This window comes from Streptomyces sp. NPDC001493 (assembly GCF_053597235.1).
Genome location: NZ_JBSFHV010000024.1, coordinates 1 through 112,602, shown reverse-complemented (window position 1 = coordinate 112,602; position 112,602 = coordinate 1). Strand labels below are relative to the sequence as shown.

The window sequence follows — 112,602 nt, the reverse complement described above, 5'->3', positions numbered from 1 at the left end:
TCCGGTCATCCGGTCATCCAGAGCACTGTGGACCCGTCCCGCCCCCACGCGATGTCGGATCTTTCCGCTGATCCGCCACCGATCGACGGATCACGAATACAGCGAGCGAGAGCGCGTCCGAACGTGACGCCCGTCCTGTCGCACCTGAAGTGGGGCAGTGACCACCAGCAGGTTCCTCCGCACCCTCCAGCTCCCGGACCCGGAAGTCCAGTAACCAGCCCTCTGCCGGGCCAACTTGATCCACTCACACCTGGACATCCGCAAACCCGCTCATGAAGTGAGCTCTGCTCCGGGGGACATGCGAGCCCCGCGTCTGATCCGTCAACCGATCCGTATCAGAATCTCCCTGACGTCACCAACAAGCCCGAGAACATCAACACCCATGCACTGGAAGGGGATTGTATCTTTCTGTCCGTCACCCTATGATCGCCGAGCGGCAGCGGATCAGACAGATGCGTTCGCCATGGCACAGGACCGGCTTCGAGGAGGTGGACCATGACGGTGAACCAGACAGGCACAGCGGCAGGGTCCGTCTCCTTCGCGAACCGGGGGCCGGTGCGCAGCATCACGCTGCCGCAGACCGACCTCGCACGGACGACCACGACGCGACTCCTCTGTTGTCGCCCGGTCGACGTCACCCCGGCCGGCCGCCCGCCGTCGGCGCGCTGAGCGCACCACCTCTCTAGGCCTCCGAACCTCTGAAGCGGCGCACGCGTGCGCCCGAGAGTCATGGGATCACTATGTCTGTGTCTGTCGCCCGCACGGGTGGACGACCCAAAGCCGGATCATACAAGCAGAGTTACTCTTTGCTCCTCGACACATATCGTCCGCCGTGTAGCGGAACATTCTGTCAGTCGACGCGCTGACCCCCTGCGCGAACGGAACGTTCGTGCACGGAACGTTCGTGTAACACGGAACGTTCGCGCCAGGCGGAACCTCGCGGGTGCGGCTCGCCTGAGCGGCACCCGCCCCTCCCCGGGCGGGCTCCTCCCGTAGCACGCGACCGCCATCCACCCGGCTCCGCGCTCGCCGCTCCGGCGCCACGGTGCCGGAGCGGCGAGCCGGCGAGCCCGGCCGGCGCCTCGGCGCACCGGCTGCTTCACGAAAACACCCGCCTCGCCGCAGAAGACCCTCGTCTGCCCTGAGCGGCACGGTCACGCCCTGCGGACCCTCCGTGCTGCCCCACCACGCTGCCCCACCGCACTGCACCACCACGCTGCCTCACCGCACTGCACCACCACGCTGCCCCGGCAAGCACGCCACGAAGGACTCGGGCACCGGGACGACGAAGTACACCGATCAAGGAGAAATGACATGACCTCTGGGCGTATGAGACCGGCTGCCTCGATCGCGGCTCTCGCGACCGCGGCGCTGGTGCTGTCGGCATGCGGCTCGTCGGACGCGGGAGCCGACGAAGAACAGGGGACGGGACTTCCCACCGTGAAGGTCGCGGGCGGACTGAGCGACCCGACCGAGGAGGGCGTGATCAAGTACGTGGCCGATCACGTCGCGGCCGACTACGGAATCAAGATCAAGATCACGCCGGTGGACGACGGGAACTCCCTCATCAAGGAACTCAACGACTCGGACAGCGTCGACGCGGCCGTCCTCGGTTACAAGCCGTGGATCGACGGGTTGAACAAGAGCGAGGGCTACCACGTCTCGGCGGTGGCGCCGCTCTTCAGCCAGTACTGGGTCTTCTACTCGAAGAAGTACAAGTCCTTGAACGATCTGCCCAGTGGCGCCAGCATCGCGTACCGCGGCGACGCGCCCTTCTACACCGGGCAGATCCTGAACTCGCTCAAGGAGCTCGGGGTCATCGGCCTCCGCCCGGACGCCGACCCTCTGACCATCTCGACGAAGGACATCACGTCGAATCCGAAGCACCTGAAGTTCGTCAGCGTGCAGTCCGCGGCCCGGGCGCTGGACGACGTGGACCTGGCGGCGAGTCAGTCGACGGAGTTCTCGCTGGCCGGGATCTCGCGTGAGTACAAGATCGCCCAGGTCGAGAACCAGGATCTGTTCGCGAAGCAGCTGGCCGTGCGTTCCGACCGGGTCGACGACCCGGACATCAAGAAGGCGATCGAGGCGTTCAAGGACCCGAGGGTCGGCAAGTGGGCGACAAAGAACTTCGGGGACCTGATCTCCGCCGTCGGCGCTTCCGGCACCTGATGGTCATCCGTCGGAGAGGGCAGGGCGGCACGTGGACATCGAAGGCCGGGGCAATGACTGAGACAAGAGATCGGGCTCTTCGTGAGGAACCTCCCCTCACCGGGCGCCAATCGGCGGAGGAGGCCGAGGAAGCCGAGGAGGCCGAGGCGAGGTCTCGGCACGAGGTGGTGGCGGAGGTCTCGGAGGTGGTCCGGGAACTTTCCGGGACAGCCTCGGACGGGCGCCGGGACGCCCTGGTCGCCCGGCTGACCGCCGCCGGGGCGTTCGGGCTGACGGCGGACGGCCGGGCGGGTTCCCAGGTGCGGGCGGAGTCGGTCGTGCGGGTCGTGCTGCTCGTCGCGCGGCTGTCACCCTCGATCGCCCAGGTGGTGCAGACGCACTATTCGGCCCTGTCCGCGCTCGCCCGCTACGTGCGCCTCGACGGCCCCCGGCCGGCGAGCCTGCCCGGCGGCCGCTACGTACAGCTCCAGTCCGAACCCGCCGGCACGACGGGCTCGACCGTGGGCACCACGCTCCGGCGGACTCCCGGGGGTCTTCGCCTCCACGGCGTCAAGGAGTACGCCACCGGCATCGAGTGGGCCGAACGGCTGAACGTCGGAGCGCTGTACGACGGACGAAAGATCCAGGTCGTACTGGCCCGTTCGGCCGCGGGTGTCTCGGTCGAGCGGACGTGGTCGGCATTCGGGCAGCAGGACACGGAGAGCAATCGCGTCGAACTGAACGACGTTCCCGTCGACCCGCACTCCGTCTTCGTCCCGGACGGCCTCGTGCAGTCACCGATCACCAAACTGGCGCACGCCGCCATCGACATCGGTATCGGCGAAGCGGCGATGGACGCCTTCAGGTCCTTCCTGCTGCACGACGGGCGCCTGCGGCAGGGCGCCGCGAGCGCCGGGGCCGAGACCGTCCTCGACGATCCCTACATCCGCCGGCAGTTCGGGTCCGGGGCGGTCGAACTGTCGGCCCTGCGTGCCAGGCTCCTCGAACTCGCCACGATCATCGACGGGATGCCGGGTTCCGCCATCGACGATGCGCCTCCCCGCGGCACGATCACCGACGGGACACGTCCCCCGAGCACGTTCACCGGCGGCGCCCGTCCGTCGAGCGCGACCGGTCCCGGCATCGACCTGGAGACCCAGATCCGCGCGTTCGCCGCGTACGCGGGTGAGACCGCGGTGAGGCTGGCCTCCGAGCTCTTCAGCAACGCCGGCGCCCGCGCCGCGAGGCTGGATCGCGAACTGGACGCGTACTGGCGGGACGCGCGCGTGCACACCCTGCTGAATCCGAGGGACTGGAGCCTCTCCGAACTGGGGCGGGCCATTCTGAGCGAGAGGCATCACGATGACCGGCAGATCTGAGCCGCTCCGACTCGGCCTGTTCCTGCGCCCGTTCGGGCACCACGCCGGCGCCGCGGCCGTCAGCGACGTGTCGACGTACCCGAGTCAGGTGGCGATGTACGCGCAGTACGCGCGGCAGGCCGAATCCGCCCACTTCGAGTTCGTGTTCCTCGCGGACAGTCTGTTCCATTCGCCCGGCGCCAAGGGCGACTTCGCCTCGCAGGTCGAGCCGTTCACCGCGCTGAGTGCCATAGCGGCTCTGACGTCCCGGATCGGGCTGGTCGGTACGGTCTCGACGACGTACAACGCGCCGTTCCACATCGCGAGGCGGCTCGCGGCGCTGGACCATCTGTCCGGCGGGCGCGCGGGGTGGAACGTGGTCACCTCGCGGCACGACGCGGAGGCCCGCAACTTCGGTCTGCGGGAGCATCCCGGCCACGGCGAGCGGTACGCCATGGCGTCCGAAGCGGTCGATGTCGTACGGCAGTTGTGGAACAGCTGGGAGGAGGACGCGTTCTCGCCCGACCGGCCGTACGGACAGCGGTTCGACCCCACCAAGGTGCGGCCGGTCGACTTCCACGGGAAGTACTTCACCGTCGCGGGCCCGCTCAATCTGCCGCGTCCGCCCCAGGGGACGCCGCTCGTCGTCCAGGCGGGCGGCTCGGACGACGGGGTGGCGCTGGGTTCCGGTCGGGCCGACGTCGTGTTCACCGCGCAGAGCGATCCCGAGGAGGGCATCGGCTACCGGCAGCGCATCCGTGAGGCCGCCCGGCTCGCAGGACGCGCGCGACCGCCGCTCGTCGTGCCGGGGCTCTACGTGCTCCTCGGCTCCTCCGACGACGAGGTACGCCGGCGCTCCGATCGGCTCGCCGAATTCATCGACTACGGAGCGGAGTTGGAGCTTCTCTCCCAACAGCACGGGGCGAGGCTCTCCGAGCAGGACCTGGACAGGCCCGTCGGCGAGGTGGAGGAGATCCTGGTTCCCACGGACAAGGGGAGTCTCTGGCTGCAGGCCGCCCGGGTGAGGAACGCGATCCGGCGGGGTTTCACCCTGCGTGACTACGTACGCGACAACGCCGAGCGGTCCTCGCATCTGCCGCTGTCCGGCACGCCCGGGCACGTGGCCGAGAGGATCATCGCGCTGCACCGGCGCGGATTCGCCGACGGCCTGAACATCAAGCCGGCCGTGATGGAGGTCGACCTGCCCGCTTTCGTCGACGAGGTGGTGCCGATCCTCAGGCGCGCCGGACTCCGCCCGGAGGGGTACGGAGCCACGACCTTGCGCGGAAATCTCGGTGTCGCCGCCGACTCGGCCGTGCGGCAGGGCAGTTCGACCGGAAGTGCCATCGACCGGAGGGATGAGCGATGATCGAGTTGAACGCGGCGGGGAAGACCTACCACCCGCGCGGCCGCCCCCCGGTCGTCGCCCTGGAACCGACGACCCTGAGTGTCCCCGACGGCGAAGTGACCGCGATCCTCGGGGAGAGCGGCGCCGGAAAGACCACGGTCGGCCGGCTCATCGACGGCTTGACACGGCCGACGACCGGATCGGTCTCCATCGACGGCGTGGACATCTCGCGGCTTCGGCACAGGGAACTGGTCGCCGCCACACGGAAGATCGGCGTCGTCTTCCAGGGGTCGGCGCTGCTGTCCCGGCGTACGGCGCTGGAGAACGTGGAACTTCCGCTCCAGGTCGCCGGGGTCGGGCGGACGCAACGACGGGCGCGTGCCGAGGAGCTTCTCGCGCGGGTCGGGCTGGGGGCGAAGGCCGGCGCCTACCCGTCGCAGCTCTCGGGCGGGCAGAAGCAGCGGGTCGCGATCGCGCGGGCCCTGTCGGCGAGTCCCGAGTATCTGCTCGCCGACGAGGCGACCTCGGGGCTCGACGCGGAGACGACCAAGTCGATCCTGGGGCTCCTTCGCGAGCTCCGCGACGACCTGCGGCTGACCATCGTCCTGATCACCCACGAGATGGAGGTGGTCCGCGAACTCGCGGACCGTGCAGTCCTGTTCGAGAACGGGGCGGTGGCCGAGCAAGCGGTCGTGACGGACGCCGCGCGTACACCCGGCTCCCGGCTCGGACGCCTCATCCTGCCGCCCGTCAACGTATCCCCCGCACCACCGGGGACGTCGGCGTGGGAGGTCGGCCATGCGCGCGAGGTCGCGCCCGACTGGCTGCCGGAACTCTCGGCACGCCTGAACACGCGCGTCCTTCTCCTCGGCGGGATATCGGAGGTCATCAACGGACATTCCGCCGCGAGGCTCTACATCGCGGTTCCCTCGGATCTGCCGCCGCAGGCGGTCACCGGGGCCGGGGAAGGGCTCGGCCTTGTCGTGCGACCGCACGGCGACAACGTAACGGCGGACTCCCGGAAAGTGACATTCGCACCATGATCCTGGCTCAGAACACCTCCCTGAACGACGCCTTGACGTTGTTCTGGCCGGCGCTGCTGCAGACCTTCCAGATGGCGGCGATCGTGCTGGGCCTCACGACGGTGATCGGCGTTCCCTTCGCCACGTACCTCTTCAACGTCTCCCCGTTCGGCCTCTTTCCCCGGTACCACGTCTACACGGTGCTGAGCTGGCTCGTCAGCCTGGGAAGGTCGGTCCCCTTCCTGGTGCTGATGGCGGCGATCGTCCCGTACACCCGCGCGCTGATGGGGACGGGAATCGGTGTGCGCGGTGCGATCCTCCCCCTGACGCTGGGCGCTCTGCCGGTCATGGTGCGCCTGGTCGAATCGGCGCTCAGAAGCGTTCCCCCCGAGATTTCCGAGGTCGCCCAGGTCTCCGGTGCCTCGCGTCTCAAGACGATACTGATCGTCCAGTGGCCCGAGGCGATTCCCGCTGTCGTGACCAGTTCCACGATCGCCGTCATCGGCGTCTTCGAACTCATCGCCGTCGCGGGCGTGATCGGTGCCGGCGGCATCGGCTATCTCGCGATCTCGTTCGGATACAACCGCTTCGACAACACGGTGATGTCCGTGACGGTCGTCGGTCTGGCGGTGATCGCGATCGCCATCCAGCTGCTCGGGGACGCCATGGCGCGGATCATGCGGAAGTGAGGCCGAGGGCTGTCCCGTGGTCCGTGGCGGACCGGTGCGCGGCGTCGGATACGGTGCATCGCGGCGAGGTGCCACGGCTGCCGTCGCACCCGCACGGGGAGTCCCGCAAGGGGAGTACGGGGCAGCCTCAGGTGAACACGAGTGGCGGGAGCGAAGGCAGATGGGCCGGACACGCACGTACGACTGGGAAGACCCTTCGGTCTCTGCCGGTGCCGTCGGCACGGCGACCGGGCTGGAGATGCTGCGCGACCTCGTGGCCGGCCGTCTCCCCAGCCCTCCGATCAGCCGGATGATGGGCTTCCGGATCACCGAAGTGGAGGCCGGGCGGGCGGTGTTCACCCTGGAACCGGGCGAGGAGCACTACAACCCGATCGGCAGCGTCCATGGCGGCGTGTACGCGACGCTGCTCGACTCGGCGGCCGGCTGCGCCGTCCACTCGGTGCTGCCCGCCGGGGTGGGGTACACCTCCCTCGACCTCAACGTGAAGTTCCTCCGGACCGTCACGGCGGACACCGGCACCGTAAGGGCGGTGGGCACGGTCCTCAAGAACGGCCGCACCACCTGCCTGGCGCAGGCGGAGCTCCTCGACGCGGAGGACCGCCTCCTCGCCCACGCGACCAGTACCTGCCTGATCGTCCCGCTGAAACCGCGGTAGACGGGCACGCGTCCCGGGCGGCTTCCTCAGGCGCGGTCGCCGACGCCCCAGGGTGACGCGTACTTGGTGGCGAGCAGCGCCGATTCCTCGGGGCCGAGGAGGCGGGCGGGGCGGTCACCGAGGGCCAGGAGAAGCGCGCAGACCTCTTCCAGTTCGACCGCCGAGTCGACGGCCGCCCCCATGTCGGTGCCCGCGACCACCGACCCGTGGTTCTGCAGCAGCGCCGCCCGCAGCGGGAATCCGAGACCGGCGAGGTGCTCGGCCTGTGCGGCGTCGCCGGGCGGCGCGTACGGGAGGAGGGGTGTCTGACCGACCCGCATGACGAAGTACGGCGTCAGCGGGGGGACGGCGCTCCGCGGCGACCAGGGCGGGAGGCAGGAGACCGCGGTGGCGTGGCGGGAGTGCAGGTGCACCACGGCCCCGGTATGGGGGTTCCTGCGGTAGAAGGCCGTGTGGAGCGGGAATTCCTTGGAGGGGCGGGGCCCGGCGACGTGCTGCCCGTCGAGGCCGAGGACACTCAAGTCTCCGGGGTCGATGCGGGCGAGGTCGGCGCCGGTCGGGGTGATGAGGATGTGCTCACCGTCGCGGACGCTGAGGTTGCCGGAGGAGCCGGGGCTGAGGCCGAGGGCCGCGAGGTGTGCTCCGGCGGCCGCGAGGTCGGCTCGGGGGGTACTCATACCAGGGCGCTCCAGGCTTCGGTGAAGATGGTCGTGTCGCCGAAGTTGCCGGACTTGAGCGCGAGGTCCACGGTGTGGTCGCGGTCGTGGACCCGGCCTTCGGCCCGGGCCCAGGCGACGCCCGGGGCGATCGGTGCTCCGATGCTCAGGGTGCGTACGCCGAGCGCGGTGACCACGGCGCCGGAGGTCTCCCCGCCCGCGACCAGGATCCGGCGGGCGCCCGCGTCGACGAGCCGGGCGGCGCAGGCCGCGAGGGCGCGTTCGACGAGCTCGGCGGCGGGTTCGGCGCCGGGGGGCGCGGGCTGTCGGAGGTCTCTCAGGTCGTCGACCGCGTAGATGAGCGGTGGCCGCTGCGGGTCGTCCTGCCAGCAGTCCCGTGCGAAGGCGACGAGGGCGTCGACGGTGCCGCTGAAGTCCGCCCGCAGTGCGGCGAGGTCGAGCTTGCGGTGCGGCAGGCGGGTCCGCCCGTGGGCGACCTGGGCGCGGGTGGCGGAGGAGGCGCTGCCGGACAGTACGACGCCGGGGGCCCCGGGCGCGGAGGCGGGTGTGGCGCGTGCGGTGTCCGCGTCGGGGCGCGGGCCGGTGAGGCCCAGCGCCAGCCCGGCGGCACCGGTGACCAGGGTGAGGTCTTCCGCCGCTGCGGAGACGGTGCGCAGATCGTCGTCGGTGACCGCGTCGACGACGACCAGCGCGTCTGCCGCATCCGGCTCGTCCAGCGCCGCCCGCAGAGCGGCGATCCCGGTCCGTACGGTGTCGAGACCGACGAGCCGTACCGGGTGGCCGGTCTGCGGGGCGAGGAGACGCCCGACGTGCGAGTCCCGCATCGGGGTGAGCGGGTGGTGGCGCATCGGACTGTCCTCCAGCAGCTCGCCGTGGACGGAGAGCAGTCCGTCCCGGACCGTGCGCCCGGTGGCCGGGAAGGACGGGACGACGACGCTGCGCCGCTCACCGAGCTCGGCCAGGAGCGCGTCCGCGACCGGGCCGATGTTGCCGTGCGGCGTGGAGTCGAAGGTCGAGCAGTACTTGAAGTAGAACCGCCGGCAGCCCGCGTCGCGCAGAGCGCGGAGGGACGCGAGCGAGTCGGCGACCGCCTCGCCGACGGGGGCGGTGCGTGATTTGAGAGCGACGACCAGCGCGTCCGCCTCGCGGACCGCGGTTCCGCTCCGGCTGTCCGTGATGCCGTCGGGGCCGACGGTCACCACCGTCCGGTAGCCGCGCGCGACGAGCATCGTGGCGAGATCGGTTGCTCCGGTGAAGTCGTCGGCGATGGCCCCGAGCGTCGGCATCGGACGGACCCCCTTGCGTTGGGTGCGGTGCCGGGAGGGTGATCCATGATCCGGCGTGTGAAATTATGTTAACAGACTTTACGCATACGGGATCTGCTGATACATCTTGTTAACACGCTCCCCGGTGCCCTCGCGTCGCAGACCGAGACCGCCCCCGTTCGGAGCCGTTTCACCGCGTCCTGCGTCCGTCTAGGAGAGCCACCCATGAACGTGCACCACCTTTTCGCCGGCACCGGCGACCGGACCGTGCGGTACGCACTGTCCGGAGCCGGCGGCGGCTTCGCCCGGACCCTGCTCGCCCAGACCCTGCGGATCGACCGGCTGGCACCCTCCGTCCTGTGCGACCGGGACGTGGAACGCCTGGCGGAGATGCTCCTCGAACTCGGATACGCCCCGGACGCCCTGTCTGTCTGTGCGGACGCGGTCGAGGTCGCCCGGGCCGGCGAAGAGGGCCGGATCGCCTTGGTGCGCGAGGGCGCCCTGCTGCCGGCCGGTGCCTGGGACATCCTGGTGGAGGCGACCGGCAGCCCCGCCGACGGCTTCGCCACGGCGTGCGCCGCGCTGACCGCCGGGCGCCACGTCGCCATGGTGAGCAAGGAGGTCGACTCCGTCGCGGGTCTGCACCTCGCCGACCTCGCCCAGGAAAACGGTGTCGTCTACACCACGGCCGACGGCGACCAGCCGGCCAACCTCATCGCGCTGGTGACCTGGGCCGAACTGCTGGGCCTCGACATCGTGGCCATCGGCAAGTCCAGCGAGTACGACCTGGTCCTCGACCCGGACGCCGGTACGGTCACCCAGCTCGACACCACCGTCCCCGCGCCGGAGCTGGCCGGGCTGCTCTCCCTCGGCGACGACCCGCGTTCCACTCTGGCCGCACGCGCCGCGGCGGTGTCCGCGCTGCCGGTCGGCGCCACCGCCGACTACTGCGAGATGGCCGTCGTCGCGACCAATACCGGCTTCCGGCCCGACACCGAGCGCCTCCACTACCCGGTCGCCCGGATCGCCGAACTCGCCGACGTCTACGCCCTCCGCGAGGACGGCGGCGTGCTGCGCCGCCCCGGCGCCGTCGACGTCTTCAGCGCGCTGCGGCTGCCGGACGAGGCGTCGTTCGCGGGCGGTGTCTTCGTGGTCGTGCGGACCGGCGACCCGGTGACCTGGGAGACGCTGCGGGGCAAGGGGCACGTCGTCAGCCGCGACGGCCGGTACGCCGCGATCTATCTCCCGTACCACCTCATGGGGGTCGAGACCCCCGTCTCGCTGCTCTCCGCGGTGCTGCACGGCCGGCCTTCGGGCGGCACCGACCCGCGCGGACACGCCGTACTGGCCGGCCGCGCCCGGCACGACCTGCCGGCCGGCACCGCGCTGGCCATGGGCGGCCACCACCACGACGTCACCGGCGTGCAGGCCGTGCTGCTGCGCGACGAGGACGCCCCCGCCGACACCGCCCCGCTCTACCTGGCGGCCCACGCCACCCTGAGCCGTGACGTCGCAGCCGGTGAGCTCATCACGCTCGCGGATCTCGCCGACGCCGACGCCGGCCTGCTGCACGCCTGGACCGCCGGACGCACCTCCCGCGCCACCGGCTCCTCCTCCGCCCCTGCGAGCCGTTGATGAGCACCGATCTCCAGCACCTGCTGCTGGGCATCGCCGCCGTCGTCGTACTCATCCTTCTGATCACGAAGGCCAAGCTCCACCCGTTCCTGGCGCTCGCCCTCGCCGCCCTCGGCCTCGGGCTCGCGGCCAGCATCGGCCCCGGCGACACCGTCGCGCACTTCCAGGACGGCTTCGGCGACGCGCTGAAGAGCACCGGCCCGACCATCGGCCTGGGCACCATCCTCGGCGGCATCCTGCTGGGCTCGGGCGGCGCCGACCGAATAGCCACCGTCTTCATCGGTGCCCGTCCGGTGAAGTGGATCCCCACCGCGATCACCGCCGCGGCGCTCCTCATCGGCATGCCGCACCTGTTCGACGTCAGCTTCGTGATGCTGGTGCCGCTCGTCTACGCGGTGGCCAAGCGCACCGGGACGCACCTGCTGTACGTGGGGCTCCCGATGGCGGCGGGCCTGTACATCTCGCACGGGCTGCTGCCCCCGCACCCCTCCCCCACCCTGGCGGTCTCCGCGTACGGCGCGAACACCGGCCTCACCATCCTGTACGGCCTGATCATCGGCATCCCGATCGCCGTGATCAGTGGTCCGCTGCTCACCCGGTTCGCCTCCCGGTGGTTCGGCCCCGCGCCCGACCTGGACAACGGGCCGGTCCCCGAGCCGGGCCCCGCGCCGGAGAACCAGCGCCGGCCCGCCTCCTTCACCCTGGCGCTGATCACCGTGCTGCTGCCGCCGGTGCTCATGCTGATCGGAACCGTGGGCACCTCCAACACGGCCGAGGGCTCCCTCCCCTACGCGTTCTTCGAGGCCTGCGACTCCTCGGTGATCTCGCTGCTCGCCGCCGTGGTCTTCGCGTTCTTCGCCCTGGGCCTGCGCTCCGGCTTCGGTCTCGGCCAGCTCCAGAAGATGGCGGGCAAGGGTCTCGGCCCGGTCGGCGGGATCGTGCTGATCCTCGGCGCCGGGGGCGGCCTCAAGGCGATGCTCACCGCGACCGGCATCGACAAGCTGATCTCGGACTACGCCGTCCACTGGTCGATCCCGCCGCTGCTGCTCGCCTGGCTGGTCGCGGCCCTGCTGCGGATCTGTCTGGGATCGGCGACGGTGGCCACCGCCGCGGCCACCGGCATCGTGGCGCCCCTCATCGGCGCGTACCCCGGCCTCTCGCCAGAACTGCTGGTCCTCGCGACGGCCTCCGGCGCGGTGATGCTCTCGCACGTCAACGACTCCGGCTTCTGGCTCTTCAAGGAGTACTACCAGCTGTCGGTGGCCCAGACGTTCCGTACCTGGACGCTCATGCTGTCGCTGCAGTCGCTGCTCAGCCTCGGCGGAGTCCTGCTGCTCAGCACCTTCGTCGGTTCCTGAACACCGAGTCCTTTTGGGCGCACAGCACCGGGAACGGCACAATCGAGCAGCGACCTGTGGTGGTCGTGGGAAGAAAGGTATTCCGTAGATGGCCGACGAAGAGCCCCTGCCCCTGATCCCCGATCAGCGGCGCGAACTGCTGGTGAAGCACTTGCGCCGTGACGGAGTGCTCAGCGTGCAGCAGATCACGCAGATCTTCGGCGTCTCGCACATGACGGTCCGACGCGACATCGCCGAACTGGAACGGCAGGGCCTCGTGTTCTCCGTGCCCGGCGGTGTCCGGATCGCCAGCCATCTCCAGAGCGAGCCCAGCTTCCAGGCGAAGTCGCTCGTGGAGCAGCCGGAGAAGAAGGCCATGGCAGCGAACGCGGTGGAGCTCGTACGGGAGGGCATGACGGTCTATCTGGACGCCGGAACGACCCTGCTGGCGATGGTTCCGCTGCTGGCGCGTCACGAGTCGCTGACGGTCGTCACCAACGACTTCACGACCGTGGACCGGCTGATGCCCTTCACCCACCTCGACGTCATACACATCGGCGGGCAGGTGGACCCGTCGAACCGGTCGAGCGTCGGCCGCCTGGCCGCGACCACACTGCGGCAGCTCGCCCTGGACATCGCCTTCATCAGCACCAGCTCCTGGGACCTGCTGCGCGGGGTGACCACTCCGTCGGCCGCCAAGGTGGAGGTCAAGCAGGCCGCGATGGAGTGCACGGGGAGTTCCGTGCTGGTCGCGGGCTCCTCGAAGTTCGGCACCTTCGGCAAGTTCCGGGTGGCCCCGCTCGGCGCGTTCGACACCGTCGTCACGGACGACGCGCTGGCCGAGGCCGCAGCGGAGGGGATCCGTGCCGGCGGTGTGGACCTGCGTCTGGCGCGTGTCTGAGCGGCCCGGCCGACACCCCCACCGTCTCCTTCCCCTCTCCGGCCGGTCCGTCCACGGTCCGGAGTGGGGGAGGGCACTCGGCGTCCGGGGCGGACACGGCCCATGCCGTCAGAGCGTGCTGCCGCCGGTGGCGTCGATGTACTGACCGGTGATCCACCGGGAGTCGTCGGACGCCAGGAACGCGACGATGTCGGCGATGTCGTCGGGGCGGCCGATCCGGTCGAAGGCGGAGAGTGCGGCGATCGCGTTCCGCGCTTCCTCGGTGGCGCGCCGGGAGGCGTTCATCTCCGTCTCGACGAACCCCGGTGCCACGGCGTTCACCGTGATGCCGCGGGGACCCAGTTCCTCGGCCAGGGTGCGGGTCAGGGAGTCGACCGCCCCCTTGCTCATCGAGTACGCGAGGGTCCGCGGCAGCGCACTCCTGCTCGCGGCGGAGGAGATGTTGACGATGCGGCCGCCCTCCCCCATCCGCTTCAGCGTCTCCTGGATGACGAAGAGCGGGGCCCGGGTGTTGACCGCGATCAGCCGGTCGAAGTCCTCGGCCCGCAGATCCTCGATGCGCGCGGAGATGCTGACGGCGGCGTTGTTGACCAGGATGTCGATCCCCGGTCCGGCCCCCTGCTCGCGGGCGCCGGCGTCGAAGGCGTCGAACAGGGCCCGGACGTCTCCGTCGACGCCGAGCTCGGCGCGTACCGGGAAGCAGCGTCCGCCGTCGTCGCGGATGCCGGAGACGGTCCGCGCGGCGGCCTCCTCGTTGCTCGCGTAGTGGACGGCGACGAGTGCGCCGTCCGCGGCGAGGCGCCTGGCGATCCCGCGTCCGATACCGCGGCTCGCCCCGGTCACCAGCGCCGTCCTGCCCTTGAGGGATCCCATGCGTGCCCAGCTCCGTTCGCCCGGCGGCCGGTCCGCCGGTTCCTGAACCGTACAGGGGGCCTCGGGAGGGTGATCGCAGAGGTGGAACGGCTGAGCGGAGGGGTGCGAGGACCTGACGGCGGCGGGCGTCGAACCCGCCTTCGGCCGACAGGTGCCGGTCCGTCACATGCCGTACTCGTCACGGGAGTCAGGGCTCGCGAGCAGGGGTAACATACCGGCGCGCCTGTTTCGCGCCCGCCCTCCTCATGAGACGCGCCGCGCGCGGCAGGGCGGACCGGACGGACCGAAGGAGTCGGGCATGGCGCAGCAGGAGCGGGCCATCAGAACGCGCTACACCGTGCTGGAGGCCGCTGCGGCGGTGTTCGCGTCGAACGGGTACGAAGCGTCCACCATCAGCGAGATCATGTCCCTGGCCGGAGTGACCAAGGGGGCCCTGTACTTCCACTTCTCCGGCAAGGAGGCGCTGGCGCACGCGGTGCTCCAGCACGCGGTCATCATCAAGCCGGACAATCCGGTGAAGATGCAGGCCATCGTGGATCTGGGCCTGCTCCTCGCGTACCGGCTGCCCCGGGAGCCGTTACTCCAGGGTGCGGCACGGCTGGCCGCCGACCAGAACGCGCGGCCGTTCTTCGGCGGACCGTGGCCGCAGTGGCGGGACGTCATCGCGACCCTGCTGACCGAAGGCCGCTCCCAGGGCGAGGTGTTCGAGCACATCGACCCGCTGGAGACCGCGAACGTGCTGGTGGGCGCGTTCACCGGATTACAGCTCGTCTCCACCACCGTGGACAGGCCGGACAGCCTGCTTCTCCTCGCCTCCGACCTCTACCGGCTGGTCCTGCCCGGCATCGCGGTGCCGGGAGTGCTGCGGGTGCTCTCCACCGATCCGGACCGCGCCCACCATGTGTTCGACGAGCTGGGGCAGCCCAGCTGGGACCTCTCGGTGACGTTCGATAACGTGCCCGGTGCCTCGTTCCCGGCGATGACCGGGCAGGTGGGCGCTACTGTTCCCCCGTCGAAACGGTGACACGCATGCACGCGATCCAAGTCCGCAGATCCGGTGGCCCCGAGGTGCTGGAGTACGCGGAGGTGCCCGACCCCGTCCCCGCGGAGGGACGGACGCTGCTCGACGTCGAGGCGGCCGGTGTGAACTTCGTGGACACCATGGTCACCGACGGCACGTACCCGACCGCGGGCGGCCACCCGTTCGTTCCCGGTACGGAGGTCGTCGGACGCACCGAGGACGGCAGGCGGGTTCTGGCGAGGGTGCGGTCCGGGTACGCGGAGCGGGTGAGCGCGGACCCGGCCACCATGATCGGCCTTCCCGAGGAACTCGACGCCGGGCAGGCGCTGGCCCTGCTGACACAGGGGCTCACCGCCTGGCACCTGCTGAAGTCGGCGGCACGGCTGGTGCCGGGCGAGACCGTGGTGGTGCACGCGGCCGCCGGCGGCGTGGGCAATCTGGCGGTGCAGCTGGCCCGGGAGTTCGGCGCCGGCCGTGTGGTGGCGGTGGCCTCGACGCCCGAGAAGCGTGCCGCCGCCCTGAAGGCGGGTGCGGACGAGGCGGTGGAGTACCCGCTCGCCGGGAAGGCGGACATCGTGCTGGACGCCTCCGGGGGCGCGCTCTTCGACCAGGGGCTGGCCTCGCTCGCGGAACACGGCAGGATCGTCACCTACGGCAACGCGTCCAGGTCCGCGCCGGCGCCGCTGGACACGGGCCGGCTCCTGATGCTGAACGCGTCGGTGACCGGGTTCCAGCTGGGCAGGTCGCTCTCCCGTCCGGGCGCCTTCTCGACGGCGCTCGGCGAGCTTCTCGACCTGACGCTGCGGGGCCGGCTGAGTCCCCTCACCGGTGGCGTCCATCCGCTGGCCGAGGCCCGGCGGGCGCACGAGGACCTGCTCGCACGGCGCACCGTGGGAAAGCTGGTGCTGCGGCCCTGAGCCGGAGCGCACACGGTCCCGGCGCGCGCGACCCGGCGTACGGGACGTGTACGGACCGGGGCCCGTGCCGTACCGGTTCCGCGCTGAAGCGTGTTGTGAAAGTCCCTCCGGGCGGACGGCGCTACTTTCACAACACGCTTTAGGCTCCTCCGGCCCGTCGGCGCCACGGACATTCACGCCAATTCATGGCTCCCGGAACATCACATGTCGGCCGTTTTTGATTGCTTCCGCGCAAGGGGAGGAGGCGCGCCCCCGGGGGAGGCAGGATGACCCCGTGATGGGCAACCCACCCGCCGTCACGACCAGTTTCATCGGCAGAAGCGGTGAGCTGGCCCGGACCGAGCGGGCACTGGACGAACACCGGCTGGTCACTCTCACGGGCCCCGGAGGCATAGGCAAGAGCCGGCTCGCGCTCCATGTCGCGGACCGAATAGCTGCTCGCTTCGCCGGTGGTGTCTGCTGGGCCGATCTCTCGCACCTGCACGGTGACGCGTCGCTGACGACCGCCGTCTGCGACGCGGTCGGTCTGCTGGACCACAGCCGGCGCCGTCCTGTGGAGGCGCTGAGCGAATGGCTGGCGGATCAGCGGCTGCTGCTCGTCCTGGACTGCTGCGAAAGGGTCCTGACGGCCTGCCGGGATCTGGTGGAGCGGCTGCTCGCCGCGGCGCCGGGGCTCACCGTGCTCGCGACCAGCCGGGAGCCGCTGGACGTGGCGGGCGAGTACGTCGTGGCGGTGCCGCCGCTGGCCACCGGGGGCGACGCCCAGCGCCTCTTCCGCGAGCGGGCCGCGCTCACCGCTCCGGCCCGGCAACTCGACACGCCGCGGGCGGCGGCGGCCGTGGGAGAGATCTGCCGGCGCCTGGAGGGCATTCCGCTCGCCGTGGAACTCGCCTGTGCCCGGTTGCGGGAGTCGGAGGTGGAGGAGCTCCTCGGGCTGCTCGCCTCCCGGCTCGACTCGCTCGTGGACGACACGACCTGGCCCCGGCGTCACCGGGCGCTGCGGACCACGATCGGCTGGAGCCACGAACTGTGCGCGCCGCTCGAACGGCTGCTGTGGGCCCGGCTCTCCGTCTTCCACGGAGGGATCCGGCTGGCGGACGCGCAGGCGGTCTGCTCCGGGGGGCCGCTCACACCGGACGGGGTGGCGCGCGGTCTGGAGAGGCTCGCCGCGCAGTCGGTGCTGCAGCGGGACGGCGCCGGCTACCGCATGCTCGACACGCTGCGCGAGTACGGTGCCATGTGGCTGCGGGAGCTGGCGGAGGACGGGGTGCTCGCCGACCGGCACGCCGCGCACTTCGCCGAGGTCACGGACGAGTCGCACCGGGGGTGGCTGGGCCCCCGTCAGCTCGCGCGCTACCGGCGTATGGACGAGAGTCACACGGATCTGTCGGCCGCTCTGGACCACCTCCTGGTGGCGTCCCCCGCGCTGGCCCTGCGCATGGCGGGTCAGGCCGGGCTGTTCTGGAGCTGCTGCGGCCATCTCCATCAGGCGCGTTCCTATCTGGAGCGGGTCCTCGCCCTGCATCCGGGCGGGGGCAGGGACCGGACCCGGGCCCTGTGGGCCCTCGGCGTCACTCTCACCCTCCAGGGGGACCACGGGGCGGCGTCGGAGGTCGGGGAGGAGTGTGCCCGTTGCGCGCGGGAGGACGCCGATGCCGAATCGATCCTCTCCGCCGCGCACACGGTGAGCTTCAACCACCTCATGGCGGGCCGGCCGCAGGCTGCGCTGGCGGTGAGCGACGGCGCGCTGCGGGAACTGCCGGTGGAGCCCGCCGTCGCGCCGTCCGTCCTGCGCTGTCGGGTGATACGCCTGTTCGCGCTGACGGCCCAGGGCCGTCTGGAGGAGGCGTACGGGGACGCCGTCGGACTCCAGCGGATCAGTCTGGAGTACGGGGACCGCTGGGCGCGCGGCTACGCGGACCACCAACTGGCGCTCATACACATGATGCACGGCCGGCCTCGGGACGCGGAGACCCATGCCCGCGCCATGCTCACCAGCAAGCACCAGCTCCAGGACAGTCTCGGGATCGCTCTCGCGCTGGACCTGCTCGCCGGTGCCATCGCCGCCCAGGGCGACGGCGTGGGCGCGGCGCGCACCCTGGGGACGGGGCAGACGTTCTGGCGGATGGTCGGCCACCCGCACCGCGGCACTCCGGAGCTGGGCGCGATCCGTGACCGTTGGGAGCGCCTCGCCCGCGAGGCCGCGGGTCATTCGGCGTACGAGACGGCCTACGACCGGGCGCTCAAGGACACCGCGGAACACGGCCTGGCCCACGCGTTGCGCCCCGAGCGGCATCAGGCCTGACCTGCCCGATGCCCGGGGGCTTCGAACGGTCGTGGACCGTGTGGAGAAACAGCGATTCGGTGGTGTGCACGGGCGGCACACCACCGAATCGGAGCCAACGGTCGGGGAATCAGTTCTCTTCGGTCTCCTCGGTCACTTCACCGACGATCGTTCCCTTGGCGGCGTCGATCTCGAAGTCGGTCTGGTTCCAGTCGGAGTCGACGACGTCGACCTGCCAGACGAGTACGTCGTCGTCGTTCTCCTCCAGCCCGATGGAGGTCACCCAACCCTTCTGCTTGTCGGTGGCCGTCTTCGCCGCCTGCTCCGGTGTCTGGGTGGCCTTGCCGATCATCCCGGACAGCCGGCTCTTGTCGTCGGCGGACTGGTTGTCGTCCTCGGTGGTGTCCAGAACCTTGCCGGTGACGGCGTTGATCCGGACGGTGTGCGCGGTGCCGTCCTTCTCCGCGACCTCCGCGACCCACTCGGGGTCGCTGGGGCTGCCGGTGGGGCTCGGGCTGCCCGTGGGGCTGGGGCTGCCGGTCGGACTCGGGCTGCTCGTGGGGCTCGGGCTCCCGGTCGGGCTGGGGCTGGGGCTGGCGTCCTCGTCGTCGTCGAGCCCGCCGAGCTCCAGGTCGACCAGCTTGCTGCCGGAGACCGCGTCCACCGCGGTCTTGGCCGCCTTGTCGAAGGTGATCTTCGTGGCGTCGAGCACGTCCTTGCGCTTCTGCTGCTCCTGCGTCAGCTTGGTCGCGGACGGGCTGGGAGAGGCCGGAGTGGTGGTCGCCTGGTGCGGTACGACCTTCGCGGCCTCCGAAGTCGCCGACGCCGACACGGAGTCACCGTCCGATCCGCAGCCCGTGACCATCGCCGAGGCGAGGACGGCGCACACGACGGCGCCGACCGCGCGGAGAGTGCGGGCACGCGTGGAGACACGGTTCGTCTGTGGGGGATCTAGTCTCATGTGCGCATGCCTAGCCCGGGCGGCGATCAGTCATGTTGTGCCCCGGCACCGAGTCACCCGATCGACCGGACCGCTCCGCCCGTTGGGCTCGTTCGCCGTCCCTCCGTCCCGGACAATGGCGTCGCGGTTCCGTCCGTCGCCGGCCGGACGCCCGCCGAGCGGCCGAACCTGCCCTTCCCTTGACCGGGCGCGGAGGGCGACGCTGGGAAACAATGGAATCCAAGGGGTCCGGCGTTCGTCGTGCCCGATCGGGAGGCCCACATGGACTATCCGGAACGTTTCGAGCTGATCTTCCAGACACTCGGCGCGGAGGACGACGTCGTCGTCGTCCGGATGACCGAGCGTGCGGGGGCGGGAGGACATCCCGTGTACGAGGACGAGACCGGGATCGTCCGCGCCGAGATCAGCGCCAGGGGCGAGGTACGGATGCTGGCCAGCGGCGGCCACCAGGTGCCCGGCGCACCTCTGCTGGCGCGTCCCCTGAACTCCGAGGTGCCTCCCGAGGAGTGAGAATGGGGGGCATGAGTGAAGCGTGGGATCCGGCCTCCCCTGGAATTCTGCGTCTGCCCTCGGGGCGCCTCGTGCGCGGCCGGGGGCTGCGTCGGCCGCTGCCCGAAGGTCCTGTCCCCGAGTTCTCGGTGCGCCTGCTGGGCCGTGAGCCCGAACCGGTGGCGTGGGAGTCGCGCTGGCTGCGGTGGCCCGACTTCCGCCTCCCGGCCGACGACGAGGCGGCCCGGTCCCTGCTGGAGGAGGTGTGGGCCCGGGCCGCCGGTGAGCGGGTGGAGGTCGCGTGCGCGGGCGGCCGGGGGCGTACGGGCACGGCCCTGGCGTGCCTGGCGGTGCTTGACGGGGTGCGCCCGGACGAGGCGGTCGGCTTCGTACGGGCGCACTACCACCCGAGCGCGGTGGAGACCCCGTGGCAGCGGCGTTACGTCCTGCGGTTCGGGGACCACTCCGCCTGAGGGCTGTCGGTTCCGCGTGCCCTCCGCCGGCGTCGCACCGCCAGGAGCGGGAGCGCGCCGGCGAGGGCGAGGCCGCCGGGGACGGCCGCCGACTCGATGCCGGGCCGGCTGAAGGTCGCCGGGATCGGCAGGGTCGCCCAGCGGCCGACCGGCCAGGCGACCACGACGGCCCGTCCGACCACCTCGTCCTCGGGGACCATGCCGCCGTTCTTGTCGTGCTGGTGGTAGCGGGAGTCGACGGACGCCTGACGGTGGTCGCCCATCACCCAGATCTTTCCGTCGGGGACAGTCACCTTGAACTCGCCGTCCCCGCCCGGGCTGCACGCGGTGTTGCCGGGGTAGACGTACGGCTCGTCCAGCGCCTGGCCGTTGAGCCGGAGCGGGCCGGTGCCGGAGCACTCGACGGTGTCGCCGCCGACTCCGATCACCCGCTTGATCAGGTCCTTCTCCTCCGCCGACGGCATCAGCCCGACGAAGGTCAGCGCCTGCTGGACCACGTTGGGCTGCTGGGCCTCGACGCCCGTCAGCCAGCCGTCGGGGTCGTGGAAGACGACGACCTCGCCCCGCTCGGGCTCCGAGCCGAACCAGGGGGTCAGCTTGTCGACGAGGACCCTGTCCCCTTCCTGCAGGGTGTTCTGCATGGACTCGGAGGGGATGGAGAACGCCTGCACCAGGAAGGTCTTGATGAGCAGCGCGAGGCAGAGCGCGACGACGACGAGCAGGGGGATCTCCACCCAGAGGGGACGCTGCTTCTCCGGCCCGGCCTGCCTTCTCGGTTTCCTCCGCAAGACGTCCGCCCCTGTCATCGCACCGCTCCTCGACATACTCACCCTCCGTACCCGCTCGGTACGGTTGCGTGAGCAACTCTAGTGCCGCGACGGCGCAAGCCTCGCCGATCGCGGCACTGGGCGGTCAGGCACTCCTACGCGATGGAGGGTGGCGCGGGGGCGGGTACGCCCTGTGGTGGGGGAACCATCGCGCCCGCGCCGGCGCGCACGGCCTCGACCACGGTCTGATGGAAGGTGCGGCTCTCCTCTTCGGAGAAGCACGGAACGGGGCTGCCCGCCATGGTGAACCAATCGGAGGATCCGCTGAACTGAACGGCCACGGCCGCCTGCTCGTCCGACCACGTCGTGTGCACGGTCAGATCCCCGGTCACGATGCCCACCTCGGCGGTGCTCACTCCGCCGGCTCCCGCGAAGACGCCACTGGTTGTCCACGATGCCCAGTTCATGACGTCTCGCCTTTCGACAATGCCTAGCCTGCCTACTGGCTGCTTTCGAGTATGGCACCGCGACCCCGAGCTCGCACCGGTGTGCGACGACCGGACTGCGCACACCTCTGACCTGGTCTTTATGTCGATCAGGCGATCGATCAACCGCGGTGTGCACGCCCGAGCGCCCCGCGCACGAAGGCGGCCTGACCGGCGTGCTGGAGGTCGTCGGCCACCACGCTGACGAGCCGGACTCCGAGGCTCACCGGCGGGGACCACGCCTCGTCGACGATCCGGTCCAGCGCCTTGCCGGTGAGTCCGCGGACGAAGGCCAGGGTGCGTTCGTGGACGGCGTCGTGGTAGCCGAGCAGCAGGTCGGCCGAGGCGACCCGCACGGCGCCGACTTCCTTGCGGGTGTGTCCGTATCCGGTCGCGGCTCGGTCGAACGGGAGGTCGAACCGGTCGGCCCAGCCGTCGGTGAACCAGACCTGCTCGCCGCCGGAGGCGTCCGCGACGTGGTCGTCCTGGACCCGGGTCAAGTGCCAAACGAGCCAAGCGATGGAGTTGGCCCCCGCATCGGTCCGGGCGTTGAGTTCGTCGGCGGAGAGCCCTTCGGCGGCCGCGTGCACCGCTTCCCGCACCCGGCCGAAGGCATCGGTGAGCAGATCTGATGTGTTCATCCGTCCACTCTGGCAAGCGGGCCGCCCGGCCGCACCACAACCCGACCCCATTGGTCGAACTAACGCACGACGGGCCACCTGCCGATCGGTGCGTTGACGGCAGTAGACATCGGCGCACCGATCGGCGACCGAAAGGGCGTACGGCTTTCAGGAGCCTCCGGGTGTCCCGAAGGTGACGGTGACCTTCGTGAACCCGAGCGACGTGAGGAGACCCTTGAGCATGTTGGCGGTGTTCTTCTCGGCCCGCGCGGTGAGACCGCTCTCCTTCGCCGCCTCCGCGATGTGCTGGGCCGCGAGCTTGTTGACCGCCTGCTCGCTGCCCGGGTTGTCGGAGAAGAAGTCGCCGAGGCGGTCCAGCAGGCCGCGCTGCTTGGAGACCGAGTAGGAGCGGTCGGGGTCGAGGGCGGGCTTGCCGAGGACCGCGTGCGGCAGGGTGAGCGTGGCCTCCGTACGGTCGTCGTTGACGACGACCCCGTTCTCGGCGACCTTGCCGAGGTCCACGGAGGCGCCGACGGTGCCGGCGCCGACGTAGAGGGTGCGTGTACCCCGGATCGCGTCGGGGAGGAACTTGGCGTCCTTCTCCAGGTCGACGACGACCTGGAAGTTGCCGGAGGCCGCTTCGTAAGCGCTCATGTCCTGGATCGACTTGAGCACGGCGGGCCCGGACCGGTCGTCGGTCCTCTCACCGAAGAGGTCGCCCAGACCCGGCACGAGGCTGAGCCGGGTGCCGGCGAAGAGGAGGGCCAGCACCACGGCGCAGATGCCGAGGGGTTTGACCCATCCCCGCTTCTTCGCGGCCGGGCGGGCGGCGGGCCCGCCGTCGCGCCGCTCGGAGCTGTCTGGTTCCGTACCGGTGGACGTCATACCGTTCGTCTGACCCGTACGCGCCGGTTCAGTCCACCCACACGCCCCCAACTCGCTCTGTTCCGGGGAGAGTCGTACGGGTTTCAGTCGCCGGTCACACCGTCCAGCCGCTCCCGCAGCAGGTCGGCGTGGCCGGCGTGGCGGGCGTACTCGGCGATGAGGTGGACATGGATCAGCCGAAGTGAGTACGTCTCCCCACGGTGGACGAAGGTGTCGTCGAGCGAAGCGTCGGCGACCGTCTCGTCCGCCAGCCGGATCTCCTCCAGCAGTCGTGCGTAGTCCTCCTGCGCACGCTCGGGGACGAGGTCCTCGAAGTCCGCGTCCTTGCCCTTGGCCGGGTCGTACATCGGAGGCAGTTCCTGGCCGGCGAACCGCTCGCGGAACCAGGTGCGTTCGACCTTGGCCATGTGCCGCACGAGGCCGAGCAGGCTGAGATTGGAGGGTTCGGTGGTCTGCCGCGCCAGTTGCTCGCCGGTCAACCCGGCGCACTTGCGCAGCAGGCTGCCGCGGTAGGAGTGGAGGAAGGCGGTGAGGGTCTCGCGCTCCGGGGCGTTCAGTGCGTCGGGGGTGGGTACGGGGTCAGGTGCTGTCCATGTCATCGGGCGATGATGCCCCGCGGCGGCCCGGATCGCGACCTCCTTTTCCCTCCGGCGGTTACCGGTGCAGCCGGTAGGTGTCCGAAGGCTCGTCGCCGTTCGGGGCGGTGGACCAGGTGATGCTGCTCGCGAGGCCGGCCACGAGGAAGAGGACGACGAACATCCCGCCGGCCCGGCTCATGACCAGCGGGCGGGTCGCGGAGCCGGTGCCGTACGGGACGACCTGGAGGCCGTCGTCGCCGAAGAGGCCCTTGGGGTAGGCGGGGGTGAGCATCGACGCGTAGGCCTCGAACCGCATCTGGTAGCGCAGGGTGGCGGCGGTGGCTTCGAACAGGGGCTTCGGCATGCGGCCGAGGATCAGGGTGACCAGCCACCACAGGAAGCCCAGGGCGAACCAGCCGGTGACGGCGAGGGACTGGACGACCAGCGCGGGAATCATCAGGAGCAGCCGGAAGAGGACGGCGAGCCGGTTGAGTTCGGTGGGGCGCACCTCGACGCGTACGGGATAGTCCCCCGGCGGGCTGAAGGAGAAGGGCGGGTAACGGTCCACCAGCAGCATCTCGTTGGCGAGGACGCGTGTCTGGTAGCCGAGCCGTCCGGCGAGGAAGCGGAAGACGGGCTGGGGCAGGCGGCCGAGGACGAGCGCCGAGAACCAGCCGACGACGACCATGACCGCCGCCGCGATCGAGAGGAAGAAGAGGACGACGAAGTGCGGCAGGAGGAGCAGGGACCGGAGCAGTACGGTGAGCCGGCGCTGCCGCACGGGCTCCACGATGTCCAGGACGGGCTGGAACTCCGGTACCTCGGGTGAGACGTGGCCCGGGCTCCACTGGCCGTCGGCCATACGGCTCCTCCTCGGCGGGTACGCGGCGCGCCTCCGGTGCGGTGGACGTCACCGCCAACCTGACGCGGCGCACCCGTCGGCACAATCCGCCGGGGTCCGAACGGGTGTCCCCGGCGGGCCAGGGGCGGGCCCGCCGGGGGGTGGAACGGCGGAGGTGCGGGGCGTCCCGTTCAACCCGTACCTCCGCCTGCTCTGGAATCACTCGCTCCAGGGGGTCGGAACACGCACATCGATGCCCACGTACTTCGTGAGCGTCCCGGTTGGCATGCGCGGTTTCCTCCTCGCGACTCTGACGTTCTTGGTGGGTGTGCACGGGGCGTGCAGGCGTTGAGCACAAGCCTTGAATCGGTGGGAGCGCTCCCATCATGCGGAGACGGGAAATCGGAGTCAAGAGACTTGAAGAGTCGAATAAATTCGATTAACAGAGTTCAGAACTGGGCCTGTTGACCGACATCAGTTGACGCTCTAACGTCGTGGCCGACCAGTGGGAGCGGTCCCATCAGCCGGCGTGCCGTAGGGGGCACGCCCGGCCGGCGGGGGCCGCCCCAGCGACTCCCTCCACTTTTCGTTCACATGAGGTACGCGTTCCGCCTGCTCCTCGGAGCGGTTCCCGCCACGACCGGCTCGCCGCCGCTCCCGTGGCCCGGCCCTCCGGAAACGCCCCTTTCCGCACGGTGGACCACTCCGTCACCGGCCTGCGGAAGGAAGGTCCCGGGGCAAACGTCGGACTGACCGACTCGGTTCCATCAGCTCCTTGTTGGACCTTGTGTTCGATCCCGGGGAGTGTGGGCGGCGACGCACCGAAGCCCGGTGGCGGTCCGGCCGGACCGCCACCGTCACCGATGAGCACCGGAACGATTCACCCGCGGCGGCGGCGAGCGCCGACACACCGGCTCCGCGGCACCTGACGGACCGCGGTCTCCGCCGACCGGGACGCCCTACCGCCCCGGTCAGCGGTTGCGGAACCGTTCCAGCAGCGTGCGCCCGCTCCCGGGCCGCGCCGCCTCGGCCTTCCCGGACCCGGCCGGCGTCTTCCCCGCGCCCTTGCCCAAGACGGTTGCCGTCTTCCCGGAGCGCCTGGCCCCGGCAGTGGCCGGAGCTTTCGCCGGGCGCCCGTTCCCGTCGGTGGCCCGTGCCTTCGTGGTGGTACGGGACGTGCCCGCCCGCGCCGATGCCGCCGCCACCTTCGCCCTGAACCCCTTGGCTTCGCCGGCCCGTCCGGTGGACCGCCTGCCGGACGCGTCCTCGCCGGCCGGAACGGCCGCCGGGACGGGCTCGGTCCGGACCGTCGCGAAGGAGTGGTAGTGATGGCTGATCCGGCGCCCCACGAACAGATAACCGAGCAGCGCACCGGTGGTGTTGAGGATGACGTCGTCGATGTCGAAGGCCCGGCCCTCCACGACCGCTCCCTGGGCCAGCTCCACGACCACCATGACCACGCCGGTCAGCAGGATCATGCGGAGCATCCGGAGCCGGCGCGGCACGAGAACCGGCAGCAGCACCCCGAAGGGTGCGCCGAGCAGAATGTTGCCGCCCGCCTGCTTGCAGGCCGCGAGGAAGGTGTAGTCCTCGGCGTACTGCCGGAGCGAGCGCCCGGGGGTCATGTTCGAATGGGCGATCCCGGCCGACGCGGGTGACGGGGTGAGTGTCACCTTCGCCAGGACGACGGAGAAGGCGACGAGGCCCACGAAGGCCACCACCAGGATGCCGGCGCGCAGCAGCGTGTGCGCCCAACTTCTTTTCCGCACAGTGCGGTTCGCGTCAGCGGTCATGGCCATCGAATGCCCCCGACCCGTCCGGTCACACCCCGATCCGGCCACCTCGCCCGACGGACTTCGCCAAGCGCGACGCCCCGCCCCCGGGGCCCCGCGGCGGGGCGCACGACGGCGGCCGGGCGGCGCCTGCCACGATGGCGCCCATGAGCTCACCGCAGAGGGACGAACTGCTCGCCGACGCCGTGCGGCTGCGCACCGAGGGCCGTACGGAGGAGGCCAGGGAACGCCTGCTCGCCCTGACGGCGCGGTTCCCGCAGGACGCGGAGGTCGCCTATCAGACGGCGTGGGCGCACGACGCCCTCGGCCTGGAGGCCGAGGCGGTGGCGTACTACGAGCGCTGCCTGTCGGGCGGTCACCTCGGCGAGGAGGACCGGCGGGGTGCGCTCGTCGGCCTCGGCAGCACGTACCGGGTCCTCGGCAGGTACGGGCAGGCCGTCGAGACGCTCCGTCAGGGGGTGGCGGAGTTCCCCGACGACGGGGCGCTGCACACGTTCCTGGCGATGGCGCTGTACAACACCGGCGAACACCACGAGGCGATGGGCCTGCTGTTGCGGCTCGTCGCGTCGACCAGCGAGGACCCGTACGTGAGGCGGTATCGCACCGCCATCGAGCACTACGCGACCGGCCTCGACGGGACGGTGTGACCGCCCCGGCCCGCGCACTTCCGCACTCCTCCGGGGCGCCGCTTCCGCCGGTCCGTCGCACCGGCTGCCGCGCGGACAGCCGGTGCTCCCCGAACGGCCGGTTCGCGTACTCCTGAAGGTCATCCGCGCCTCCTATCGTGCTCCCTGTTGACGCGTTCGCATCAACTTCGACGACGTGGGTGAGGGTGAGGGTCCATGAAGCAGGGATGGCGCCGGTGGGTGACGGCCGCCGCGGCCGGGCTGTTCTGCGTGGCGGTCTCGGCCGGCAGCGCACAGTCCGCCGCCGGCCAGGGCGGCAGCTCGTACGGAGCGACGACGGGCGTCGGGGTGCACAACGCGTACGAGAAGTCGACGTTCACCTACTTCGCCGACGCGCTCGACTCCGGGGCGGCGATGCTCGAACTCGACGTGTGGACGAACGTGTTCGGCAGTTCGTGGCGGGTCTCCCACAGCAACCCGCTCGGCAACGACAACAACTGCGAGAACGCGGCGAGCGCCGCCGAGCTGCGCAGCAAGCCGCGCAACCAGAACCTCGCCGGCTGCCTCTCCGACATCCGCGCCTGGCACGACGCCCACCCGGGACACCGGCCCATCGTGCTGAAGGTCGAGCTCAAGGACGGGTTCCTCGGCACGAGCGGCCGAGGTCCGGCCGAACTGGACGCGCTGCTCACGGCGAAGCTCGGCGACGCGCTCTACCGCCCCGCCGATCTCGCGGGCTCCCACGCCACGCTCGACGAGGCCGTCACCTCCGGAGGCTGGCCCACGCGGGACGCACTGGCGGGCCGTTTCCTGGTGGAGCTGATCCCCGGAACGGTCGAGGAGGGCAACCCGCTCGACACCCTGTGGACGGACCGCGAGTACGCCACGCGGCTGCGCGACCTCGCCGCCGCGGGCCGGCTGCGCGAGGCTTCGGCCTTCCCCGCCGTGCACACGGCGCAGGCCGGTGACCCCCGTACGCGGTACACCGACGCCTCCCTCCGCCCCTGGTTCGTGATCTTCGACGGGGATGCCTCCGCGTACGCGGGCGGCTCCATCGACACCGCCTGGTACGCCCGCAACCAGTACTTGGTGCTGATGACGGACGCGAACAACGTGGCGCCCGCCATCGACGGCACCAACCCGACGCCAGCCGAGGCCCTCGACCGGCTCACCCTTCTCGCGGGGCGGCACGCCAGCATCATCTCGGCGGACTGGCACGCACTGACCGACGTGTTGTCCACGGTGGTCCCGCGCGCGGGAGGCTGACCGGCCCCCGGGCAACAGGGCCGTACGCACCCTCCGGCAAGTCGCCGGAGGGTGCGTACGGCCCTGCGGCGAGCGGAGTCCCGGCGCGCCCGGGTGGCAGAAGACGTACGGCGTCCCGGCGCGCCCGGGTGCGAAGGTGCGCGGTCTCCGGCCGCCGGCGCGCCGAGAATGCCCGGGTGTCCTCTTCCTCCCCTCCCCTGTCCGGCCCGCCGGACGGGGACGCGCCGGCCGGTCGTGTCGCCTGGGCCCAGCTGCTGCTCTCGGGAGCCTCCGGAGCGGCCGACGCGTTCGTCTTCCTCTGCGCGGGGCAGGTCTTCGCGGGCGTGATGACCGGAAATCTCGTACTGCTGGGCGCTTCGGCCACGGGAACGGGCGAGGAGGGCTCCGCGGCGCACGTGGGCGCCGCGCTGGTGTCGTACGTGGCCGGGGCCGGGTGCGGCGCGCTGATGGCGCGGCGGTGGGGGTGGCCGGTGGCGGCTCTGCTGCTGGTCGAGGTGGTCCTGCTGGGCGCCGGGGCGACGGCGTGGGGGCTGGGGCTCGTCACGTCGGGGACGGACCGGACCGGGCTGCTCGCCGCGGTGGCCGTGGCCATGGGAATCCAGGGGATGGTCCGGGCGACCCCGACCAACTACTTCACCGGCACGCTGACCTCGCTGACGGGACGGCTGGTGCTCGGCCGGCCGGTCCGGGACGACATCCGGGTGTTCGGGCGGCTGGCCGCCGTGGTGGCCGGTGCCGCGCTGGCCGCCGCGGCGACACGGTGGTGGCCGCCGGGTGCCGCCTCCGTGGCGGTGCTCCCGGCCCTGGGGGCACTGATCCTGGAGGCGGCCGGAGGCCGCGGCCCCGGTCATGCTCCGCAGGACACCACCTGAGAGCCTCCAGGCCGCGCGGGCTCCCCCGGGCAAGGGAAAGCCCCGGCCGGATCGGGGGAATCCGGCCGGGGCCGTTCATGAGGTACGAGGGGCGGTCGCCTCTCGGCGGGTTGCTCCATGGGGCTTCAGCCGAACGATCTTCCCCATGGGCGAAAGGTGAGGCCCGGGGACACTGTCCCCCTCGCACCACGTATAGATGAACGATAAACCATTCGTGGGTGTTCCCGGACTCCGGCCTCCCCGGTGTGATCCGGGGCACGGGTCCGGCGGACGGTCGACCGCGACCGGCCCGGAGCGGCCGGGACCGGCAGTCCCGGCCGGCTCGTCAGCGTCCTGCCGCGACGTCACCGTAGCGGCGGCGGAAGCGGTCGACCCGCCCCGCCGTGTCCAGTACCCGCTGCGCGCCGGTGTAGAACGGGTGGCTCGCCGACGAGGTCTCGACGTCGATCACCGGATAGGTCCGGCCGTCCTCCCACTCCACGCGCTCGGTCGCGTCGGCGGTCGAGCGGGTGAGGAAGGCGACGCCTGCGGCGCGGTCACGGAAGACGACGGAACGGGTGGCGGGGTGGATGTGCTGCTGCATGGAGGTGTTCCTTCCCGTGCGGTACGGCGGACGGTGCGGTTCCACAGGCCCGGCGGTTCCACAGGCCCTGCGTTTTTACAGGCCCTGCGGTTCGACTGGCCGTGCGGTTCGAGGTGCTGCGGGGTCAACGGACCCCGTGGCTCAGCGGGCTTCCCGGAAGACGACGTGATGGCCGGCCACCGGGTCGAACTTCCGCAGTTCCAGCCGGTCCGGGTCGTTGCGCCGGTTCTTCCGCGTGACGTAGCTCTGCCCGGTCCCCGCCGTGGACCGGAGGGTGACGACCGGCCTGAGTTCGCTGCGTGCCATGAATGCCTCCTCCGCTGGACGATGCCCTTCCCCTTGTCCGGGATGGGTGTCGTTTTCATTCTGGTCTGGTAACACGAGCAACCCGAGCGGCATTCCCGACCCTCGGCACCCCCCGGATCAACCCCCGGGACACCTTCGGAAAGCGCCGGAACCGCACCCCGCGGGCACGGATCCTCCCTGATGCCCCTCAGCGGACCATTTCACCTCAGACCAACTCCCCATCACCGAAAGGGCGTTCGAAGTACACTCCTTCGCGTCAGCCGCTGGCATATGCCAAACGCAAGAACGCTACGAGTGTCGCCAAAGCCCTTACGGGTCCCACTCCCCTGTGTCACAGTCATCCTCGGTTCCTCTCCTGTTCCTCCCCGAGAACCGGCAGCAGCGTCTGTATCGGAGTTCGAGATGCCGTCCCCCCTCTTCGCGGACCGCCCGGCGGTACGACCGTCCGAGCGGGACGCCGTCGACGCGATGATCAACCGCGCACGCCGACTGCGCGGAGACCTGGACTCGGTGTGCCGGGCCGCCGTGGTCATCGACGAGGACGACCCTCACCAGCGCTGGCAGCGCGCACTCTGCGAGCTCGCCGCCCACCACCTCGACGACCTCGGCGCCCGCCTCGGGCAGCTCAGGGAGGGACCGCCCGCGCAGGCCCCGGACGCCGTTCCCGCCGACGAGGAGCTGGGCCCGCTGTCCGGCAGGGCGGGCAGTGCCGAGTGGAACCTCCTCGACGACGGCGTCGAATGGTCCGCCGAGCTCTACGAGATCTTCGGCCGGGACGTGGATGCGGGTCCGCTCTCCCTGGACGAGCTGCCCACCGTCCTCGTCCCCGAGGACCAGCCCCTGCTCACCTCCATGGTGACCAACTGCCTGATCGACGGAAAGCCGATGGACGGCGAGTTCCGCATCCGCCGTCCGGACGGCGGGACGCGGACCCTCCACGCCATGGGTGAGCCGGTGCTGGACCCCGAGGGCCGCACTGTCTCCCTGTGGGCGGTCCTGCGCGACGTCAGCGCGCTGAGCGACAGCCGGCAGCTCGAAGTCCGCACCCGGGACTCCCTGCACCGGCAGGACGACATCGCGAGGACCGAGCGCCGGATCGCGGTCGAACTGCACCAGGCCGTACTGCCCTCACCTCACGACTCGCTGGGACCGGTGCGCGCCGGATCCGGTGCCGCCATGGACGTCGCCGCCCGTCTCCTGCCGTCACGGGCGTGCGGCCCGGCCACCGGCACGGACTGGTACGACGCCATGACCCTGCCGGACGGCAGGACCCTGCTCACCGTCGGCAGCCTCACCGGGCACGGCATTCCGGCGGCCTCCTCCATGGCCATGGTGCTGGGCGCGCTGCGGGGCATGGCGGTGGCCGGCATCGAGCCCCGGGCGCTGCTGACCCATCTGAACCAGCTGCTCCAGGCATCGGTCCAGCCGACCCTGGGCAGCGCCCTGTGCGGGCTCTTCGATCCCTCCGCCAACCTCCTGACCTGGGCGCAGGCGGGACACCCCGCCCCTCTCCTGTTCCGTGGGGGCTCCGGCGCCCCGCTGCCCCCTCCCGACGGGGTGCTCCTGGGCGCCGTGCCGGGAATCGCCTACGGGCAGGAGACCGCTCGGCTGCTTCCCGGCGACGTACTCCTGCTGCGCACCGACGGACCGACCCCGGCCGCGGACCGTGGCGCCGCCCCGGACAAGCTGCTCGGGCTGGCGCCACGCTTCTCCCGGTCCCGTACGGCGGCCGAATGCGTACGGACCGTTGCCGAGGAGTTCGGCGGGGACGATCGCCCGGTCGAGGGATGCGTGCTGGTCGCCCGCATCGCCGGCTGACACCGGACACCCGGCACGCACCTGGCACCCGGCGCCCCGCGGGACACCGTCGCGCCTCGCAGGACGGAACGTGTCGAGGCGTTCGGTCCGGTCGGCGCGGCTTCAGGCCTCTGTCCCCTTCTCCTTCTTGGGCGGGCGGGGCATCACGAGCTCGAGCTCCGCGCGGAGATCGCGGATCGCCGGGTCGCCGGCGTACAGAGCGGTGAGCTGGTACATCTGCTGCAGCCGGTCCCAGGTGCGGTGCGAGGAGGTCTCCCCCATCGACACCATGGCCCGCCGGGCGTAGGTGTTCCCCTGTTCGGGGTCACCGGCGATGAAGCACGCCGAAGCGAGCGAGATGAAGTCGAAGAGCTTGGAACGCTGACGCCCGTCGTTGCGCATCCCGAGGGCCTTCTTGGCGTGCTGCTGGGCGAGGGCGGCCGCCGAGGGGTCGTGGTCGGCCAGCGTGCGGAACGCGAGCGCCTGCATACCGTAGAGATCGGCCTCGTCGAACATCTGCATCCAGCCCGGCGCCTCCTCGTCGTTCCGGTCGGAGATGAAGAGTTCCTCCGCCTCACCGAGGGAGCGCCGCATCGCCTGCCCGCGGCCCATCGACGCGTACGCCCAGGCGTCGATGGTGTGGAGCATGGCGCGGGTGCGCGGCAGCGCCTCCTCGCCCGCTCCGGAGTGGGCGAGCTTCATCAGATCGAGTGCCTCTTCCGGACGCCCGAGGTGGACCATCTGGCGTGCCGCCCGCGAAAGGGCCTCGCCGGCGCGCGGCCGGTCGCCGCCCTCGCGCGCCGCGTGCGCGGCGATGACGAAGTACTTCTGTGCGGTGGGTTCGAGACCGACGTCGTGGGACATCCAGCCGGCGAGTACGGCGAGGTTGGCCGCGACGCCCCACAGGCGCTGCTGGAGGTCGGCGGGGTGACGGTACGCCAGCAGGCCGCCCACCTCGTTGAGTTGGCCCACCACCGCCTTGCGCTGGAGTCCGCCGCCACGCTGGGCGTCCCACTTGCGGAAGATGTCGACCGCGTTCTCCAGGGCGGTGACCTCGGCGGAGCCGATGGGGGCGGTGTCGTACCGGTCGAACCCCGCGGGGTCCGCGTGGAGGGGGGTGTCGGTCCGGGGCGCGTCGGCCGCCGGAGCGGGATCCGAGTGCAGCCAGTCGTTCAGGGCGCTGGTGAGGGTGGGGCCGGCGGCGAGCGCGACGCCCGCGCTCACCAGGCCGCGTCGGTTGAGCATGAGGTCCATTCCCGTGAATTCGGTGAGGACCGCCGCCGTCCGTTCGGGCGCCCACGGAACGTCGTCGGGATGCTCTTCCTTCCCTGCGACCCGCCGTTTTCCCGTGCGCCCGCGTCGGCCGAACCCGAGGTCCTCGATGGTCACGACACGGCCGAGCCGCTCGGTGAACAGAGCCGCCAGCACCTCCGGCACGGGATCGCGCGGGGACTCCCCCATGTCGATCCAGCGCCTGACGCGCGAGGTGTCGGTCGCCAGTTGGGAGTGGCCCATGGCCGCTGCCTTCCGGTTCACCATCCTCGCGAGTTCGCCCTTCGACCATCCGGCCATGCCGAACAGATCGGAAAGACGGGTGTTGGGTTCTCCGGTCACGTCAAGCCCCCAGGTTCTCGGCTGAGTTGCACACTAACCCCGAGTCAGATGCGGCGCGCATATTCGCCACCCTTCGCCAGGGCACGCTATCTGCACTGCCACGGGCCCCGCGGTGTCAGGTAGGAGTGCGCCACCCCGCCCGGCAGCCCTCGGTACTCCCCAGGGTGCCGGACGGCCGCCGGCCGGGGTGGTGCACGCAACTTGTCGGCGCACGAAGGGATCTGTCTCGCCCATGTACACAGCATCGTCCTCCGTGTCCGCTCCGCCCCGGCCGCTCCGTCCGAGGGGATCCGGAGGCGGACCGTATCTCGCCCCCCTCTCCGGCGCCCCGGCTCCGGGTCTGGTCCGGGCTCGGCGGACGGCGGGCCCGGGCACCCAACCGCTCAGCGGGAGAATCGACTTGTCGGGTCCCCAGGGTGCGCAGGTGCGCATGGCCATCGCCTCCGTGCAGCGCATCTGCCCCGAGTTCAACCCGGTCCAGGTTCTCCGGCGCAGCGGTCGCTCCGTGCTGATCGTGGGCATGACCGGACGGACGACCGCGGTCGCGAAGTGTTTACTCGATCACTCGCCGGCCTGGATCGAACGCTTCCGGCACGAGATAGCGACGTACCGCTCGTTCGTCCGGCACCGCCCTCCCGTCAGGGTGCCCCGGCTGATCGCGGCCGACCCGGAGAACTGCACGCTGGTGATCGAGCGGATGCCCGGACGGGTGGCGGCACTGACGCGCCACCCCCTGGAGGCGCCCCCCCGTACGGATGTGCGCCAGGTACTCGGTGCGATCCGCCGGGTCAACGAATGGCGGCCTCCGGCCGGTCTCTTCGACGCCCCGCTGGACTACGCGTCGCGGATCTCCCGCTACCACGAGCTGGGGCTCTTCACCGATCGCGACCTGGGCGACCTGCAGAAGCTGCTGCACGGCCTCGCGGTCGCGGGCGGCCGGCAGGGCATGGGCCAGTTCTGCCACGGGGACGCGCTGCTCTCCAACATCCTGCTGTCGCCCACCGGTCCGGTCCTCCTGGACTGGGAGCACGCGGGCTGGTACCTCCCGGGGTACGACCTGGCGACGCTCTGGACGGTGCTGGGCCAGGACGCGGTGGTGGCGCGCCGTGAGATCAGCAAGCTGGCACAGGCGCGCGGTGCGGACGCGAGGGACGCGTTCCTGGTCAATCTGATGCTGGTGCTGACACGAGAGATCCGTACCTACGAGACGGCCGTCCAGCGGACCATGCGGGAGCCCGGCCCGGCGGGGGCGTCGCACGACCGCCCGGGCACCCTGTCGTCCGGCGAGGAACAGCGGCTGCTGCTGCGCCGGCTGCACGACGACTGCGCCATGGCCCGCCGGGCCGTACGGGCGGCCGTCGGCACACGCTGACCGCGGGGCGTGCCAGGGGGAAGCCCGGCCCCGGCCATGATCCACCGGACACACATGCAGGGGGAGCGCGCTCGCGGGAGGTGCCGACACACCGGCCCGCGGGCGCGCGGTCGTGTCCGGGGCGCGCGGGACATCCGCCCGCCCCGGACCGGAGCGCGCCGTCAGCCGGCGCGGACCACGTCCACGTCGGTCGCCTTCACGAACCCGACCCGGTGCCCGATCTGGACGGTCAGGTACTTCTGTGCGCCGGCGAAGTACGTGTGGTCGTACGGGGTCGACGCATCGATGGTCGGCGCGTAGTAGTAGCCGGTCGGGGCCTCGCCGCCGCCGGGGAACGCCTGCCCCGCCTTGATGGTGTAGACGAGCGGGGAGCCGGTGCGGGGCGTGAAGCCGGCCGGGTACTCGGCGGCGTCGGGGTAGGCGACGCCGTACACGGGGATCTCGGCCTTGCCCGCCTTCGGCCGGACGACGGTGCCCTTCGTGGGTACGGTGACACGTGTACCGGCGGGAGTGCTGAACCAGGCCTTCTGGCCGTACCACCAGATCGCCGTCCAGCCGGGTACCCGCTCGGCGACGACGGCCTGCTGGCTGGCGCTGATCTTGCTGCCCCAGTCGGCGGCGCAGTCGGTGCCCGCCGACCCGTCCGGGTGCAGTCCGGGGTCGGAGAAGAGCGGCGCGTCGGCGGAGGGCGCGGTGCGCAGGGGGACGGCGCTGCTGCCCTGGAGCGGCAGGTCCACGCCCTTCTCGCAGTCGCGGAACGCCTGCTTGTTCTGCTCGAAGTCAGGTGCGACGGTGACGAGTTCGCTCTTCTTCGGGCCGGAGGGCCGGCTCTTCACGCCGAGGAGGGCCATGAAGCGGTTCCAGTCCCAGTAGGGGCCCGGGTCCCAGTGCATGCTCTTGGTCCCGGCGGCGCTGGTGGGCGGGACGCCGTCGTGGCCGAGGATGTGCTGCCGGTCGAGCGGGATGTCGTACTGCTTGGCGAGGTGGGCGACCAGTTTGGCGGTGGAGCGGTACATCGCGTCGGTGTACCAGGCGGCCCCGTCGGCGGCGAAGCCCTCCTGTTCGATGCCGATGGAGTGGGTGTTGACGTACCAGTTGCCGGCCTGCCAGGCGATGTCCTTGGTCTTGACCATCTGGGTGACGTGCCCGTCCGAGGAGCGGACCACGTAGTGGGCGGACGTCTTGTTGAGCGGGTTCTGGAAGGTCCTGAGGGTTCCGTCGAAGTCGACCTCGGTGTCGTGCAGCACGATGAACTTGATCGCGTTGGTATTCGGCCGGTCCGCGGTGTCGTAGTTGCCGTACGCGGCCTTGTCGGCCGGGTCGCCGGTCTGCTGGTAGGCCGCCGGTACCCAGTCGCAGGCGAGGCTGCGCGGGCACTCGGGACGCACCTCGTCGGCCTGGGCGGCCGGGGTGAGCAGGGCGGTGCACAGCGCACCGGCCGCGACCAGCGCGAGCGCGAGCCTGGACCTCTTCTTCGACGTCATGACAACCCTTCTGGGAGCGGGACTTGCTGTGCCGTGGGGCGAGTCGATCTCTCGTACCGTCGTGGCGGCACACTCTCCGACGACGGGTGACGGCACGTCAAGAGCGTTGTGGGGAGCGGCGGATGAGCCACTGGTGCAGACCTCTGGCAGCCGCTGTGACCTGCGACGGGCGGGAACGCCCGGGGCGGGTGACGGGTTCCGTTACCGGAGTTTTACTCCACCGGGGAGAGCCCGTGGTGATTATGCGACTTATGACCACTGTGCGTAGCCCGGATGGCCGAAGGGTAGTGCTGGCGCGCACAACGGGTCCGCGCGAACGGCGCGCGGAGACTTCTGGAAAGGCCCGACGCACATGGCACAGCCCTTCTCGTTGCCGGACTTCTACGTCCCGTATCCGGCACGGCTCAGCCCTCACCTGGAGGAGGCGCGGCGCCACACCAGGGAGTGGGCGCGCGGCATGGGGATGCTGGAGGGCTCCGGCATCTGGGACGAGAAGGACCTCGACGCGCACGACTACGCGCTGCTGTGCGCGTACACCCATCCCGACTGCTCGTCCGAGGCCCTGTCGCTGGTCACCGACTGGTACGTGTGGGTCTTCTTCTTCGACGACCACTTCCTGGAGCTGTTCAAGCGCACCCCGGACCGGGAGGGCGCGAAACGTTACCTCGAACGGCTGCCCGCCTTCATGCCGATGGACAGGGGCGCCCCGACTCCGGAGCCGGTCAGCCCGGTCGAGGCGGGGCTGGCGGATCTGTGGGCCCGGACGGTGCCGAGCATGTCGGACGCGTGGCGGGCACGGTTCGCCGAGGCGACGGAGAACCTGCTCAACGAGTCCTTGTGGGAGCTCGCGAACATCAACGAGGGCCGGATCGCCAACCCGGTCGAGTACATCGAGATGCGCCGCAAGGTGGGAGGAGCCCCCTGGTCGGCCGGGCTGGTGGAGTACGCGGCGAACGCGGAGGTCCCCGAGGCGGTGGCCGGTGCCCGGGCCCTGCGGGTCCTGCGCGACGCCTTCTCCGACGGCGTCCACCTGCGCAACGACCTCTTCTCCTACCAGCGCGAGGTGGAGGACGAGGGCGAGAACAGCAACGGCGTCCTGGTGCTGGAGAAGTTCCTCGGCTGCTCGACGCAGGAAGCGGCCGAGGCCGTCAACGACCTGCTCACCTCCCGGCTCCAGCAGTTCGAGAACACGGTCCTGACCGAACTCGGGCCGCTCTGTGCGAGCGAGGGGCTGGGGCCGGCGGAGGCCGCCGCCGTCCTCGCGTACGTGAAGGGGCTCCAGGACTGGCAGTCCGGGGGCCACGAGTGGCATCTGCGCTCCAGCCGCTACATGAACGACGGTGGCGTGGAGGCGAATTCGGGCCGTCTGGGTATGACGGACACGTTCGGCATGGCGGCCGCGTCGATCCGCTTCACCCCCCGCTCGGAGGCGGCCCGGCTGCGGGGGCACAGCCATGTGCCGTACCAGCGGGTGGGTCCCTCCCTGCTGCCCGACATCCGGCTGCCGTTCGGGACCACGCTCAGCCCCCATTTGGACGGGGCGCGGGTGCGGCTCGTCGACTGGGCGCGCCGGATGGGGATCCTGGAGGAGCAACCGGGGGTGCCCGGCTCGCACATCTGGGACGAGGACCGGATCATCGCGATCGATCTCCCGCTCTGCGCGGCCGGCATCCATCCGGACGCCTCCCCCGAGGAGTTGGACCTCTCCTCGGCGTGGCTGGCCTGGGGCACGTACGGCGACGACTGGTTCCCGGTGGTGCACGGGCGCACCCGTGACCTGGCCGGGGCGCGGCTGGCCAACGAGCGGCTGTCGCTCTTCATGCCGCTGGACTGCTCGGCCACGGGCGTGCCGGAGCCGGTGAACGCGCTGGAGCGCGGGCTCGGGGACCTGTGGCGGCGGACCGCCGGACCGCTGGACGAGGAGGGGCGGCGGGCCTTCCGGTACGCGGTCGGGTCGATGACGGAGAGCTGGCTGTGGGAGCTGGCGAACCAGGCGCAGAACCGTATCCCCGACCCGGTGGACTACATCGAGATGCGCCGTATGACCTTCGGGTCGGACCTCACCATGGCCCTGTGCCGGCTGGCGCACGGGAAGAAGGTGCCGCCGGAGATCTACCGGAGCGGTCCGATGCGGTCGCTGGAGAACGCGGCAGCGGACTACGCGGCCCTCCTCAACGACCTGTTCTCGTACCAGAAGGAGATCGAGTACGAGGGCGAGGTGCACAACGGCGTCCTGGTCGTGCAGAACTTCTTCGGCGTCGACTATCCGACCGGGGTGGCGGTCGTCCACGACTTGATGAACGGGCGTCTGCGGCAGTTCGAGCACGTCGCCGAGGTGGAACTGCCGCTGCTGTACGACGACTTCGCGCTGGACGCGGAGTCCCGGGAGGTGCTCGCCGGCTATGTGCAGGAGCTCCGGCACTGGCTCGCGGGCATCCTGATCTGGCACCGGGGCTGCCGCCGGTACCGCGAGGAGGACCTGCGCCGGGAGTACGCCGCCCGCCCGCCGCGGGGCCTGCTGAACGGTCCGACCGGGCTCGGCACCTCGGCGGCGCGGCTGGCCTCACTGATGGCGGGGGCGCGGGGGTAGCGGGGCGCGGGGGTAGCGGGGGCGAACACGGGGCGGGCCGCGCTGCGATCGATCCGCGCCGCCCGCCCCGACGGCGCCCCCATCCATGTGGTCCTCGACAACCCACCTGAACCGGCGAATCCGCAGGCGGGCGACCCGGAACAAGGTCGAGCCGTACTCAACCCCGACCTACGCGTCCTGGGCCAATCCCGTCGAGGCCCACTTCGGACCCTTGCGGCAGTTCACCCTGGCCACCTCGCACTATCCCAACCGCCCGGTCCGGACCCGAGTCCCCTACGACTGCCTGCGCCGGCGCAACCAGAACGCCCGCAACCCCGGCGTCCTCGCAGCCCAACGACGCGAACGAGCTCGTATCCGCGGTGAGAAGAGTGTTCCCTGGGGAGGGCGTCACACCGGGATGGCGGCCTGTACGACTACACCTGTTCCTGATACACCCTGATCTCGGCCGGCTTGGTTCCGTGGATCATTGCCCAGGCTGCTCCCCCGGTCAGTTCTTGAGCCCATTCTTCGAGATCGTCTCCGGCGTCGTGGAAGAACCACGAGTCGAAGCTTCCAAGAGCCTCCAGGGCGGGCGCGAGGCCGTATCCGAGCTCGCAGTGGACCTGAACGTAATGGTCGTGATCGCCGTCGCTGTCGGAGATCTCGAACTGCCGGGTGAAGTCCAGCATGAACTCCGGAGGGCCGTCGAACGCGTAGGTTCCGTACTGGAACAGCAGACCGTCAGCGTCGGGTGTGTCCGGGACGTCAAACAGCAGTCGGCCAAATCGGAGGAAGGCAAGCCAGAAGTCTTCCGTGACCAGATCGTCAAGCGCTCGCTGTCCTGACCCCAGTTCACCCCTGAGCAGCCCCACGGCCTCGCCCATCGACAGTCTCCGCGTCATGCCCGATCTCCTCGCCCGCCGCAGCCTCACTCAGCCTACTGACCCAGATGAACCTTCCCGGTCAGAGCACCAGCTGCCCCGCCCGCCCTCACCCGGAGAAGAACGCACCGAGGGAGGCCAGGATCGCCAGCGCGGGCTGCGCGATGTCCGCACTGGAGGCAAGGAGCGTCCGCAGGCGTTCCACCCGTGTGGTGACGGCCGGGAGGTCCGGTTCCGTTGCCGCGCCGAGGCGGGCGAGGGCGTGGATGGCGACGGCGGCCTCCTCCTGGTCGGGTGCGGGCGTGTCCCGGCTCTCCAGCACGAGCCGGAGAGGCCGGGCCAGGTCCTCGGCGTGGGCGGTGGAGGCGGGCGTACCCGTCGGTGCGCGGGCGGCGTGCCGCGTACGCGTTACGGCCGGAGGCGCGCTCCGGCCGCCTGCGGTTCTCCTCCTGTGTCGGTTGCCTGGCGGAGGGCACCCGGCCGAGCACACGCCGCGCCCGGTGTTCCCGGACGTCCGGCGCCCCACCGGAAGGCTCTCAGAACCTGTCGAGCCACACCACGATGCCGGTGTGCCCCGACAGCACCGCCGCCGTTCCGGCGCGGACGGCCGCGGCGCAGCGGGCGGCGGTGAAGGAGGCGGCGTCGTACTCCGAGGACATGCCGAGCCCCTCGCCCCGGAAGGACGCTCCCCTCCAGTCGACCGCCGTGACGTTGTGGGTGGGTTCGGCGAGTTCGGCGCCCACGACCAGGAACTCCTGGTCGAGGTGGCTCGGGGTGACCGTGGCGAGCGGGTCGACGAGGCTGTTGCCCGCGCTGATGACGAGGTCGGGGTGGAGGTCCATCGCCCTGAGGACGGCGGGGAGGAGGTCGGCGGTGCCGGCCGCGGTCACGGTCCGCAGGTCGACGTCCTCGTCCTTCGCCCACTTCTTCACGGCGGCCACCAGGGTCTTGGTGGGCCGGTCGTGGCCCGCGGTCAGCAGGACGACGCGGGCGCCGTCCGAGGGGCGCACCCCGGACCACGAGCCGGGATCGGGCGTGACGGTGGATTCCGGGGCGGGCGACTCGTCCGGGCCGATGAATCCCGCGCCGAGCGCGCCGACCGCGAAGGGGCGCGGGTGCGGCTGCGACCAGTCGGCTTCCGAGGCGCATCCGGCGAGCAGGGCGAGGGCGGCCGCGGTGGTGACGGCGGCGGCCTGGAGCGGGCGGTACAAGACGATCGTCCTCCGGTAGGGAGCCCTCCCCCGGCGGCACGCCGGCGTGGCTGTGCGGCATGCGCGTGCGGGCAGGCCGGTTCGGGGCGGCTTTCCTTCATCCTGCGCCGTCGGCACACCCGATCTCCATAAAACCGACCGTCATCGAACCTTTGTTTTCCCATACTTCGCTGACCGGCCGCTTTCGGTTCATTCACGGCCTGCACGGTGCACGGGCAACCTCAAGGAGCCCCATGCCTCACCGTGTACGCCGTCCGCTGCTCGCTCTCGCCGCGGCGGTTCTCTTCCTGCTCTGCCTCGCCCGGCCCGCGGCCGCCCACGGCTTCTCGTCGACCGTGTACGCGCATGTCACCGCCGACGGCGACGGACCGCTGCGCACCGAACTGAAACTGGAGTACGACCTGCTCGTCGTCTCGGCCGCCGACACCGGTGACGACGACCCCCTCTTCCGGGCGGGCACCGACGCGTTCGAGGCGGGGGACCCGGTGGCCGAGGCCGCCGCGCTCGAAGCCCACCGAACGACCGTGCTCGCCTACGTCACCCGGCACCTCTCGGTCAGCGCCGGCCCGAAGGCCTGTACGCCCACGCCGGACGGCGCGTTCCGGATGGGCACCGAGGAGGGCGTGCCGTACGCCCTGCTGGATCTCGACTGGAGCTGCGTCGAACACGGCGCGGGCGGCCACGAGGTGCGCGGCACGCTCTTCCCCGACTCCGAGGGGTACGTCAAGGGCACCAAGACGATCGTCACCTACGACGTCGACGGCCACTCCGGGAGCGCCGCGCTCGACGCCGGGCATCCGTCGTTCTCCATCAGCCAGTCCTGGACGCAGCGCTTCTGGGAGTTCTTCCGGCTGGGCGCCGAACATCTGCTGACCGGTACCGACCACATCCTGTTCCTGCTGGCGCTCATCGCCGGGTCCCGGCGTCCGCGCGAAGTCGTCCTGGCCGCAACCAGTTTCACTCTGGCCCACTCGGTGACGTTCCTGCTGGCCGCGCTGGGGCTGGTCGACGTGCCGGCCGGTCTGGTGGAGCCCGTCATCGCGCTCTCCATCGCGGTGGTCGCCGGCTGGCACCTGTGGCGGATCAGGGGGCGCGGCGCCCAGGTCGCGGAGCTCCGGGCGCCCGGCGAGGGCCGGTTCGCCCTGGACCGCGCGGGCTGGACCCGTCTCGGCGTCGTGTTCTGTTTCGGCCTCGTGCACGGCCTGGGGTTCGCGGGCGCGCTCGGTATCGAGGCCGCCTGGTCGTGGACCCTGCTGTGGTCCCTGCTGGTGTTCAACATCGGCATCGAGGCGGTCCAGCTCGGCATCATCGCCGTGGTGTTCCCGCTGCTCCTGCTGCTCGTGCGCCGCTCGCCGCGGGCCGCCGCGTGGACCACCGGCGTGATCTCCGCGTGCGTGGCGGCCATGGGGCTCATCTGGTTCGTCCAGCGGGTGGCCGGTGCGTGAAAACCGCACGTGGGCAGTGATGTTCAACCCTCGCCAAGATCGCATTCAGTTCTCGTTCATCTTGCACGGACAACTTGTGCATCGCCCTTGCATACGCACCGTATGCACACAGAAGAAACGACACTTCATGAGATCGAACGCTTCCCACCAGGCCCGGGGCCCCGTGCGGACCCGTGTGGCCACCGGTGCCACCGCCGCCTTCCTCGGCCTGACCGTGGCCCTCGCGGGCGGAGTCGGCTCGCCCGCCTCCGCGGCAGACGCCTCCGCCCTCACCGGCATCGTCCTGGGTGTCGGCGCCAACGAGACCCAGCGCACGGTCAGCTGGTACTCCTCCGGCGACACCGCCCAGAAGGTGCAGCTCGCCCCCACGGCGCGGCTCACCGGCGGAGAGTTCCCCGCCGACGCGGTCACCTTCGACGCGCTGGGCGCGGCGAACATCGCCTCCAGCGGCGGCTACAACCGCCACGCCACCATCACCGGCCTGAAGGAGAACACCACTTACTCCTACCGGGTCGGCAGCGAGGGCAACTGGTCGACGGCGTACTCCTTCAAGACGCAGGACTTCGAGGGCGCGTACGACTTCCTCTTCCTCGGCGACCCGCAGATCGGCTCCTCCGGCGACCTGGCACAGGACCAGGCCGGATGGGCGGACACGCTGGACGTGGCCACCAAGGCCAACCCGAACGCCGAACTCCTCGTCTCCGGCGGCGACCAGATCGAGAGCGCCAACAACGAGGACCAGTGGAAGTCCTTCCTCGCCCCCGACCAGCTGCGCCAGGTCCCGTACGCCGCCACCATCGGCAACCACGACGTCGGCGGCAAGGCGTACGAGCAGCACTTCTCGACGCCGAACACCGACAACTCGGCCTCGAAGTACGCCAACGGCAACCCGGCGTCCAACACTTCGGGCGGTGACTACTGGTACATCTACAAGGACGTGCTGTTCATCGACCTGAACAGCAACAGCTACGCCACCTCGCAGGGTGGCGGCGGCGACGAGGCGCACACCAAGTACGTCACGGACGTCATCAACCAGCACGGCTCCGAGGCCAAGTGGAAGGTGCTCGTCTACCACCACTCGATCTACTCGCCGGCCTCGCACGCCAAGGACGGGGACAACAAGACCCGTCGGGTCGACTTCCCGACCACCTTCTCCAAGCTCGGCGTCGACCTGGTCCTCCAGGGCCACGACCACAGCTACTCCCGCAGCTACCTCATCAAGAACGGCCAGAAGGCCGATCCCGAGGAGCAGCCGGGCGCGGCCGACGTCTACCCGGGTCCCGGCGGCGTCCTGTACGTCACCGCCAACTCCGCCTCGGGTTCGAAGTACTACGACATCACGGCGCCCGACAACAGCGGCACCAGCGGCGCGGGCAACGGCGCCGACCCGCTGAACCCGGACAACTACTGGTACAACTCGGTGCAGAACCAGGAGCACGTCCGCAGCTACGTCAAGGTCCAGGTGCGGGACGAGAAGCTCGTCGTGGAGAACATCCGCAGCAGCACCTGCACCGCGCCCAACTCCGAGGTCTCGCACGGCGACTGGTGCAACAACACCGAGGCCGCGCAGCCGGTGGGCTCGATCGTCGACAAGGTGAGCGTCCACCCGTACAACGGTGACGGCCAGTCGCTCCAGGTCAACGTCCCGAACGCGGCTCCGGGCGAGTTCGGCTGGACCATCGACGGCTACAACGGCCTGGTGGACCTCGGCACCGCCAAGGAGGAGAACGGCGACCACTTCACCGCCTCCGGCAAGATCAACCCGATCCTCGTGTCGGACACCCGCCGCACGCTCTCCCCGTGGTCGGTCTCGGCCAACGTGAGCGCGTTCAAGGACGCCGACAAGACGTTCGCCGGCTCCTACCTCGGCTGGTCGCCGTACGTGCTCGACCAGGGCGCGGGCGCCAAGGCCGGCTCGCCGGTCGCCTCCGGGTACGACGACCAGGGTGACGGTCTGGCCGTCTCCCGCGGTCTCGGCTCCGCGGAGCAGGGTCACGAGCGCGGCACCTCCAAGCTGGGCGCCGACCTGGATCTCAAGATCCCGGACAGCGTGCAGAAGGGCGGCTACCGCGCGACCCTCACGATCACCGCGCTGAGCAGCTGACCGATCCCGCTCCACCGGTGGGGCAGGGTCCGGTCCGCCGGATCCTGCCCCACCTCCTCATCCGAGAGAGACCCCGAGATGCACGCAGTGGCACCATCCCGCCGTACCTTTCCCGCCGGCCTCGTCCGCGCCGGCGCCCTCGTCCTGTTCACGGTGCTGGCACTGGCGGGTGTGTCCACCGCTCCGGCCCGGGCGGCCGACGACGGCGACGTCACCTGGACGGTCCGGACGGCCGCCAACGACTTCGGGGCCGACCGGTCGAGCTTCGGCTACAGCGTGAACCCGGGCGGGAAGACCGAGGACGCGATGGTCGTCGCCAACCACGGCACCACCGCGCTGACGCTCACGGTCTACACCGCCGACGGCTTCACCACCGGGAAGGGGCAGCTGGACCTGCTGACCCGGGAGAAGAAGTCCCGGTCCATCGGCGCCTGGGTGCGTGCCGCGCGCGAGACCGTCACGGTGGCGCCGGGCAGGAGCGCCGAGATCCCGTTCACGGTCACCGTCCCGGCGGACGCCACCCCGGGCGACTACGTGGGCGGCATCCTCACCTCGCTGAAGCAGCCCGACGACGCGGAGGGCATAGCCGTCGACCGGCGTCTGGGCATCCGTATCAAGCTGCGGGTCAGCGGGGCCCTGCGGCCGGCGCTCGCCGTCGAGGACGTGCACGTCTCGTACGACGGCTCCACCGGGTTCGCCCAGGGCGACGCGACGGTGACGTACAGCCTCCACAACACGGGCAACGCGGTGCTCTCCGGCACCCAGAAGGTCGCCGTCACAGGCCCGTTCGGCATGTTCAGCACCGATGCCGGCGCCGTCGCCGCGCCGCCGGAGCTGCTGCCGGGCGAGCGCTGGAAGGTGACGGTCCCGGTCCACGGCGTCACTCCCGCGTACCGGCTCGCCGCCACCGTCACCGTCACCCCGGTCCTCACCGACGCGGCCGGTTCGACCACCGCCCTCAAGCCGGTCCGGGCCACGGCCCACGGCCTCGCGGTCCCGTGGACGCTGACCCTGCTCGTGGTCCTGGTCCTGGCCGGAAGCGTCGCGGCGGTCGTCCTGGCCCGGCGCGGGCGGGCCCGCCGCAAGCGGCTGGAGGACGAGCGGGTGCGCGAGGCGGTGGACCGCGCTCTGCGGGAGAAGGCCGGGCACCATGCCTGACAGGCCCGGCGTCCGGCCGGGACCTCAGGCGCGGGAGTCCGCGGCGACGACGATCCAGTTCCGGAACTCGACGGCATAGTGCCGCAGGTGGTGTTCGAGGACCTCGTCCGGGCACGCGACGGGGAAGTAGACCGTGAGGTTCGCGACGAAGCCGTCCGCCGTGTCACCGAACTGGATCAGCGCCCGCCCGACGACGGTGCCGTCGGCCAGGAACAGGTTCGAGGACATCCTGCGCGGAAAATCCGCCTCCGGGAGGAGCTCGTCCGCGTCCTCGGCCCAGGCCAGGGCGTCGGTACCCCAGCCGCCCATGTAGAAGTCGGCGACGTGCGGGCCGATGTTCTCCACCACACGGGCGCCGGTCTCGTCGGTGCCCATCACGTAGTGCTCGGGGTGCGCGGCGAGGAGCACTCGTTCGTCCCCCGCGAACGCCTTGTCCATCCAGGCCAGGAACTCGCCCGAGGTCAGCCCCTTCGTCGCGAGCACGGTGGTGCCCCCCTTGAAGGCTCCTCCGGAGGTGCGGGCGCTCTCCCGCAGGACGGCGTTGCCCTCCTCGATGTCCGCGGCCAGGAGGTCGAGGAGGCCCTGGCGGCCCAGCAGCGTCCGGAAGCGGTCCACCGCGCGACGGGCGTAGAAGAGCTCGAAGTCGTCGATGCTTCCGGCGCCGGCGGGCCCGGCTTCGAGCGTCACGGTGACGGGCTGGAACGTCTTCTTCTCGGTCATGGTCGAGCCTCCAAATGTGAATGTGAATTCGCGTTCACATCGTGAGGGTACGCCGAGGAGGGCACCGGATGTCAAAAAGTCCTGCTGGGAGCGGTGCCGATACCATGCGGGACATGACCGAAGAGCCGGAGCGCCCAGCGTCCTACCGGGAGCCCCGGCAGGCCCGCAGCGCCGCGACCCTGGCCCGTGTACTGCGGGCGGCCGAGGAGATCGCCTCCGCCTCCGGCCTGGAGGAGATGACGATCGCCGGTGTCGCGCAACGCGCCGGTGTCGCCGTCGGGACGATCTACCGCCGCTTCGAGGACAAGGAGCAGCTGATCGCCGCCCTGACCGAGCGGATGCTGGAACGCCGCGAGGAGTACGTGGCGGAGCGACTGCGTGCCGCCGAGCCCTCGCTCTCGGGTGTCATGACCGCCTACGCGCACGCCCTGCTGCAGTCGTTCGCCGACAACAGCAGCCTCTTCCCCGAGCTGCTGCGCACGCGGGGCACCAAGTCGCTGGAGCGCGGGGCCCGCACCATCACCGAACTCCACCGCCTCCTGCTCGAAGCGGCGGCCCCCTACGCCGACCAGATCCGCCGCTCCCAGCCCCGGCAGGCACTCGACACCGCGGCCCGCACGATCCTCGGCGCCTGCTTCCACAACTCCGTACGTCCCGATGCCGCCACCGGCGAAGCGGCCAGAGCCCGGTACGCCGACGAACTCGGCGACATGGCGATGGCCTATCTCCTCACTCCCGGCCGGAGCCGCGACGCCGAGGCCTGACCCCGGCGCCCGGCCGCTCGGCTCTCGCGTCGGCCCGGCGGACGGTGCTCCCGACAACGAAACGTCCCTGCGGCCCTCGGAGGAGTCCGTGGGCCGCAGGGACGTTTCAGCCTGCTTGGGAGAGTGCGGTCAGCCCTGCTGGAAGAGTTCCGCGGGCAGCGGCTTGAGCAGCGCGTAGAGGTCGTCCGTGATCGGGCGGTCCCAGCTGGCGATCGTGACGAGGACACCGTCGCTGCGGTCGAACTGCACGCAGGCGACGCGGGTCTCGGAGAGCTTGACGCGACGCACGATCAGCAGGTTGTCGCCCTGCATCACGGGGACGTCCTCGGTGGAGGTGACCTCCACCGGCTCGTCGTTCTCCAGGGCGAGGAGCAGCTGCGCGACCTCGAAGGGGACCTGGCCCTCCTCGGTCTCGCGGGCGGGCGAGCCCTCCGGGAGGTTCCCGATGATCATGGCCGGACCGCGGCCACCGTAGAGGTCGTACCGGAGGAAGACGCCCTGGCAGGTGCCGTCGGGCGCGGGCAGCAGACCGGCTCCGAGGTTCCCGGGCCAGTCCCCCGGGTCCATGGCGAGGACATCGAAGTCCGGGCCGGCGGGAGTGGCGGCGCTGCGACGGCGGAGGAAGGACATGGAGCCATGTTACGTGGCCCGGCTCACGTCGCGGAGCCGGGCCCGGGCGGGCGTGGAGGGAACCGGGCGCCGGTCCCGGGCCGCTACGGCCGGGGCACTGTCCGGGGAGTCCCGGAACGGCTACTCGGCCGCGAGCGTCTCCAGTACGGTGACGGCTTCGGCGGCCCGCTCGTACGGGACGAAGAGGTGGTCGTGGTGGTATCCGGCGACCACGTTGCAGCTGATGCCCGCGTCCGTCAATGCCAGGCTGACGGCGGCGGTGAGCCCCACAGCGTCGAGTGCGGAGTGCACCCGCAGAGTGATCCAGCCCGCCACGAAGGCGTGGCTGAGGCCGGCCCGCTTCGCCTCGTACTCGGACAGGACGAGGGTCAGCCCCTCCGGCTCCATGACCGTGACGACGGGCGAGACTCCGGCGGGTACGGCGTCCCGGCGCACGCTGGTGAAGACGTACCGGCCTTCGTTCAGCTCGGGCCGCAGGGATCGCAGGAGGGTACGGAGGTCTCGCTCGCCGGTCATGGGGTCATGGTAGGTCGGCGGCCGCAGGGCTGCCGACCGCTCCTGGACACGCCCGGAGGCCGGGACGGCATGCGCTGCCGTCCCGGCCTCCGGGATGTGGGTGCCGCTCCGGTGCGCGGAGCGCGCGGTCAGGCCGCGTACTTCGGGTTGGGGCCGTGCTCGTTGGCCTCCGCCTTGCCCTCGGACGCGAGGAAGACGAGCAGGATGATCCCGCCGACGAAGGGGACGAAGGATATGAGGATCCACCAGCCCGAGCGGCCGGTGTCGTGCAGACGGCGCACCGTGACCGCCAGACCCGGGAGGAGCACCGCGAGCGCGTAGATGTAGTACAGGAACTGCGAGCCGATGGCCGCGCCGATGGCGAACAGCACGATGGCGACGATGATGTTGAAGAGCGCGAACATCCAGAACTCCTTGCGGCGCGCACGTCCGCTGAAGCCCACGTAGTTCTTGAGTACGTCCAGGTACCAGTTCACAACGATCCCTCCCCTGGCCCCCCGTGGAGGCCCCTACTTTTCAGCCGAGCAGGCGAAAATTAGGCGACGGGCGAGGTGCGGGTCAAGACAGTTCCGGGCTCGGCGAAAAGGTACACACACCTGACGCCGGACCGTGGCCCGTTCGATGCCTAACCGGCTCTGTACAAACGGCATTTGACCACAAGGAGCCCTACTTCCGGGCGAACGATGCAAGTCGTACCGAAAGGCTCATTCCGCGCCCTGCGCGTATCGCTCGCGGAGCTCCCGCTTGAGGATCTTGCCACTGGCGTTGCGCGGCAGATCCTTCACGAAGACGACTCTCTTCGGGGCCTTGAAGGAAGCGAGCTCCTCGCGGACGTGGGCGATCAGTCCGGCGGCGGTCGCTTCCGAGGCGTCGGCCCCGTCACGCAGCACGACCACGGCGGTGACGGCCTCGATCCAGCGTTCGTCGGGCAGTCCGACGACGGCGGTCTCGGCCACCTCGGGGTGGGTGTAGAGGGCATCCTCCACCTGACGGGAGGCGATGAGGACTCCGCCGGAGTTGATGACGTCCTTCACCCGGTCGACGACGGTGAAGTAGCCGTCCGTGTCGCGCACCGCGAGGTCGCCGGAGTGGAACCAGCCGTCCCGGAATGCCTCTTCGGTCTCCTTCGGCCGCCCCCAGTAGCCCTGGCACAACTGCGGGGAGCGGTAGACGATTTCGCCGGCCGTGCCGTCCGGAACCTCCGCGCCGCCCTCGTCGACCACCCGCGCCTCCACGAAGAGGACGGGCCGGCCGCAGGAATCCATCCGGCCCTCGTGCTCGGCGGGACCGAGGACGAGGGCGAGGGGCCCGATCTCGCTCTGGCCGAAGCAGTTGTGGAAGGCCAGTCCGGGCAGGCGGGCGCGCAGCCGTTCCAGCACGGGCACCGGCATGATCGACGCCCCGTAGAACGCCTTGCGCAGGGCGCCGAGGTCCCGGGTGGCGAACTCGGGATGGTTGGCGAGAGAGATCCAGACGGTGGGCGGGGCGAAGAGGCTGTCGGCCCGGCCCGCCTCCACGAGGTCGAAGATCCGGCCCGGGTCCGGGGCGTCCAGGACGGTGTTCTCCGCGCCGGCCGCGAGGTAGGGCAGCAGGAAGACGTGCATCTGCGCGGAGTGGTAGAGCGGCAGCGAGTGCACGGGCCGGTCGGCCGCGCCGAGGCCGAGTGCGGTGACGGCGCTGACGTACTCGTGCACGAGGGCCCCGTGCGTCATCATCGCGCCCTTCGGCAGGGCGGTGGTCCCCGAGGTGTAGAGCAGCTGTACGAGGTCGTCGGCGCCCACGGCACGCTCGGGGGTGAACGGGCGGGGCGTGGCGAGGGCGTCGAGCAGGGACCCCGGGGCGTCGCGCAGCGTCCGCACCTCGTGTCCGGCGGGGACACGGTCCGCCAGGTCCGGATCGGTGAGGACGAGGGAGCTGCCGCTGTCGCCGAGCAGGTGGCTCAGGTCGTCGCCCTTGAGGTTCTGGTTGACCGGTACGTGGACGAGACCGGCGCGGGCGCAGGCGAGGTAGGCGATCGGGTAGACGTCGGAGTTGTGCGCGTAGGTGGCGACCCGGTCGCCGTGGCGCAGCCCGTGCTCGCCGGTCAGGACGGCGGCGGCGGTACTGACGGCGGCGTCCAGCTCCGCGTAGGTCCACGACCGGTCCGCGTACCGGAGCGCGGTGCGGCCGGGGGTGCGCCGGGCGCTGCGGGTCAGGACGCCGTCGACCGTACTGCTGCGTACACCTGTCATGGCCGGAATCCTGTGCGTGCGGGGGCCGCCGGTCAAGGGTGGCGCGGATACCGGGACTGGGTGCCTGGGGAACCCTTTTCTGACGGCACGTCAATTACCGGTACACGCAACCCCGTACGGAACGGCGGCGGCGACAGTACCCTCTCCTCCGGCAACAAGTTTCACGATCGGACGCGTTTTCGGAAGTTACTTTCACGCGGGTGTCGGACACGGACCGAGAGGGGTCACGGATGACCGGGCAAACGAAGGGTTTCGGGATCGGCCGGCGGAGGCTGGGCGGCGGGATACTCGCACTCGGCGGGGCACTCGCCCTGGCGCCACTCCCCCTCGCGGGCGTGGCGACGGGCGCCGAGCCCGGCACGGGGGCCTCCGGGGCGGAGGCCCAGGACCGGGCGGGAACAGGAGCCGGCATGACGGCAGCGACGGAGCGGCCCACTCTGCGCCACGGCTCCGCCGGGCGGGCCGGGCTGATCGAGGAGCAGCTGAGCGCGCTCGTCGACGTGGCCAGGAACTACCTGGAGGACTCCCCCAGCCACCCGTGGTACGCCGGGGCGGTCCTGCTCGCGGCGCGCGGCGGTACGGTCGCCCTGCACCGGCCGATCGGGATGGCGGTCCGGTACGCGGCGTACGACGAGAAGACCGACACCGGCGTGGAGTTCCCCGCCGACCAGCAGGTACCGATGACCGAGGACACCGTCTTCGACCTGGCCTCGGTGTCCAAGCTCTTCACCTCGATCCTGGCGGTGCAGCAGATCGAGCGCGGCCGGCTCACACTGGAGGCCGCGGTCGCCTCGTACCTGCCCGAGTTCGCGGGCGGCGGCAAGAGCGAGGTGACGGTACGTCAACTGCTGACCCACACCTCGGGCTTCCGGTCCTGGATCCCCCTCTACAAGGCGCCGACCCGGGAGGGAAAGCTCCAACTCCTCTGGGACGAAACGCTCCTCAACGCCCCGGGCACGGCGTACCTCTACTCCGACCTCAACCTGATCTCGCTCCAGCTGATCCTGGAGAAGATCACCGGCCGCACGCTCGACGTCCTGCTCCGGGACGAGATCACCGAACCCCTCGGGATGCGCCGCACCCGCTACAACCCGCCCGCGTCCTGGCTGCCGGACATCGCGGCCACCGAGGACGCCCGGCTGCCGTGGTCCGGGCTGGACCGGGGGCTCGTCCGGGGAGAGGTGCACGACGAGAACGCGTACTCCCTGGGCGGGGTGGCCGGTCACGCGGGGGTCTTCTCCCGCGCCTGGGACCTGGCGATTCTCGCCCGTACGCTGCTCAACGGCGGAATCTACGGACGGGCCCGCATCCTCTCCGAGGAGTCGGTCGAGCTGATGTTCACCGACTTCAACACCGCGTTCCCCGGCGACGCGCACGGGCTGGGGTTCGAGCTCCACCAGCACTGGTACATGGGCGCGATGGCCACCCCCCGCACGGCGGGCCACACCGGGTTCACCGGAACCAGCCTGGTGATCGACCCGACGACCGACTCCTTCCTGATCGTGCTCGGCAACTCCGTCCACCCCGTGCGCAATTGGCGCTCGGGCAGCGCTCCGCGCGTCGCCACCGCCGACCGGATGGCACGTGCCGTGGCCGTCCGCCCCGCACACGGGCGGACCGCGTGGTTCTCGGGAATGGCGAGTTCCTCCAGCGCCCTGCTGACGCTGCCCGCCCTGCGCCCCGTCTCCGACCGGGCCCGGCTGGAGTGCTCGCTCTGGTGGGACACCGAGCCGGATTCGGACGCGCTGTACCTGGAGGTGTCGGCCGACGCGGGCACCGGGTGGCAGCCGGTTCCGTTCTCCACCGTGCCCGCGGCCCCCGGGGCGCACGGCACGCCGGCCGCACACCCGACGGGGGCGGTGTCGGGCTGGTCCGGGCGGGTCTGGCACACCGTCAGCGCCGGTCTCGGCGCCTGGCGCGGTCAGGAGATCCTGCTGCGCTGGCGGTACGCGACGGACAAGCTCTACGTGGGGCGCGGGGTGTACGCCGACGCGATCCGGGTGAGGGACGCGGGCCGGGTGCTCTTCGACGAGGCCCGTCCGGCCGACGCGGCCCGCATCACGGCCATCGGCTGGGCCCCCTCGGCGGACTGAGCGAGGCCGTGGCGCGTGTGCGCGGTGGCCGATTCCCCGGCCCGCCCCGTCAGCGCCCCAGCGCGGCCATCGCCGCGTTGTGGCCGGGGACCCCGGAGACCCCGCCGCCGCGCACCGCCCCGGCGCCGCACAGCAGGACGTTGGCGTGCGCCGTCTCGACGCCCCAGCGGCCGGTGTGCTCGGTGGCGTACGGGAACGAGAAGTCCCGGTGGAAGATGTGGCCGCCGGGCAGGCCCAGTTCGCGCTCCAGGTCGAGCGGGGTCTTCGCCTCGATGCAGGGGGTGCCGTTCTCGTCTCGGGCGAGGCAGTCCGCGATCGGCTCCTCCAAGTGGGCGTCGAGCTGCGCCAGGGTGGCGGCGAGGAGGGTCTCACGGGCACCCGCGTTGTCGGCGGCGAACAGCCGGGCCGGGGTGTGCAGCCCGAAGAGGGTGAGGGTGTGGAAGCCGCGCTCCGCGAGTCCGGGGCCGAGGATCGACGGATCGGTCAGCGAGTGGCAGTAGATCTCGGAGGGCGGTGCGCTCGGCAGCCGCCCGTCCGCCGCCTCACGGTGGGCGAGGGCCAGCGCGTCGTACCCCTCCGCGATGTGGAACGTACCGCCGAAGGCCGCACGGGGGTCGACGGACCGGTCACGCAGCCGGGGCAGCCGGGTGAGCAGCATGTTCACCTTGAGCTGGGCGCCTTCGGCCGGGGCGGGCGGTCCGTCGCCCGGTTCCCCGGTGAGGGCGGCGAGCGCCTGGGGCGAGGCGTTGACGAGGACCCGGCGGGCGGCGACGGTGTACTCGCCCCGGTCGTCGCGGGCGGTGACCTCCGCGACGGTGCCGTCCGTCTCGATCCGTACCGCCTCGTGCCGGGTGCGGATCTCGGCACCGGCCGACCGCGCCGCGTCGGCGAGCGCGTCGGTGAGGGCGCCCATGCCGCCGACGGGGACGTCCCAGTCGCCCGTACCATTGCCGATGACGTGGTAGAGGAAGCAGCGGTTCTGGCGCAGCTCCGGGTCGTGGGCGTCGGCGAACGTCCCGATCAGCGCGTCGGTCAGTACGACCCCGCGCACCAGGTCGTCGGCGAACCTCTCCTCCACGGCGACGCCGAGCGGTTCCTCGAACAGCGTCCGCCAGGCGGTGTCGTCGCCGATCCGCGCCCGCAGCTCGGCCCGTTCGGGCAGGGGTTCGGTGAGCGTGGGGAAGACGCGCTCGGCCACCCGCCGCGTCATGCCGTAGAACCGCCGCCAGGCGTCGAACTCGCGGTCCCCGCCGGTGAGCGCGGCGAAGCTCTCCCTGGTGCGGCCGTCGCCGACGAGCAGCCCGGTGGCGGCCCCGCCGCGCACGGTGGGGGTGTACGACGAGACGGTGCGCCGCCGGGTGGTGAAGCGGAGTCCGAGGTCGCGGACGACCTGGTCCGGCAGCAGGGACACCAGGTAGGAGTACCGGGAGAGCCTGGCGTCGACCCCGGCGAACGGGCGGGTGGAGACGGCCGCGCCGCCGGTCGTCCCCAGCCGCTCCAGCACGAGAACGGACTGCCCGGCCCTGGCGAGATAGGCCGCGGCCACCAGGCCGTTGTGGCCGCCGCCCACGATCACGGCGTCGTAGCTCTTCTGCGTCGGGTTCCCGGGTGCGGTCATCCGTCTTGGTAACACGGGACGGCCGCGCCCGGCCAGAGGTGCGCGGGGCGGGCGCGGCTTCCGCACTCCCGGGCGGGGCTCAGGGAATGACGATCGGATCGGGGTCGGAGTACTCCCACATCTGGTTCCAGGCGTTCCAGTCGGTGTACGCCGTGATGCACGTCCACTGCTGCAGGACCGCCTCCTGGACGGGATGCCCGGAGGGTGCCTCCGCGTCGAGACACCTGCCGGTGGCCCGGTTCTTGATCAGCATGTACCAGACCCCGAAACAGAGGCCGGTGCAGTTGTCGGCCCGGATCATCTGGACCGACCACTCGGCGGGGGCGTATCCGGCGTCGCAGGCCGGGTACTGGAGGACCTTGGTGCCGTCGCTGTACGTCCCGGCCCGCCAGTCGAGCATGAGACATTGGCCGGAGTGTCTCGCTCTGATCCGGAAGAATCCGTTGCCGCTGTCGAGCAGGTCGAACTCCTGCGAGGCGCTGGTGTTGTCCGGCCACAGGAAGACACCCGTCAAGGAGCTCGTGGACCCCCACATGACGTCGGCCCGCAGTTTGGTGCCGGCGTTCACTATTTCGATCCTGGTGGTGTCCGCCGCGGACGCGGACGAGGGTGCGAGGGCCGCGAAGAAGGCCAGGAGCAGCACGATCGCCGTACCGAGCGGCGTGACGCGTCCGCTCGCCGGTCGCCTGCGGACCGGCCGCGGCCGTGAGGCCGACGACGCGGCTTCGCCGGGGCGGGCGGCCGTCGGCCGGGTGAAGGGGAGCCTCATGTGATTCCTCCGTCTGGCGGGAATTCGGGCATCTGGCGCTCTGATGGCACGTGCGGAGCCCGGAGGAGGTCTGCCGGACGCTGCCCCGTCCACGACCTTCCGGACGGCCCCGCCACGGGGAGCATGCCAGCCGCCCCGGCGGGGCCGGGACGCTCTTTCCGGTCAACTCACAGTGAGAGAAAACGAGTTGAAGCGACGCTCCACGCGCGCCTTGGAACTCCGCTCGACGGACGGGCCACTTCACTGCTCGCTCGCGCCCACCCCTGCTCAGCCGGCCTCGTCGAAGGAGCACCGGGAGGTGGGGCGACCACTCCCCCATGTCCCGCGGGACCACCCGGTACGAACGCCTGCGCATGGGGGATCATCCGACGAAGTGGATGGCAGAGGCGCGATTGCGGACTAAAGTCACCTCATCACTGCTGGTTGTGGGGGCCAGGACCGGTGCGCGGCGCCGTGTGTCTGGTGGGGGAGGCCTCGTAGGGCATGAGTCGTCGTTCCAATGGGCTGGTCGGCATCTGGGCCGAAGCGCAACGCCAGCAACAACGCCAACTGGAGGCGCAGGCAAGGTTCCAACGGGACCAGGAACGCCAACAGCGCGCGCATCAACGGGAGATGGCACGCAGCCACCGCGAGCAGCAGGCGGCGTACCGGCAGCACCGCGAGACGGACGCCCGGCGGCGGACGGCGGAGCTCGACGCGCGCGTCGAGGCGCTGCAGGGTCTGCTGGCGGCCGGATGCCGGGCTCCCGCGTTCAGGATCTCCGCGCTGACGCGGCCCGAACTGATCGAAGCGTTCTCCCCGGGCCCGCTCGCCCGGCCCGTCCCGATGCCGGATCCGAACCACAGCCGGTACCAGACGCAGGGAGGCTGGACCGCCGCCCGGCGGGCCCAGGCGCAGGCGGAGACGCGGGCGCGGTTCGAACGCGACCTGCGGGACGCCCGGGCGGCGGAGGCGCAGCGGCTGCGTCGACTGACCGACCAGCAGCGTCAGTACCAGCAGTGGGCCGACGGCCGGCTGGGCGAGATCCGCCGGCACAACGCGGGGATCGCCGACATGGCGAAGGGGCTCGGGGAGGGCGATCCCGAGGCGGCGGTGGACTACTTCTCCGCGGCCCTGTACGCCTCCACCGCCTGGCCCGAGGGGTTGCCCCGCCAGGTGTCGGCGGCGTACGACTCCGGCGAACGCCAGCTGGTGCTCAACTGGGAGCTGCCCCGGTACGACGTCGTCCCCGAGACGAAGATCGTGCGCTATCTGCCCGGCTCCGACCAGGACAAGGAGACGCCCCGTCCGGTCACGCAGCGCCGCGCGCTCTACCGGGACGTGCTCGCGCAGTGCCTCCTGCTGGTTCTGCACGACCTCTTCGCGGCGGACGAGTCCGGCGCCCTGGAGTCGGTCGCGCTCAACGGCTTCGTGGACGACCACGACCCGGCCACCGGGCGGCGGGAGCGGATGTTCGTGGCCACCGTGATGGTCGCGCGTGCCACCTTCGCCGGTCTGCGTCTGGAGCAGGTCAGTGCCGTCGACTGCCTGGTGGACGGGTTGCGGGGCCAGCTCTCCGCGCGCCCCGACCAGCACACCACCGTGCGGCCCGGCCGGGTTCCCGAGGACATCGGCGACGATGTGGTCACCCACGGAGGGGACGAGGAGCCGGACCTGTACGAGATGGACCCGCTCGACTTCGAGTCGCTGGTCGCGGAGCTGTTCCGGGCCATGGGGATGCGGGCGGTGACGACGCAGCGCTCCAACGACGGGGGCGTGGACGTCGATGCCCTGGACCCGGCCCCGATCCGGGGCGGCAAGATCGTCGTCCAGGTGAAGCGGTACCGCGGCACGGTGCCGCCGACCGCCGTCCGGGACTTGTACGGAACCGTCCAGGACGCCGGCGCCAACAAGGGGGTCCTGGTCACCACGTCCGGCTTCGGCCCCGGCTCGCACGCCTTCGCCCGGGGAAAGCCGCTGGAGCTGGTGGCGGGCAACGAGCTGGTCGACCTGCTGCACCGGCACGGTCTGCGAGGACGGCTGGGCAACGGTGAGCGCCCTGTTCCGGCCCAGCGGGCCGCCCCGGACGACGCCACCGGGGCCGACGGCGGCGACCACAACACCTTGGGCATGTACTGGACGGGCGGTGTCGCCCTGGACGTGTGCGCCCTGGTCTGCCACGGCGACCGGGTCCTCGACGACGACCATTTCGTCTTCTACAACAACCCGCGCACACCCGACGGAGTGGTGCGCGCGCTGCCGCCCGCCGCGCCGGACAGGGCCGCCCTGCGGGTGTCCTTCGACGCGCTGCCGGACCGGGCCGACCGCCTGGTCGTCGTCGCGGCCGTCGACCCGCTGGCCGACCCGGCGGCCGATCTGTCCGGCTTCACCGGGGCGGGCATCCGGCTGCTCGATTCCGGGGGCACCGAGTTGGGCACGTTGGAGGTCTCCGACGGCCGTCCTGAGGAGACCGCCCTGGTTCTCGGCTCCTTCCGGCGCCGCGCGGGCGGCGACTGGGACTTCGTGGTCGGTGGCCGGGGGTACCGGGGTGGTCTGGCCGAACTGGTCCGGGACTACGGCCTCGACGTGGACTGAGACGCGCCCCGTCGAAACGCACCCGGCGGAGGCCACGCGGTGCGCGCGGACCCGAACAGCAAGGCCCCCCGAGAACAGCGGCAAACCCGCGGCGGGGCCCCGTCGGCCCGTGCGGAATCATGCTCCCGTACCCATAGAGGAAGACACCGGGGCAGGGGAATCATGGCCGCACCGCACGCATCCGCGCTGGACGGCGTCGTCCGCAACCCGGCGCTGCCCACCTCTCTGCTGCTACGTCTGCTGGCTTTCGACGGAGGCGGTGACGGACCGCCCCTTCAGGTCCTTCACCGGGACGCGCTCCCCGAGAAGGCTGTCGCGATGATCCTGGACCACCCGGACCCCCGCGCCCGGATCGGCTTCGCGACGAGCGCCAGGGCCGATCCCATGCAGCGGGCCCGGCTCGCGGACGACGACTCCCCCGAAGTGCGGGCGGCTCTCGCGTTCGGACCCGAGTGGCGGAATCCCCGTACGTCGGTCGCGCCACTGTCCGATGCCGTTTGCGCCCGACTGCTCGACGACCCCGACGCTTCCGTACGAGGGGCTCTGCTGGACTCGCCCCACCTGGTGCCGTCGTTCGTCACCTTGACTGCCCACCACGACCCGGCGGCGCGACGGAGGGCGGTGGGTGCCTGGGAGATCCTGGCGCCGGGCGAGCGGTCGGCGCTGCTGGCCGACCCGGACCCCGAGGTACGGCGGGCCGCGGCGCTACGGGAGTGCCGACAGGACGCACGCCTGACCGCCGGGCTTCTCAGCGATCCGCAGTCCGCGGCCGGGGCGCTGCGCTACGGACGCCTCACCCGCACCGACGCCGAACGGTGCCTCGCCGAGCGCACGCACCTCGCCGCCCTCGCCCAGAATCCGTCGCTCCCCGCGGACCTCGTGCAGCGACTCGCCGTCGATGCCGACGAGGAGGTACGGCTCGCGGTCTCCCTCAGGCCCGAACTGGAGGAGACGCGGCGCATGGCGATCGACTTCACGGCGCCGGCCTTCGCCAGGGGGGACGTGGAATGGGTACGGGACGGGCTCGCCGACCCCGCCGTACTGCGCCGGGCCGCGTCCTCCGCGCACCCGCTGCTGCGGCGTACTGCCGCGCAGAGCCCCCACCTGACGCCTGACCTGGTGCGCCTGCTCGCGCGCTCCGAGGACCCTTTGGTGGAAACCTTGTTGAGCATGTACCACCCCGACACCCCGGTGGAGGTCCTCATGCGGGTGTACGCACGGCTCGGCGGGACGTTCTCCGCGTGGATGGCGGAGGCCCACCCGCGTTTTCCCCGCGAGGGTCTCGCCGCACGCTACGCCGACCACCCGGACGGGAACTACCGCCGGCTGGCCGTACGGGACCCGGCCGCCACACCCGCGCTGATCGAACGGCTCAGCCACGACTCCGCGGCGCGGACGCGGCAGGCGGCGGCCTCGGACCCGCGCCTGCCGCTCCACCGGCTCCGTGAGGCCCTTCAGGTGCCTGAACTGGCCTCCAGCGCGGGGGAGCAACCCCGCGCTTCCCGAGGGCGACATGGCCTCCGTCCTGGACCGAGCCGGTGTTACCTGAACAAGCGGCACAGCGGTCATGACACTTCGTCAGCGACCGGCCGCCGGGGGCCCGTCTTTCGGCAGGTCGAAGAGCCGGCCCATCCTGTCTCTGTTCGCCTGCCGGCGCAGGGTGATCCAGAGCCCGAAGTCCCCCGGCCGGAGGTACGGGCAGACGAGGCGGTGCGGGATGCGGCACCGGGCACCCGGGAGGGGTTCGGCGTCGAAAGAGTTCATGGCCCTGCGGTCCGGCGTGATGGTCCAGCGGTCGCGTGGGGGGACCGTATGGGCGGGGACTATCACGCGCGGTTCGAGGAGAACCCAGTGGCCGTCGTAGTGCGTGGGGTAACGGTCCTGGCGGAGGTCGCAGAAGGGGCAGTCGGGCGGGTAGGGCGGGCGCGGGGCGACGGCACCTTCGAGGAAAGCCTGGTAGATGTGGTCGGTGCTGTCCGGTCCTGGCGCGGTATTTCCGGAATCCCCCATGTATTCAGGGTCCGGACGGGCCGTCGCCCGCGGTAGAACGCGATCCGGCCGTGCCGGAGGGGCAAGGAGTGCACGGGTGGGGCCCGAGTCGTCCGACGAGGCGCACCGCTGCTCACCGGTTACACCGGGGCAGGCCGAACTTGTACGCCCGCAGGTGTCCCTTCACCGGGGCGACGGCTCCTCCGGGTGGGGTGTCGCGGGAGGGGCGGGGGGCCGGTGGGGCTCGGTGAGCGGGGCACCGGCGTCCAGCTGCTGGCGGCAGCGGACCTCGTCGTCGCGGCTCGCCACCGCGTCGGGGTGGCCGGGTCCGAGCACCCGGGTCCTGGCCTCGGCGACCCTCCGGTAAAGAACGAGCGCCTCCGCCCAGCGGCCGAGCCATCCGAGCGAGACCGCGATCTCGCGACAGCTGACGAGGGTGTCGGGATGATCCGGGCCCAGGGTGCGTTCCCTCGCGGCGCACACCGTGCGCGCCTCGGCGAGCGCCTCTTCCCACTGGCCGAGGCGGCCGAGGTTGACGCCCAGGCCGTGGCGGGCCCGGAGCGTCTCCGGATCGTCGGGCCCGCCCGCTCCCGTCCGGTCGTGGACGAGGGCGCGGTAGAGCTCCGCCGCTTCCGCGCCCCGTCCGAGGCGGCCGAGGCAGACGCCGATCTCGTGGCGGGTGGAGAGGGTGTCCGGGTGGGTGGCCCCCAGTGCGAGGACCCGGCCCCGGGCGACCCGCGTGTAGGTGTCCAGCGCCTCCTGCCAGCGCCCCGTCCGGCCGAGGGCGTACCCCACTTCGAAGAGGGTCACCAGGGTGTCCGGATGGTCGGCGCCGAGTACCCGGGCGCGCGTGTCGGCGACCTCGCGGGACATCCGGTACGACTCCTCCGCGCGCCCCAGCCGGCCGAGGTTGAACGCCATGTCGTGGCGGCAGCTCAGGGTGTCGGGGTGGTCGGGGCCGGCCGTACGCTCCCGGGCGGTGAGCACCGCCGCGTACACCCGGTGCGCTTCGGCGTGCCGCCCGAGGCGTCCCAGTACGTACGCCGTCTCCTGGCGGGCCGCCAGGGTCTCGGGGTGGTCGGGCCCGAAGGCCCTGGCCCTGCCTTCGGAGACGTGGCCGAACTCCGCCAGCGCCTCGGTGTCGTACCCGGTGCGGCTGAGGCAGACGCCTCGTTCGTACCGGCTGGCGAGCGCCTCCGGGTGGGCGGCCCCGAGCAGCCGGGAGCGCTCGGTCGCGACCGAGCGGTGGATCTCCCCCGCCTCCGCCCAGCGTCCGAGGCGCGCGAGGGCGAGGGCCGACTCGTGGCGTTCGGCCAGGGACCGCAGCGCCTCGACGGCTGGAACTCCTGGTGCGGCGTGTGGTGTTGAGGCCGGGTGGCCGGTCGTCCATGCACCGGTGAGGGCGGCGGCGTGGTCGCCCGGCCCGGCGACCCGACGCTGGGTGCCGGTGGCCCGGCGGCCGGTGGTCATCGAACGGGTCCAGTCGGGCAGTTCGCGCGGACCGGCGTCCGGCGGCGGCGCTGGGAGGGCGGGTGGGGGCAGCACGAAGCCGGCGGAGGGGTACGTCTCAGGGCGGGCGGGAGGGAACTCGGCGCGGGCGGGAGGGAGAAGCTCAGCGCGGGCGGGAGGGAGAAGCTCAGGGCGGGCGGGAGGGAGAAGCTCGGCGCGGGCGGGCGGGAGGTCAGAACGTGGGGCCGGGGCGGGGTGAAGGAGCCCGGCGGATCCGGTCTCCCGTACGTTCCCGGTGCGCGCGAGGGCGATCCGCCGCCGCAGCGAGCCGGCGTCCTCCGGGCGCTGTCCGGGGGATTTGGCGAGCAGGTCGAGGACGGTCCGCTCGAAGAACTCGGGGAGTTCGGCACGGTGGGCGCGCAGGGGGCGCGGCGGTGTGTCGCGGTGGGCGACGAGGATGCCCCAGGCGTCGTCCAGGTCGAACGGCGGTACTCCGGTGGCGATTTCGTAGAGCACGCAGCCCAGCGAGTAGAGGTCGCTGCGGTGGTCGACGCCGACTCCGCCGATCTGCTCGGGCGACATGTAGTGAGGGGTGCCCATGGAGATGCCGGTACCGGTCAGCTTGGAGGTGAAGGCGGTGTCCTGGGCGAGGCGCGCGATGCCGAAGTCACAGATCTTCACCGTGCCGTCGGTGAGCCGCATGATGTTGGCGGGCTTGAGGTCGCGGTGCACAATGCCCTGCCGGTGGGTGTAGCCGAGGGCGTCGGCCATCTGTTCGGCGATGTCGATCACGTCGTCGACGGGCAGCGCCCGTCGGCCGTTGTCCTCCAGGAGCTGACCGAGGTTGCGCCCTTCGAGGAGCTCCATCACCAGGTAGAGGACGCCCTCGTGTTCACCGAAGTCGTGGACGACGGTGACGCCCCGGTGCTGGAGGGCGGCGGCCACTCGCGCTTCGCGGCGGAACCGCTCCCGCAGGACGCGGGCGAAGGAGCGGTCGTGGGGAGGGCCCGACGGCTTGAGACACTTGACGGCGACCTGCCGGCCCAAAGACTCGTCGCGGGCCCGCCACACCTCGCCCATTCCGCCGCGCCCGATCAAGTCGAGCAGCTGGTACCGGCCCTGGATCAGCCTGGTCTCCGCCATGGTCCGCCGTCGCCCCCGTCGCTCCGCTGCATCCGCGCCCTCCCCCGGCCGCTCCAGTATGGCGGCCCGTCACGGAAGACGGTGCGGGCCGGGGCCACTCCCGGGGCCGAGTCGTGCCGTCGCCCTCGCGATGCGGCGGGGCGGCGGTTGCCGGCCCGCAGCGTACGCGGTGGGGCACGGGCTCAAGGCGTTCATGGGGTCTCCCCTGCCGGACCCCTGGGCGACAACCCCGACATTCCGGCGACACCCCCGAAGCCGTACGACCGGGATGCATCCCGATGTGACATCACAGGGTTGCGTCCACAGGGCGCTCACCAGGGATGCGGCTGGTCGTGACATCATCGGATCATGGCCACGACCGAGAAGAAGCGCCGAGCGGCGCGGGCGGGACGCGCCGGACTCGGGGCGGTCCACGAGACGGCCGGTATCCCGCCGCTGCGCGAACGGTCTGTCGTCAGCATCAAGAACGCAGCCGGAGGCAGCTCATGACCGACGCCCTGACCGCCTTCGTCCGCGCCCGCTTCGCCGAGGAGCTGGAGAAGGCCCGCTACGCCGGCGATGTGGTGACCAAGCAGCCCGATCGCTTCGGCGTCGAGCCGGAGGACGCCGCCAAGCACGCCCGCTTCACCGCCGCCACGGCCGAGGTCCGTCTCGCGCTGCTGGAGGACACCGTGGTGCCGTACCTGGGGACCGCGGGGCCGGCCGGCCGGAACGCCGAGTACCAGCTCCGGCTCCTCGCCGCGCCCTACATCGAGCACCGTGACTACCCGCACGACCAGGAACCCGCCGGCCGGCCCGAGGGATCCGCATGACCGAGAGCCCGGTGGGCTCTCTGCGGGCACAGGGTTCCGGGTCCGGGCCGGCCCATGGCGAGATGTACCTGCCGGGTACGGGCCGTGGGGCCAGGTCCACGGCCCGTACAGCCGGTGGCGACGGAGCGGTACCCGGCGCCGGATCCCGCCCCCGGCCGACGCGAATGACGCGATCGTCCGGGACCTGAAAGACGCGATCGTCCGCGACCCGAGCGTCGCCCCACGGTGTGCCGCGCCCGTCAGCACGCGGCCGGGGCCCGTACATCCGTACGACACCGGGCCGGCGCGTACCACCAGCGCAGTAGGGCGGATGACGGCAGGCGCACGACGCCCGTCGGAGGCTGCCCGGAGAGAGTGGAGGAGTCCGCATCTCTTCGACCGGAAGGCCCGCAACCGTGGCTCGCTTCCTCTACCGCCTTGGCCTCGGGGCCTTCCACAGGCGACTGCTCGTGATCGCCCTGTGGGGGCTGGTCCTGGTCGGCGCTGCCGTCGGTTCGGCCGTCGCGCCGGAGGCCAAGGACTCCGCCACCACCATGCCGGGGATCGAGTCCCAGCAGGCCTACGACCTGATGGCGAAGCGCTTCCCCGGCGCGGCCTCGGACGGGGCCACCGCCCGTATCGTCTTCGTCGCGCCGGACGGGGAGCGCGTCACCACCGCCGAGAACCGGGCGGTCGTCGACGAGACGGTGACCGAAGCCGCCGGTGCCGAAGCGGTCGCCTCGGCCGTGGGCCCGTTCGCCGCGGGCGCGGTCAGCGAGGACGGCTCCACCGCCTACGCGACGGTGACGTTCAAGGAGACCGCGAACGATCTCACCGACGCGGAGAAGGCCCCCGTCCAGGACGCGATCGACGATGCCCGCGCGAGCGGGATGACCGTCGAGGTGGGCGGCGACGCGCTGGCCGGCCAGGTGGAGTCGGGTGGTCCCGCGGAGGGGATCGGCATCCTCGTCGCCGCCGTGGTCCTGCTGATCACGTTCGGTTCGCTGGTGGCGGCCGGGCTGCCGCTGCTGACCGCCGTCGTCGGCGTCGGCGTGTCCGTTCTGGCGATCGGCGCCCTGGCCAGTACCTTCGGCCTCTCCTCGTCGACCAGCTCGCTGGCGTCCATGCTCGGCCTCGCGGTCGGTATCGACTACGCCCTGTTCGTCGTCTCCCGCTACCGCGAGGAGCGCGGCAAGGGCCGCAGTGCCCGGGAAGCCACCGGCATGGCGGTCGGAACGGCCGGTTCCGCGGTCGTCTTCGCCGGCCTCACCGTGATCATCGCCCTCGCGGGTCTGTTCGTCGTCGGTATTCCCACCCTGACCACCATGGGCTTCGCCGCGGCGGGAGCGGTCGCCGTCGGCATCCTGATCGCGCTCACCCTGGTTCCCGCCCTGCTGGGACTCTGGCCGAACACCGTGCTGCCGCGACGGCTGCGCAAGGTGGCCCGGCGGGCCCGGAAGGCGGCACTGCGCACCGCAGCCCCGGGTGAGGGGCGCCGTGCCCGTCGGCGTGCCGCCGCACGGGCGGCCGACGGAGCCGTCGCCGCCGCGTCCGCCGAGGGCGTCCACGCGAAGCCGGTGGAGAACGGTGGCAGCCGCTGGGCCCGTTTCGTCACCCGCCGTCCGCTGCCGGTCCTGATCGCGTCGGTGATCGGTCTGGGCGTCGTCGCCCTGCCCGTGCTGGATCTGCAGCTGGGCATGCCGGGGGCCGAGTCGAAGTCCGTGGCGACCACGGAGCGCCGGGCGTACGACGCGCTGGCCGAGGGCTTCGGCCCGGGCTTCAACGGTCCGCTCACCATCGTCGTGGACGCCCAGGGCGCGTCCGATCCGCAGCACGCCGTGGCGGACATCCACGACCGTCTGGCCGGGACGCACGGGGTGGAGTCGGTGTCCGCACCCCGCTTCAACGCGGCCGGTGACACCGCCGTCCTGTCGGCCGTACCGTCCACCAGTCCCACCGACAAGGCCACCGTCGAGCTCGTCGACTCCATCCGCGGCGACCGGGGCGCCATCGAGGACGGCACCGGGGCCACCTTCGAGGTGACCGGGACGACCGCGCTCAACATCGACGTCGCCCAGAAGATCCAGGACGCCCTCGTTCCCTACCTGATCCTCATCGTCGGCCTCGCCCTGCTGCTGCTGATGATGGTCTTCCGCTCGGTGCTCGTCCCCCTGAAGGCCACGCTCGGCTTCCTCCTGTCGGTGCTGGCGGCGCTGGGCGCCGTGGTCGCCGTCTTCCAGTGGGGCTGGGCCGCGGATCTGCTCGGTGTGGAGCAGGCCGGACCGATCATGAGCATGATGCCGATCTTCCTGGTGGGCATCGTCTTCGGCCTGGCGATGGACTACGAGGTCTTCCTCGTCTCCCGTATCCGCGAGTCCTACGTGCACGGCGAGAGCCCGAAGCAGGCCGTGGTCAGCGGTTTCCGCGCCAGCGGCCGGGTGGTCGTGGCCGCCGCGCTGATCATGATGTCGGTCTTCGCGGGCTTCGTGACCGCCGACGAGTCGATGGTCAAGACGATCGGGTTCGGTCTGGCGATCGCCGTGCTCTTCGACGCCCTCGTGGTCCGGATGGCCTTCGTGCCCGCGGTCCTCGCGCTCCTCGGACGCTGGGCCTGGTGGCTGCCGAAGCCGCTGGCCAGGATCCTGCCGAAGGTCGACGTGGAGGGCGAGAAGCTCGCCGGAGAGGCCGCACCGGCCGAGGCCGCGGAGGCGGACTCCGGACGGTCCCCGGAGCGGGAACCCGCCGGCGTCTGAGGCGACCGGAAGATACGTACCGGGTCAGGGCTGCCCGTGTCCCCGCGACACGGGCAGCCCGCTCGCGACCGCGCCGGGGGGAGATCATCATGGGACGGACAAGCCCGAAGGAGGCCGCTGATGAAGGCTCGGCCCCTCGTCACGCGCTGGGAGGAGTTCGTACGGCGGCGCACTCTGGTCGCCGACGCCGGTCTCGCCGTCTTCCTGTTCGCGGTGACGGTCAGCGCCGGTGTCGCCACCAGCACGCATCCGAACGACGGCAGCCAGTGGATCTGGGGCGCGGTGCTCGGCGGCGTGGGCAGCCTGGCCCTGCCGTTCCACCGTCGCCACCCGTGCGGCACCGTCGTGGTCACCGCCGTGTGCGCGGCCGTGGCCACGTCCCTGGGGTTCCTGCTGACGCCGCTGGTCCTCGGCCAGCTGATGGCGTCGCTGTACTGGTTCGCGCGGGACCAGGACCGGCACGAGGCCTTCCGGTGGGCGGCCGGAGTCGCCCTGCTGCTGGTGGGCGTGTCGCTGCTGGAGGACACGGCGAACTACTCCTTCGTGCTCCAGACCGTCAATCCGGTCGCCTGGCTGCTGCTGATGCCCTACATGGGCGGCGCCGTCCAGTTGCGCCGGGCCTACCTCGAAGCGGTGGAGGCGCGCGCCGTGTTCGCCGAACGGACCCGCGAGGAGGAGGCCAGGCACCGGGTGGACGAGGAACGCATCCGCATCGCCCGCGACCTGCACGACGTCGTCGCCCACCACATGACTCTGGCGAACGCGCAGGCGGGCACCGCCGCGTATCTCGCCCGCCGCAACCCGGACCCGCGGGTCAGCCGGGTCCTCGACGAGCTCGTGGGCACCACCTCGTCCGCGCTGCGCGAGCTCAAGGCGACGGTGGCGGTGCTCCGGGAAGCCGGTGACACCGACTCGCCCCTCGAACCGGCCCCCGGCCTGGAGGATCTGCCCGCCCTCGCGGAGTCGTTCACTCCGACGGGGCTCCGGGTGACCCTGCGCGACGAGGGGCAGCCGCTCCCGGTCTCGTCCGGGGTCGGCCTCACCGCGTACCGGATCGTCCAGGAAGCGCTGACGAACGCGGCCAAACACGCGCGCACCGACGCGGCTGTCGTGACCTTGCGCTACGGCCACGACCGCATCGTCGTGACCGTCACCGACGACGGCCCCGCGGGGGCCTCCGAAGCGCCGGTGACCCCGGAAGCACCGGCCGGGGCGCCCTCGGGGTTCGGACTGCTCGGCATGCACGAGCGCGCCCAGCTCGTCGGCGGCACCCTGACCGCGGGACGCCGGGGAACCGGCTTCTCCGTGGTGGCGGAGCTCCCTCTGCTGCCGGGCGAGCTGACCGCGAACGCCCCTTCTCCCGAACAGGAACCCACCACGTGACCTGCACCGTACTGCTGGCGGACGACCAGGGCCTGCTGCGCGCGACGTTCCGCATGCTCATCGAATCCACCGACGACCTGGTGGTCGTCGCCGAGGCGTCGGACGGCGCGGCGGCGGTCGCGGCGGTGCGCGCCCACCGCCCCGACGTGGTCCTGATGGACATCCGCATGCCGGGAACCGACGGGCTGGCGGCCACCGAGGCCATCTGCTCCGACCCGGATCTGGCCCCGACCAGGGTGCTGATCCTGACCACCTTCGAGACCGACGAGTACGTGGCCCGGGCCCTGCGCGCCGGAGCGAGCGGGTTCCTCGGGAAGGACGCGGACCCCGACACCCTGCTCGACGCGATCAGGACCGTGGCCGCGGGCGAGGCGCTCCTGTCACCGACGGCGACCCGTGCGCTGATCGCCTCGTTCGTCGGTACGCCGCCGCCCTCGCCCCCCGCCGACGCGGACGCGCTGGCCGAGCTCACACCCCGGGAGCGGGAGGTGGCGGTGCTGGTCGCCGAGGGGCTCTCCAACCACGACATCGCCGAACGTCTCGTGCTCAGCCCGCTGACCGTACGCACTCATGTGCACCGCACGCTCGCGAAGACGCACTCCCGCGACCGGGCGCAGCTCGTCGCCCTGGCCTACCGCACGGGACTGGTCCGGCCCCCCACGTGACCCGGCGCCGGTCGTCCCGGCACCGGGTCCACGAGGGTCAGCGCTTGACGGCGCGCAGGACCACGAACTTCGGGTCGCCCGCGACGGTGGTGCAGTTGCCGAAGATGCGGCGCAGCTGCGTGTGGTACCCGAGGTGCCGGTTGCCGACGACCCACAGCTCGCCGCCCTGCCGCAGCGCGGTGCGCGCGCCGTGGAACATGTTCCGGGCGGTGGCGTCGGTGGTGGCCAGGTGGGAGTGGAACGGCGGGTTGGTGAGGACCAGGTCCACGCTGCCGGGTTCGACGTCCGTCAGGGTGTCACCGACGAGGAACGACGCCTCGCGGCCCGGTTCCGTACCGGCCCGGAAGGTCTCCTCGGCGGACGCTACGGCCTGGTACGACTCGTCGGTGAAGGTGACGGAGGCGTCCGGGTTGGCGAGGGCCGCCGCGAGGCCGACGACTCCGTTGCCGCAGCCGAGGTCGACGACCCGGTCGGGGCCGGAGCGCGTGGGCAGGTGCTTCAGGAAGAAGCGGGTGCCGATGTCGAGGCGTTCGGCGCAGAAGATGCCGGCGTGGTTGACGACCGTACGGCCGGCGGCGGTCCCGATGTCGGTGGGGAGTTCGTACCGCAGCGGCCAGGGGCTGGGCGTACGGGCGAGGGCCGGGTCGGGGGTCGAGAAGATCAGCCGGGCCTTGCGGACCGCGAGCGAGGTGCGGGTCGGGCCGACGATGCGCTCGAAGAGCTTGAGCGTGGAGGTGTGGATCTCCTTGACCATGCCCGCGCCGATCACCACGGTGCCCTCGTGGAGGGAGGGCGCGAGGCGGTGGAGCTGGTCCTCCAGGTACGCGAGGCTCTTGGGCACGCGTACGAGCAGGACGTCGATCCGGTCCGGCGGGGTGTCGCGCGACGAGAGCAGCCGCACCGCTTCGGGGTCGATGCCGTTGCGGGCGAGGTTGGCGCGGGTGGCGCACTGCGCCAGGTAGGAGTCGGAGACCTGTACGGGCCGGTGCCCGGCCAGCACCGTGGAGAGGGCGCCCCAGCGGTCGCCCACCACCACGACAGTGCCGGAGAGGTCCACCGGCCCGGCGGGTCCGGCCGCACCGGGCTCCGCCGGTCCCTCCAGCCTGGAGAGGAGGTACTCGTCGGCCGCGTCCCAGGCGCGGAAGGGGTCGCGCGGGTGCTCGGGGAAACGGGCCAGGTCGACGGGGCCCTGTGACGTCGTCAAACAGTTCATTGTGCGTTCAGGCTAACCCGGGCGGGAGCACCCGCCGCGCCGAGCGCTTCCCGTCCCGGGCCCCGGTGGTCTCAGGGAAGTCGCTTGTCGATGGCCGAACGCCCTTCCTCGGCGATTTTGCGCCGGGCCCATTCGAGACTCTCCGGTGTCACGTCCCGGCCCGAGGCGAGGACCAGGTCCTCCGCACTGGGACGGTCGCTCGCTCCGGTGTGGAGCAGCCGGTCCGGCGTCACCTCTTCCGGCGTGATCGCCCGCGCGTCGCGCGTGAGGTATATGGATTCGGGATCTTGGCTCATGCCGCCTCCTCGTCCTTTCGGCCAATTCTCACGCCGGGACGCGGCCCGCGCATCCGGCCGCGACGCGGCACTCGCGTCCGAGGCCTCGCCGGGGCGGCTGATGCGGGAGTGACCGACGGGACCGATCCCCACTTGACCTGCACATGGCCATCACTTTCTGTTCATGCATGAAGTACGGCGCGTATGGAAGGCTGCCCGGCAGATCGCCCTTCATATGACTGCCGCGCCCCCTCCCTCCCCCACGAATCAGAGGGTGGCCGCAGTCCTTTCGCATCCCGGAGAGGACACCCCACATGTCCCGTCGCACAAGAATCTACGCGCGTCCACTCGTGGCCGCCCTCGCCGCCGTCACCGTTCTCACCGGCACCGCCGCGGCCACTCCCGGCAAGGCCGCCCCGGCGCCCGCCACCGCGGCCACCGCGTCGGCCGCCCTGGACGACACCTACTACGCGGGCGCCCTCGGCAAGTCCGGCACCGCCCTCAAGGCGGCGCTGCACACGATCATCAGCAGCCAGACCAAGGTCTCGTACAGCCAGGTCTGGGAGGCGCTCAAGGACACCGACGAGGACCCCGCCAACCCCGACAACGTCATCCTGCTGTACACCGGTGAGTCCCGGCCCGAGGACGACAACGGCGGAAACGTCGGCCAGTGGAACCGCGAGCACGTCTGGGCCAAGTCGCACGGCGACTTCGGTACGGCGACGGGCCCCGGTACAGATCTGCACCACCTGCGGCCGGCCGACGTCCAGGTCAACTCCATCCGGGACAACAAGGACTTCGACAACGGCGGCAGCCAGGTGTCGGGCGCTCCGGGCAACTACACCGACGCCGACTCCTTCGAACCCCGCGACGCGGACAAGGGCGACGTCGCGCGGATGATCCTCTACATGGCGGTGCGTTACGAGGGCGACGACGCGTGGGCCGACCTGGAGCCCAACGAGAAGGTGAACAACGGCTCGGCACCGTACATCGGCAAGCTCTCGGTACTGAAGGAGTGGAGCCAGGAGGACCCGCCGAGCGCCTTCGAGAAGAACCGCAACGAGGTCATCTACGCCCAGTACCAGCACAACCGGAACCCGTTCATCGACCACCCGGAGTGGGTCGAGTCGATCTGGTAGGCCCGTCGGTCCGGCAGCCCGGAGCACGGGCGGACGGCAGTCCGTCGTCATTCAGGACCGCCGTCCGTCGCCCTCCCGGGCGCACCGCGCGACGGCCTCGTCGCGCGTGGCGAAGCTCGGCGGGTCGACGGGCGGCGGACCACCGTCCGGCGGGGCGTCGCCACCGGACGGACCGTCACCGCCTTCCGGTACACCGTCACCGCCCGCAGATACGCCTTCGCCGCCCGCAGATACACCGTCACCGCCCTCCGGTACGCCTTCGCCGCCGGGCGGGGCGCTCAGCCGGCCGGCCGGGTCGGCGAGGGCCACGTGGTGGCCCGCCCGCTCCAGCCGGGCCAGCCCCTGGCGGAGCATCGCGTACGCCACCGGCTCGATCCCGTTCACCTGCCGCAGGTCCAGCACCACGGACGGGGCACCCCCGGAGCCGGCCTCGTCGAGTCCGTACAGCACGCGTTCGGCCGCGGTGAAGTCCAGCGCCCCCTGCGCGGCCACCACCGCCACCCGCCCCCTCTCCCCCGCTCCGCCGCCGGGCGGCGGGTCCTCCCCCGTGGTGACGAGCGTGACGGTGGAGCCGGGGAGCGCGGGGTTGAGCATCAGGTGGAGCCCGAGACGTTCCGAGAGGGCGGCGAAGGCGGACCGCCCGCGTACGGAGGTCCCTGCGGCGTCGAGCGGCGGGCTGTAGGCGGCCAGCCCGAACCGCGCGGGCCCGGCGGCGATCAGACCGCCCGACACCCCGCTCTTGGCCGGGAGCCCCACCCGCAGCAGCCACTCCCCCGACGCGTCGTACATCCCGCAGGTCGCCATGACGGCCAGCACCCGGGCCGCGACCTCCTCGGTCACCACCCGGTCGCCGGTCACGGGGTTGACGCCGCCGTGGGCCAGGGTGGCGGCCATGACCGCGAGGTCCACGGCGGTCACCCGTACCGCGCACTGGCGGAAGTACGTCTCGGTGGCGGTGACGGGGTCGACGGGGAGCCGGCCGGCGCTGCGGATGAGGTAGGCGAGCGCCCGATTGCGGTCGCCCGTCTCGGACTCGGAGCGGTACACCGCCTCGTCCACGTCCAGAGCCCGTCCCGCGAACCGGCCCAGGAACGCCAGGATGCGCTCGAACCGCGGGCGGTCCGGGGTGTCGGGGACAAGCGAAGAGGCCACCAGGGCGCCCGCGTTGACCATGGCGTTGGCGGGCCGGCCGGTTCCGTGCTCCAGGTTGATGGCGTTGAACGCCTCGCCGCTGGGCTCGGCGCTGACCCAGGCGGACACTTCGTCCAGCCCCAGTTCGGCCAGCGCGAGGGCGTAGACGAAGGGCTTGGAGACGGACTGCACGGTGAACGGCGTGCGCGCCTCGCCCGCACTGTAGAGATGCCCGTCCATGCTGACCAGCGCGAGACCGAAGGCATCCGGGTCGGCCCGGGTCAACTCGGGGATGTACGAGGCCACTTCACCATGCCGGATCCCGGCGAACCGTGCGCGCAGCTCACCGAGCGCGGCGGTCACCGCACCGGCCGCCCCCGCCCCGGCCCCGTCGGAGGGAAACGGCGCTCCCGAGGAAAGCGGCGCGTCGGAGGGAAGGGGCGTGTCGGCGAGCGGCGTGTCGGAGGGAAGGGGTGCGTCGGAGGACACCGGCGCCCCGGGCGGCTCCGCACCGGCGGGACTCACCGGCCCCCGCCGTCACCGAAACCCTCGCCCTGGGCGTCCTCTGCGTCCTCGATGTCCTCGGCGAAGACGCTGCGGAGCCTCTCCTCGCTCGCGGTGTCCAGGTTGCTGTGGAGCAGTTCGGCGCCCCCGCCGGGGAGGGCCGCGCCGATGCGGTCGGTGATCTCGTCCCGGGTGAGCAGGAAGAGGGCCGAAGTCCCCGGCGTGACCTGCTCCTTGACCTCGTTGATGAAGTCGTCGTCGATCCCCACGTCGGCGAGTCTGCCGCCGAGCGCCCCGGCGGCGGCGCCGATGGCCGCGCCGAGCAGCGGCATCAGGAAGAGCAGGCCGAAGAGCAGCCCCCAGAACGTGCCGCCGAGGGCGCCCGCGCCGACCAGGCTGCGGAGCTGCCGGGTGCGGGGCTTCGCGCGGTCGGCGGGCCAGCTGACCACCGCCGCGTCGATGATTTTGATCAGCCCCTGCTTCTGCAGGGACGTGAGCGACGCCTCGGCGTTCTCCGCCGCGTCCGCGGTCCGGAACTTCCACACGGTGAGGGTGGACATGCCGCTACCTCCCGAACCCCTGAGTACGACACCGGTTAATTGGCTCATATTAGGATCAAAAGGTATGAATTGACTCGTCGGGCCATCCGTCCCCAGGTACGGGGAACGGCCCGGGCCCCGCGGGACACCGCGCCGGGCCCTCCACCGGAATCGAACCCCTGGGAGGGAACGATGGACACGGACGCCCTGACCACCGGAGTACTCAAGGAACTGCGGGCGACCCGCACCTATCCGGTCCTGTCCCTGACGATGCCCACCCACCGCCGAGCCCCGGACAACGCCCAGGACGCCGTACGGCTGCGCAACCTGGTCGCCGAGGCCGCGAGCCGGCTGGAGGCCGATCCGCGGGTGTCGCGCGAGACCGCCGCCGAGCTGCGGGCGCAGCTGGACCGCGCGGTCGCCGAAGTGGACGCGCGCCGGGCTCTGGAGTCGCTGGTGCTCCTGGTGAGCACGGAGGAGTACCAGATCTGGCAGTTGCCCCGCACCGCTCCCGAGCGGGTGGTGCTGAGCGACACGTACCTGACCCGCAACCTGGTGGCGGCCAAGGCGCAGTCCCAGCCGTACTGGGCGCTGACCGTCGCGGCCGACCACGCGGCCCTCTGGGGCGGCACCGCGGACTCCGTGCACCTGGAGGAGAAGGGCGGCTTCCCGCTGACCGCTCCGAGCGAGGCACCGAACCCCCAGCGGATGGAGCGGATCGGCGACACCCCGAGCACGTACACCGACGAGGAGACCCGCCAGTTCCTCCGTACGGTCGACGAGAGGCTCCGGGCCGTGCTCGCCGCGGACCCGCGCCCCCTGTACCTGGTCGGGCTGCCGCCCGCGCTCGCGCTGCTGGACGACGCGGGCGAGGGCGCCCACGCGGCGGTCGGCCGGGTCGCCAAGGGCGCCCCCGCCGACATCGCGCCGGCCGCCCTGCTGGCGGAGCTCGGTGCGGCGATGGAGGAGCACGCCGAGCGCCGCGCCGCCGAGGTACGCGCCCGGCTCGACGGCGCACGCGGGGCCAAGACCTTCGCGGGCGGGCTCGACGAGGTGTGGACCGCCGTGCGGGAGGGCCGCGCGGGGCTGGTCGTGGTGGAGGAGCACTTCCAGGAGACGGCGCGCACGGCCGAGGGCCACCTCGTGCCGGTGGACGACGAGGAGGCGGCTTCGGGCGACGCGACGGTACGCGAGGACGTGGTGGACGAACTGGTCGAGGCGGCCCTCGACAGCGGCGCCGAGGTCGTGTTCCTCCCGGACGACACCCTGAACGAGCACCACCGGATCGCGGCGGTGCTGCGTTACTGAGCGGCGCCGTCCGAGGGCCTCCCGGTCCGGCTCACGCCCCCAGGAGCCGGACCGGTGAGCCCGCGAGGTACGCCTCGATGTCCTCGACCGCGTCGCCGTAGTAGGCCGCGTAGTTGGCGCGGGATACGTACCCGAGGTGCGGGGTGGCCAGCAGGCGCGGCGCGCTCCGCATCGGGTGGTCCGCGGGGAGGGGCTCGGTGTCGAAGACGTCGACGGCCGCGCCCGCGATGGTCCCGGCGTGGAGCGCCGCGAGCAGGGCGTCCTGGTCGACGATGGCGGCCCTCGACGTGTTGACGAGGTAGGCGTCCGGGCCCATCAGCGCCAGCTCCGGGGCGCCGATCAGCCCCCGGCTGCGGTCGCCGAGTGCCAGGTGTACGGAGACGAAGTCGCTGGTGGCGAGGAGCTCCTCCTTGGAGGCGGCGAGCCGGGTGCCCACCTCGGCGGCCCGCTCGGCCGTGAGGTTGGGGCTCCACGCGACCACGTCCATGCCGAAGGCGAGGCCGACCGCGGCGACCCGGCTGCCGATCCTGCCGAGCCCGAGCAGACCGAGGCGCCGCCCGTGCAGGTCGGCGCCGACCGTCGACTGCCAGGGTCCTCCGGCGCGCAGCGCGGTGGCCTCCGGGACGATGTTGCGGGCGAGGCCGAGGAGCAGGGCCCAGGTGAGCTCCACCGGCGGGGTGCCGGCGCTGGCGGTCCCGCACACGGTGACCCCGTTGCGCGCGGCGGCCGCGTAGTCGATGACGGAGTTCCGCATGCCGGACGCGACGAGGAGGCGCAGGCGCGGCAGTCGGTCGAGCAGGGCGGCGGGGAAAGGGACCCGCTCGCGCAGGGTCACCACGATGTCGAAGGACGCGAGCGCCTCGGCGGTCTCGTCCTCGGTGGCGAAGTGCTCCGGGAAGGGGACGACGTCCACCCGGCCCGCCAGGGGCGACCAGTCGGCAGCGGTGGTCGCGACGGACTGGAAGTCGTCGAGTACGGCGCAGCGCAGTGTCATCGGTTCGGCTCTCCTCGGGCAGGCGTTCGGCCCGACCATGATCGCCCACCGCGAGAAGCGTGAGGAGACCGGGCCGGGACCGCCCCGGCGCGGGGGCGGTCCCGGAAGAAGCCGCCGGCTCAGCCGGTCCAGGTCCAGTCGGCCACCTCCGGCATGTCCTCGCCGAACTCGCGGATGTAGGCGTGGTGGCGGGTCCGGGCGTCGGCCATGGCCTGGCGTACCGCGACGGCGCGGACGCCGAGTCCGGGCACCCGGTCGACCACGTCCATGACGAGCCGGTACCGGTCGAGGTCGTTGCGGACCACCATGTCGAAGGGGGTGGTGGTCGTCCCCTCCTCCTTGTAGCCGCGTACGTGCAGGTTGGCGTGGCCGGCCCGTCGGTAGGCGAGGCGGTGGATCAGCCACGGATAGCCGTGGTAGGCGAAGATGACCGGCTTGTCGCGGGTGAAGAGGGCGTCGTACTCGGAGTCGGGCATGCCGTGCGGGTGTTCGCCGTGCGGCAGCAGCCGGGTCATGTCCACGACGTTCACCACGCGTACGGCGAGGTCGGGCAGGTGGCGCCGGAGCAGGTCGGCGGCGGCCAGGGTCTCCAGGGTGGGGACGTCTCCCGCGCAGGCGAGCACCACGTCGGGTTCGCGGCTGCCGTTCTCCGTACCCGCCCACTCCCACACCCCGGCGCCCCGGGCGCAGTGGGCGCGGGCCTGGTCCATCGTCAGCCAGTCGAAGGTCGGCTGCTTCCCGCAGACGATCACGTTGACGTAGTCGCGGCTGCGCAGCACGTGGTCGGCGGTGGAGAGCAGGGTGTTGGTGTCCGGCGGCAGGTAGACGCGGACGACTTCGGGGCTCTTGTTGAGGATGTGGTCGACGAACCCGGGGTCCTGGTGCGAGAAGCCGTTGTGGTCCTGGCGCCAGACGTGCGAGCTGAGCAGGTAGTTCAGTGAGGCGATGGGGCGGCGCCAGGGAAGGCGGCGCGAGGTGCGCAGCCACTTGATGTGCTGGTTGACCATCGAGTCCACGATGTGGGCGAACGCCTCGTAGCTGGAGAAGAGACCGTGGCGCCCGGTGAGCAGGTAGCCCTCCAGCCATCCCTGGCAGAGGTGTTCGGAGAGGATCTCCATGACCCGCCCGTCGCGGGCGAGGTTCTCGTCGGTCGGCAGGATCTTCTGCTGCCATGCCTTGCCGGTCGCTCCGTAGACGGCGTCGAGCCGGTTGGACGCGGTCTCGTCCGGGCCGACGAGCCGGAAATCCCGGCGCTCCGAGGTCGCGGCCATCACGCCTTCGAGGAGTTGGCCGAGCACCCTGGTGGGTTCGTGGGACGCCGCGCCGGGCCTGTCGACGGTGACGGCGTGGTCGTCCAGCGGGGGTACCGGGAGGTCGCGCAGGAGGAGTCCGCCGTTGGCGTACGGGGTCGCGCCGAGCCGGAGGTCGCCCTCGGGGATCACCGAGAGCACCTGTGCGGTGGGGCGTCCGGCGTCGTCGAAGAGTTCCTCGGGCCGGTAGGAGCGTAGCCACGCTTCGAGTTGCCGCAGGTGGTCGGCGTTGTCGCGGACTCCGGAGAGCGGGACCTGGTGGGCGCGCCAGGTCCCTTCGACGGGCAGCCCGTCGACCTCTTCGGGCCCGGTCCAGCCCTTGGGCGTACGCAGGACGATCATCGGCCAGCGGGGACGTTCGGTGGACCGGCCGCCCCGGGCCGCGCGCTGGTGCTCGCCGATCCGGTCCAGGGCGACGTCCAGTGCGGCGGCCAGTGCGCGGTGGACCTCCGCGGGATCGTCGCCGCCGACGTGGATGGGGTCGTGGCCGTATCCGCGCAGCAGTTGGTCGAGTTCCTCCTCGGGGAGGCGGGCCAGCACCGTCGGGTTGGCGATCTTGTAGCCGTTGAGGTGGAGGATCGGCAGGACGGCCCCGTCGTGCACCGGGTCGAGGAACTTGTTGGAGTGCCAGGAGGCCGCGAGCGGTCCGGTCTCGGCCTCGCCGTCCCCGATGACGCAGGCGACGAGCAGGTCGGGGTGGTCGAAGGCGGCACCGTAGGCGTGGGTGAGGGCGTAGCCCAGCTCGCCGCCCTCGTGGATGGAGCCGGGGGTCTCGGGTGCCACGTGGCTGGGTACTCCGCCGGGGAAGGAGAACTGCTTGAACAGCGCCCCCATCCCCTCGGCGTCCCGGCTGACGTCGGGGTACGTCTCCGAGTAGCTGCCTTCCAGCCAGGAGTTGGCGAGTACGGCGGGCCCGCCGTGGCCGGGTCCCCAGATACAGAGCGTCGGCCGGTTCCGCGCCCTGATCACCCGGTTGAGGTGGGTGTGGACGAGGTTGAGCCCCGGTGAGGTGCCCCAGTGGCCCAGCAGCCTCGGCTTGATGTGCTCGCGGGCGAGTGGCTGCTCCAGCAGCGGGTTCGCCATGAGGTAGATCTGCCCCGCCGCCAGGTAGTTGGCGGCCCGCCAGTGGGCGTCGAGAGCGGCGAGTTCGTCGTCGTCGAGCGCGGTGGACGAGGGGGCCGGCTGCCCGGCGGTGCTGGTCACGAGGGGATCTCCTCCTGGAGGTGGGACACGGCTGGGGTGGACGCGGCGCGGATGGACGCGGCGGGAGTGGACACGACGTGGGTGGGTGCGGCTCGGACCCGGGTGCGGCGGCCGGACGGCGCCCGGCGGAGGTGCGGGGGCGGGGTCACGCCCCGCCGTCCCCCGTGGGGCCATACCAGACGGTGGTCGCGTTGCAGAACTCCCGGATGCCGTGGCCGGCGAGCTCCCTGCCGTAGCCGGAGCGCTTCACTCCGCCGAAGGGCAGCGCGGGGTGCGAGGCGGTCATGCCGTTGAAGAAGACGCCGCCGGCCTCCAGGTCGCGGACGCAGGCCGCCATTTCGTCCGGGTCCCGGGTCCATACGTTGGAACTGAGGCCGAAGGGCGTGTCGTTGGCGATTTCCAGGGCCTCGTCGAGCCCGGAGACCCGGTAGAGGGTCGCCACCGGGCCGAAGGTCTCCTCGCGGTGGATCCGCATCTGCGGGGTGATGCCGGCGAGGACGGTGGGCGCGTAGAACCAGCCGTGTTCCAGTTCGCCGCCGAGCCCCTTGGGCCGCCCCCCGCCGCAGAGTGCCTTCGCTCCCTTGCCGAGGGCGTCGTCCACCAGTTCCTCCAGGTCGGCGCGGCCTTGCTCGGTGGAGAGCGGGCCGACGTCGGTGGACTCCTGGAGCGGGTCGCCGACCGTGAGGGCGTCCATGGCGGCGGTGAAGCGTTCGGCGAAGGCGTCGTACACGTCGGTGTGGACGATGAACCGTTTGGCGGCGATGCAGGACTGCCCGTTGTTCTGGACCCGGGCGGTGACGGCGGTCTTCGCGGCCCGTTCGAGGTCGGCGGAGGGCAGCACGAGGTAGGGGTCGCTGCCGCCGAGTTCGAGGACGGTCTTCTTCACCGTGTCCCCGGCGGTCGCGGCGACGGAGCGGCCGGCGGGCTCGCTGCCGGTGAGGGTGGCCGCGGCGACCCGGTCGTCGCGCAGGACGGCCTCGACGGCGCCGGAGCCGATCAGCAGGGTCTGGAAGGCGCCTGCGGGGAAGCCGGCCCGGCGGAACAGGTCGCCCAGGTAGAGGGCGGTCTGCGGGACGTTCGACGCGTGCTTGAGGAGCCCGGTGTTGCCCGCCATCAGCGCGGGCGCGGCGAAGCGGACCACCTGCCAGAGCGGGAAGTTCCACGGCATCACGGCGAGGACGACGCCGAGCGGCCGGTAGTGGACCCGGGCGCGGGTGGCTCCGGAGTCCTTCACGTCCTCGTCCGCGGGGTGCTCGTCGGCCAGCAGCCGTTCGGCGTGGGCCGCGTACCAGCGCATGGCCTTGGCACATTTGGCGGCCTCGGCGCGCGCGGCGGCCAGCGGTTTGCCCATTTCGAGGGTCATGGTGCGGGCGATGGTGTCGCGGTCGGCGTCCAGGAGGTCGGCGGCCCTCTCCAGCAGGGCGGCCCGCTCGGCGAAGCCCGTGGTGCGGTAGGTGCGGAAGGTGTCGTACGCGGTGGCGATCCGCCGTTCGATCTCCGCCTCGCCGATCGCGTCGTACGTCTTCAGCGTTTCGCCGTTCGCGGGGTTGACCGTCGCGATGGGCATGGCTGGTGCCTCCTTGCCTGGGTTCTTCGACCGTCCCGCGCCTTCGCGCCCGGCGCAACGCGGGCTCCGTCGCAGCGCCTACCCGGCCGACGCGGATCATGCGCGCCGGGGGCACGCGATCCGGATCGGCCGGGCAGGGGGCCGGTAACGGTCAGGCGAGAGCCGTGGAGGGCAGCGGCCGGGATTCGGGGGCGGTGTCCAGCGGTGTGCGGGGCAGCAGGCCGGTCGGGCGCGGCACATCGGCGTACCGGGTGAACCAGACGACTTTGCCGTCACCGGTACGGCAGGTGCCCCAGCTGTCGCTGAGCGCCATGACCCGGCTCAGCCCGCCGCCGGCGTCGAGGAGTCTCGGCATCCCCGCACCGTTGTCGGCCACGGCCACCGTCAGATGGCGGCCGGTCCAGCGGAGTTCGATGACGCATTCGTTGTCGCCGCCGACGTGCCGGTGGACGTTGGTCAGAAGTTCCTCCAGCGCCCGGCAGACGGGGCGGACGTGCAGTTCGAGACTCCAGTGGCGCAGGTGCGCCGCGACGATGCGCCGCAGCTGGGATACGCGTTCTGCCGACACCTGCAGTTCGACCAGATAGTGCCGGTCGAGTGGAACGGTCATCGTCGGGGCTCCTCACCGCGAGGCCCACGTGCGTGTCCGTCGTGAACCGACGGCCCCTGAGCACGAAGCGTGAGCGGCCATCACTTCTGTGTCACTCCTCAGGGTGACGCCGCTGGGCCGGGTGCGCAACAGTTGGACCGTCGCCGCTGAGGGCTGTCCCGCAATCCCCGACGGGCGCGGAATTACGGGACAGCCCTTGGTGGAGGCGGCTCCCACGGGGTACGGAGGCGCTCACGGCAGGTACGGCAGGACCTTGTCCGGGGTGAGCGGGAGTCCGGTCAGCCGCGCCCCGGTGGCGTGGCGCACGGCGTTGCCGATGGCGGCGGCGGTGCCGACGATGCCGATCTCGCCGATCCCCTTGCTGCCCATCGGGTTGAGGTGGGGGTCGTCCTCGTCGATCCAGTGCGCCTCGACGGCCGGCACGTCGGCGCAGGCCGGTACGTGGTAGGCGGCGAGGTCGCTCTCGGTGAAGTCGCCGTACACCGGGTCCAGGGTGCTGCCCTCGGTGAGCGCCATCCCGATGCCCATGACCATGCCGCCGATGAACTGGGAGCGTGCGGTACGGGCGTTGAGGATGCGTCCGGCGGCGTAGACACCGAGCAGCCGACGCACCCGGATCTCGCCGGTGAGCGAGTCGACGGCGGTCTCGGCGAAGTGGGCGCCGAAGGCGTGCCGGGAGTACGGGGACTCGGCGCCGGTCTCCTCCCGGGTGTCGGCGCGCACCGTGATGCCCTCGGCGGGCAGCGGCCCGGAGCGCGCGGCGAGCCGGGCGGCGAGGGCGGCCGCGGCCTTGTGCACCGCCCATCCCCAGGAGGCGGTGCCGGAGGAGCCGCCGGCGAGCGACGCGGTGGGCAGGTCGCTGTCGCCGAGGGCGACCCGGACCCGGCCGGCGTCGGTGGAGAGCGCCGCGGCCGCGATCTGGGCGAGGACGGTACGGGCGCCGGTGCCGATGTCCGTGGCGTTCACCTCGACGAGGAAGCTCCCGTCGGCGGCGGCGTGCACGGCGGCCGAGGAGGGCCCGACGAGAACGGGGTACGTCGCCGAGGCCACGCCCGTACCGAGCAGCCAGCGCCCCTCCTGCCGTGAGGCGGGGCGGCGGTCGCGGTCGTACCAGCCGAAGCGCTCGGCGCCCTCGCGCAGGCAGGCGACGAGGTTGCGGCTGCTGAACGGTTTCCCCGAGTCCGGTTCGGTGGCGGGTTCGTTGCGTACCCGCAGCTCGACGGGGTCGATGCCGAGCGCGCAGGCCAGTTCGTCCATCGCGGACTCGAGGGCGTACATCCCGGACGCCTCGCCGGGGGCGCGCATCCAGGAGGGGCTCGGGACGTCGAGGGCGGCCACCCGGTGCGTGGTCCGGCTGTGCGGGGAGGCGTACATGATCCGGGCCGGTACGGCGGCCTGTTCCACGAACTCCTTGACGGTGGAGGTGTGGGTGGTGACCTCGTGGCAGAGGGCGGAGATCACCCCGTCGTCGTCCGCGCCGATCCGCACGCGGTGCACGGTGGGCGCGCGGTGGCCGACGACGGCGGGAAGCTGTTTCCTCGGCAGGGCGAGCTTCACGGGCCGGCCGGTGTGCAGCGCGGCCATGGCGGCGAGCACCACCTGGGGGCGCGGGGTGCCCTTCGAGCCGAAGCCGCCGCCGACGTGCTCGGAGATCGCGGTCACCCGGCCGGGGTCGATGCCGAAGACGGCGGCCAGGGTGTCGCGCACCGTGCTGGAGCCCTGGCTGGAGTCGTGGACGGTCAGCCGGTCGTCCTCCCATCGGGCGGTGGCGGCGTGCGGCTCCATCGGGTGGTTGTGGAGGGGGCCGATCCGGTACGTCGTGTCGATCCGGTTCTCCGCGTCCGCGTAGGCCCGCGTGAAGTCGCCGCGTTCGCGGACGGCGGGAAAACCGCCGTTGGCCTTCTCCGGCGTGTACAGCCCGGGGTGGTCGTCGGTGAGGACGACGTCGTGCGGTTCGCCCGCGTACTCGGTGACCACCGCGTCGGCTCCGGCCCGGGCCGCTTCGAGGCTGTCGGCCACCACCAGTGCGACGTACCAGCCCCGGTGCGGGACCCGGTCGTCCTGGAGCACCGCGAGGGTCGGGTCGTCGGGGGTGTGCAGGCGGGGCGCGTTGTCGTGGGTGAGCACGGTGTGGACGCCGGGGAGGGCGAGCGCGTCGGCGGTGCGGACGGCGGTCACCCGCCCGCTGGGCACGGTGGCCGGGACGGGCCACGCGTACAGGCAGCCGGGCGGGGTGTGCTCCGCCGCGTAGCGGGCCGCCCCGGTGACCTTCTCCCGGGCCTCGCGGCGGACGACGGGGGCACCGAGCGGCTGGGGGGCGTGGCTCATGACGGGTCCTAGGGCGGAGTCGGGGTGTACGGGGCGCGGGCGGGTGCCGACCGGTCAGGCGCCGGCCCGTCCGGTGAGTTCGGTGAGCGCGTCGACGGTCAGCCTGCGGGCGAGGTCGACCTTGAAGGCGTTGTCGCGCAGCGGCCGGGCGGCGGCGAGTTCGGCGGCGGCGGCGCGGGCGAAGGTCTCGGCGGTGGCCGGGGCGCCGAGCAGCACGGCCTCCGCCGCGGTCGCCCGCCAGGGGCGGTGGGCGAGACCGCCGAAGGCGAGGGCGGCGTGCTGGACGCGGCCGTCGCGAACGGTGAGGACGGCTGCGACGGAGACGAGCGCGAAGGCGTACGAGGCCCGGTCGCGGACCTTGCGGTAGAGCTGCGCCGAGCCCTCGGGGGCCGGAGGCAGGACCACTTCGGTGATGAGTTCGCCGGGGCGGATCACGGTGTCCTGGTCCGGGTTCTCCCCAGGCAGCCGGTGGAACCCGGTGACGGGTACGGTCCGTTCGCCCTCGGGCCCGTGGAGCACGACGGTGGCGTCGAGGGCCGCGAGGGCGGCGGACAGGTCGGAGGGGTGGGTGGCGACGCAGTTCTCGGAGTGGCCGAGGACGGCGAGGTCGCGGTGGGCACCCTCGCGCGCGGGGCAACCGGTGCCGGGGGCGCGCTTGTTGCACGGTTTGGACACGTCCTGGAAGTACGGGCAGCGGGTGCGCTGGAGGAGGTTGCCGCCGGTGGTCGCGATGTTGCGCAGCTGGCCCGACGCCCCGGCGAGCAGCGCCTGGGAGAGGACCGGGTACCTCGCGCGTACGAGGGGGTGTGCGGCGAGATCGCTGTTGCGGACGGTCGCCCCGATGCGCAGCCCGCCCTCGGAGGTGGGTTCGGTGCGGTCCAGGGGCAGCCGGGTGACGTCGATGAGGACGCCCGGCGTCTCGACGCCGAGTTTCATCAGGTCGACGAGGTTCGTCCCGCCGCCGAGGAAGCGGGCGCCGGGGTGCACCGCCACCGCTCGTACCGCGTCGGCGACGGAGGCGGGCCGCAGATAGCCGAGGGGTTTCATCGGGCCACGTCCTCGATCGCTTCGACGATGTGCGGGTAGGCGCCGCACCGGCAGAGGTTGCCGCTCATCCGCTCGCGGATCTCGTCCGGCCCGAGGGCGACGGGGCCGCCCGCCGCGAGGGCGGCAGGTTCGGTCGCGTGGGAGGGAAAGCCCTCCTCGGCCTCGGCGAGCATGCCGACGGCGGAGCAGATCTGGCCGGGGGTGCAGTAGCCGCACTGGAGGGCGTCGCGGTCCACGAACGCTTCCTGCACGGGGTGGAGTCGGCCGTTCTCGGCCAGTCCCTCGACCGTGGTGATGCGGGCACCGTCCTGGGCGACGGCCAGCAGCAGGCAGCTGTTGGCGCGGCGGCCGTCGACGAGAACGGTGCATGCCCCGCACTGCCCGTGGTCGCAGCCCTTCTTGGCCCCGGTGAGACCGAGGTGTTCCCGCAGGGTGTCCAGGAGCGTGGTGCGGTGGTCGAGCGTCACCGTCCTGGTCGTGCCGTTGACGTGGAGGGCGACGGCGGAACGGTCGGGGAGGCCGCCGGGCGCTCCGTCGTCCTCCGGTTCTCCCGGGGGGAGCCGGAGGACGGTCTCCGCGTCCTCGACCAGCCGGTGGGGTTCCATGCGCGGGTGCCTTCCGTTTCTGCCCGCCGGGACGGTGGCGGTGCGGGGCGGTCGGGTCAGCGACTGGTGAGCCGCAGCCTGATTTCCTCTTCCTGGTCCCCCGCCGCGGTGCCGACGGTCTCCACCGAGAACACCTCGCCGAGATGCCCCCGGAGCCGGTCCACGGCCCAGTAGCCGCCCTGGGCGTCGAGGGTGACCGGCCCGGCGAGCGAGGCGGGTCCGGCGGCCTCCTTCTTGGTGGAGACGTCGACGGTCGCGGACCAGACGGTCGGGCGGGGCCCGTTCGTGTCTGCGGGCGAGTCGGCGGCGGCCCGGTCGGAGGTGAAGGAGCGGCGGAGCACGTCGAACACGGTGCTCGCGTCGTCGGTCGTGCACTCGCTCAGCGAGACCAGGACGTCGTAGTTCTCCTGATGCTCGGAAGCGGTCTTGTCGCTGGTGTTCACCATGGTTCCTTTCTCGGGAGCCGGACGCGGCGGAGCCGGCCCGCTCCCAGGCTCGCCCGGCGGCCGGAAGTCGGCGACACGGATACGGCAGTCGGCGGATCGCCTGACCCGGGTCCTGCCCGGGAAGTCACCGCGTACGCGTGGCGATCACGCGCGGGGACGGCCTACAGGGTGCGGAGCGCGGGCAGCAGCTTCTTCTCCGCCCAGGAGATGAACGACTGCTGGTGCGCCCCGCCGACCTGGATGAGGGCGATCTCCGTGAAGCCCGCGTCCCGGTAGGCGCGGACCGCTTCGGTGAACTCGTCCACGTCGCTCCCGCAGGGGATCGCCCCGGCGACGTCCTCGGGCCGTACGTACGCGGTGGCCTGGTCGAATCCGTCCGGTCCCGGCAGCTCGGAGTTGACCTTCCAGCCGCCCACCGACCAGCGGAACTGCTCGTGTGCCCGGGCCACGGCGGCGCTCCGGTCGGGGTCGTAGCAGACGGGGAGCTGGCCGACCGAGGGTTTGCCGGTGCCGCCGTGGCGGGCGAAGGAGTCGAGCAGCTCGGCCTTCGGCTCGGTGGCGACGACGAGGTCCGCCAGTTCGCCCGCGATGGCGCAGGATTTCGGTCCGGAGACGGCGATCCCGATCGGCACCCGGGTCTCCGGAAGGTCCCACAGCCGGGCGTTCTCCACCTGGAAGTGGGTACCGGCATGGTTCACCACGCCTCCGTCGAAGAGGGCCCCGATGATGCGAACCGCCTCCTCCAGCATGTCCAGCCGGACCCTGGCGCGCGGCCACCCGGCGCCGATGACGTGCTCGTTGAGGTTCTCGCCCGATCCGAGCCCCAGCCGGAAGCGGCCCTCGGACAGGATCTGGAGCGTCGCGGCCTTCTGGGCGACGACCGCCGGGTGATACCGCACGGTCGGGCAGGTCACGTACGTCATGAGCGGAATGGTGGAGGTGGCCTGCGCGGCGGCACCGAGCACGGTCCAGGCGTACGGGGCGTGCCCCTGCTCGGACAGCCAGGGGAAGTAGTGGTCGGAGGTGACGGAGAAGTCGAATCCCGCGCGCTCGGCGGCGACGATGTCCGCCACCAGCTCCCGGGGGCCGGTCTGCTCGGTCATCATCGTGTAGCCAATTTTCACCATATAAAACACTTATCCGGTCATATAGCTACAAAACATGAATTCAAATGAATCACTGTCTGACGGTCCGCATCCGGGGTATCCGGCATGCATGGACGTATCGAACGGAGCCCAGGCCGCCGCATCCTCCACGCTCGCCGTATCCGGAGCGCTGGGGACCGGCCTCATCATCGCCGCGGTCGCTGTCGTGGCCCTGCTCATCGGCGCCTTCTGGTTCGGCATGCGCCGCCGCGACAAGGAGCTGCCGCCTCCGCGCGCCGACGAACAGCCCATCCCGCCGGACCATCGCTCGCACATCCAGCAGGAGAACGTGCACGGCGAGGACCGTTTCCCCGACGACGGCCACGCCCTCTCCCCCTACGAGCTCGGGGAGCGCGACAAGGGGACCACTCCGCCGGAGAGCGACCGGCCCCGTGACTGAGGGCATACGCACCGAGCGCCGGTCCGCCGACGCTCCGCCGAACGCACCCGACACGGAAGCGGCGGGTCCGGAAGCCGCGGGCGCGAAAGCAGCGGGCCCGGAAGCGGCGGGCGCGGAGAGCGGGAAGGCCGCCGACCGGCGGACCCGGATCACCGTGCTCGTCGCCCTCGCGGCGAATCTGGTGATCGCGGCCGCCAAGACCGTGGGCGGCCTCCTGTCGGGCTCTCCAGCGCTGATGTCCGAGGCGGCGCACTCGGTCGCCGACAGCATGAACGAGGTCTTCCTCCTCGCCGCACTGCGGCGCAGCCGCCGCCCGCCCGACGCGCGTCACCCGTTCGGCTACGGCAAGGAACGGTACTTCTGGTCCCTGCTGGCGGCGGTGGGGATCTTCGTCATGGGCGGCTGCTTCTCCTTCTTCCAGGGCTTCGAAGCACTGCGCAGCCACGACCAGGAGTCCCCGTCCGGTTACGCGGTCGGTCTGGCCGTCCTCGGCGTGGCGCTGGTGGCCGAGGGCACGTCGCTCGTCCGGGCCCTGCACCAGGTGCGGGGCGAGGAGGGCGGCGCGAAGGACCCCGCGCTGCGCACGGTGGTCGCGGAGGACGCCACCGCCGTGCTCGGAGTGGTCCTGGCCATGGCCGGCATGGCGCTGCACCTGGTCACCGGGAACGTCGTCTGGGAGGGGTCCGCCTCGCTGGCCATCGGGCTGCTGCTCGTCTACGTGGCCTTCCGGCTCGGGCGGGACGCCCGCGACCAGCTGATCGGCGAGTCCGCCGACCCCGCGTTGCAGAAGGAGATCGGGGACTTCCTCGGCAGCCAGGAGGAGATCGACAACGTCGAGTCCCTCCTCACCATGCGGCTGGGGCTCGACTCGGTCCTGGTGGCCGCACGGGTCGACCTGTCGCCGGGCATCGACAGCGAGGAGATCGAGCGGGTCTCCGTCCGCATCAGGGGGACGGTCAACCGGACCTGGCCCCAGGCCGACCACGTCTACCTCGACATCACCAACGCACCTCCGCGCGGCGGGGTCTGACCGAATCGTGCCGCGCCTCCTCCAGCGGCGGCCTCCGGAGGAGGCGCCGGGCGGAGCGGCTCGGGCGGTCGGTAATCGCCTCGACAGCGGGCACGGTGGTCGGGGATCCTTCGCGCGATGACGAGAATCGATGACACGCCTCCCGCGTGGGACGAGCGCACCCAGCTCACCACGTTCCTCGACTACGCACGGGAGACCGCCCGCGCCAAGTGCGACGGAGTCTCCCCGGAGAACGCCCGCAAGGCGCTCCTGCCGGGCTCAGCGCTGATGACCATGAGTGGACTGATCAACCACCTCCGCTGGGTCGAGTACTACTGGTTCCAGGTGGTCTTCCTCGGCGAGGAGGACCGGGCCCCCATGACGGACGAGGACCCCGACCGCGAGATGCGCATCGCCGTCGACTTCCCGCTCACACGACTGCTCGACGAGTACGCCGAGCAGAGCGCCCGCTACCGCGAACTGGTAGCCGGGAACGACTTGGACCAGCGGGCCGAGGGAACGATCCGCGACGGACTGCGGGTCGACCTGCGCTGGATCCTTCTCCACCTCACCGAGGAGACGGCCCGCCACAACGGCCACCTGGACATCCTGCGGGAGATGCTCGACGGCACGACCGGAGTCTGAAGGCTGCCGGCGGAAACGGCCGGACACGGCCGGGCCCCGTCGACCGGATCACATGTCGCGCTCGCGTGTTGCGGGACCGCCCCGGTCGGCCGACGCTGGTTCTGGCCCGGCGGCAGCCCGCGGACGGGCCCGCCCGACCGGACGAAGGCAGTGTGAAGATGACCGGAAGCGATCCCCGTACGCCCCCCGCCGCCGCGCCACTGACGGGCGCGGCGGCTCCCTGCTGGGTCAACCTGCTGACCCGGGACCTGGAAGCCGCACAGCACTTCTACGGCGCCGCCCTCGGCTGGACCTTCCACCCCAGCAAACTCGGGCCCGAGTTCTGCGTCGCCCGCCTGCACGGGGTACCGCTGGCGGGCATCGGCGGTGTCTCGTCCTCGTACCAGACCGCCATCGCCTGGCTGCCGTACTTCGCCGTCCCGGACGCGGACGTCGCGGCCGGGCGCGTCCGGGAACGCAGCGCGACGGTCGCGGTGGGGCCGCTGAAGCTCAACGAGGGGCGCGGGGTCCTGGCCTCCGACCTGGACGGAGCGGTGTTCGGGCTCTGGGAGCGCCTCACACCTTCCTCCGGGCGGTCCACGCCCGCGGACCGCTCGTACGCCTGGCTGCGGCTGCGCACGCGGAACGCCTTCGACGCGGCGATCTTCTACGGCGGGGTACTCGACTGGGCCAGCGGCCGCCCCGGCAGTTGCGAGGTCTCCTACGAGGAGGACGAGGTCATCGTGCGCTTCGAGGGCCGCCCGCTGGCGCGGATCAGCTCCGGCGCGGTGGAGGCCTCGCCCGATCCGGTCCTGCGCCCCCACTGGCAGGTGCAGTTCCTGGTGGAGGACGTGGCCGAGACGGCGGAGGCCGTTCGCCGGGCCGGCGGCACGGTCATCGCCCTCAACGAGGTCCGGGGCGGTACCGAGGCGGTGGTGCGCGACCCCGACGGCGCGGTCTTCGGCGTCACGGACGCCAGCAGCCCGGAGGCGGGCCTGACCTGAGTACGGCCGGGCGGCGCGTCCGGGCCGCGCGGGGTGCGCTCAGGACTCCGACGGGTCGGCCTCCTGCCGGTTGTCGCGGGCGATCGCCCACAGCGGGAAGACGAACCAGCAGACGGCGAACCACAGCGCCATACCGGCGACGAGCCAGAGCGCCAGGTGATTGTGGAGTGCCACGCGCAGGATGAGCAGCAGCGCGCTGCACATGGTGCAGAAGAGCAGAACGAGCCCGAGTATCGTCAGCCGGGCCGCCCAGGCGACGGTCTGCGGCTTCATCCGGCGGCCGGAGAGCAGCCGGTGGTAGGAGACGGGGCCGATGAGGGCCGCGGCCGTCGAGGAGCCCAGTATCACCGTGACGACGTAGATGGCCCGGTCGGCGTCGGCCAGCTCGGCGAAGCGCGGCTGGAAGACCACGGCGAGCAGGAACCCGAACAGGATCTGCACCCCGGTCTGCGCGACGCGGAGCTCCTGCAGCAACTCCCCCCACTGCCGGTCCGCGCGCTCCTCCGGGCTCTCCTGCCGTCCGTCGTCCCGTGCGACCGCCACCGTAGTTCTCCCTCGTCGACAGGCCCGGCCGGGGTGACCCCTCCGGCCGGAGTCCTACGCCTTCCCCTCCCTCGTACCAGTGAATCCTGTGATGGTCGTACCGCCATGGGGACGCTCGACGGGCCCCTCCGGCGGGTGTACGGCGGTCGTGCGCGGCGGCGTCAGGGGTGCGGGCCCGCGAGGTCGGCAGGGGCCGTCCTGGCCGCCGGGACCTCGGCTGCCCTCACCCCGTACTGGGCGGCCTGGATTTCGTACAGGGCGCGGAAGGTCCCCGGGGCCGGGGTGATCGTCCGACATCAGCGTGTCGAAGGACCCGCTCTCCACGACCTTGCCGCTCTCCAGTACGTGGATCTCGTCGGCGGCCCGTACGCTGCCGAGCCGGTGGGTGATGAGGACGACGGTCTGGCCGGTGTCGGCGAGGCTGCGGATCTGCTCGAAGAGCTGCTGTTCGGCCCTCGCGTCGAGGGCGCTGGTCGGCTCGTCCACGATCAGGACCTCACCGCCCCGGTAGTGGGCCCTCGCGATGCCGATGCGCTGCCACTGGCCGCCGGAGAGCTGGTGGCCGCCCTGGTAGCCCCGGGCGAGCAGGGTCCGCCAGCCGCGCGGGAGCCCCTCGATCAGCCGGTCCGCCCCGGCGGAGACGGCGGAGCGTTCGAGTCGCGCGGTGTCGAAGGGCTCGTCGGTGCGGCCGATGCCGACGTTCGCGGCGGCGGTGAAGGGCCACTGGTAGAAGTCCTGGCCGACGACGGCGACCCGCGACACCAGCTCCTGCCGGTCGGCCTCGCGGGCGTCGACGCCGTCCCAGAGGATGCGGCCGGAGTCCGGCTGGTACAGCCCGCACAACAGCTTGACCAGCGTCGACTTCCCGCTGCCGTTCTCCCCCACCAGCGCCACGATCCGGCCGGTGGTGAGAGTGAGGCTGAGGTTTTCGAGGGCCGGGCCGTTGTCCTTGCCCGGGTAGGTGAAGGTGACGTCCTCGAACCGGATGTGAGCCGGGTTCTCGGGCAGCGGCAGTCCGCCGACCGGGATCGCTCGGTGCACCGCCTCCTCGCAGAGCCGGTCGAGGTCGCCGACGAAGAGCGACTCCTCATGCAGGGAGTTCACCTGGAGCACGAGGCTGTCGAGGCTGGAGGAACCGGTGCGGATCGCGAGGACGGCCGTCCCGCCCACGGAGAGCGCCATCGTCCCGGTCCAGAGCAGGCCGCCGAGGGTGGCGTAGGCGACGACGGTCGCGAGACCGGTCCAGCCGGCCGCGATGAGCCCGGTCCGGGCGGCGAGCCGGGCGAGCCGGGTCTGCTCCTTCTCCGAGCTCTCCGACATGGCGCGGAAGTGCCGGAGCAGGAACGGGCCGACATGGTGGACCCGCACTTCGGGGGCGGCCTGGGTGTCGATCAGCAGGCGGCTGATCAGGTTCGAGGCGCGGGCGTGCTGCACCCAGGCGTGGAAGGAGAGGTACCGGCGGCGCGCCACCGTCAGCGCCGCCCACGCGCTGGGCACGGTCATGGCGACGAGCAGGGGCAGCAGCACCGGGTGGAGCGTGGCGAGCACCCCTGCCGCCGCGACCAGGGACATCAGCGCGTTGATGACGTTGGTGCAGTAACCGATCATGCGGCGGGCCGAAGTCGCGCCGTACTGGGCGCTGTCCAGCAGCTTGTGGAACTCGTCGTCCTCCACCGCCTCGAGCTCCACCTCGGCGGTCCGGGCGAGGTAGCGCTCGGTCGCGACGCGCTCGACCTTCGGTTCGAGGCGTCCGGTTCCGGTGGTCGACGCGGCCCGCAGCAGCGCTCCCGCCAGCGCGGCCAGGGCCACCACCACGAGCGCGGGGGCGGCGGCCCGGAGCCGGTCTGCGGTGTCACCGCTCTCCAGGAGATGGGCGAGGACCTTGTTGACGGCGACCAGGGCGACCGCCTGGACCGCGCCCCGCCCGATCTCGGCGAACGCCACCAGGCGCAGCGCCCCCGGGTCGGCCTCCCGGGCCAGCCGGACGGTCGAGAACAGCAGATACGGCATCCGGCGGATCATCGACCGCAGGTCGAGCTGGAGCACCGCGTCGTCGTGCCTGCTGAATCCCATGTCGTAGCGGAGCGGTCCGCCGAAGAGCAGTTCCTCCGACCCGGACGTGTCCTCCGGCGGTGCGGTTTTCCGGTCACGAGCGGGCCACCAGGCCGTTGGACGCTTCATGTGCCACCCCCGGGTTCACTCTCCCAGGCGGGCGCCGCTCAGGCGATGGGGAGCATCAGTTCGGGCCGGTCCCACATCACGTACGGCGGGGTCGCGGGTGCGGTGCCGGTGCGTTCGGCGCCGACGCTGCGGTAGAAGCCCTCGGAGGGCGGGTGGGAGACCACCCGGACGGCGTGGAGACCGGCGCGGCGGGCCTCTTCCCGCAGGTGCCCGATCAGGCACCGGCCGATCCCCCGTCCCTGGGCGGCGTCGGCGACGAACATGAGGTCCAGCTCACCGGTGGCTCCGCCGGAGCGGTGGGCGCCCTGCGGATGCGGATGCGGTTGCGAACCGGGGACGGGGACGGGGTCGAGTACGAGGGAGTAGAAGCCCAGCACCGGGCCGTCGGTCCCGTCGACCGCGACGAAGACCCGGTGGGCCTCGATGTAGTCGGGTCCGACGCGGTACCCCTCGACCATGGGCGCCCAGTGGCCCTCGTACGCCCGGGAGGTCCTGACCAGGCGGGTCAGGCGCCTGGCGTCCTTGGCGACGGCCCGCCTGATCCGTACGTCACCGGGGCCGGTGCTCCGCGCGTCCATGGGAGAAGTATCGCCCGGGCGACGCGCGGTGCCGGGCCCGGGCCTGCTTCCGGGCCGCCGGGCGCGCGCGTGGGCGGATGGAAAGCCAACACGTGGTTGAACGTTTCAAAACTCTTCGGGGCAGCCCTGTGGCGTTCAGCACCGAGAGCTTCCCGAGCTGAAAAACATCTGCCGGATCCGTTGTCGCCCCTCGTCGACAACGGTACCGTGACGCCGGTTTGAATCGTATCAACGTCTCGGGCAACCGACGCCAAGGAGTCGCATCATGTCCAGTCCACGGCACAGAAGTGCCATCGCCGCAGTCGCGGTCGGTGTCAGTCTCCTCGGCCTGATGCCGCTCGACGCGGCCGAGGCGCATCCCCGGTCCGGCAGCGGGGCCCGTTTTGCCGGGGACCCCTGGAACGACGCCGGCTATCAGCCCCGGCCGGGCAACTGGCGGCCGTACGTGCTCGCTCCCGAGGACCGTGCCGTCGCGCCGGTCTCCGTGTCGGCGGTCACCGTGCGCGGCGGCTCCGCCCAGGGAGCCCCCGAGGCGCTGCTCGGCAGGGGCGCCCGCCCCTTACGGCTGATCAGCACGGGCGATCGCACCCGCTCGCCCCTGGTGACACTCGACTTCGGCAAGGAGGTCGGCGGCAAGATCCGGATACGGGTGACCGGCGCCTCCCCCACCCCGCCCACGCTCCACGTCTGTTTCAGCGAGTCCCGGCAGTTCGCGGCCTCTTCGGCGCAGTCCAACGGCGGGGAGGACGCGGTGGCCCCCGGCTGCGACACCGCGAACATCTGGAACGGCTACCCGGGCCTGCCGTACACGTACGACACCGACAGCCACTCCATCGTCGTCGATCCGGCCGAACTGCCGTCGGTGCTTCAGGACAGCCGGCTGCGCGGTGGCTTCCGGTACGCGACCCTCTTCCTCGACGGGGCGGGCGGGGTCGACCTCGGCCAGGTGTCGCTCGACTTCGGCGCGGCGCCCCGGCAGACTGACCCCGCCGACTACCGGGGCTGGTTCCTCTCCAGCGACGACGAGCTCAACAAGATCTGGTACGCGGGTGCCTACACGGTCCAGATGAACACCTGGAACTCCGACACCGCCAAGAACTGGCCGTACGGGACGGGAGAGGCCGACGGCGCCGCCGCCCAGGTACCCGGCGTCGCGCCCGGCGAGGAAGTGATCTTCGACGGGGCGAAGCGGGACCGCGTCGTCTGGCAGGGCGACCTCGCCGTCCAGGCTCCGGTGACCTACCTCAGCACCCACGACGTGCGCGCGGTCGACAACTCCCTTTCCTCCCTGGCGTCCCAGCAACTGCCCAACGGCTTCGTGCCCGCCGCGAGCCTGGTGGGACAGCACAACCAGGACGAGATCACCACCTACGGCGAGTACGTCACCTGGTTCATCCGCAACCACTACGAGCACTGGCTGTACACCGGCGACACGGCGTATCTGAACAAGTGGTGGACCCGGTTGACCCGGGCGGCCGACTGGCTGGAGTCGGTGCGCGCCGAAGACCCGCAGGGGCTGATCGCTTTCGGGAACGCCGGGGCCTGCGGTCACTACGGCTACAGCGACTGCGGTCACGAGACCTATGTCAACGCCCTGTACAAACGGAACCTGGACGACATGGCCTCGCTGGCCACCGCCCTCGGCGACACCGCGGGGGCCGGTGTCTACGCCGCACGCGCCACCGAGGTCGCCCGGGCCGTCAACGCCCAGCTCTGGGATCCCGCCACCGGCGCCTACCGGCTCTCGCGTGAGATCACCGACGCGTACCCGCAGGACGCCAACGCCACGGCCGTCCTCGCCGGCCTCGCGGACGCCGACCGGTCGAGGCGCGCCATGGACTACCTGCGGCGGAACAGCTGGAGCACCTACGGTGCGCTGACCGTCTCGCCCAGCACCCCGAACGCTTCCATCAACCCCTCGTACGAGCCACTGCCCAGCGGATTCGAGGTCGGTGCGCGCCTGAGCGTCTCCGATCCCGGTCAGCAGCGGGAGGCACTGGACCTGATGCGCACGTTCTGGGGACACCAGCTGAGCCAGGATCCCGGTGGGACCTTCTGGGAGAAGGCCGACCTCACCGGAGAGCCCGGCATCAAGCAGTTCACCAGTCTCGCCCACGGCTGGGCGTCCGGCCCGACCGTCTCGCTCACCACCCAGGTACTGGGGATCGAACCGACCGGCGCGGGCTTCTCCAGTTACTCCGTCACCCCCCGTCCCGGCGGCCTCGGCTGGGCACAGGGCAGCGTGCCCACCCCGCACGGCGACATCACCGCGTCCTGGCGCACCTCCGCGAGGGGATTCACCCTGAGGACCAGTGCGCCGGGCGGGACGGTGGGCAGGCTCGCGCTGCCGACCGAGGGGCACAGGGTGTCGGTCCAGCTCGACGGCCGCACGATCTGGAACGGCAGGCGGGCGGTGGGCGGCGCTCATGTCACGGCCGACGGCACGAACATCCGTGTCGAGGGCGTTCTCCCGGGGCGCCACACCCTGACGTCCCACGACCTCTGACCACCCGCGCGCACGGCTTGCGCGTCCGGCAGCGCCCCCGCGGTTCCGGCCGAGCGCGGGGGCGTGACCGTCCCGCCGCGCGTCTACGGTTCCACGGCGGCGTCGGCGGCGAGCGGTGCGGCAGGCTGCGCCGGCCCGGTGCGGTCCCGGGGCTTTCGGCGCAGCAGCCCGGTGGCGGCCAGAACGGCCGCGGCGCCCGCCCAGACGGTCCAGCCCAGAGGTTCGTCCAGGACCAGGGCGCCGAGGACGACAGCGACGGCGGTCATCAGATAGGTGACGGTCGAAGCGACGGTCGCGCCGTCCTTGATGATCAGTTCGAAGTTGAGCAGAGCGGCGGCCCCGGTGCACACCACTCCGAGAATGATCACGGAGATCACCGAGTCGGTGCGCCAGACGACGGCCTGCAGCCCCAGGAAGGGGAAGGCGAGGAGCAGGATGCCGGTGGCGACGGCGAGTTGGCCGCCGGCCAGCACCAGCGGCGGAATGCCCCGTCCCACCAGGAACTTGCCCATGTAGGCGAAGCCGGCGCCGAAGCTGACGGAGCCGAGGAAGAAGCAGAGGACGCTTCCCCCGCTGCCCGTACCGGAACCGTTCCAGGGGGAGGCGATCAGGGCGGTCCCGGCCAGACCGAGCAGCACGCCGGCCGCCCTGGCGGCGGTGACGCGCTTCTCGGTGGCCAGCAGCAGGGTCGTGGCCAGGGTCCAGATCGGTGCGCTTCCGTTGACCACCGCGGCCACGCCGCTGGAGCCGGTGCGCTCGCCTTCGGCGTACAGGGTCCAGGGGACGGCGTTGCCCAGCAGCGCCGCCACCGTGATGTGGCCCCAGTACGGAGCGCTCCTGGGAAGGCGGAGTCCCTTGGCCCGGGCGATCGCGAGGACCACGGCGGCGCCGAGTGCCAGTCGGACGAGCACCATCTGGACGGGAGAGAATCCGTATCCGGAAATCTTGATCCACAGAAAGACCGAGCCCCAGATCAGGCTCAACGCGGCAAGCCGCGCACAGGTTGCTCTGGACATGAAAATGCCCGCCTCCGGGACGGAAGGTGTCGGATGGGCCGGCGGGATGCGCCGGGGGAAATGCCCCGCCTCCGACCCTGGCACTCCGTCCCCCGGGGGGTCCATCAACGTCTGATGGCGGGTACCGTCCAGGAAATGTGGATGGTCAGGCGGCCGATCCCATCTCCGTGACACGGCTCCGGCCGCGCACCGCCCCGGTGGCGGCCTCGCGCAGCGCGTCGAGGACGGCGGCGATCTCCGGCGCGGCCTGGCTACCGTCACGGACCGCGGCGAACACCCGGCGGCTGGGCGGCGGGTGCGCGAAGGCCCGTACGGCGACTCCGGGGCGGGGAGCGGGGCGGGCCAGCCGGGGCAGCAGGGCGACACCCAGGCCGAGCCGGACGGCGGACAGGGTGGCTTCCCAGTCGCCGATGGCGTGGGACTCGCGCGGGCTGAAGCCGGCGGCCGTGCAGGCGGCGACGCCGATGTCGTGACACATTCCGGTGGTCGCGAAGATCCACGCCTCGTCCGCCAGGTCCGCGAGCCGCAGCCCGGACCGGCCGGCCAGCGGGTGGCCTTCCGGCAGCGCCACGTCGAACGGGTCCACGCACAGCGGCTCCCGGTGGAAGCGGGTGCCCTCTCCCCCCGGGCTGTGCGCGGTGTCCGCGGAGATCACCACGTCGGTCTCACCGCGGTGCAGCATGGCGAAGCTCTCCGGCGGATCGGCCTCGGCCAGCACCACGTGCAGGGCGGGCCGCTCCTTCTTGAGGCGTGCGACCGCGGGCAGGATGAGGGCCGACAGGGTGGTGGAGAATCCGGCCACCGCCACCTGCCCGTACACGCCGCCGTGGTGCGCGGCCAGTTCGGCCCGCATCCGCTCGACCTGCTCGAACAGGGTGTCGGCGTGGCGCAGCACGATCCGGGCGGCGGCGGTGAGCCGCAGCCGCCGCCCGGCGGGCTCGGTCAGCGGTACGCCCAGCTCCTTGCCCAGGGCCGCGATCTGCTGGGAGACCGCCTGGGGCGTGAGGTGCAGAGCCTGGGCCGCCGCGGCGATGGTGCCGAGCCGGCTCAGCTCCCGGAGCACCCGTAACTTGCGCAGGTCGAGCATGTCCGCGAACTCCCCGTTCCTCGTCGCCTCTTCACCGTGGGAATGGGCCTCCCGGCGTGCGACGGCAGGAGGCCCGGTGGCCGGCTCAGACGGACCGTCCCTGGCTCTCCGCCCGTGCCGCGCGCCATTCGCCGACCGTCTTCTCGACGTCGAAGCGCCCGAGGTTGAGCGGCGGGCCGGGCGGGGGCATCCGTACGGCCTCGTCGATCTTCTCGTTGACCGCGTCGAGCAGTTCCCGCACCCGGCGCTCGGAGACCGCTTCGGTGATCGCGCGACGGACGTCCTCCGCCTCCTTGCGCAGGGCGAGGGCGGGCGGCAGGACCGACAGCCCTTCGCGCTGCATCTTCTCCTTGATCCACCAGTCCTCGTCGTAGGTGCGCCCCAGTCCGGGGAGCGGCTTGCCGAAGCCCGGCAGGGAGGCGAAGTCGCCGCGCTGTTCGGCCTCGTGGATCTGCCGGTCCACCCAGGAATCGAAGCTGACGCCAGGGGGCTTCCGTTCGGTCACGGGACACCTCTTCCGTACTCCGGCCAGGACCCTTCCACGGTACCCGGAGCCCTCTGTTCGAGCGGCGCTGTCTCGAACTGCCGGTCGGGGGTACACGACTTCACGCACCCCGCTCGGCCGGACAGACCGGCCGGAGCCCGGACCGGAGGGAGTTGACCACCGTGCGAGAGAACTGCGTACCGGACAGCGAACGGGGGGAGCGTCGATCATGACGACCGTACTGATCATCGTCGGTGTCGTCGTCCTCGCGGCGATCGCCGGGTGGCTCCTTCTGCGTGGGCGGGCGACGGGCGGCGCCGGGTTGAAGCGCCGTTTCGGACCCGAGTACGACCGGGTGCTCGCCCGCCATCAGGGCGACACCAAGCTCGCCGAGCAGGAGCTCGAAGAGCGGGTGAAGCGGCACGGGTCGATCAGCGCGCAACCGCTGTCGGCCGAGGCGCGGGAGCGGTACACCGCGCACTGGACCCGGGTGCAGGAGCGGTTCGTCGACGCTCCGGAGGACGCGGTCGCCGAGGCCGGTGACCTCCTCGACGAGCTTTCCCGGGAGCGCGGTTTCCCGGAGGCGGGCAGTGTCGAGGACCGCGCGGAGGCCCTGTCGGTCCACCACGCCACGCAGGTCGACGCCTACCGCCGCGTGCACACGGCGCGCGACGGTTCGGGCGGCACCGAGGAGCTGCGCCAGGCCCTCGTCGAGGCCCGCGCGCTCTTCGACGCGCTGCTCGGGAAGCGGACGGCCGAACCGGCCGAACGCGGCCGGACCACGGACATGAAGAAGCAGCACCACGCGAAGGGAAGTGTGACGTCATGACGTACGGATCTTCTACGAACAGTGAGCGGGTCAACGGCGAGCGGACCGACGGCGAGCGGTCCGACGGGGCGGCGGACTCCCGCCGCACGGACGACCGGACGCGGACGACGCTCTCCACCGAGCCCACCACCTCCGTCCCGGAGAGCGCCGCGGGCCCCAAGCCCGTACACGCCCCCGGGCCGGCCGGAGCCCTCGCGGGCCGTCCCGGCCGGGACCACGGTACGGGCGGCGCCGACCGCACGGGTACGCCGAAGGCGGCGGAGGCCGACCGCGCCGACAGCCTCGACGCGAAGCGGGACGCGGACCGCATGAACGGCACGGGCCGCCCGGACCTCACGGACGGTGCGCGCGACACGGACGGTGCGGATCGCACGGATCGCACGGATCGCACCGACCGCACGGATCGCACCGGAACGCGCCGGGAGACCCCCGGTACCCGCGCCGTTCCCGGCACCTCCACGTCCACGTCTGCCGTGAACGGCCCGGACTACGACGGTGCCCTGCTCGGGGGAACCGACCACGACGAGCTGGAGCGGCGGATGCGGCACGCGGTCAGCGACTTCGTGGAGGACCCGCGGCGCGCGGTCCGGGAGGCCGGCGAGACCCTCGACGCGGTCACCCAGAACCTGGTCAAGGCGCTCACCGAGCGGAGCACCGCGCTGCGCACCGAGGAGCGTCCGGACGACAAGGGCGGGCAGAACGGCGAGCGGACGGAGCAGCTGCGGATCGTCCTCCAGCACTACCGCGACCTCACCGACCGGCTGCTGAAGGTCTGACCTCGGCCCCGGGGCCCACCGGCCGGGAGCCCCACTCACCGGGGCCCCGACCCGGAACACGAGCGGCCGGGAGGAACACGGACACGCCGTCCGCGCTCCTCCCGGCCGCCGGGGCGTTTCCGGACGCCCGCCGCGAACCGGAACCGGCCGGTTCCCGAGCGCTCACTCCGTCTTGCGTCGCGCGGTGACCGAGTGGATTCCGCCTCCGGAACAGGCGGCAATCCGGCGAACCGGCCCTCCTGCGGCACGGGGGGCACCCCGGCGAACCAGCCCCCTGAGGCACGGGGGCGCCCGGTACGCGTACCTCGGTCTACACCGGAACGCCGACGGGGGCGGTCAGTTCCTTGCACAACCGCTCAACCACCGGCTCCGGCAGCCTCAGCCCACTGCGCACATAGCCGTCGAGCCCGCCCCACCGCTCCTCCATCGCGTCCAGTGCCACGTCGAGGTAGTGGGGCCGTGCCTCGATGACGGCGGACGCGATGGCCGGATCGCCGCCCGCGTCGAGGAAGCGCTGGACGGACGGGGCGAAGGCGAGGCGTACGGCGGGGTTGACCGCGAGGAACTCGGCCCGGACGGTCTCCCGGGACGCCCCCAGGATCATCAGCAGCACCGCGGCGGCCCAGCCCGTGCGGTCCTTTCCCGCCGTGCAGTGGAAGAGCACAGGCCGGGCCGAGGCGTCCGCCGCTGTCTCCAGGAAGGCGCGGTAGGCAGCCGCGGCGCCCGGGGAGAGCACCATCTGGCGGTACGTCTGCGCGAACACCTCCTCCGCCCTGCCCCCGCCCAGAGCCTCCTCGGCGGCGGCCGGATCGGCGAGCAGGGCCCTGAGCCGGGCCGGGGCGACCCCGGGATTGCCTCCCAGCACGTCGGCGACGAAGAGTCTGGCTCTCGGGGGCAGCCGGTCCGGGGCCCAGTGGCGTTCGTCGGCGGTTCGCAGGTCGACGACCGTACGGACACCGAGGGCGGCAACCGCCAGGTCGTGCTGCGGATCGAGTTCGCTCAGCTGGCCCGAACGCAGGAGGATCCCCTGTCGCACCCGCTGGCCGCGGCCCAGGGCGATGCCGCCCAGGTCCCGGAGATTGACGACGGTGGTGGCCGGGACGGCCCGGGCGGTCTGCACGATGAACTGCCTCTTTCCCGACGTTTTACGCATTTAAGTATCAACGTCGCATGTCAGAGGCGATTCGACAACGGAAAACGCCGGAGCGGACCGGCACTTCGGCGACGGGAGAGCGGCCCCGTACACACCGCTCGCGAAAGGCACCCGAGCGCGCCTCGTGCCGCCCCGGTCCCGGATCGCGCCACCGCCCCCGGCCCCCGCCGGGCCCGCTTCCGACGGCGGAATCCCGGGCCCGGATTCGGGTGCGGGCCGCCACACCCGATCGAATGAAGATCCCACGATCCGGCAGATGCCGGCCGGGCGCCCATCGGCACCGACGCCGGCACGCGCGACGTCCCGATCAATGTCGGCCCCCTACTTCCCCGGCATCGAGAGTGCGGCGAAGGAGCTGCCGGCCGGTTACGTTCAAGCGGGCCGGCGGAGGCGCGGCCCGCTCCATGGCGGGCGAACAGCGGGAAATGACGGGCACACAGCAGGAGAAGGAGTGAGGGACGCGTGACCGAGCACGGATTCGACCCGCCGCCGAAAGCCCCGCCGGAGGTCGTCGCCCGGCGCGAAGCGCAGGCCGACGAAGTGTGCCGCGCCCTGGCCCGGGCCGGCATTCCCGTCTACCGGGGAGACTTCGGAGGCGATGTCGAGGAGAGGGCCGGTGCGGAGGTCCATGTGGATCCTCTCGTCGTCGGCGGTGTGCTGGTCGAGTGGAACACGGCGGCGGAACTGACCGAGGCCGCCGTGAACCTGCTGGCGGGCGGAGTCGATCCGTCGGCCCTGCCCGACGCGATCCGCCACTTCGAGACCGTCCATGCCTGTATGCGACGCGCCCTGCTGGAGATCCTCGTCTCGGCGGGATTCCCGGCCGAGCAGGCGGACCCTCACACCTACGGGGCCGCGGTCTTCGTCAGTGACCTCTGATCCGACGACCCGGCCCCCGACGGCCTGACATCCGTCGGGTCCGTTGGGTTCCGCCGGCACCACGACCGAACGGTGCCGCCGGGACCCTACGAGGAAACGGGGACCGTTCACGCGCCGACGGCGGTGTACGGACGGCGGGACCGTGCCTCGCCGACGGCGTACGGACAGCGGGACCGTGCCGCGCCCAGGGCGGTGGACGAACACGCGGGCCGCACCGCGCCCAGGGCGGTGGACGGACACGAGGGCCGCACCGCGGCAGAGCGCGGAACTCTACCCGGCACCCCGCCAGCACTCCTTCCCACCCCTCCTGTCCACCCGGCAGCCGCCCCGACCACCCCGCGACACGCCGCGACACGCTGCGTGAACGTCCGGAAGCACACCGGAGAGGGATAGGTCACAGCAACATCCTCTGCTGGTCCCCCGACGAACTGCCCTAGCATCTGGGCATGACGGTCCTGCCTGCTGACGGGCTCCCCCTGGCCGCCGAGTTCGCTGACGCCTCCCCCGAGCAGTGGCAGACCCTCGTCGAGGGTGTGCTGCGCAAGTCGGGCAAGGACGTCACGGGTGAGGCCGCGTTGGAAGCCCTCTCCACGACGCTGGAGGACGGGCTCACCACCCGCCCCCTGTACACCTCCCGCACCGGCGCGCCCCCGGCCGGTCTGCCCGGTTTCGCGCCCTTCACCCGGGGTGGCGGACCTGCCGGGAACGCGGCGGGCGGCTGGGACGTGCGGCAGCGCCACGCGCTGACCGATCCGGTCCGGCTGAACGAGGCCCTGCTCGACGATCTGGAGAACGGCGTCACCTCGCTCTGGCTCCGTGTCGGCGGCCCCGGCGGTGTACCGGTCTCCGGCCTGGACCGGGCGCTGGACGGCGTCCTCCTCGACCTCGCGCCACTGGCTCTCGACGCCGGGGACGACTCCGCCGCGGCGGCGGCGGAACTGGTGCGGCTGTACGCGGACCGGGGGGTCGCCCCGGAGGCCGTACGCGGCGGGCTCGGCATCGATCCGCTGGGCGGGTCGGCCCGTACCGGTGACACGCCCGACCTGACCACCGCCGTCGAGTGGGCCGCACGGTGCGCCGGCGAGTATCCGGGGCTGCGGGCGGTGAGCGTGGACGCGCTGCCGTACCACGAGGCCGGTGGCGGCGTGGCCCAGGAGCTGGGCCTCTCGCTCGCCACCGGGGTGGCGTACCTCAGGGCGCTGACGGCTGCTGGGCTGTCCGTCGGGGCGGCCTGTTCGCAGCTGGAGTTCCGTTACGCGGCGACGGCCGACCAGTTCCTGACGATCGCCAAGCTGCGGGCCGCGCGCCGGCTGTGGGCGCGGGTCGCGCAGGCCTGCGGCGCGCCCGGCGCGGGTGCCCAGTGGCAGCACGCGGTGACCTCGTCGGTGATGATGACGCGGCGCGACCCCTGGGTGAACATGCTCCGCACCACGCTGGCCGCCCTGGGCGCGGGGGTCGGCGGCGCGGACGCGGTGACGGTCCTCCCCTTCGACGAGGCGCTCGGGCTGCCGGACGCCTTCGCCCGGCGGATCGCCCGGAACACCTCGACCATCCTGATGGAGGAGTCGCACCTGGCCCGGGTCGTCGACCCGGCGGGCGGCTCCTGGTACGTGGAGAACCTCACCGAGGAGCTGGCCGTCGCCGCCTGGGCGTTCTTCCAGGAGATCGAGCGCGCGGGCGGTCTGGAGGCGGCCACCGCCTCGGGTCTGGTCGCCGAGCGGCTCGCCGTGACCTGGGAGAAGCGCTCCCGCGATCTGGCGCGCCGCAAGGAGCCGGTGACGGGGGTCAGCGAGTTCCCGCACTTCGCCGAACACCCGGTGGAGCGCGAAGCGGCGCCCGCCGCCCCGTCCGGCGGCCTGCCGAAGGTCCGCCGCGACGAGGCCTTCGAGGCGCTGCGGAGCCGTTCGGACGCCCACCTCGCCACCACGGGAGCCCGCCCGAAGGTCTTCCTGGCGGCTCTCGGCCCCGCCTCGGCGCACACCGCCCGGGCCTCCTTCGCCGCGAACCTCTTCCAGGCGGGCGGCGTCGAGACGGTCCACCGGCCCGTCACCGTGGACGCCGCGACGGTGGCCGGCGCGTTCGCCGCGTCCGGTGCCGGGATCGCCTGCCTCTGCTCCTCCGACGCGGTGTACGAGCGGGAGGCGGCCGGGGTCGCCGCCGCACTGGTGGCCGCCGGAGCCGGCCACGTACTGCTCGCCGGGCGCCCCGGCGAGGTGGACGGGGTGGACGGCTACGTCTTCGCCGGCTGCGACGCCGTCGCCGTGCTCTCCTCCGTACTCGACCGACTGGGAGTGGCGTGATGCAGAACCCCGAGAACACCTCGTCGGCCGGGAGCCCCGCGAGCCCCGTCCCGGACTTCTCCGCCGTCCCGCTGGACGCGGACACTCCCCCCGCGCCCTCGGCCGACCACTGGCGGGCCGCGGTGAAGGAGTCGACCGGCAGTTCGGTGGACGACCTGCTCTGGGAGACCCCCGAAGGCATCACCGTCAAGCCGCTGTACACGGAGGCCGATCTGGAGGGCGTCGACTTCCTCGACACCTTCCCGGGCATCGCCCCGTACCTGCGCGGCCCCTACCCGACGATGTACGTCAACCAGCCGTGGACGATCCGTCAGTACGCCGGTTTCTCCACGGCCGAGGAGTCCAACGCCTTCTACCGGCGCAACCTCGCGGCCGGGCAGAAGGGGCTCTCCGTCGCCTTCGACCTGCCGACGCACCGGGGTTACGACAGCGACCATCCCCGGGTGACGGGTGATGTCGGCATGGCGGGCGTGGCGATCGACTCGATTCTCGACATGCGCCAGTTGTTCGACGGCATTCCGCTGGACCGGATGTCGGTGTCGATGACGATGAACGGCGCGGTGCTCCCCGTGCTGGCGCTGTACATCGTGGCCGCCGAGGAACAGGGCGTACCGCCCGAGAAGCTGGCCGGGACCATCCAGAACGACATCCTCAAGGAGTTCATGGTCCGCAACACCTACATCTATCCGCCGGGCCCCTCCATGCGGATCATCTCGGACATCTTCGCGTTCACCTCGCGGAAGATGCCCCGCTACAACTCGATCTCCATCTCCGGCTACCACATCCAGGAGGCCGGAGCCACGGCCGACCTGGAACTGGCGTACACCCTCGCGGACGGGGTGGAGTACCTGCGGGCCGGGCGGGACGCGGGGCTGGAGGTGGACGCGTTCGCGCCCCGGCTGTCGTTCTTCTGGGCGATCGGCATGAACTTCTTCATGGAAATCGCCAAGTTGAGGGCAGCCCGGCTGCTCTGGGCCAAGCTGGTAAGGGAGTTCGAGCCCAAGAACCCCAAGTCCCTTTCGCTGCGCACCCATTCACAGACCTCCGGATGGTCGCTGACCGCTCAGGACGTGTTCAACAACGTCACCCGCACCTGCGTGGAGGCGATGGCCGCCACCCAGGGGCACACGCAGTCGCTGCACACCAACGCGCTGGACGAGGCGCTGGCGCTGCCCACCGACTTCTCGGCGCGCATCGCCCGCAACACGCAGCTGCTCCTCCAGCAGGAGTCCGGTACCGGACGGGTCATCGACCCGTGGGGCGGCAGCGCGTACGTGGAGAAGCTGACGTACGACCTGGCGCGGCGGGCCTGGCAGCACATCGAGGAGGTGGAGGCGGCCGGCGGCATGGCGAAGGCCATCGACGCGGGCATCCCCAAGCTCCGGATCGAGGAGGCCGCCGCCCGGACCCAGGCGCGCATCGACTCGGGCCGCCAGCCCGTCATCGGCGTCAACAAGTACCGCGTGGAGACGGACGAGAAGATCGACGTCCGCTCGGTCGACAACTCCTCCGTGCGCACCCAGCAGATCGAAAAGCTGCGCCGCCTGCGGGCGGAACGGGACGAGACCGCCTGCCAGGACGCGCTGCGCGCGCTGACCGAGGCGGCGGGACGCGCCCCGGGTCAGGACCTGGAGGGCAACCTGCTGGCGCTGGCGGTGGACGCGGCACGCGCCATGGCCACCGTGGGCGAGATCTCGGACGCGCTGGAGAAGGTGTACGGACGCCACGCCGGCCAGATCCGTACGATCTCCGGGGTGTACCGCAAAGAGGCAGGAGAGTCCCCGTCGGTGGACCGTACCCGCGAGCTGGTCGACGCCTTCGAGGAGGCGGAGGGCCGCCGCCCGCGCATCCTGGTCGCGAAGATGGGCCAGGACGGCCACGACCGCGGCCAGAAGGTGATCGCGTCGGCCTTCGCCGACCTGGGCTTCGACGTGGACGTCGGCCCGCTGTTCCAGACGCCCGCCGAGGTGGCGCGGCAGGCGGTCGAGGCGGACGTGCACATCGTGGGCGTCTCGTCGCTGGCCGCCGGTCACCTCACGCTCGTCCCCGCGCTGCGGGAGGAGCTGGCGGCCGAGGGGCGCGAGGACATCATGATCGTGGTGGGCGGGGTGATCCCGCCGCAGGACATCGAGGCCCTGCACGAGGCTGGTGCCGCCTCGGTCTTCCCGCCGGGCACGGTCATCCCGGACGCCGCGTACGACCTGGTGCGGCGGCTCGGTGCCGCACTCGGGCACGAGCTGTGAGCCGCTGAACCGATGGCACCGACGATCGACATCGAGAGTTACGCCAAGGGGGTACTCGACGGGAAGCGTGCTTTCGTCGCGCGCGCGATCACCCTCGTCGAGTCCTCCCGCCCCGATCACCGGGTGCTGGCCCAGGAGTTGCTGAGCAGGCTGCTGCCGCACGCGGGCCGGGCCCGGCGGGTCGGGATCAGCGGAGTGCCCGGGGTCGGCAAGTCGACCTTCATCGACGCGCTCGGCACCCTGCTGACGGGTCTGGGGCACCGGGTCGCGGTGCTCGCGGTGGACCCGTCGTCGACCCGTACCGGCGGCTCCATCCTGGGCGACAAGACCCGGATGGAGCGCCTCGCGGTGGACCCGCACGCGTTCGTCCGCCCCTCGCCCTCGGCCGGCACGCTGGGCGGGGTGGCGAAGGCGACCCGCGAGTCCATGGTGGTGATGGAGGCGGCGGGTTACGACGTGGTGCTGGTGGAGACGGTCGGGGTCGGCCAGTCGGAGACCGCGGTGGCCCGCATGGTCGACACCTTCCTGCTGCTCACCCTGGCGCGTACGGGTGACCAGCTCCAGGGCATCAAGAAGGGGGTCCTGGAGCTGGCGGACGTCATCGCGGTGAACAAGGCGGACGGCCCGCACGAGCGCGAGGCGCGCTCGGCAGCGCGCGAACTGGCGGGCGCCCTGCGGCTGATGCACCCCGCCGACGCCGCGTGGACCCCTCCGGTCCTCACCTGCAGCGCCCGTGAGGCGACGGGCCTGGACACGGTGTGGGAGAGCCTGGAGCAGCACCGCACGCTGCTGGACTCGACGGGGCGGCTGGCAGCGAAGCGCAGCGAGCAGCAGGTGGACTGGACGTGGAGCATGGTCCGGGACGAGCTGCTGGAGAGCCTGCGCTCCCACCCGGACGTACGGGCGCGTGCGCCGGAGCTGGAACAGCGGGTCCGCGAGGGCGCTCTGACGGCCACTCTGGCCGCGGAGGAGATCCTCGCGGCGTTCCGGGGCGGCTCCGGGGGCGGGTGAGGCCGGCCGTCGGGCCCCGGACGAAGATCTGACGGTGCCAGGCGGGTGGGGAACTCCCGGATCGGGGAGTTGCGGACGCCTGCGGTGGCGCCTTCCGGTGCCGTCGCGCGGATACGTGTCCGCGGGACGGCTCCGGCGTGTCCGGGCCCCGCGCGCTCCATACCCCGCCCGGCGGGCGGCCCCGTTCCCTCCGGCCGGTCTTCGTGGTACTCTCCGAAAAAGCACCTGTGTACGTCCCCTCCGGGACGCCGGTGCCGGTTTCTCTTCACCGCTGTCGCACCTGTCGATTCACGACCCGCGATTCAGCTCTTCCCGAGCAGTTCCTCTCCTTCGGTCTTTCCGCACGCGTCGATCCGGTCCGCCACCTGCGTGACCCGCACGCCGCGACGCGACCCCCGCTCGTCGGGACACCGGTGTACGCGGTGCACGTCGAGGCGTGTACGTACCGCCTCCCGCCGCCCGCACCGGGCCCGCACCCTCTTCCGTCCTCGAAAGGACATCCCCATGACCACCACACTCGAACGCCCCGTATCCGCCCAGCACGCACCCGTCGCCGCCGCCGGTGTCCTCGACACCTCACAGGGCGGGCACGGGCTGCTGCGCGGGCCGAACGGCCACCCCGCCCCCGGCGACGTCCGCGTCCCTGCCGCGCTGATCGGCCGGTACGGGCTGCGCACGGGCGACTTCGTGAAGGGCGGCTGCGACCGGCCGGGCACGCTCACCGTCGTCGATCGCGTCAACGGACTGCCCCCGCAGGCCCTTCGCTCCCGCCCGCACTTCCACGAGCTGACACCGTTGCACCCCCGGGACAGGCTGCGCCTGGAGACCCGTGCGGGCGGCCCAGCGCCACGCCTCGTCGACCTGATCGCGCCGGTCGGCAAGGGGCAGCGCGGTCTGATCGTCGCCCCGCCGAAGACCGGCAAGACGGTGCTGCTCCAGCAGCTCGCGGCGGCCGTCGCGACGAACCACCCGGAATGCCATCTCATGGTGGTGCTGCTCGACGAACGCCCCGAGGAGGTCACGGACATGCGCCGCTCCGTGCGGGGCGACGTGCTCGCCTCCACCTTCGACCGCCCGGCGAAGGAGCACATCGCGCTGGCCAACCTCGCCGTGGAGCGGGGCAAGCGGCTCGTCGAACAGGGGCAGGACGTCGTCATCCTCCTCGACTCGCTCACCCGGCTCTGCCGCGCCCACAACAACGCCGCGGGCCCCGGCGGGCGCACGCTGAGCGGCGGCGTCGACGCGGCAGCGCTCCAAGGTCCCAAGAAGCTCTTCGGCGCGGCGCGGCTGACCGAGGAGGGCGGCTCGCTGACCATCCTGGCGACGGCGCTGGTGGAGACCGGTTCGCGCGCGGACGACTTCTTCTTCGAAGAGCTCAAGGGCACCGGCAACATGGAGCTCCGCCTGGACCGCGCGCTCGCCGACCGCCGCATCTTCCCGGCGGTGGACATCGCCCCCTCCGGCACGCGGCGTGAAGAACTCCTGCTTTCCGAGTCGGAGTTGACGGCGGTACGCGGACTGCGGCGCGCCCTGCACGGCCGGGACAGCCGGGCCGCGCTCGAAGCCGTACTGGACAAGGTGCGCCGGACGCCCGACAACGCGGCCTTCCTCCGCCAGGTACACCAGACGGTCCCCGGCGCCTGAACACGGCCCGTACGCGCCCGCTCGACGGGCCCGTCTCTGAGCTGCCGCTGGTCCGGCTGGAGCACGGGCGTGCGGGCACTGCACGCGGCCGCTTGACCTCATGTTCGGTTGAGGTCCTACGTTCGTCCCACCTGTCGCGTTACTCGGATGGTGAGGGCAGAACGATGGAGTACTCGCACAACGACCCCGAGCTGGTCCAACAGCCCATCGGTTACTGGAGCTGGGCCGCCCACAAAGCGGTCGTCACCAACATCCGCACGGGGCTTGCGGAGTTCGGCGTCACCCAGCCCCAGTGGTGGGTCCTGGCACAGGTCGCCGCCGACGGGAACGGCCGGACCCGTGCGGAGGTGACGGAAGTCCTGCAGGGCTACTTGGACGTGGGAGCCTCGCTCGCGGGCGAGATCGACGCCCTCCTCGTCCGGGGCCTGCTCACGGTCGACGGTGAGAACCGGCTTCGGCCGACCTCCGAGGGGGACACGGTGTTCCGCCAGTGCGCCCAGCGCCAGACGGCGATGCGGAAGCAGGCCCACGACGGCATCACCGACGAGGAGTACCTGGTCACCCTCAAGGTGCTGCAGCGGATGATCCACAACGTCGGAGGCGAGGCGTGGCACCACTGAGGCCCGGCCCGCCACTGCTGCGCGGCGTCGGCATGATTCCGTGCGCGGCAGAACGTGCCGGGACGCCGTCCGCCCGACCCGCATCGCCACGTCCGGCCTGGGCAAGTGAACCTGAACACCCTTCGCCGCACCCACCCGTCGAAGCCGGACGGCGATGACATCCTTGAGGACCGGCTTTCCGGGAAACCACTCCCCCGCAGGAGGCACCCGCCCATGACCCACCGTTCCGCCATCGCCCTGGCCGGTCTGCTGGCAGGCGCGGGAGCGCTGCATCTCGCGGTGCCCCGTCCCTTCGACTCGCTCGTCCCGAGCGCCCTGCCGGGAAGCCCCCGCACCTGGACGTACGCGAGCGCCGGCGTCGAACTCGCCCTCGCGGCGGGCGTTCTCGCCCCGCGCACCCGCCGTGCCGCCGCTCTCGGGGCTGCCGCCTTCTTCGTGGGCGTACTGCCGGGCAACGTGAAGATGGCGGTCGACTGGCGCCACCGCCCGGCTCCGCAGCGCGCCGTCGCCTACGCGCGCGTTCCCCTCCAGGTGCCCCTGGTGCTGTGGGCCCGCCGGGTCGCCCGGCAGGCGTGACCCGCCCGCCCGGACACCACCGACGTCACACCCGACGCACCCGGCGCACCTGTCACGCCGTCACATGGGCGAGGAACGCGGCGAGGTTCGCCTCGGTCCGCGCGATCTTCTCCTCCAGGGTGAGCGACTCGCTCAGCCGGGCGCCGGGGCCCGCGTCCTTCTTGCCCCGGACGTAGAGGGAGCAGGAGAGGTCGTCGCAGAGGTAGGCGCCCACCGAGTTGCCCTGCTGCCCGGCCTTGCCCGCCTTCGGCGCGACCATCAGGGAGACCCCGCCCGTGTGGGTGGTCAGGCACATCGAGCACATGCTCCGCCGCTGACGGCCGGGCACCGCGCCGGGGCAGCGCATCACGATGGCCTTGGCGCGCCCCTCCGACTCCGTGACGAGGTAGGCCCGGTCGGGCGCCTGGGGGTCGCGCCAGCCGAGGAAGTCCAGATCGGCCCACGCGCGGTCCGCCAGGTCGCGCGGAACCGCCAGACGCTTCGCCTCGCCCTTGCTGCAGTTCACGAACGCGGCACGGATCTCTTGCTCAGTCAGCGGATTCATGAATGACATGCTAATTTACCTAAAGCCTATAGGCAAATAGATACGTCGTTCAGGCAGAGAGGGGAAGGGTCATGGCACGCGCGGGACTCACCGCGGAACGACTCGTCCGGGCGGGGGCGGAGCTGGCCGACACCTCCGGCTTTGACCAGGTGACGCTTTCGGCGCTCGCCCGTCAGTTCGACGTCAAGGTCGCGAGCCTCTACTCACACCTGAAGAACTCCCAGGAGCTCAGGACGCGGATCGCGCTGCTCGCGCTGGAGGAGATGGCCGACCGGGTCGCCGCGGCGCTCGCGGGGCGCGCCGGGCGGGACGCGCTGGCCGCCTTCGGCAACGCCTACCGCGACTACGCCCGCGAACACCCCGGCCGCTATGCGGCGGCACAGCTCAGGCTCGACCCGGAGACGGCGGCCGCGAGCGCGGGGCCCCGGCACGCGCGGATGACGCGGGCCATCCTGCGGGGCTACGACCTGACGGAACCGGACCAGACGCACGCCGTCCGCCTCCTGGGCAGCGTGTTCCACGGCTACGTCAGCCTGGAGTCGACCGGCGGTTTCAGCCACTCCGCTCCCGACTCGCAGGAGAGCTGGGACTGGACCCTGGACCGGCTCGACGTACTCCTGCGGAACTGGACTGCCCCCTGAGCCACGTTCGCCACCCGCCGTCCTCCATCACCCGCCGTCCACCACCCGCCACACCGACCGACAGGCTGACACCCATGAGCACTCCACCGAGCACTTCGCACCGCTGGGTCACGACGCCCCTCACCGCCGCGCTCCTGCGGGGCGCCCTCGATCTGGAGCAGACCGAGCACGGCGTCCTCCCGCACCGGTTGCCCGGGTGGGCCCGCGCCCAGTACGCCGACCCCCAGCTGGCCTCGGCCGAGTCCCAGCCCTCCGGAGTCCGGCTGGCCTTCCGCACCGCGGCCACCGCCCTGGAGCTGGACACCCTGCCCACCAAGCGGGTCTACGCGGGTGCGCCGCCGCGCCCGGACGGGGTGTACGACCTGCTCGTCGACGGCCGCCCGGCGGGCCGGGCCACCGCGTCCACCGGCAACACCGTGATCGTCGACATGGCCACCGGATCTGCCGAGCACCGGCCGGGGGCGGTCGCCACGATCCGGTTCGACGACCTGCCCGAGGGCGACAAGGACGTCGAGATCTGGCTCCCGCACAACGAGACCACCGAGCTGGTCGCCCTGCGCACCGACGCCCCCGTCGAGCCGGCGCCGGACCGGGGACGGCCGGTGTGGCTGCACCACGGAAGCTCGATCAGCCACGGTTCCGACGCCGCGAGCCCCAGCGCCATCTGGCCGGCTCTCGCCGCGCGGCTCGGCGGTGCGGAGCTGACCAATCTGGGGCTGGCGGGCAGTGCCCTGCTCGACCCCTTCACCGCGCGTGCCCTGCGGGACACCCCCGCCGACCTGATCAGTCTCAAGATCGGCATCAATCTGGTCAACACCGACGCGATGCGCCTGCGCGCCTTCACCCCCGCCGTCCACGGGTTCCTCGACACGGTCCGCGAGGGCCACCCCACGACCCCGCTGCTGCTGGTCTCGCCGATCCTCTGCCCGATCCACGAGGACACCCCGGGCCCGAGCGCGCCGGACCTCTCGCAGCTGAGCACCGGCCGGCTGAGGTTCGTCGCCATGGGAAACGCCGCCGAGACCGCGGCGGGGAAGCTGACGCTCAACGTCGTACGGGAGGAGCTGGCCCGGATCGTCGAACAGCGGTCCGCCGACGACCCGCACCTGCACCACCTCGACGGCCGCGCGCTCTACGGCTCCGCCGACGTGGACGAGCTGCCGCTGCCCGACCAGCTCCACCCGGACGCCGCGACCCACCGCCTCATGGGCGAGCGGTTCGCGGCGCTCGCCTTCGCGGCGGGCGGTCCGTTCGCGGGGCCGCGCGCGTGACATCAGCGGTTCGCCGCCCGGGCGCCGCACGGGGGGGGGCACGCGGGGTTCTTCCACCCGCGTGCCCCCGTGCCCCGAGCGCCCGTCGCTGCGTGCGGGCCGCTCGTGCGGGTTCAGCCCGCGGCGCCCAGCACCGTCGAGACGAGGGCCTTGGCCTCGTCCTGGACCCGGCTCAGGTGGTCGGGGCCCTGGAAGCTCTCCGCGTACACCTTGTACACGTCCTCCGTGCCGGAGGGGCGGGCGGCGAACCAGGCGCTGTCGGTGCAGACCTTGAGCCCGCCGATGGCCGCGCCGTTGCCCGGTGCCTCGGTGAGGACGGCGGTGATGGCCTCGCCCGCGAGGGTGTCGGCCGTGACCTGCTCGGGCGAGAGCTTGGCCAGGACCGCCTTCTCCTGGCGGGTGGCGGGGGCGTCGACGCGCGCGTAGGCGGGGTCGCCGAAGCGGGTGGTGAGCTCCGCGTAGTGCTGCGACGGGGTGGAGCCGGTGACGGCGGTGATCTCGGAGGCCAGCAGGGCGAGCAGGATGCCGTCCTTGTCGGTGGTCCACACCTGGCCGTCGCGCCGCAGGAACGAGGCACCGGCGGACTCCTCGCCGCCGAAGCCGAGGCTGCCGTCGAAGAGGCCGTCCACGAACCACTTGAAGCCGACCGGCACCTCCACCAGCGGACGGCCGAGGTCGGCGGCGACCCGGTCGATCATCGAGGAGGAGACCAGCGTTTTGCCGATGCCGGTCCCCGCGGGCCAGCCGTCGCGGTGGGTGTAGAGGTACTGGATGGCGACGGCCAAATAGTGGTTCGGGTTCATCAGCCCGCCGTCCGGGGTGACGATGCCGTGCCGGTCCGCGTCGGCGTCGTTGCCGGTGGAGATGGCGTACGCGTCGCGCTGGGCGATGAGCGAGGCCATGGCGTACGGCGACGAGCAGTCCATCCGGATCTTGCCGTCCCAGTCCAGCGTCATGAAGCGCCAGGTGGGGTCGGCGAGCGGGTTGACCACCGTGAGGTCGATGCGGTGGGTCTCCGCGATGCGGCCCCAGTAGCCGACGGACGCGCCGCCGAGCGGGTCGGCTCCGATCCGGATGCCCGCGTCACGGATCGCGTCCAGGTTCAGTACGGACGGCAGGTCGTCGACGTACCCGCCGAGGAAGTCGTGGCGCCCGGTCGTCCCGGCGGCCAGCGCGCGGGCGTACGGAACGCGGCGCACCTCCTTGAGCCCGCCCGCGATGAGCTCGTTGGCACGGTCCTGAATCCAGGAGGTGGCGTCCGAGCCTGCCGGTCCGCCGTTCGGCGGGTTGTACTTGAACCCGCCGTCGGCGGGCGGGTTGTGCGACGGGGTGACGACGATCCCGTCGGCCAGTCCGTCCGTCCGGCCCCGGTTGTACGTCAGGATCGCGTGCGAGACCGCCGGGGTCGGGGTGTAGCCGTCCTCGGAGTCGATGAGGACGGTGGCGCCGTTGGCGGCGAGCACTTCCAGGGCGGTGACCCGGGCGGGCTCCGACAGCGCGTGGGTGTCCACGCCGAGGAACAGCGGCCCGTCCGTGCCCTGCCGGGTGCGGTACTCGCAGATCGCCTGGGTGGTGGCGGCGATGTGGTCCTCGTTGAACGCGGTCGCGAGCGCGGAGCCGCGGTGCCCTGACGTGCCGAAGGCCACCCGCTGGCCGGGCTCGGCCGGATCGGGGTGGAGGGCGTAATAGGCCGTCACCAGCTTTGCCACGTCGACCAGATCGTCGGAAGCTGCCGGTTCGCCGGCCCGTGCGTGCACCATCGGTTCTCCTCGTTCGTCGGGGGTGATCGTCCGCCCTCCGGCCGGGGCGGTGGCCCGGCCGGAGCATGTTGATCGAGTCCACCTCGCGCAGGAAGGTCAGCGCCTGGTCGGCCCCCAGCTCACCAGCGCGCGCCATGAACGCCCGGATGTCCTTGGGC

The 112,602-nt window shown here is 71.8% G+C and carries 98 protein-coding genes and 1 pseudogene; 50 read left to right on the top strand and 49 right to left on the bottom strand.

The window, feature by feature from the left end; genetic code table 11:
- The first annotated feature begins 1,314 nt into the window (after positions 1–1,314).
- From ACWCWD_RS28865 to ACWCWD_RS28840, 6 genes are all read left to right on the top strand, one after another.
- Positions 1,315–2,172 carry a MetQ/NlpA family ABC transporter substrate-binding protein gene (locus ACWCWD_RS28865; RefSeq protein WP_450777177.1) on the top strand — a complete coding sequence of 286 codons (858 nt, stop codon included), beginning with the start codon at positions 1,315–1,317 and terminating at the stop codon, positions 2,170–2,172.
- A 53-nt stretch (positions 2,173–2,225) separates the two neighbouring features.
- A complete protein-coding gene (locus tag ACWCWD_RS28860; RefSeq protein ID WP_450777175.1) occupies positions 2,226–3,530 on the top strand; it encodes a hypothetical protein in 1,305 nt (434 codons plus the stop codon).
- Entirely contained in the window at positions 3,514–4,878 is a 1,365-nt protein-coding gene (locus ACWCWD_RS28855) for an NtaA/DmoA family FMN-dependent monooxygenase (RefSeq protein ID WP_450777173.1), read from the top strand. Before ACWCWD_RS28860 ends, ACWCWD_RS28855 begins: the two co-directional genes overlap by 17 nt.
- Entirely contained in the window at positions 4,875–5,900 is a 1,026-nt protein-coding gene (locus ACWCWD_RS28850) for a methionine ABC transporter ATP-binding protein (RefSeq protein WP_450777171.1), read from the top strand. The genes ACWCWD_RS28855 and ACWCWD_RS28850 overlap by 4 nt, the downstream gene beginning before the upstream one ends.
- A complete protein-coding gene (locus ACWCWD_RS28845; RefSeq protein ID WP_450777169.1) occupies positions 5,897–6,568 on the top strand; it encodes a methionine ABC transporter permease in 672 nt (223 codons plus the stop codon). The genes ACWCWD_RS28850 and ACWCWD_RS28845 overlap by 4 nt, the downstream gene beginning before the upstream one ends.
- A gap of 160 nt (positions 6,569–6,728) precedes the next feature.
- Positions 6,729–7,223 (top strand): PaaI family thioesterase, encoded by a 495-nt coding sequence (locus tag ACWCWD_RS28840; RefSeq protein WP_450777167.1) that lies wholly within the window; start codon positions 6,729–6,731, stop codon positions 7,221–7,223.
- A 26-nt stretch (positions 7,224–7,249) separates the two neighbouring features.
- Here the strand turns inward: ACWCWD_RS28840 and ACWCWD_RS28835 are convergent, their stop codons facing one another.
- Positions 7,250–7,900 (bottom strand): class II aldolase/adducin family protein, encoded by a 651-nt coding sequence (locus ACWCWD_RS28835; RefSeq protein ID WP_450777165.1) that lies wholly within the window; start codon positions 7,898–7,900, stop codon positions 7,250–7,252.
- The gene (otnK, locus tag ACWCWD_RS28830) at positions 7,897–9,186 is read right to left on the bottom strand and encodes a 3-oxo-tetronate kinase (RefSeq protein ID WP_450777163.1); all 1,290 of its coding nucleotides are present in this window, start codon (positions 9,184–9,186) and stop codon (positions 7,897–7,899) included. The genes ACWCWD_RS28835 and otnK overlap by 4 nt, the downstream gene beginning before the upstream one ends.
- A gap of 204 nt (positions 9,187–9,390) precedes the next feature.
- On the opposite strand from otnK, the gene ACWCWD_RS28825 reads away from it, so the two are divergent.
- The 3 genes from ACWCWD_RS28825 to ACWCWD_RS28815 all read left to right on the top strand — a co-directional run bounded on the left by ACWCWD_RS28825 (position 9,391) and on the right by ACWCWD_RS28815 (position 13,038).
- Positions 9,391–10,800, top strand: coding sequence for a homoserine dehydrogenase (locus ACWCWD_RS28825; RefSeq protein WP_450777161.1), 1,410 nt, complete (start codon positions 9,391–9,393; stop codon positions 10,798–10,800).
- On the top strand, positions 10,800–12,158 hold the full coding sequence (locus ACWCWD_RS28820; protein ID WP_450777159.1) for a GntT/GntP/DsdX family permease: 1,359 nt from the start codon (positions 10,800–10,802) through the stop codon (positions 12,156–12,158). The genes ACWCWD_RS28825 and ACWCWD_RS28820 overlap by 1 nt, the downstream gene beginning before the upstream one ends.
- 88 nt (positions 12,159–12,246) lie before the next feature.
- Complete coding sequence (locus tag ACWCWD_RS28815; RefSeq protein WP_450777157.1) at positions 12,247–13,038, top strand: DeoR/GlpR family DNA-binding transcription regulator; 792 nt, start codon at positions 12,247–12,249, stop codon at positions 13,036–13,038.
- 108 nt (positions 13,039–13,146) lie between these two features.
- Here ACWCWD_RS28815 and ACWCWD_RS28810 read toward each other — a convergent pair whose 3' ends face one another.
- Positions 13,147–13,911, bottom strand: a complete 765-nt coding sequence (locus ACWCWD_RS28810; RefSeq protein WP_450777155.1) for an SDR family oxidoreductase — start codon at positions 13,909–13,911, stop codon at positions 13,147–13,149.
- Between the two features lie 298 nt (positions 13,912–14,209).
- On the opposite strand from ACWCWD_RS28810, the gene ACWCWD_RS28805 reads away from it, so the two are divergent.
- The 3 genes from ACWCWD_RS28805 (at position 14,210) to ACWCWD_RS28795 (ending at position 18,154) form a co-directional block, all read left to right on the top strand.
- Positions 14,210–14,935: a ScbR family autoregulator-binding transcription factor gene (locus ACWCWD_RS28805; protein WP_450777153.1), complete on the top strand. Its 726-nt coding sequence runs from the start codon at positions 14,210–14,212 to the stop codon at positions 14,933–14,935.
- Between the two features lie 5 nt (positions 14,936–14,940).
- The gene (locus ACWCWD_RS28800) at positions 14,941–15,849 is read left to right on the top strand and encodes a quinone oxidoreductase family protein (protein WP_450777152.1); all 909 of its coding nucleotides are present in this window, start codon (positions 14,941–14,943) and stop codon (positions 15,847–15,849) included.
- Positions 15,850–16,126: 277 nt separating this feature from the next.
- Positions 16,127–18,154 (top strand): ATP-binding protein, encoded by a 2,028-nt coding sequence (locus ACWCWD_RS28795; protein ID WP_450777200.1) that lies wholly within the window; start codon positions 16,127–16,129, stop codon positions 18,152–18,154.
- 109 nt (positions 18,155–18,263) lie between these two features.
- On the opposite strand, the gene ACWCWD_RS28790 is transcribed toward ACWCWD_RS28795, so the two are convergent.
- Positions 18,264–19,094: a PepSY domain-containing protein gene (locus ACWCWD_RS28790; protein WP_450777150.1), complete on the bottom strand. Its 831-nt coding sequence runs from the start codon at positions 19,092–19,094 to the stop codon at positions 18,264–18,266.
- Positions 19,095–19,355: 261 nt separating this feature from the next.
- Between ACWCWD_RS28790 and ACWCWD_RS28785 the strand changes: the two genes are divergently transcribed.
- Complete coding sequence (locus ACWCWD_RS28785; RefSeq protein ID WP_450777148.1) at positions 19,356–19,604, top strand: DUF6296 family protein; 249 nt, start codon at positions 19,356–19,358, stop codon at positions 19,602–19,604.
- Between the two features lie 11 nt (positions 19,605–19,615).
- Positions 19,616–20,056, top strand: a complete 441-nt coding sequence (locus ACWCWD_RS28780; protein WP_450777146.1) for a protein-tyrosine phosphatase family protein — start codon at positions 19,616–19,618, stop codon at positions 20,054–20,056.
- Here ACWCWD_RS28780 and lepB read toward each other — a convergent pair.
- The 7 genes from lepB to ACWCWD_RS28745 form a co-directional block, all read right to left on the bottom strand.
- Positions 20,023–20,862, bottom strand: a complete 840-nt coding sequence (gene lepB / locus ACWCWD_RS28775) for a signal peptidase I (protein ID WP_450777145.1) — start codon at positions 20,860–20,862, stop codon at positions 20,023–20,025. The genes ACWCWD_RS28780 and lepB overlap by 34 nt on opposite strands.
- Positions 20,863–20,978: 116 nt before the next feature.
- Positions 20,979–21,290 (bottom strand): hypothetical protein, encoded by a 312-nt coding sequence (locus ACWCWD_RS28770; RefSeq protein WP_450777143.1) that lies wholly within the window; start codon positions 21,288–21,290, stop codon positions 20,979–20,981.
- Between the two features lie 140 nt (positions 21,291–21,430).
- A complete protein-coding gene (locus tag ACWCWD_RS28765; RefSeq protein ID WP_450777141.1) occupies positions 21,431–21,949 on the bottom strand; it encodes a mycothiol transferase in 519 nt (172 codons plus the stop codon).
- Positions 21,950–22,096: 147 nt separating this feature from the next.
- Complete coding sequence (locus tag ACWCWD_RS28760; RefSeq protein WP_450777139.1) at positions 22,097–22,813, bottom strand: DUF4230 domain-containing protein; 717 nt, start codon at positions 22,811–22,813, stop codon at positions 22,097–22,099.
- 83 nt (positions 22,814–22,896) lie between these two features.
- Positions 22,897–23,412 carry a DinB family protein gene (locus ACWCWD_RS28755; RefSeq protein ID WP_450777137.1) on the bottom strand — a complete coding sequence of 172 codons (516 nt, stop codon included), beginning with the start codon at positions 23,410–23,412 and terminating at the stop codon, positions 22,897–22,899.
- Positions 23,413–23,467: 55 nt separating this feature from the next.
- Positions 23,468–24,253 (bottom strand): DUF4389 domain-containing protein, encoded by a 786-nt coding sequence (locus ACWCWD_RS28750; RefSeq protein ID WP_450777135.1) that lies wholly within the window; start codon positions 24,251–24,253, stop codon positions 23,468–23,470.
- 950 nt (positions 24,254–25,203) lie between these two features.
- Positions 25,204–26,025 carry a VanZ family protein gene (locus ACWCWD_RS28745; protein WP_450777134.1) on the bottom strand — a complete coding sequence of 274 codons (822 nt, stop codon included), beginning with the start codon at positions 26,023–26,025 and terminating at the stop codon, positions 25,204–25,206.
- A gap of 146 nt (positions 26,026–26,171) precedes the next feature.
- Between ACWCWD_RS28745 and ACWCWD_RS28740 the strand changes: the two genes are divergently transcribed.
- The 3 genes from ACWCWD_RS28740 (at position 26,172) to ACWCWD_RS28730 (ending at position 28,789) form a co-directional block, all read left to right on the top strand.
- Positions 26,172–26,672 (top strand): tetratricopeptide repeat protein, encoded by a 501-nt coding sequence (locus ACWCWD_RS28740; protein ID WP_450777132.1) that lies wholly within the window; start codon positions 26,172–26,174, stop codon positions 26,670–26,672.
- 195 nt (positions 26,673–26,867) lie between these two features.
- The gene (locus tag ACWCWD_RS28735) at positions 26,868–27,917 is read left to right on the top strand and encodes a phosphatidylinositol-specific phospholipase C domain-containing protein (protein WP_450777130.1); all 1,050 of its coding nucleotides are present in this window, start codon (positions 26,868–26,870) and stop codon (positions 27,915–27,917) included.
- A gap of 176 nt (positions 27,918–28,093) precedes the next feature.
- Positions 28,094–28,789 (top strand): YoaK family protein, encoded by a 696-nt coding sequence (locus ACWCWD_RS28730; RefSeq protein ID WP_450777128.1) that lies wholly within the window; start codon positions 28,094–28,096, stop codon positions 28,787–28,789.
- A gap of 325 nt (positions 28,790–29,114) precedes the next feature.
- Here the strand turns inward: ACWCWD_RS28730 and ACWCWD_RS28725 are convergent, their stop codons facing one another.
- Both ACWCWD_RS28725 and rpmG read right to left on the bottom strand, forming a co-directional pair.
- Positions 29,115–29,372: a type B 50S ribosomal protein L31 gene (locus ACWCWD_RS28725; RefSeq protein WP_450777126.1), complete on the bottom strand. Its 258-nt coding sequence runs from the start codon at positions 29,370–29,372 to the stop codon at positions 29,115–29,117.
- A gap of 141 nt (positions 29,373–29,513) precedes the next feature.
- The gene (rpmG, locus tag ACWCWD_RS28720; protein ID WP_266712731.1) at positions 29,514–29,678 is read right to left on the bottom strand and encodes a 50S ribosomal protein L33; all 165 of its coding nucleotides are present in this window, start codon (positions 29,676–29,678) and stop codon (positions 29,514–29,516) included.
- Between the two features lie 402 nt (positions 29,679–30,080).
- On the opposite strand from rpmG, the gene ACWCWD_RS28715 reads away from it, so the two are divergent.
- Positions 30,081–31,496, top strand: a complete 1,416-nt coding sequence (locus tag ACWCWD_RS28715) for a PP2C family protein-serine/threonine phosphatase (RefSeq protein WP_450777123.1) — start codon at positions 30,081–30,083, stop codon at positions 31,494–31,496.
- A 102-nt stretch (positions 31,497–31,598) separates the two neighbouring features.
- Here the strand turns inward: ACWCWD_RS28715 and ACWCWD_RS28710 are convergent, their stop codons facing one another.
- On the bottom strand, positions 31,599–33,089 hold the full coding sequence (locus tag ACWCWD_RS28710) for a DNA-binding protein NsdB (RefSeq protein ID WP_450777121.1): 1,491 nt from the start codon (positions 33,087–33,089) through the stop codon (positions 31,599–31,601).
- Between the two features lie 232 nt (positions 33,090–33,321).
- On the opposite strand from ACWCWD_RS28710, the gene ACWCWD_RS28705 reads away from it, so the two are divergent.
- On the top strand, positions 33,322–34,461 hold the full coding sequence (locus ACWCWD_RS28705) for an aminoglycoside phosphotransferase family protein (RefSeq protein ID WP_450777119.1): 1,140 nt from the start codon (positions 33,322–33,324) through the stop codon (positions 34,459–34,461).
- Positions 34,462–34,622: 161 nt separating this feature from the next.
- Here the strand turns inward: ACWCWD_RS28705 and ACWCWD_RS28700 are convergent, their stop codons facing one another.
- Positions 34,623–35,945 carry an N-acetylmuramoyl-L-alanine amidase gene (locus ACWCWD_RS28700; protein ID WP_450777118.1) on the bottom strand — a complete coding sequence of 441 codons (1,323 nt, stop codon included), beginning with the start codon at positions 35,943–35,945 and terminating at the stop codon, positions 34,623–34,625.
- Between the two features lie 352 nt (positions 35,946–36,297).
- Here ACWCWD_RS28700 and ACWCWD_RS28695 point away from each other — a divergent pair, with 352 nt between their 5' ends.
- Both ACWCWD_RS28695 and ACWCWD_RS28690 read left to right on the top strand, forming a co-directional pair.
- A complete protein-coding gene (locus ACWCWD_RS28695; protein WP_450777116.1) occupies positions 36,298–38,535 on the top strand; it encodes a terpene synthase family protein in 2,238 nt (745 codons plus the stop codon).
- Between the two features lie 36 nt (positions 38,536–38,571).
- Positions 38,572–38,974 (top strand): annotated as a pseudogene (locus tag ACWCWD_RS28690) (IS630 family transposase); the annotation flags it as partial.
- Here ACWCWD_RS28690 and ACWCWD_RS28685 read toward each other — a convergent pair.
- The 3 genes from ACWCWD_RS28685 to ACWCWD_RS28675 all read right to left on the bottom strand — a co-directional run bounded on the left by ACWCWD_RS28685 (position 38,949) and on the right by ACWCWD_RS28675 (position 40,606).
- Positions 38,949–39,416, bottom strand: a complete 468-nt coding sequence (locus ACWCWD_RS28685) for a hypothetical protein (protein WP_450777114.1) — start codon at positions 39,414–39,416, stop codon at positions 38,949–38,951. The pseudogene ACWCWD_RS28690 and the gene ACWCWD_RS28685 sit on opposite strands and share 26 nt — an antisense overlap.
- Positions 39,417–39,504: 88 nt before the next feature.
- The gene (locus ACWCWD_RS28680) at positions 39,505–39,717 is read right to left on the bottom strand and encodes a hypothetical protein (protein WP_450777112.1); all 213 of its coding nucleotides are present in this window, start codon (positions 39,715–39,717) and stop codon (positions 39,505–39,507) included.
- A 214-nt stretch (positions 39,718–39,931) separates the two neighbouring features.
- Complete coding sequence (locus ACWCWD_RS28675; protein ID WP_450777111.1) at positions 39,932–40,606, bottom strand: hypothetical protein; 675 nt, start codon at positions 40,604–40,606, stop codon at positions 39,932–39,934.
- Positions 40,607–40,839: 233 nt separating this feature from the next.
- Between ACWCWD_RS28675 and ACWCWD_RS28670 the strand changes: the two genes are divergently transcribed.
- From ACWCWD_RS28670 to ACWCWD_RS28660, 3 genes are all read left to right on the top strand, one after another.
- Positions 40,840–42,051, top strand: a complete 1,212-nt coding sequence (locus tag ACWCWD_RS28670; protein WP_450777109.1) for a HupE/UreJ family protein — start codon at positions 40,840–40,842, stop codon at positions 42,049–42,051.
- A 127-nt stretch (positions 42,052–42,178) separates the two neighbouring features.
- Positions 42,179–44,155 (top strand): fibronectin type III domain-containing protein, encoded by a 1,977-nt coding sequence (locus tag ACWCWD_RS28665; RefSeq protein WP_450777108.1) that lies wholly within the window; start codon positions 42,179–42,181, stop codon positions 44,153–44,155.
- 78 nt (positions 44,156–44,233) lie between these two features.
- Positions 44,234–45,313 (top strand): WxL protein peptidoglycan domain-containing protein, encoded by a 1,080-nt coding sequence (locus ACWCWD_RS28660; protein WP_450777107.1) that lies wholly within the window; start codon positions 44,234–44,236, stop codon positions 45,311–45,313.
- A 24-nt stretch (positions 45,314–45,337) separates the two neighbouring features.
- Here the strand turns inward: ACWCWD_RS28660 and ACWCWD_RS28655 are convergent, their stop codons facing one another.
- On the bottom strand, positions 45,338–46,033 hold the full coding sequence (locus ACWCWD_RS28655; protein WP_450777105.1) for a hypothetical protein: 696 nt from the start codon (positions 46,031–46,033) through the stop codon (positions 45,338–45,340).
- Positions 46,034–46,146: 113 nt separating this feature from the next.
- Here ACWCWD_RS28655 and ACWCWD_RS28650 point away from each other — a divergent pair, with 113 nt between their 5' ends.
- The gene (locus ACWCWD_RS28650; protein WP_450777103.1) at positions 46,147–46,797 is read left to right on the top strand and encodes a TetR/AcrR family transcriptional regulator; all 651 of its coding nucleotides are present in this window, start codon (positions 46,147–46,149) and stop codon (positions 46,795–46,797) included.
- 129 nt (positions 46,798–46,926) lie between these two features.
- Here ACWCWD_RS28650 and ACWCWD_RS28645 read toward each other — a convergent pair whose 3' ends face one another.
- The 4 genes from ACWCWD_RS28645 to ACWCWD_RS28630 form a co-directional block, all read right to left on the bottom strand.
- Complete coding sequence (locus ACWCWD_RS28645; RefSeq protein WP_390960747.1) at positions 46,927–47,427, bottom strand: hypothetical protein; 501 nt, start codon at positions 47,425–47,427, stop codon at positions 46,927–46,929.
- A gap of 120 nt (positions 47,428–47,547) precedes the next feature.
- Positions 47,548–47,943, bottom strand: a complete 396-nt coding sequence (locus tag ACWCWD_RS28640) for an ACT domain-containing protein (RefSeq protein WP_450777101.1) — start codon at positions 47,941–47,943, stop codon at positions 47,548–47,550.
- Between the two features lie 128 nt (positions 47,944–48,071).
- Positions 48,072–48,419 carry a DUF805 domain-containing protein gene (locus tag ACWCWD_RS28635; protein WP_450777099.1) on the bottom strand — a complete coding sequence of 116 codons (348 nt, stop codon included), beginning with the start codon at positions 48,417–48,419 and terminating at the stop codon, positions 48,072–48,074.
- Between the two features lie 228 nt (positions 48,420–48,647).
- The gene (locus ACWCWD_RS28630) at positions 48,648–50,174 is read right to left on the bottom strand and encodes a fatty acyl-CoA synthetase (protein ID WP_450777097.1); all 1,527 of its coding nucleotides are present in this window, start codon (positions 50,172–50,174) and stop codon (positions 48,648–48,650) included.
- A 230-nt stretch (positions 50,175–50,404) separates the two neighbouring features.
- On the opposite strand from ACWCWD_RS28630, the gene ACWCWD_RS28625 reads away from it, so the two are divergent.
- The gene (locus ACWCWD_RS28625) at positions 50,405–52,267 is read left to right on the top strand and encodes a serine hydrolase (RefSeq protein WP_450777095.1); all 1,863 of its coding nucleotides are present in this window, start codon (positions 50,405–50,407) and stop codon (positions 52,265–52,267) included.
- A gap of 49 nt (positions 52,268–52,316) precedes the next feature.
- Here ACWCWD_RS28625 and ACWCWD_RS28620 read toward each other — a convergent pair whose 3' ends face one another.
- Entirely contained in the window at positions 52,317–53,885 is a 1,569-nt protein-coding gene (locus ACWCWD_RS28620; RefSeq protein WP_450777093.1) for a phytoene desaturase family protein, read from the bottom strand.
- A gap of 79 nt (positions 53,886–53,964) precedes the next feature.
- Positions 53,965–54,654: an RICIN domain-containing protein gene (locus ACWCWD_RS28615; protein ID WP_450777091.1), complete on the bottom strand. Its 690-nt coding sequence runs from the start codon at positions 54,652–54,654 to the stop codon at positions 53,965–53,967.
- 483 nt (positions 54,655–55,137) lie between these two features.
- Between ACWCWD_RS28615 and ACWCWD_RS28610 the strand changes: the two genes are divergently transcribed.
- Positions 55,138–57,228: a restriction endonuclease gene (locus ACWCWD_RS28610; protein WP_450777089.1), complete on the top strand. Its 2,091-nt coding sequence runs from the start codon at positions 55,138–55,140 to the stop codon at positions 57,226–57,228.
- Positions 57,229–58,806: 1,578 nt separating this feature from the next.
- Here ACWCWD_RS28610 and ACWCWD_RS28605 read toward each other — a convergent pair.
- Positions 58,807–59,238, bottom strand: a complete 432-nt coding sequence (locus ACWCWD_RS28605; RefSeq protein WP_450777087.1) for a DUF6083 domain-containing protein — start codon at positions 59,236–59,238, stop codon at positions 58,807–58,809.
- 162 nt (positions 59,239–59,400) lie between these two features.
- Positions 59,401–61,809 carry a protein kinase domain-containing protein gene (locus ACWCWD_RS28600; RefSeq protein ID WP_450777086.1) on the bottom strand — a complete coding sequence of 803 codons (2,409 nt, stop codon included), beginning with the start codon at positions 61,807–61,809 and terminating at the stop codon, positions 59,401–59,403.
- Positions 61,810–62,157: 348 nt separating this feature from the next.
- On the opposite strand from ACWCWD_RS28600, the gene ACWCWD_RS28595 reads away from it, so the two are divergent.
- The 5 genes from ACWCWD_RS28595 to ACWCWD_RS28575 all read left to right on the top strand — a co-directional run bounded on the left by ACWCWD_RS28595 (position 62,158) and on the right by ACWCWD_RS28575 (position 67,401).
- Positions 62,158–62,298 carry a hypothetical protein gene (locus ACWCWD_RS28595; RefSeq protein WP_450777084.1) on the top strand — a complete coding sequence of 47 codons (141 nt, stop codon included), beginning with the start codon at positions 62,158–62,160 and terminating at the stop codon, positions 62,296–62,298.
- Positions 62,295–62,621, top strand: a complete 327-nt coding sequence (locus ACWCWD_RS28590; RefSeq protein ID WP_450777082.1) for a DUF6221 family protein — start codon at positions 62,295–62,297, stop codon at positions 62,619–62,621. Before ACWCWD_RS28595 ends, ACWCWD_RS28590 begins: the two co-directional genes overlap by 4 nt.
- Before the next feature lie 395 nt (positions 62,622–63,016).
- Positions 63,017–65,353, top strand: coding sequence for an MMPL family transporter (locus ACWCWD_RS28585; RefSeq protein WP_450777080.1), 2,337 nt, complete (start codon positions 63,017–63,019; stop codon positions 65,351–65,353).
- A 120-nt stretch (positions 65,354–65,473) separates the two neighbouring features.
- Positions 65,474–66,736 (top strand): sensor histidine kinase, encoded by a 1,263-nt coding sequence (locus ACWCWD_RS28580; protein ID WP_450777078.1) that lies wholly within the window; start codon positions 65,474–65,476, stop codon positions 66,734–66,736.
- Positions 66,733–67,401: a response regulator gene (locus ACWCWD_RS28575; protein ID WP_450777076.1), complete on the top strand. Its 669-nt coding sequence runs from the start codon at positions 66,733–66,735 to the stop codon at positions 67,399–67,401. Before ACWCWD_RS28580 ends, ACWCWD_RS28575 begins: the two co-directional genes overlap by 4 nt.
- A 37-nt stretch (positions 67,402–67,438) precedes the next feature.
- Here ACWCWD_RS28575 and ACWCWD_RS28570 read toward each other — a convergent pair whose 3' ends face one another.
- Positions 67,439–68,614, bottom strand: a complete 1,176-nt coding sequence (locus ACWCWD_RS28570) for a methyltransferase (RefSeq protein WP_450777074.1) — start codon at positions 68,612–68,614, stop codon at positions 67,439–67,441.
- Between the two features lie 71 nt (positions 68,615–68,685).
- Positions 68,686–68,910: a hypothetical protein gene (locus tag ACWCWD_RS28565; protein ID WP_390960732.1), complete on the bottom strand. Its 225-nt coding sequence runs from the start codon at positions 68,908–68,910 to the stop codon at positions 68,686–68,688.
- 293 nt (positions 68,911–69,203) lie between these two features.
- Here ACWCWD_RS28565 and ACWCWD_RS28560 point away from each other — a divergent pair, with 293 nt between their 5' ends.
- Positions 69,204–70,028 carry an endonuclease I family protein gene (locus ACWCWD_RS28560; protein WP_450777072.1) on the top strand — a complete coding sequence of 275 codons (825 nt, stop codon included), beginning with the start codon at positions 69,204–69,206 and terminating at the stop codon, positions 70,026–70,028.
- Positions 70,029–70,079: 51 nt separating this feature from the next.
- On the opposite strand, the gene glsA is transcribed toward ACWCWD_RS28560, so the two are convergent.
- Positions 70,080–71,522: a glutaminase A gene (glsA, locus tag ACWCWD_RS28555; protein WP_450777198.1), complete on the bottom strand. Its 1,443-nt coding sequence runs from the start codon at positions 71,520–71,522 to the stop codon at positions 70,080–70,082.
- 158 nt (positions 71,523–71,680) lie between these two features.
- Positions 71,681–72,223 (bottom strand): DUF1269 domain-containing protein, encoded by a 543-nt coding sequence (locus ACWCWD_RS28550; RefSeq protein WP_450777070.1) that lies wholly within the window; start codon positions 72,221–72,223, stop codon positions 71,681–71,683.
- Between the two features lie 171 nt (positions 72,224–72,394).
- On the opposite strand from ACWCWD_RS28550, the gene ACWCWD_RS28545 reads away from it, so the two are divergent.
- The gene (locus tag ACWCWD_RS28545) at positions 72,395–73,510 is read left to right on the top strand and encodes a baeRF3 domain-containing protein (protein WP_450777068.1); all 1,116 of its coding nucleotides are present in this window, start codon (positions 72,395–72,397) and stop codon (positions 73,508–73,510) included.
- 31 nt (positions 73,511–73,541) lie between these two features.
- On the opposite strand, the gene ACWCWD_RS28540 is transcribed toward ACWCWD_RS28545, so the two are convergent.
- From ACWCWD_RS28540 to ACWCWD_RS28500, 9 genes are all read right to left on the bottom strand, one after another.
- Positions 73,542–74,504, bottom strand: coding sequence for a D-2-hydroxyacid dehydrogenase family protein (locus tag ACWCWD_RS28540; RefSeq protein WP_450777066.1), 963 nt, complete (start codon positions 74,502–74,504; stop codon positions 73,542–73,544).
- A gap of 119 nt (positions 74,505–74,623) precedes the next feature.
- Positions 74,624–77,017: a phosphoketolase family protein gene (locus ACWCWD_RS28535; RefSeq protein ID WP_450777064.1), complete on the bottom strand. Its 2,394-nt coding sequence runs from the start codon at positions 77,015–77,017 to the stop codon at positions 74,624–74,626.
- Positions 77,018–77,162: 145 nt separating this feature from the next.
- Positions 77,163–78,584, bottom strand: coding sequence for an NADP-dependent succinic semialdehyde dehydrogenase (locus tag ACWCWD_RS28530; RefSeq protein ID WP_450777062.1), 1,422 nt, complete (start codon positions 78,582–78,584; stop codon positions 77,163–77,165).
- A 151-nt stretch (positions 78,585–78,735) separates the two neighbouring features.
- Positions 78,736–79,194, bottom strand: coding sequence for an ATP-binding protein (locus ACWCWD_RS28525; protein ID WP_450777060.1), 459 nt, complete (start codon positions 79,192–79,194; stop codon positions 78,736–78,738).
- A gap of 231 nt (positions 79,195–79,425) precedes the next feature.
- Positions 79,426–81,522, bottom strand: a complete 2,097-nt coding sequence (locus ACWCWD_RS28520) for a xanthine dehydrogenase family protein molybdopterin-binding subunit (protein ID WP_450777058.1) — start codon at positions 81,520–81,522, stop codon at positions 79,426–79,428.
- A gap of 54 nt (positions 81,523–81,576) precedes the next feature.
- Positions 81,577–82,569, bottom strand: coding sequence for an FAD binding domain-containing protein (locus ACWCWD_RS28515; protein WP_450777056.1), 993 nt, complete (start codon positions 82,567–82,569; stop codon positions 81,577–81,579).
- A complete protein-coding gene (locus ACWCWD_RS28510; RefSeq protein WP_450777054.1) occupies positions 82,566–83,174 on the bottom strand; it encodes a 2Fe-2S iron-sulfur cluster-binding protein in 609 nt (202 codons plus the stop codon). Before ACWCWD_RS28510 ends, ACWCWD_RS28515 begins: the two co-directional genes overlap by 4 nt.
- A gap of 56 nt (positions 83,175–83,230) precedes the next feature.
- The gene (locus ACWCWD_RS28505; protein WP_450777052.1) at positions 83,231–83,620 is read right to left on the bottom strand and encodes a hypothetical protein; all 390 of its coding nucleotides are present in this window, start codon (positions 83,618–83,620) and stop codon (positions 83,231–83,233) included.
- A 161-nt stretch (positions 83,621–83,781) separates the two neighbouring features.
- Positions 83,782–84,747 (bottom strand): LLM class F420-dependent oxidoreductase, encoded by a 966-nt coding sequence (locus ACWCWD_RS28500; RefSeq protein ID WP_450777050.1) that lies wholly within the window; start codon positions 84,745–84,747, stop codon positions 83,782–83,784.
- Positions 84,748–84,835: 88 nt separating this feature from the next.
- Between ACWCWD_RS28500 and ACWCWD_RS28495 the strand changes: the two genes are divergently transcribed.
- The 4 genes from ACWCWD_RS28495 (at position 84,836) to ACWCWD_RS28480 (ending at position 87,802) form a co-directional block, all read left to right on the top strand.
- Positions 84,836–85,165, top strand: coding sequence for a DUF6479 family protein (locus tag ACWCWD_RS28495; RefSeq protein WP_450777048.1), 330 nt, complete (start codon positions 84,836–84,838; stop codon positions 85,163–85,165).
- A complete protein-coding gene (locus ACWCWD_RS28490; protein WP_450777046.1) occupies positions 85,158–86,195 on the top strand; it encodes a cation diffusion facilitator family transporter in 1,038 nt (345 codons plus the stop codon). Before ACWCWD_RS28495 ends, ACWCWD_RS28490 begins: the two co-directional genes overlap by 8 nt.
- 117 nt (positions 86,196–86,312) lie before the next feature.
- Complete coding sequence (locus tag ACWCWD_RS28485; protein ID WP_450777044.1) at positions 86,313–86,819, top strand: DinB family protein; 507 nt, start codon at positions 86,313–86,315, stop codon at positions 86,817–86,819.
- Positions 86,820–86,977: 158 nt separating this feature from the next.
- Entirely contained in the window at positions 86,978–87,802 is an 825-nt protein-coding gene (locus ACWCWD_RS28480) for a VOC family protein (protein ID WP_450777042.1), read from the top strand.
- Positions 87,803–87,841: 39 nt separating this feature from the next.
- On the opposite strand, the gene ACWCWD_RS28475 is transcribed toward ACWCWD_RS28480, so the two are convergent.
- The 3 genes from ACWCWD_RS28475 to ACWCWD_RS28465 are packed head-to-tail and all read right to left on the bottom strand — an operon-like array spanning position 87,842 to position 91,104.
- Positions 87,842–88,345 (bottom strand): DUF6328 family protein, encoded by a 504-nt coding sequence (locus ACWCWD_RS28475; protein WP_450777040.1) that lies wholly within the window; start codon positions 88,343–88,345, stop codon positions 87,842–87,844.
- Between the two features lie 54 nt (positions 88,346–88,399).
- Positions 88,400–90,526, bottom strand: a complete 2,127-nt coding sequence (locus ACWCWD_RS28470; RefSeq protein WP_450777038.1) for an ABC transporter ATP-binding protein — start codon at positions 90,524–90,526, stop codon at positions 88,400–88,402.
- A 38-nt stretch (positions 90,527–90,564) separates the two neighbouring features.
- Positions 90,565–91,104, bottom strand: coding sequence for a GNAT family N-acetyltransferase (locus tag ACWCWD_RS28465; protein WP_450777036.1), 540 nt, complete (start codon positions 91,102–91,104; stop codon positions 90,565–90,567).
- Between the two features lie 265 nt (positions 91,105–91,369).
- On the opposite strand from ACWCWD_RS28465, the gene ACWCWD_RS28460 reads away from it, so the two are divergent.
- Positions 91,370–93,610 (top strand): alpha-L-rhamnosidase-related protein, encoded by a 2,241-nt coding sequence (locus ACWCWD_RS28460; protein WP_450777034.1) that lies wholly within the window; start codon positions 91,370–91,372, stop codon positions 93,608–93,610.
- Positions 93,611–93,693: 83 nt separating this feature from the next.
- Here the strand turns inward: ACWCWD_RS28460 and ACWCWD_RS28455 are convergent, their stop codons facing one another.
- The 3 genes from ACWCWD_RS28455 to ACWCWD_RS28445 form a co-directional block, all read right to left on the bottom strand.
- On the bottom strand, positions 93,694–94,626 hold the full coding sequence (locus tag ACWCWD_RS28455) for a DMT family transporter (RefSeq protein WP_450777032.1): 933 nt from the start codon (positions 94,624–94,626) through the stop codon (positions 93,694–93,696).
- 145 nt (positions 94,627–94,771) lie between these two features.
- The gene (locus ACWCWD_RS28450; protein ID WP_450777030.1) at positions 94,772–95,713 is read right to left on the bottom strand and encodes a LysR family transcriptional regulator; all 942 of its coding nucleotides are present in this window, start codon (positions 95,711–95,713) and stop codon (positions 94,772–94,774) included.
- An 85-nt stretch (positions 95,714–95,798) separates the two neighbouring features.
- Entirely contained in the window at positions 95,799–96,218 is a 420-nt protein-coding gene (locus ACWCWD_RS28445) for a DnaJ family domain-containing protein (protein WP_450777028.1), read from the bottom strand.
- A gap of 208 nt (positions 96,219–96,426) precedes the next feature.
- Between ACWCWD_RS28445 and ACWCWD_RS28440 the strand changes: the two genes are divergently transcribed.
- On the top strand, positions 96,427–97,026 hold the full coding sequence (locus ACWCWD_RS28440; protein ID WP_450777027.1) for a hypothetical protein: 600 nt from the start codon (positions 96,427–96,429) through the stop codon (positions 97,024–97,026).
- Positions 97,023–97,802 (top strand): hypothetical protein, encoded by a 780-nt coding sequence (locus ACWCWD_RS28435; RefSeq protein WP_450777025.1) that lies wholly within the window; start codon positions 97,023–97,025, stop codon positions 97,800–97,802. The genes ACWCWD_RS28440 and ACWCWD_RS28435 overlap by 4 nt, the downstream gene beginning before the upstream one ends.
- Positions 97,803–98,112: 310 nt before the next feature.
- Here ACWCWD_RS28435 and ACWCWD_RS28430 read toward each other — a convergent pair whose 3' ends face one another.
- On the bottom strand, positions 98,113–98,922 hold the full coding sequence (locus ACWCWD_RS28430) for a tyrosine-protein phosphatase (protein ID WP_450777196.1): 810 nt from the start codon (positions 98,920–98,922) through the stop codon (positions 98,113–98,115).
- A 495-nt stretch (positions 98,923–99,417) separates the two neighbouring features.
- On the opposite strand from ACWCWD_RS28430, the gene ACWCWD_RS28425 reads away from it, so the two are divergent.
- From ACWCWD_RS28425 to ACWCWD_RS28395, 7 genes are all read left to right on the top strand, one after another.
- The gene (locus ACWCWD_RS28425; RefSeq protein WP_450777023.1) at positions 99,418–99,834 is read left to right on the top strand and encodes a hypothetical protein; all 417 of its coding nucleotides are present in this window, start codon (positions 99,418–99,420) and stop codon (positions 99,832–99,834) included.
- 446 nt (positions 99,835–100,280) lie between these two features.
- Positions 100,281–102,134 carry a methylmalonyl-CoA mutase family protein gene (locus ACWCWD_RS28420; protein WP_450777021.1) on the top strand — a complete coding sequence of 618 codons (1,854 nt, stop codon included), beginning with the start codon at positions 100,281–100,283 and terminating at the stop codon, positions 102,132–102,134.
- Positions 102,134–104,377, top strand: coding sequence for a methylmalonyl-CoA mutase (gene scpA / locus ACWCWD_RS28415; RefSeq protein WP_450777019.1), 2,244 nt, complete (start codon positions 102,134–102,136; stop codon positions 104,375–104,377). The genes ACWCWD_RS28420 and scpA overlap by 1 nt, the downstream gene beginning before the upstream one ends.
- A gap of 12 nt (positions 104,378–104,389) precedes the next feature.
- A complete protein-coding gene (meaB, locus tag ACWCWD_RS28410) occupies positions 104,390–105,388 on the top strand; it encodes a methylmalonyl Co-A mutase-associated GTPase MeaB (protein ID WP_450777017.1) in 999 nt (332 codons plus the stop codon).
- Positions 105,389–105,892: 504 nt separating this feature from the next.
- Complete coding sequence (rho, locus tag ACWCWD_RS28405) at positions 105,893–107,032, top strand: transcription termination factor Rho (RefSeq protein WP_450777015.1); 1,140 nt, start codon at positions 105,893–105,895, stop codon at positions 107,030–107,032.
- A gap of 164 nt (positions 107,033–107,196) precedes the next feature.
- A complete protein-coding gene (locus ACWCWD_RS28400) occupies positions 107,197–107,652 on the top strand; it encodes a MarR family winged helix-turn-helix transcriptional regulator (RefSeq protein ID WP_450777013.1) in 456 nt (151 codons plus the stop codon).
- 213 nt (positions 107,653–107,865) lie between these two features.
- Complete coding sequence (locus ACWCWD_RS28395; protein WP_450777011.1) at positions 107,866–108,228, top strand: DoxX family protein; 363 nt, start codon at positions 107,866–107,868, stop codon at positions 108,226–108,228.
- A gap of 52 nt (positions 108,229–108,280) precedes the next feature.
- Here ACWCWD_RS28395 and ACWCWD_RS28390 read toward each other — a convergent pair whose 3' ends face one another.
- Positions 108,281–108,772 (bottom strand): FBP domain-containing protein, encoded by a 492-nt coding sequence (locus ACWCWD_RS28390; RefSeq protein WP_450777009.1) that lies wholly within the window; start codon positions 108,770–108,772, stop codon positions 108,281–108,283.
- A 71-nt stretch (positions 108,773–108,843) separates the two neighbouring features.
- Here ACWCWD_RS28390 and ACWCWD_RS28385 point away from each other — a divergent pair, with 71 nt between their 5' ends.
- The gene (locus ACWCWD_RS28385; RefSeq protein ID WP_450777007.1) at positions 108,844–109,413 is read left to right on the top strand and encodes a TetR/AcrR family transcriptional regulator; all 570 of its coding nucleotides are present in this window, start codon (positions 108,844–108,846) and stop codon (positions 109,411–109,413) included.
- Positions 109,414–109,487: 74 nt separating this feature from the next.
- Positions 109,488–110,684: a GDSL-type esterase/lipase family protein gene (locus tag ACWCWD_RS28380; RefSeq protein ID WP_450777005.1), complete on the top strand. Its 1,197-nt coding sequence runs from the start codon at positions 109,488–109,490 to the stop codon at positions 110,682–110,684.
- 113 nt (positions 110,685–110,797) lie between these two features.
- Here ACWCWD_RS28380 and pgm read toward each other — a convergent pair whose 3' ends face one another.
- Complete coding sequence (pgm, locus tag ACWCWD_RS28375) at positions 110,798–112,444, bottom strand: phosphoglucomutase (alpha-D-glucose-1,6-bisphosphate-dependent) (RefSeq protein WP_386891162.1); 1,647 nt, start codon at positions 112,442–112,444, stop codon at positions 110,798–110,800.
- Positions 112,445–112,602 lie beyond the last annotated feature (158 nt).

Bases quoted from the DNA above. Each gene is read 5' to 3' on its own strand.
- ACWCWD_RS28865 (WP_450777177.1), top strand. From the start codon at position 1,315: ATGACCTCTGGGCGTATGAGACCGGCTGCCTCGATCGCGGCTCTCGCG.
- ACWCWD_RS28860 (WP_450777175.1), top strand. From the start codon at position 2,226: ATGACTGAGACAAGAGATCGGGCTCTTCGTGAGGAACCTCCCCTCACC.
- ACWCWD_RS28855 (WP_450777173.1), top strand. From the start codon at position 3,514: ATGACCGGCAGATCTGAGCCGCTCCGACTCGGCCTGTTCCTGCGCCCG.
- ACWCWD_RS28850 (WP_450777171.1), top strand. From the start codon at position 4,875: ATGATCGAGTTGAACGCGGCGGGGAAGACCTACCACCCGCGCGGCCGC.
- ACWCWD_RS28845 (WP_450777169.1), top strand. From the start codon at position 5,897: ATGATCCTGGCTCAGAACACCTCCCTGAACGACGCCTTGACGTTGTTC.
- ACWCWD_RS28840 (WP_450777167.1), top strand. From the start codon at position 6,729: ATGGGCCGGACACGCACGTACGACTGGGAAGACCCTTCGGTCTCTGCC.
- ACWCWD_RS28835 (WP_450777165.1), bottom strand. From the start codon at position 7,900: ATGAGTACCCCCCGAGCCGACCTCGCGGCCGCCGGAGCACACCTCGCG.
- otnK (WP_450777163.1), bottom strand. From the start codon at position 9,186: ATGCCGACGCTCGGGGCCATCGCCGACGACTTCACCGGAGCAACCGAT.
- ACWCWD_RS28825 (WP_450777161.1), top strand. From the start codon at position 9,391: ATGAACGTGCACCACCTTTTCGCCGGCACCGGCGACCGGACCGTGCGG.
- ACWCWD_RS28820 (WP_450777159.1), top strand. From the start codon at position 10,800: ATGAGCACCGATCTCCAGCACCTGCTGCTGGGCATCGCCGCCGTCGTC.
- ACWCWD_RS28815 (WP_450777157.1), top strand. From the start codon at position 12,247: ATGGCCGACGAAGAGCCCCTGCCCCTGATCCCCGATCAGCGGCGCGAA.
- ACWCWD_RS28810 (WP_450777155.1), bottom strand. From the start codon at position 13,911: ATGGGATCCCTCAAGGGCAGGACGGCGCTGGTGACCGGGGCGAGCCGC.
- ACWCWD_RS28805 (WP_450777153.1), top strand. From the start codon at position 14,210: ATGGCGCAGCAGGAGCGGGCCATCAGAACGCGCTACACCGTGCTGGAG.
- ACWCWD_RS28800 (WP_450777152.1), top strand. From the start codon at position 14,941: ATGCACGCGATCCAAGTCCGCAGATCCGGTGGCCCCGAGGTGCTGGAG.
- ACWCWD_RS28795 (WP_450777200.1), top strand. From the start codon at position 16,127: ATGGGCAACCCACCCGCCGTCACGACCAGTTTCATCGGCAGAAGCGGT.
- ACWCWD_RS28790 (WP_450777150.1), bottom strand. From the start codon at position 19,094: ATGAGACTAGATCCCCCACAGACGAACCGTGTCTCCACGCGTGCCCGC.
- ACWCWD_RS28785 (WP_450777148.1), top strand. From the start codon at position 19,356: ATGGACTATCCGGAACGTTTCGAGCTGATCTTCCAGACACTCGGCGCG.
- ACWCWD_RS28780 (WP_450777146.1), top strand. From the start codon at position 19,616: ATGAGTGAAGCGTGGGATCCGGCCTCCCCTGGAATTCTGCGTCTGCCC.
- lepB (WP_450777145.1), bottom strand. From the start codon at position 20,862: ATGACAGGGGCGGACGTCTTGCGGAGGAAACCGAGAAGGCAGGCCGGG.
- ACWCWD_RS28770 (WP_450777143.1), bottom strand. From the start codon at position 21,290: ATGAACTGGGCATCGTGGACAACCAGTGGCGTCTTCGCGGGAGCCGGC.
- ACWCWD_RS28765 (WP_450777141.1), bottom strand. From the start codon at position 21,949: ATGAACACATCAGATCTGCTCACCGATGCCTTCGGCCGGGTGCGGGAA.
- ACWCWD_RS28760 (WP_450777139.1), bottom strand. From the start codon at position 22,813: ATGACGTCCACCGGTACGGAACCAGACAGCTCCGAGCGGCGCGACGGC.
- ACWCWD_RS28755 (WP_450777137.1), bottom strand. From the start codon at position 23,412: ATGACATGGACAGCACCTGACCCCGTACCCACCCCCGACGCACTGAAC.
- ACWCWD_RS28750 (WP_450777135.1), bottom strand. From the start codon at position 24,253: ATGGCCGACGGCCAGTGGAGCCCGGGCCACGTCTCACCCGAGGTACCG.
- ACWCWD_RS28745 (WP_450777134.1), bottom strand. From the start codon at position 26,025: ATGACCGCTGACGCGAACCGCACTGTGCGGAAAAGAAGTTGGGCGCAC.
- ACWCWD_RS28740 (WP_450777132.1), top strand. From the start codon at position 26,172: ATGAGCTCACCGCAGAGGGACGAACTGCTCGCCGACGCCGTGCGGCTG.
- ACWCWD_RS28735 (WP_450777130.1), top strand. From the start codon at position 26,868: ATGAAGCAGGGATGGCGCCGGTGGGTGACGGCCGCCGCGGCCGGGCTG.
- ACWCWD_RS28725 (WP_450777126.1), bottom strand. From the start codon at position 29,372: ATGCAGCAGCACATCCACCCCGCCACCCGTTCCGTCGTCTTCCGTGAC.
- rpmG (WP_266712731.1), bottom strand. From the start codon at position 29,678: ATGGCACGCAGCGAACTCAGGCCGGTCGTCACCCTCCGGTCCACGGCG.
- ACWCWD_RS28715 (WP_450777123.1), top strand. From the start codon at position 30,081: ATGCCGTCCCCCCTCTTCGCGGACCGCCCGGCGGTACGACCGTCCGAG.
- ACWCWD_RS28705 (WP_450777119.1), top strand. From the start codon at position 33,322: ATGTACACAGCATCGTCCTCCGTGTCCGCTCCGCCCCGGCCGCTCCGT.
- ACWCWD_RS28700 (WP_450777118.1), bottom strand. From the start codon at position 35,945: ATGACGTCGAAGAAGAGGTCCAGGCTCGCGCTCGCGCTGGTCGCGGCC.
- ACWCWD_RS28695 (WP_450777116.1), top strand. From the start codon at position 36,298: ATGGCACAGCCCTTCTCGTTGCCGGACTTCTACGTCCCGTATCCGGCA.
- ACWCWD_RS28685 (WP_450777114.1), bottom strand. From the start codon at position 39,416: ATGACGCGGAGACTGTCGATGGGCGAGGCCGTGGGGCTGCTCAGGGGT.
- ACWCWD_RS28670 (WP_450777109.1), top strand. From the start codon at position 40,840: ATGCCTCACCGTGTACGCCGTCCGCTGCTCGCTCTCGCCGCGGCGGTT.
- ACWCWD_RS28665 (WP_450777108.1), top strand. From the start codon at position 42,179: ATGAGATCGAACGCTTCCCACCAGGCCCGGGGCCCCGTGCGGACCCGT.
- ACWCWD_RS28660 (WP_450777107.1), top strand. From the start codon at position 44,234: ATGCACGCAGTGGCACCATCCCGCCGTACCTTTCCCGCCGGCCTCGTC.
- ACWCWD_RS28655 (WP_450777105.1), bottom strand. From the start codon at position 46,033: ATGACCGAGAAGAAGACGTTCCAGCCCGTCACCGTGACGCTCGAAGCC.
- ACWCWD_RS28650 (WP_450777103.1), top strand. From the start codon at position 46,147: ATGACCGAAGAGCCGGAGCGCCCAGCGTCCTACCGGGAGCCCCGGCAG.
- ACWCWD_RS28645 (WP_390960747.1), bottom strand. From the start codon at position 47,427: ATGTCCTTCCTCCGCCGTCGCAGCGCCGCCACTCCCGCCGGCCCGGAC.
- ACWCWD_RS28640 (WP_450777101.1), bottom strand. From the start codon at position 47,943: ATGACCGGCGAGCGAGACCTCCGTACCCTCCTGCGATCCCTGCGGCCC.
- ACWCWD_RS28630 (WP_450777097.1), bottom strand. From the start codon at position 50,174: ATGACAGGTGTACGCAGCAGTACGGTCGACGGCGTCCTGACCCGCAGC.
- ACWCWD_RS28625 (WP_450777095.1), top strand. From the start codon at position 50,405: ATGACCGGGCAAACGAAGGGTTTCGGGATCGGCCGGCGGAGGCTGGGC.
- ACWCWD_RS28620 (WP_450777093.1), bottom strand. From the start codon at position 53,885: ATGACCGCACCCGGGAACCCGACGCAGAAGAGCTACGACGCCGTGATC.
- ACWCWD_RS28615 (WP_450777091.1), bottom strand. From the start codon at position 54,654: ATGAGGCTCCCCTTCACCCGGCCGACGGCCGCCCGCCCCGGCGAAGCC.
- ACWCWD_RS28610 (WP_450777089.1), top strand. From the start codon at position 55,138: ATGAGTCGTCGTTCCAATGGGCTGGTCGGCATCTGGGCCGAAGCGCAA.
- ACWCWD_RS28605 (WP_450777087.1), bottom strand. From the start codon at position 59,238: ATGGGGGATTCCGGAAATACCGCGCCAGGACCGGACAGCACCGACCAC.
- ACWCWD_RS28600 (WP_450777086.1), bottom strand. From the start codon at position 61,809: ATGGCGGAGACCAGGCTGATCCAGGGCCGGTACCAGCTGCTCGACTTG.
- ACWCWD_RS28595 (WP_450777084.1), top strand. From the start codon at position 62,158: ATGGCCACGACCGAGAAGAAGCGCCGAGCGGCGCGGGCGGGACGCGCC.
- ACWCWD_RS28590 (WP_450777082.1), top strand. From the start codon at position 62,295: ATGACCGACGCCCTGACCGCCTTCGTCCGCGCCCGCTTCGCCGAGGAG.
- ACWCWD_RS28580 (WP_450777078.1), top strand. From the start codon at position 65,474: ATGAAGGCTCGGCCCCTCGTCACGCGCTGGGAGGAGTTCGTACGGCGG.
- ACWCWD_RS28570 (WP_450777074.1), bottom strand. From the start codon at position 68,614: ATGAACTGTTTGACGACGTCACAGGGCCCCGTCGACCTGGCCCGTTTC.
- ACWCWD_RS28565 (WP_390960732.1), bottom strand. From the start codon at position 68,910: ATGAGCCAAGATCCCGAATCCATATACCTCACGCGCGACGCGCGGGCG.
- ACWCWD_RS28560 (WP_450777072.1), top strand. From the start codon at position 69,204: ATGTCCCGTCGCACAAGAATCTACGCGCGTCCACTCGTGGCCGCCCTC.
- ACWCWD_RS28550 (WP_450777070.1), bottom strand. From the start codon at position 72,223: ATGTCCACCCTCACCGTGTGGAAGTTCCGGACCGCGGACGCGGCGGAG.
- ACWCWD_RS28545 (WP_450777068.1), top strand. From the start codon at position 72,395: ATGGACACGGACGCCCTGACCACCGGAGTACTCAAGGAACTGCGGGCG.
- ACWCWD_RS28540 (WP_450777066.1), bottom strand. From the start codon at position 74,504: ATGACACTGCGCTGCGCCGTACTCGACGACTTCCAGTCCGTCGCGACC.
- ACWCWD_RS28530 (WP_450777062.1), bottom strand. From the start codon at position 78,584: ATGCCCATCGCGACGGTCAACCCCGCGAACGGCGAAACGCTGAAGACG.
- ACWCWD_RS28525 (WP_450777060.1), bottom strand. From the start codon at position 79,194: ATGACCGTTCCACTCGACCGGCACTATCTGGTCGAACTGCAGGTGTCG.
- ACWCWD_RS28520 (WP_450777058.1), bottom strand. From the start codon at position 81,522: ATGAGCCACGCCCCCCAGCCGCTCGGTGCCCCCGTCGTCCGCCGCGAG.
- ACWCWD_RS28515 (WP_450777056.1), bottom strand. From the start codon at position 82,569: ATGAAACCCCTCGGCTATCTGCGGCCCGCCTCCGTCGCCGACGCGGTA.
- ACWCWD_RS28510 (WP_450777054.1), bottom strand. From the start codon at position 83,174: ATGGAACCCCACCGGCTGGTCGAGGACGCGGAGACCGTCCTCCGGCTC.
- ACWCWD_RS28505 (WP_450777052.1), bottom strand. From the start codon at position 83,620: ATGGTGAACACCAGCGACAAGACCGCTTCCGAGCATCAGGAGAACTAC.
- ACWCWD_RS28500 (WP_450777050.1), bottom strand. From the start codon at position 84,747: ATGGTGAAAATTGGCTACACGATGATGACCGAGCAGACCGGCCCCCGG.
- ACWCWD_RS28495 (WP_450777048.1), top strand. From the start codon at position 84,836: ATGGACGTATCGAACGGAGCCCAGGCCGCCGCATCCTCCACGCTCGCC.
- ACWCWD_RS28485 (WP_450777044.1), top strand. From the start codon at position 86,313: ATGACGAGAATCGATGACACGCCTCCCGCGTGGGACGAGCGCACCCAG.
- ACWCWD_RS28480 (WP_450777042.1), top strand. From the start codon at position 86,978: ATGACCGGAAGCGATCCCCGTACGCCCCCCGCCGCCGCGCCACTGACG.
- ACWCWD_RS28470 (WP_450777038.1), bottom strand. From the start codon at position 90,526: ATGAAGCGTCCAACGGCCTGGTGGCCCGCTCGTGACCGGAAAACCGCA.
- ACWCWD_RS28465 (WP_450777036.1), bottom strand. From the start codon at position 91,104: ATGGACGCGCGGAGCACCGGCCCCGGTGACGTACGGATCAGGCGGGCC.
- ACWCWD_RS28460 (WP_450777034.1), top strand. From the start codon at position 91,370: ATGTCCAGTCCACGGCACAGAAGTGCCATCGCCGCAGTCGCGGTCGGT.
- ACWCWD_RS28455 (WP_450777032.1), bottom strand. From the start codon at position 94,626: ATGTCCAGAGCAACCTGTGCGCGGCTTGCCGCGTTGAGCCTGATCTGG.
- ACWCWD_RS28450 (WP_450777030.1), bottom strand. From the start codon at position 95,713: ATGCTCGACCTGCGCAAGTTACGGGTGCTCCGGGAGCTGAGCCGGCTC.
- ACWCWD_RS28440 (WP_450777027.1), top strand. From the start codon at position 96,427: ATGACGACCGTACTGATCATCGTCGGTGTCGTCGTCCTCGCGGCGATC.
- ACWCWD_RS28435 (WP_450777025.1), top strand. From the start codon at position 97,023: ATGACGTACGGATCTTCTACGAACAGTGAGCGGGTCAACGGCGAGCGG.
- ACWCWD_RS28420 (WP_450777021.1), top strand. From the start codon at position 100,281: ATGACGGTCCTGCCTGCTGACGGGCTCCCCCTGGCCGCCGAGTTCGCT.
- scpA (WP_450777019.1), top strand. From the start codon at position 102,134: ATGCAGAACCCCGAGAACACCTCGTCGGCCGGGAGCCCCGCGAGCCCC.
- meaB (WP_450777017.1), top strand. From the start codon at position 104,390: ATGGCACCGACGATCGACATCGAGAGTTACGCCAAGGGGGTACTCGAC.
- rho (WP_450777015.1), top strand. From the start codon at position 105,893: ATGACCACCACACTCGAACGCCCCGTATCCGCCCAGCACGCACCCGTC.
- ACWCWD_RS28400 (WP_450777013.1), top strand. From the start codon at position 107,197: ATGGAGTACTCGCACAACGACCCCGAGCTGGTCCAACAGCCCATCGGT.
- ACWCWD_RS28395 (WP_450777011.1), top strand. From the start codon at position 107,866: ATGACCCACCGTTCCGCCATCGCCCTGGCCGGTCTGCTGGCAGGCGCG.
- ACWCWD_RS28390 (WP_450777009.1), bottom strand. From the start codon at position 108,772: ATGAATCCGCTGACTGAGCAAGAGATCCGTGCCGCGTTCGTGAACTGC.
- ACWCWD_RS28385 (WP_450777007.1), top strand. From the start codon at position 108,844: ATGGCACGCGCGGGACTCACCGCGGAACGACTCGTCCGGGCGGGGGCG.
- ACWCWD_RS28380 (WP_450777005.1), top strand. From the start codon at position 109,488: ATGAGCACTCCACCGAGCACTTCGCACCGCTGGGTCACGACGCCCCTC.
- pgm (WP_386891162.1), bottom strand. From the start codon at position 112,444: ATGGTGCACGCACGGGCCGGCGAACCGGCAGCTTCCGACGATCTGGTC.